We start from the raw sequence: 109,040 nt of genomic DNA on the forward strand, positions 1-109,040 counted from the left end.
TGCGGCTGCACGTTGGCGAAGCGCGCGCCGAACAACCGGCACGCGCGATCGATGGCCAACTGCTCCAGCGCGTCCACGCTCGCGGAGGCGGCCAGGAAGCGCGCGCCGGGATAGCCCTCCACCGTGGTGTCGGCCAGCACGCTGGCGCTGGCCTCGCGCTGCGCCAGGCTGATGTGGTTCTCGGAGGCCATCAGCTCCAGCCGGTCGGACTGGCGCTGCGCCTCCTGCGCGATCAGGGCCGCGACCTCGGGATCGAGCGTGCGCAGGCCCTGCATCATGCAGCGGCGGGCAGCACGGGCTGGAGCAGGCAGTCGTCGGCCAGCGACTGCAGCGGACGCCGGTCGCGCTCGTGCGCCATCTCGGGCACGTCCTTCGTCGCCGGGTTGCTGCACGGGTTGTAGATGACCGAGAAGATCCAGCGCGGGTACGGCGACACGTTGGCGGCCGAGACGTGCAGCAAGTTGTCGCCGAAGACCAGCAGCGTACCGCGCGGGCCCTTGGCCGAGACCATGCCCAGCTCGTTCACCAGCTCGGTCACCGCTTCGTGCGGCACGGTCCACAGCTCCCACTTCTCGCCGTCCACGCTGCGCTTCAGCGGGATCTCGCGCTTGTGCGAACCGGGCACGAACATCAGCGGGCCGTTGAACTCGGTGACGTCGTCCAGGTGGATGTGGAAGTTGAGCGCCCGCGGCTTCGGCACGCCATCCCGGTTGTGGTGGGTGGCGAAGTCGGTGTGCCACTCGAAGCCGCCGCCGTCGAAGCCGGTCTTCAGGTTGATCTTGACCTGCTGCGGGTAGCACTCCTCGCCCAGGATCTGCCGCGCGGCCTCCAGCATGCGGGGATGGCTGACCAGGCGCCGGTACAGCTCATTGCGCCGGTGCAGCGACAGGATGTTGCGCACCGTGCTCTTGCCGGCTTCGCGCGGGTTCTCCGGCCGCTGCTCGGCCACCATGCCCGGGACTTCGCCCCGCAGCAGTTCCACTTCCTCCGGCGTGAACACGCCGGGGAGTACCAGGAAGCCGTCTTCGTCGAGGCGGCGTAGTTGTTCTTCTGTGAGTCGCATGGGGTCCTTGGGATGGTTTGTGGCGATCGGCCTTCAGGGGCGCACGGGCTGGCCGCGCTGGGCGTGCGCGCCCTGCATGCCGGCCAGCGCCATGCGCACCAGCTGGTGCCCGCGAAACAGCACGGCTTCCTTCCAGTCGGCGGTGTCGGGGTAGAACTGGCGGCGCAAGGCCTGCTTGATGGCAGCGGCCTCCGGGCCCAGCGGGTCGCTGTGCACGTGCAGCCAGTGATCGGCCCGCAGCGCGGCGCGGCCCGAGTCGCGGTCGTAGGTGCCGAACTCCAGCGTGCCGAAGGTGACACGGGCATGCGGCAGCGCGCGGTTGACGCCGAAGTGCGTCGGGCCGTCCTGCACCAGCGGCAGGGTCTGGCCGCGGCGGCTTTCGGACACGCCATCGCCCCAGAACTGGCGCACGCGCTGCGCGGCGCCGGTGCCGGGCTCGTGGTCCGAGATCAGGTCGCCGTGGCCGAAGGGGCCGAGGCCCGTATGGAAGTCGATGCAGGTGACGTCGGTGGCCCGCGCCAGCCGCTCGGCCATCACCGTATGCAACGTGCGGTTGGACCAGGTGGGCCCGGCGCCGCCGTAGAACATGCCTTGCGCGTCGATGAACTGGCCGCTGGCCAGGGCGCGATAGAACGCCACTTCGCCGACCTGCTGGCGGTAGCGGGCCAGGACGGCCTCGGCCTCGGCGGCCTCGGGCCCGTCCAGGCGCGCGGGCAGCAGCGCGCCGGCGATCTCGGCATAGCCCGGGTTGTCCGGAGGCGGCCGGCTCCAGTCCAGGTAGTTGCGATTGAGGTCGACGTTGTCCTCGTTCACCCGCCGCAGCCACGCGAAGCCATAGGGATTCACGGCGTGGACGAACAGCACCGCCGTGTCGGCGGGCAGTTGCCGCTGCAGGCCGCTGCGCAGCCAGTGCACCTGGAAGCCGGAGCCGCAGAAGCCCTCCACGCCGTGCGTGCCGGACAGCGCCATGAGGACCTTGGTCGCGCCGGGCTCGCCGATCCACGCGGTGTCGGTGCTCAGGGCTTCGCCGCGCGGCCCGCGCGCCGGGCATGCGTATTGCTGGAGCTGTGCGCCCGCCTTGGTCGCTGCTGCGAGGAAGGCTTCCCGGGCCTGGTGGTAGCCGGCCGAGAAGGCCGCTTCCGCATCGTTGATGGACTGCATGTTGGGAAGCAGTTTAGGGTCGCGCTCGCAGCGAAATAGACCAAATATCCCTCACGATTTCGGCTTTATGAGCCTAACGTGCCAAAATTCGGACTTCTCTGAGTGATTCCTGCTAAGCAGTGGGAAACCGAACCATGAAGCCCGCAACCGATTGGCTGGATCGCACCGACCTCAAGATCCTGGCGCTCCTGCAGCAGGAGGGCCGCTTGTCGAACGTGGAACTGGCGGAGCGCGTCGCCCTGTCGCCCACACCTTGCCTGCGGCGCGTGAAGCGGCTGGAGGAAGCCGGCGTGATCGCCTTCTACCGCGCGGAGCTGGACCGCCGGCAGTTGGGCCTGGGCGTGACGGCCTTCGTCTGCATCAACATCGCCGACCACGGGCCCAAGGCCACCGAGCTGTTCCTGTCCGCGGTGGATGCCATCGACGAGATCGTCACCTGCCACGTGCTGTCAGGCCAGTTCGACTTCCTGCTCGAAGTCGTCACGCCGACGCTGGACCACTATGCGTCGGTCATGCTGGATCGGTTGGGCGGGCTGCCCGGGGTGAGCGCGCTGCAAACGAGCTTCGCGCTACGCACGGTGAAGGGGGCACGGCGCTTGCCGTTGGCGCATCTGGGGAGCTAGGGGTTCAGCGCCTTCAAGGCGCTCAATGCGACGCCACATACCGCGTCCCCGGCTGGGCCGGTGGTAGCGCGAAACCGGCCTTCATGCGCCGCGCCTCGGCCGTCGGGGTCAGGCCGAAGAGGCGCTTGAACTCGCGGTTGAACTGCGAGGCGCTTTCGTAGCCGACGGCATTGCAGGCCGCGGCCGCCGTCATGCCCTCGCGCGCCATCAGCAGGCGGGCCTGGTGCAGCCGGATGGACTTCAGGTATTGCATTGGCGAGATGTGCGTCACGGCCTTGAAGTGGCTGTGGAAAGACGGTGCACTCATGCCGGCCTCGCGCGCCAGTTGCGCGACGTCGAGCCGCTGGGCGTGCTCGCGGTGGATGCGTTGCAGCGCCCGGCCGATGCGACCGAAGCGGCCTTGCTGCGCCAGCGCCGCGCGCAGCACCTGCCCTTGCGGCCCGGTCAGCACGCGGAAGTACAACTCGCGCACGGCGGCGCGACCGAGGATGGCCGCGTCCAGCGGGAGGCTCAACACCTGCAACAGGTGAAGCACGGCGTGCCGCATTGCGTCGTCCATCGGGCTGGACATCATGCTTTGCGGCACCTGGGCCGGCGCGACGCCGCCGGCACGGTCGATATCGACCATCAGCCCGGCCGCGAGCTGGAAATCCAGATGCACGTAAAGCGCCAGCAGCGGCCTTTCCGCGCTGCCGTCGGATTGCATCGTGAAGGGCACCGGCGCTGCGACGGCGAGGTAGTGCTGCTCGTCATAGACGAACACCTGGTCGCCGAAATAACCGCGCTTGGCACCCTGGCAGACGATGACGATGCCGGGGTCGTACAGCACCGGCGTGTCGGCCAGCGGCCGGTCGGAGCGCAGCACGCGTACGTCCGGCAGCTCCGTCAGGTTGTAGCCCTCCTGGGGCGCCAGGGCACGCAGCAGCGTGATGGAGCCGGCTGGAGCATTCATAGAAAAAGGCAACGAATTGAGAGAATCCGGCGTCGACACTGCCAGGGGTGCAGAGGATTATGCCGACCTGTCCAATCTTCAGGAGAACGCAGTGGCATTGCGAAAAAACTTGCTCATTACCGGTGTCAGCAGTGGCTTTGGCCGTGCGCTGGCCCAGGAGTCGCTGGCGGCCGGTCATCGTGTCGTCGGAACGGTTCGTGGCTCGCGGGCGCAGCAGGACTTCGAGGCGCTTGGGGCCGGCGCGATCGGCCGTGTGCTGGATGTGACCGACTTCGACGCCATCCCCCGCATCGTCGCCGAGGTCGAGGCCGAAGTCGGGCCGGTGGACGTGCTCGTCAACAACGCCGGCTACGGCCATGAAGGCGTCATGGAGGAATCGTCGCTGGACGAGATGCGGCGGCAATTCGATGTCAACGTCTTCGGCGCCGTAGCCATGATGAAGGCGGTGCTGCCCTTCATGCGGAAGCGGCGGCGCGGGCGCATCGTCAACATCACGTCGATGGGCGGCTTCGTCACGATGCCAGGCATTGCCTACTACTGCGGCAGCAAGTTCGCGCTGGAAGGCATTTCCGAGGCCTTGGGCCAGGAGTTGAAGCCCTTGGGCATCCACGTCACGGCTGTTGCGCCGGGCTCGTTCCGCACCGATTGGGCAGGTCGCTCGATGGTGCGCACGCCGCGCAGCATCGAGGACTACGACGGGCTGTTCGACCCGATCCGCCGGGCCCGCGAGGCCAAGAGCGGCCGGCAACTCGGCGACCCCGCCAAGGCTGCCCGCGCGATGCTGGCCTTGGTCGACAATCCGCACCCGCCCGCGCACCTGCTGCTAGGCAGTGATGCATTGGGCCTGGTGCGTGACAAGCTCACCGCCATGAGTACGGAACTTGCGACTTGGGAGGCCGTGACGCGATCGACGGATGGCACGGACCAAGGAACGCTGTCGTGATGCTCAAACCTGCCGCGCCCGCCCAGGCAAAATCCCGGAATGAGCCATCCTGACCTCGAGAGCCGCGCCAAGGCGCTGGTCGACGACAAACTGATTCGCGCCTACTGGGAAGCCGTCGAGCACTACAAGACGAGGGACCTGGTGCTGCTCTATGCCGTGGGAGACTCCCGGCATCCGGTCCGAGCGTTCGTGCGGGAGGAGTTGCTTGCCTCCACTCTCCCCGCGGACATCAAGGCGCAGGTGGCGGATCCCGCGAGCGACGCAAGCAGCCGGCCGGCCAGCACCGACGCGACCTTCTGGCTGCTTGCCATCTTCTCCGATGAAGAGGCGGTATGCCTCGCGGTCAACGCGAAGCTCCTGGCGCCTGGCGGGCGGGCGTAGCCCCACTCGGTTCCCTAAGCTTCCGTGGAACACAACGAGCTGAAGGGCTTCCTCCTCACCCGGAACTGGCGGGACGCTGCGGCCGGCACCGAGATCGAATACTGGCTGGCCACGGAAGCCGGGGCGAGGAAGGTGGTGCTGACGGCACAGACCCCGGTGGCCTTCGTCGAGGCCAGGCACAGGGCCGCAGTCGAGGCGCAACTCCCCGCCATGCCCGGCCTGCAGCTTCGCGAGCTGGAGCTGAAGACTTTTCGCCAGGAGCCGGTGATCGGTGTGTACGCCAGGCAGCACCGGCTGCTCGGGCGCCTGGCCCGGGCGCTGGAGACGCAGGACATTCCGCTGTACGAGGCCGACGTCCGCCCCCATGACCGCTACCTGATGGAGCGGTTCATCACCGCGGGGGTGAGCGTCGACGGCGGGCGCCCGGAGGGCACTGCCATCTTCGACTGCAAGCTGCAACCTGCGCCGGACTTCCGGCCCGCGCTGAAAGTGGTGTCGCTGGACATCGAGACGAGCGCCCACGAGGAGCTGTATTCCATCGCCCTGGACGGCACGGGAGAGCGGGTCGTCTTCATGCTGGGGGAGCCGCCTGCCGAGGCCTCGGAGCCAGGCGACTTCCGCCTCGTCTATTGCCCTGGCCGCAAGGCCATGATCGAACGGCTGAACGACTGGTTCGAGCGCAACGACCCGGACGCCATCCTCGGGTGGAACGTGATCCAGTTCGACCTTCGGGTGCTGCAGGCGACCGCCGATGGCTGCGGCGTGCCGCTGCTATTGGGGCGTGAGCGCCGGCCCGTCGAATGGCGCAAGCACCCCGGCAAACAGAGCTACCTGTTCGCGGCCATGCCTGGCCGAGTGGCCATCGACGGCATCGAGGCACTCCGGTCGGCGGTGTGGAGCTTTGCCTCCTTCAGCCTGGAGGCCGTGTCGCAGGAGCTGCTGGGCGAGGGCAAGGCGATCGGCGACGAGTACGACAAGATGGCCGAGATCGAGCGGCGCTACCAGCAGGACAAGCCGGCACTGGCGGCCTACAACATCCGCGACTGCGAGCTCGTCCTGCGCATCTTCGAGAAGGCCCGATTGCTGCAGTTCGTGATGGAGCGCGCCCAGACCACCGGGCTGCAGCTGGACCACTTCGGTGGCTCCATCGCCGCGTTCAGCCACGTCTACCTGCCGCGGATGCATCGCCAGGGCTACGTGGCGCCGAATGTCGGCGACGCGCCCGAGGGCGCCTTCCCCGGCGGCTACGTGATGGACTCGCGGCCGGGCTTCTACGACTCCGTCATCGTCCTGGATTACAAGAGCCTGTATCCGTCAATCATTCGCACCTTCCTGGTCGACCCGGTCGGCCTGGTGGAAGGCCAGTACGCCGCCGACACGGCCACGCTGATCCACGGGCCGAACGGCACCCGTTTCTCGCGCGACAAGCACTGCCTGCCGGACATCGTCACCACGCTCTGGCGGGCCCGGGACGAGGCCAAGCGAGCGAGGAACGAGCCGCTGTCGCAAGCGCTGAAACTGCTGATGAACTCCTTCGCCGGGGTGCTGGGCGCGTCCGGTTGCCGCTTCTTCAACCCGAATCTCGTTTCCGCGGTGACCTTGCGTGGGCACGAGATCGTGCAACTGACGCGCGAGTTCGTGGAGAAGAGGGGGTACGTGGCCATCTATGGCGACACCGACTCGATCTTCATCTGGCTCAAGCGAGCCCACACGAACGAGGAGGCGCAGGCGATCGCCGCGACCCTGGTGAAGGACATCAATGCCTGGTGGTCGCACAGGCTGCGCGAGGAACAGGGGCTGGCGAGCTTCCTCGAGATCGAGCTCGACACGCATTACAGGAAGTTCTTCATGCCGACGATCCGCGGCTCCGACGTCGGCAGCAAGAAGCGTTACGCCGGCTTGAGCGTGGATGCCGCGGGCCGCGAGGAAATGATCTATCGCGGCCTGGAGATGGCTCGCAGCGACTGGACGCCGCTGGCGCGGCAGTTCCAGGAGGGCCTGCTCTCGCGCATCTTCCGTGGCGAGCCCTACCAGGCTTTCGTGACCGACTACGCGCAAGCGACCTTGTCCGGCGAAAAGGACGACCTGCTCGTTTATCGCAAGCGGCTGCGCCATCGCATAGCCGACTACCAGGTCAACGTGCCGCCGCAGGTCCGGGCCGCGCGCATCGCCGACGAGTACAACGTGAAGGTCAACCGGCCCAGGCAGTACGAGAACGGCGGGTGGATCCGGTACGTCATGACCCGCAGCGGCCCGGAGCCCCTGGAGGTGCGCCGCTCGGGGATCGACTACGAGCACTACCTCACCCGGCAGCTCCAGCCGATTGCAGACGCCATCCTGCAGCCGATGGGCGAGAGCTTCGCGGCGATGACGACCTTGCAGCGACGGCTTTTCTAGCCGCTACGCCCTGCCACGGACCATATCGAGCAGCCGACCCACGATGCGCTCGCCATCGGCCCGCAAGCCGTTGTGGGCGTACTCGTTGGTGACCCAGGCTCGCAGCCCGCGGACGCCGCGGGCCGTCTCCTCGGCAAACGATCGCTCCACATAGACGTCGTCGACGTACACGGTCGCTGCCACGGGGACCTTGTTCCGGGCGAGGCGGTCGGCGTCGTAAAGGCGCGGCCAGGGATGTTCGGCCAGAAGCTGCGCCGCCTCGCGATGCGCGCGCAAGCCCGCATAGTCATCCCACATCCAGGGAAAGACGTGCTCCGCGCCGAGCAGGTCGCCGGTGATTGCCTCCTCGGGCGCAAGGCGGCCTGCCGACCAGCGGGTGGCGCCGCCGTCGGCGTACGAGGACTCATGGAGCGTCGCGTAGATCGGATTGCGCTCCCAGCCAGAGGCCATCTGCGCGTCGGCCAGGAAGGCCGCCGAGCCGAAGGGCAGCTCGAGCAGGTGGTGCAGCCGTTCGAACCCGGCGCTGTCGCCGAGCCACATCCCGGCCTGCCGCAACCGGCGTGATGTGAGGCGGTCGCCGTTGGGCAGGCGGACGTCTTCCTCGTCGAGGCGGCGCAGGATCGTCCGCAAGCGAGCCAGGTCTCCCGGGTATCGCTCGTGATAGCGCTGGTTCGCTTCGCGCACGCGCACCCAGGTTGCCGCGTAGACCTCGTCGACCGGCCGATTGGTGATCGGCGCGAGCCCGCCGGTGATCAGCACTTCCCGCAGGCCCTCGGGCGCCAGCGACAGGTAGGTGAGCGAGGTGAAGCCACCGAAGCTCTGACCGAGCAGGCTCCAGCGCTCGGCGCCGAGTTCGGCGCGAATCACTTCGAGGTCGCGCACGATGGCGTCGGCGCGGAAATGCGTGAGGTACTCGGCCTGTTCGGCGGCCGTTGCCCCCGGGATGACGGGGCCGACGGGGGTGGAGCGCCCCGTGCCCCGCTGGTCCAGCAACAGGACCCGAAAGTCTTTCAAGGCACGCGCCATCCACCCTGAGGGCGGGCTCGTCGGGCGGGCAGCCTCGAAGCCGGGGCCGCCCTGCAGGAACACGAGGTAAGGGCGATCCAGACCGTCCGGGGCCGCGACTTCGCGCGTGAACACACTGATCGTGCCACGCGACGGATCGCCGTGAACCAAGGGAACGGTGTGCTCGCGCTCGGTCAGGACGGCACCGGGGATGCGGTAGGTCGTGGTCATGGAGTGCATTAGAACCGAAGGTATGCACAACGACCGGCGTTACCAGTTGTGCGTCCTCAGGTCCATCTCAGGACGGCCCCGCACCATTGCTCCACACGCCGCCATCGGGGCGGTGTGGCTTTCGACGGAGTTCATGATGTTCAAGCCCACCCTTCCCATCCTCGCCCTGGCCGGTGCCTTCACGTTCTCGCACGCCTTCGCCGCAGAGCCCTCACAGGCCGAACTGCAGGCCCAGGCCAAGATCGGCCAGGACCAGGCCACCAAGACCGCGCTCGCCCGGGTGCCGGGCGGCAAAGTCCAGAGCGCGGAGCTCGAGCGCGAACACGGCAAGCTGGTCTGGTCCTTCGACCTGGCGCAGAACGGCAAGAGCGGCGTGACCGAGATCCAGGTCGACGCCCTGACCGGCAAGGTCGTGTCGCAGAAAAAGGAAAGCGCCGCACAGGAAGCGTCCGAAGCCACCAAGGAAGCCCAGGAGAAGTGATGGAAGGCGCCCATCCCTCCATCCTTGCCCCGGCCTTCTTTAACAAGGTCCCGGCCATCACCTTGAGTTTCTGGGTGATCAAGGTCCTCGCGACGACGGTGGGCGAGACGGGCGCCGACTATCTGGCCGTGCACGTCGGCCTCGGCGCGGCCCTCACCACCGGGCTCATGAGCGCTCTGCTCGTCGCCGCCCTGCTGCTGCAACTGACCCGGCACCGCTACGTGCCCTGGATCTACTGGCTGACGGTGGTGCTCCTGAGCGTCGTCGGCACCCAGATCACCGACATGCTGACGGACACCCTGAACGTGAGCCTCTATGTGAGCACCGCTGTCTTCAGCGTGCTGCTGGTGGCTTGCTTCTGGATCTGGCATCGCGCCGAAGGGACGCTGGCTATCAACGCGATCGACACCCGCTCGCGGGAGCTGTTCTATTGGGGCGCCGTGCTGGTCACCTTTGCGCTCGGCACGGCGGCCGGCGATCTGGCGACCGAGGCGCTCGGCCTCGGTTTCCAGGTCGGTGTGCTCGCCTTTGGCGCCCTCATCGCGCTCATCGCAGTGGCGTGGCGCGCCGGAGCGAATGCCGTGCTGGCCTTCTGGCTCGCCTACATCCTCACCCGACCGCTCGGAGCCTCTCTCGGCGACCTGCTGGCGCAGGCCCGCGAATACGGCGGCCTGGGACTCGGCACCGTGGTCACCAGCGCAGTGTTCCTGGCCGTGATCGCCACCCTTGTCGTCTACATCAGCCTGCCTGGCCGGCGGGTCGCGTCCTGAGCGCCCCGGTCGGGAGAAGCATCAACCCATGAAACCGGAAAACATGAACAAGCTTCGCATCAGCGGTGTCGCCACCGCCACCTTCGGACTGCTGCTGGCCCTGGGCCAGTCGCTGCCTGCTCTGTCTCCCATGGCGAGCGCCCATGCAGAGCAGGGCAAGGTCTCTCGCCTGGGCGACCTGTCGAGGTTCCGCAAGATCGCGCAGGACACGTCCGCAATGGTCGACAAAGGCGACCTCCCTGGCGCGAAGACCCGCATCAAGGACCTGGAGACCGCCTGGGACGAGGCCGAAGCGGGGCTGAAGCCCCGGTCTGCGGCGGACTGGCATGTCCTGGACAAGGCCATCGATCGCGCGCTGGACGCACTGCGCGCCGGAAGTCCTGATGCAGCCAGGTGCAAAAGCGCAATGACCGACGTGCTGGCCGCGTTCGACTCTGCGGCGGGACTGCGCTGATTCCGGCGCCCAGTGCGACGCCCGCGAATCTCGCTGCCCGGCTGGGAGGTCAGCGTTGCAGCTTGGATGCCCTGGAGCAGCCATACTACGCACGCAGACCTGCAACCTGATCCATGAGGTGACCCAGCCATGTGCGACGCAAACGACCAGGAAGAACTCAAGAAATACACCCGCCGCGATTTCGCCGCGTGGGCCGCATCCGCGGGCATGCTGACCGCGCTGCCCAGCGTGGCCAACGCCGTGGCCGTGGCCGAGCGCGAAGTGACCATCACCACGCCCGATGGCACGTGCGACGCGTACTTTGTCCATCCCACGTCCGGGGCAGCGCCCGCCGTGCTGGTGTGGCCGGACATCTTCGGCCTGCGTCCCGCCTTCAGGCAGATGGGCCGGCGCCTGGCCGAGTCGGGCTACAGCGTGCTGGTGGTGAACCCCTTCTACCGGCAGAAGAAGGCGCCCACCGCGCCGCAAGGCGGCAAGACGCCCATCGCCGAAGTGATGCCGCTGATGCAGGCCCTCACGCCGGCCATGCACCTGACCGATGGCAAGGCCTTCGTGGCCTGGCTGGACACGCAGGCCGAAGTCGACAAGGCGCGCAAGATCGGCACCACCGGTTATTGCATGGGCGGCCCGATCGCCGTGCGTACCGCGAGCGTGGCGCCCGGCCGCGTGGGCGCTGTCGGAACCTTCCACGGCGCCGCCATGGTGACCCCTGCGCCCGACAGCCCGCATCGCCTCATCGCCCAGACGAAGGCGGAGTACCTGATCGCCATTGCCGAGAACGACGACCAGAAGGAGCCGCAAGCCAAGGTCGCCCTCAAGGAGGCGTTGGCCGCCGCGAAGCTTCCCGGCGAGGTGGAGGTGTACCCGGCCGCCCATGGCTGGTGCCCGCCCGACACGCAGGTCTACGATGCCGCGCAGGCGGAACGCGCCTGGACGCGCCTGCTTGCGACGTTCAAGCAGGGCCTGGCCTGATCGTTGCGATTGGCGAGCCTGCAGGAGCGAACATGAAGGACTGGACCGCCCTCGAACGCGTGCTGCGTGAGCTGCACCGCATCCTGCTGCGTCGCGCCAGCCGCGAGTACATGCAGGTGAACGGCCTGGCCGAAGAGCCCGGCCCGGGCGACCTGCTGATGCTCGCCACGCGCGACGAGAACTTCGCCTGGCTGCGCAGCCTGTCCGAGCTGATGGCCGACATCGACCACCTGCGCGAACAACCCGAGGCGCGCGACCAGCCCGGCGTGCGCGCCGCGGTGCGCGGCGCCGTGGAGCAGTTGCTGAATCCGCCGGCCGACCAGCAGCAGGCCAGCGCTTTCGCCGCGCGCTACTGGAGCCACGTGCACGCCGACCCGGAGGTGGCGATCGCACATGGCGCGGTGCGGCAGGCTTTGCGGGATTGGCCAGCGCCGGCCGAGGCGGATCACCGGCAGGTGATCGCCGAGCACACGCGCAAGAAGTGACTCAGGCGGCGCGCTTTTCCAGGCGCGCCGCCAGCATCCGCGCGATCGCCGGCCCGGTTGCCATCGTGAACAGCATCCGCAGCACCTGCATCGTCAGCACGAAGGCCATGTCCACCGGGCTCGACGCCGCAATGATGGCCACCGAATCGGCGCCGCCGGGACTGGTGGCGAGATAGGCGGTCAGCGGGTCCACGTGGGCCCAGTGCACCAGCACCAGCCCGACGCACCCGCACAGCACGATCAGCGTGATGATCGATGCCAGCACCTTGGGCAGCGAGCGCGCTGCGTCGGCCAGCACCTGGCGGTTGAAGCGCATGCCGATGGTCCAGCCGACGAAGGCATAGGCCACGGCCAGCACCAGCGGCGGCAGTTCGACGGGCACGTGCGCGAAGTCCTGCATCAGCACGCCGCAAATCATCGGCAGCAGCAGGCCGCCCGCGGGCAGCCGCAGCTTCACGCCGACGTACGAGCCCGCGAGGGCGATGACCAGCGTGGCCCCCAGCCCGGGCCAGCTGCCGGGCGGCAGCAGCAGCGAGGCTGCCGCCGGATGCGGAACCGGCGTCCCCGTGTTCTGGATCCAGAAATGCGCGACCAGCGAGGCGGAGACCGACACGCAGACCACGCGCAGGTACTGCATGAAGGCGACCAGGCGCACGTCCGCGCCATGCGCTTCGGCCATGATCATCATCGCGGACGCCGCACCGGGCGCCGCGCCCCAGATGGCCGTGTCGCCGGGCAGCACCTGCCAGCGCGTGAGCATCCAGCCCAGGCCGTTGGCGAGCACCGTCACCGACAGCACGCCGACGAGGAACACGCCCCAGTGGTCGGAGAGCGTGGACAGCATGGAGACGGGGATGCCGCGCGCGATGAGCAGGCCGATGATGCCTTGCGCGGCGACGAAGCCGTGGCGCGTGACCACCACTTCCCGGCCGCCGACCGCGAAGGCGATGGCGGCGACCATGGGGCCCAGCAGCCGGCCGGCCGGCAGCCCCAGGTGGTCGAAGCCCGCCGCCAGGACGACGGACACCAGGACCAGGATGGACCAGCGAAGATGGAATCGGTTCAGCTTCAGGCGGGTCCGCGGCACCGGCGGATTATCCGGCACGCCATGGCGGCGTGCCGGACGCGGGGCTTACTGCGGCTCGAGCCCGACCTTCTTCACCAGCGCGGCGTACTTCGCCAGCTCGGTGTGGAAGGCCGATTGCGCCTGCTCCGGCGTGCTCACCTTGATGGTGTTGCCCTGCTTGGCCATGACATCCTTCACGGCGGGGTCGGCGAATGCCGCCGTCACAGCGTCATGTGCCTTCTTGACGTTGGCCGGGCTCATGCCCTTGGGGCCGATCACCGCGAACCAGGCTTCCATCTCGAAGTTGGTCAGGCCTTGCTCGGCGAAGGTGGCGATCTCGGGCGCGGCGGCCGTGCGCTGCGCCGGCAGCAGGCCGATGGCGCGCAGCTGGCCGGCCTTGATCTGGCCTTGCACGCTGGGCAGCGCCGCGGTGGCGAAGTCGATCTGGCCGCCGATCAGGTCGGTCACCATCGGGCCCACGCCCTTGTAGGGGATGTGCTTGGCCTTGGCGCCCGCGGCGTCCAGCACCATTTCGCTGGCCAGGTGCAGGATGGTGCCGTTGCCGCCGGAACCGAAGTTGTACTGGCCCGGCTTGGCCTTCAGCGCCGCGAAGAATTCCTTCGCGTCCTTGACCGGCATCTTGGTCGGGTTCACCACCAGCACCATGGGCGTGGCACCGACGACGGCGATCGGCGTGAAGTCGCCGGGCATGTCGAAGGGCAGCGACTTCAGCACGCTGGGGAAGATGACCACGTTGTTCGACACCACCGACAGCACCGAGCCGTCGTTGGGCGAGCGGGCCAGCTGCTGCAGGCCGACGACGCCGCCGGCGCCCGGCTGGTTGTCGACGACCACGTTGGCGCCGAGCGCCTTGCCCAGCGCGGGCGATGCCGCACGGGTGATGGCGTCCACGCCCGAGCCGGTGGCGTTGGGCAGGATGAAGCGGACCACCGGGTCGGCGGCCTGCGCCAGCAGCGGCAGCGCGCTGGCGGCGACGAGGGCCGCGCCCAGGCAGGCGCGGCGCGTGATCTGGGAAAACTTCATGGCTTGTCTCCTTTTGTATGCGTTTCAGTTCACCACGGCGCGCTCGCGCAGCGCCGCGATTTCGGCCTCACTGTAACCTGCCGCGGCCAGCAGCTCCGCGCTGTGCTCGCCCAGGCGCGGCGGCTGCAGCCGCACGCCGAGGCGGTCGCCGTCCATGGTGATCGGGAACAGCGTGGTCTTCACCTGCTGGCCGGCCTTGTCGCCGTCCGGCAGCGTCACGTCCGCGAGGCCGCCGGTGGCGAGCAGGTGCTCGTCGTGCAGCAGGTCCTCGGGCTTGCGGATCGGCGCGAAGGGCAGGCCGGCCTGCTCCATGATCGCGGCGAGTTCCTCCGCGCCGCGGCGGGCGAGGCGTTCGCGCAAGGTGGCGAGCAGGCGCGGGCGCTGCTGCACGCGCTGGTTGTTGGTGGCGAGGTCCGGCTCGGCCTTCAAGTCGGGGAAGCCCAGCGCGTCGCAGAAGGCTTGCCACTGCGCGTCGCTCACCGCGGCCAGGAAGATCTGCTCGCCGTCCTTCACCGTGAACACGTCGTACACGGCCCAGGGGTTGTCGCGCGCGGGCATGGGTTGCGGATGGCGGCCCGTCATCGCGTACTGCAGCATGTGCTGCCCCATCAGGAACACGTTGTTCTCGTACAGGGCTGACTGCACTTCCATGCCGCGGCCGGTGATGCCGCGCTGGATCAGCGCGCCCAGCGTGCCGATGGCGCCGAACAGGCCGCCCATGATGTCGTTGACGCTGGCGCCGGCGCGCAGCGGGTCGCCGGGCCGGCCGGTCATGTAGGCCAGGCCGCCCATCATCTGCACCACTTCGTCGAGCGCCGTGCGGTGGTCGTAAGGGCCGGGCAGGAAGCCCTTGTGGCTGGCGTAGATGAGGCGCGGGTTGTCCTTGGAGAGGCTGGCGTAGTCCAGGCCGTACTTCGCCATCGTGCCGGGCTTGAAGTTCTCGATCACCACGTCCGCGCTGGCGCACAGGCGTCGGGCCGCCGCGGCGCCTTCGGGCTGGTGCAGGTCCAGGCCGATGCTCTTCTTGTTGCGGTTGTACATGGGGAAGAAGCCCGAGCCCGCACCCAGCAGGCGGCGCGTGTTCTCGCCCTGCACGGGTTCGATCTTGATGACCTCGGCGCCCATGTCGGCCAGCACCATGCCGCAGGTGGGGCCCATGACCATGTGGGTGAACTCGAAGACCTTCAGGCCTTGTAGCGGTTGCGGCGCGTTCATGCTGCGACTTCCTTTTTCTTCATCGTCTTCGGCAGGCCTGCTTGCCAGACGCTGCCATGCAGTTGCTCGCCTTCGAGCCAGTGGGCCAGCTTCTTGCGCAGCACGAGCAGCGCGTCGAAGTCCAGCCCCGTTTCGATCCCCATGCTGGCCAGCATGTAGGCCAGGTCTTCGGTGGCGACGTTGCCGCTGGCGCCGGGCGCATGCGGGCAGCCGCCGATGCCGCCGAGGCAGGCATCCAGGCGCGTCACGCCCATCTGCAGCGCGGCGTAGCAGTTGGCCAGGCCGAGGCCGCGCGTGTCGTGGAAGTGTGCAGAGTCCAGCTTGCCGCGGGCGACGGGCAGCACCTTCTCGAACAGGCGCGACACCATCGCGGGGTCGGCATAGCCCACCGTGTCGGCCAGGCTGACCTTGTCGGCGCCGGCGTCCAGCACGGCCTGCACCAGGCGCACCACTTCGCTTTCCTCCACCCGGCCCTGGATCGTGCAGCCGAAGGCGGTGCTGATGCCCACCTCCAGCAAGGTGTGCGAACCCGCGGCGTCGCGCGCGGCGCGCATGCGGCCGATCTCCGCCACCACTTCATCCGGCGTCTTGCGCAGGTTAGCCAGGCTGTGCGCGTGGCTCGCCGAGATCGGCACCAGCATCGCGTGCGCTTCTTCGGCGATGGCGCGTTCTGCGCCCTTGAGGTTGGGAACGAGCACGCTGGCGACCAGGCCGGGCAGCGTCTTCGCGAAGGCCAGCACTTCGGCGGTGTCGGCCAGTTGCGGCATCAGCCGTGCGGGCACGAAGGAGCCGACTTCCATTTCGCGCAGGCCGGCGGCGTGCGCGTCGCGCAGCCACTCCAGCTTGAGGGCGGTGGGCACGGTGCGGGGAATGATCTGGAGGCCGTCGCGCAGGCCGACGTCGCGGATGGCGACGCGCCGCGGCAGCGCTCGCGAAGAGCTTGGTTCGTTCATGGAGCAAGTTTAGAATTTCCGAACCGCTCCAGATAATCACTTTCGGAACGCTTTCGTTCCAAATTGGAACGTCTGGCATCTCCATGCGCGATCTCGACCTCACCACGCTCCGCCTGTTCGTCTCCGTCTGCGAGACGGGCAACATCGCGCGCGCCGGCGAGCAGGCCAACATCGTCGGCTCGGCCATCAGCAAGCGGCTGGCCCAGCTGGAAGACCAGCTCGGCACGCCGCTGCTGGCGCGCAAGCGCTATGGCGTGGTGCCCACCACCGCCGGCCAGACCCTGCTGGAACACGCGCGCGCCATGCTCGATAGCGCGGCGCGCATCGAGGCCGACATGCGCAACTTCGCGGCCGGTGCGCGCGGGCAAGTGCGCGTGCTGGCTTCAGTGTCGGCCATGACGGAATCGCTGGCGGAAGACGTCGCCGCCTTCCTGGCCGACCCCAGGCACCGCGCGATCCAGGTCGACCTGGAGGAGCGCGTCAGCCCGGAGATCGTGCGCGGCGTGCAGGAAGGCATGGCCTCGCTGGGCGTGTGCTGGGACGCCGCGGACGTCAACGGCCTGCAATCGCGCCCCTATCGCAGCGACCACCTGTGCGTGGTCGTGCCGCCGCGCCACGCGCTGGCAGGCAAGCGCAAGGTGCGCTTCGCCGACACGCTGGACTTCGAGCAGGTGAGCCTGCCCGTCAACAGCGCGGTGCAGGTGCGCCTGCAGCAACTGGCCGCCAGCCTGGGCCGGCCGGTGAAGCATCGCGTGATCGTCACCAATTTCGAAGCCGCGCTACGCGTCGTGCGCGCCGGGCTGGCCATCAGCCTGGTGCCGCGCGAAGTGGCGGAACCCATGGCCGTCGCCTACGGACTCAAGCTGCTGCCGCTGGACGAGCCCTGGGCCGAGCGGCGTTTCCTCATCTGCTTCCGCGACGTCGAGTCGCTGACGCCTTCGGCCCGGCTGCTGCTGGACTACCTCGCCTCCATCGCCCCATGAACACCCTGAACTTCGGCGCGCAACCGCGCATCCTCTTCCTCGCCGACGACCCGTCGCTCGTGCGCCGCCAGCTTGCCGGCGAGCGCCTCACGCGCGCGCAGGCCGGTGCGCTGCGCAGCGACATTTCCACCGACGAAATCTCGCCGGTGGCCATCATGTCCCACTACGACGACAAGCTGGCCCGCTTCCCTTACACCGGCTTTGCCGCGGGTGGCGAGACGCCAATTGCCGTGGGTGCCGTGCAGGCGGGCGGCTTCCAGGTGACGGTGGCCGGGCGGCGCTACGGCAAGGGTTCGTCGCGCGAACACAGCCCGGCGGCCGAACGGCTGGCCGGCATCCGGCTGGTGATCGCCGAGAGCTTCGAGCGCCTGTACCGGCAGAACGCGGACAACACCGGCCTGTTCACGTCCACCGATTTCGGCTTGCTCGATCGCATCGAGCGTGGCGAAGCGATCGCCATCGAAGACCTGCTGCGCGACCGCGAGCCGCTGGCCACGGCGATCCTGCGCGCGGGCGGCCTGCTGCGCTTCGGGCAGGAGCAGCTGCGCGATGCGCGGCCGGCGGTTGCAGTGACCTCGACGCGCCCGCAGACCTTGTACGAGAAGATCGTCCAGCGCCACCTGCTGCGCACCGCCGCCACGCCGGAGCAACCGGCCGTCGGCGAGGGCTGCTTCCTGCATGCGGACTGGCGCTTCATCCACGAGTACTACACGGGGATGGCGGCGCACATGCTGGATCGCACGCTCGGTGCTTCGCACGCGCTGCGCGATCCGGAGAGCATCGTGGTGTTCGAGGACCACGCGACCTACGTCGAGGAAAGCCCCGCGCACCGCAAAGCCGGCCTCGTCACCAACATGCATGCGATGGTGCAGGCACAGCGCGACTTTGCTGCGCGGCACGGGCTGCGCTACCACCGCACCCTGACCGACTTCGAGGCCAGGCAGGACGACGGCAGCAACGTCGCCGGCATCTCGCACGCGATGATGGCCGAGCGCTATGCGCTGCCGGGGCAGGTGGTCGTCGGCACCGATTCGCACACGCCGCACAGCGGCGCGCTGGGCTGCTTCGCTTTCGGCGTGGGCACCACCGACATGGCCAACGCCTTCGCCACCGGCGCGGTGCGCATGACGATGGCGCCGATGCTGCGCGTGGAGCTGCAAGGGCAGCTGGCGCGCGGCGTGACGGCGAAGGACGTGGTGCTGCACCTGCTGGCGCTGCCGGATATCCGCGGCGGTGCGGCCGTGGGCCAGGTGTTCGAATTCGCGGGACCGGTGTTGCGCGCGCTGGGCACCGACGAACGCGCGACGCTCACCAACATGACGGCGGAACTGGGCGGCCTCACCGGCATCGTCGAGCCGGATGAAGAGACGGTGCGCTTCCTGCGCGAGCGGCGCGGCGTCGACTTCCAGTTGGAAGACTGGATGCGCAGCGACCCCGGGGCTTCTTATTCGCGCGTGCTGCGCGTCGATTGCAGCGCCCTGGGCCCGATGGTGGCCTCGCCCGGCGACCCGGGCAACGGTCACGCGGTCGAAGCGCTGGCACAACCCGTGCGCGTGGACATCGCCTACGGCGGTTCCTGCACTGCGGGCAAGCGCGAGGACTTCGACCACTACCACGAGGTGCTGGCCTGGGGCCTGGAGCATGGCTTGAAGGTGCCGGAGCACGTGCAGCTCTATCTGCAATACGGCACGACCGCCGTGCGCGACTACTGCCTGGCGCGCGGCTACGACCGCGTCTTCGAGCAGTCCGGCGCCCGCATCCTGCAGCCTTCCTGCGGCGCCTGCGCCAACTGCGGCCCGGGTTCGTCCACCGACACGGGGCAGGTGACCGTGAGTGCGATCAACCGCAACTTCCCCGGTCGCTCCGGCCCCGGGCAGGTGTGGCTGGCGAGCCCGCCGACGGTGATGGCGAGTGCGCTGGCCGGCGAACTGTGCTCGTTCGAACAACTGCGCAAGAAGGTCGGCGCGTAGGTACTGGTTCAGTCTGTCGGATTCGGTGCTACAAAATAGTTTTCCCCTCTGACAGCCCTTGCTACGCTTGCCCTCATGACCCGGAAAGACTTCACCCAGGTAGCCCTAGACGTGGTGCGCCAAGCCACCGGCGAGACCCCCAGGAAGCCGCCTGAGCCTCAATAGCAAGTCGCCCCCAAGGGGACCAAGGTGGTGGCGAAGAAGAAGCCCAAAAAGGCAGGTTAGAGTCCGCGCCCATCTCTAGGTCAGGCCTTCCAGTCACCAGCGTTAGCTGTGGCGTGTGGACGGGCAAGAACGCCTCCAAGCGTAGTTTGAACTCTTCCCAATCCTTGCTCAGTTGCATGAGCATGATGCTCTCGCAGCTTCGGATACCCGCATGCGGTGGACATGGCCCTCGGCGGGAAGGTTGACTACGCTGTCCTGAACAAGTCCTATGCGGACGGTGGCGCACAGAAGGAAGCTAAGCGCCGCTACAGCCTGGCCGAGTTCGTCGCTGCCGAGAGGCAAGTGGTGTTCGGTGCTCCTGACGTGGACCACATCAGCACCTCGCACGTAGAACGTGCGAACCTCTCAATGCGGATGGGGATGCGCCGCTTTGCGCGCTTGACCAATGCGTTCAGCAAGAAGCTGGAGAACCATATGGCGGCTATTGGCCTCTACTTCATGGTCTACAACTTTGTGAAGATTCCCAGGCCCATCAAGACCACGCCCGCAATGGAGGCGGGCGTGACGGACCTACTTTGGAGCATGGAGGACATCGTCCTCATGGCGGAAACGAATGCTTAAGACGCTAACGCCCCAAAGAGGCGTGCTGGCACAGGTACTGGCATATGAAATTCAGGATGGCCTAGCTCTTCGCATGCCTTGTTGTAGGCAGCAGCGGCCAACCATTGACCCCCAGTAGGCGCATCGGATCGCAGGGTGGCAATGCGACTCTGCAAGTCATGAGGGGCCATTGTCCAACCCTTCCCCTCAAGAAGTTGGAACTTCGCCCTCGCCTTTTGGAAGGCGTCAGCTCGTTTGTCGAAGCCGAATGCCTTCTGCGCGGAAAAAGAAACTACTGACAAGGCGGCTAGGCCAAGCGTCCAAATCACAACTACTTCTGGTGAAGCGGTCTTAGTCAGCAACGGCACAACGGTCGATCCACTAAGTCCGGCGCAGATGAATCCTGCGAACAGGAGCGCTCTGTGAATGAAGCGATAGGACGCTTCGTTCATGTCAGCAAACACAATGGCATAGCGGACTTCAGCCATCAGCACAGGAAGAGTGCCAGGCGCAGCGGTCGGGGCAGATTGTTCCAGGGCCATAGAACCTTTCTCCTTCCGTTTCACCGCTTCTTTTGCGGCGGAGCGGGTGGGGGGCTGGGGGCGGGCGGCATCTGCTTGGGCGGACGAAAAGCGCTCCATTCGCGGCTCACCTCCATATACCCCGTTGAACCAGGGCTACGCAGTGACTATCGTGACGGGCCTTCGGCTCCTTCGTAGGAGAGTACCGCCTCCTACCGTCCAGTTCCTTCTGCATCGTGGTGCCTCTTTTTCGGCACATTGCAGCATAGGCTCAGCCACTTGCCAATTACCCAACAGGTGCCTTTATCGGATAAAGCAACTTTCGCGCTCATCCTTCCGACAAGCGGGGCTATTGTTACGAGCCAAGATTCAAACTGACCCACTACCGGCGCGGACTAGAACCTTCGTTGGATGCGAGCCTGGAATGGCGGACAAGCGGGTGCTCCTGCGGGGTCGAAGGTATTTGTAAGCAGATGAATCGAGTTTGATACTCCTTGAAACATTCAAAGGAGAGGGACGATGAACGCGATTCGTAGCAATTGGCGCCGTGTCCTGGCAGCCGTCTTCACCACCGCCCTCCTGGGCGCCAGCCTGCCGACCCACGCCTCCGACATCGCGGACCGCGAGTACGACCGCGCCGTGAAGTCCTTCCGTGCCGGCCGCACCTCCGAGGCCTGGGGCCAGTTCCAGGAACTCGCCAGCCGCGGCGACGTCGACTCGGCGCGCATCGCGCTGTTCATGCTGAATTACGGCCCCGCGCTGTACGGCAAGCAATGGGACGCGTTGCCCGGCCAGGTGGAGTACTGGGCGCAACTGGTCCGCAACAGCGGCACCTCGGCCCGTCCGCTGCCCGTGTTCGAGCCACAGGTCGTGTCGCGCAAGGGCGCACCGCGCGCGGCTGCCGTGCGCGGCATCAGCCTGTCCGCGCGCTGAGCCGGGCCTGCCCGCGACCGGGCGGAAACCTGGCGCCTCACTCCGACGGGTCGGCCCCGAACTCCTGCGCCACCAGCCCGCGCAGCCACTTGTTGCCGGCGTCTTCGTGGAAGCGGCGGTGCCAGTGCATGCGGATGGTGCTGGCCGGCAGCGCGAAGGGCAGCTTGATCGTGACGAAGTGGCCGTGCCGCGCGAAGGCCTCGGCCAGCTGCCCGGGCAGGACGGCGAGCAAGTCACCGTCCTGCAGCAGCGGCGGCAGCATCAGGTAGGAGGGCAGCTCCAGGCCGTCGGCGCGCTGCAGGCCGTGCCCGGCCAGCACTTCGTCGACGCGGTCCTGCACGCCGGAGGCGAGGCGCACGATCACCTGCGGCGCGGCCGCGAACTCGCGCAGCGTGGGCGCCTTGCGCGCGAAGCGGTGGCCCTTGCGCACCAGGCCGACGAAGCGCCGATCGAACAGGCGCTGCTGGAACAGGGTGTCCGGCAGGCGCGGATAGCTGCCCACCGCGAGGTCGACGTCGCCATCGGCCAGCGCCGGCGGGATCTCGTCCTGGCCGATCACCTTCAGCGCGAGCTTCACGCCGGGCGCCTCGCGCCGCACCGCCTGCACGATGCGCGGCCACATCACGTAGGCGCCGACGTCGGAATGGGCGATGCGGAATTCGCGCCGCGCCACTTGCGGCTCGAAGCGCGCGCTGGGCAGGATGCGGTCGCGCACGCGCTCCATGATCTCCGCCACCGGCTCGGCCAGCGCCAGTGCGCGCGGCGTGGGCCGCAGGCCGCGGCCGGTGCGCACGAACAGCTCGTCGCCGGCCAATGCGCGCAGGCGCGCGAGCGCGGCGCTCAGCGCCGATTGGCTCATGTCCAGTTCGCGCGCGGCCAAGGTCACGCTGCGCAGGCGCAGCAGCGCATCCAGTACCGGCAGCAGGTTGAGGTCGACGGCCCTGATATCCATGCCATCGATTCTAGATATGGCCGAACTGCGGTATTCAGGAGCTCGCGCCGCGCCTAATCTCGTGCCAGAACACCAGGAGACAAGACCATGTTCCAGCGCGCCCTCGCGGGCCTCGCCCTGTTCGCCGCCCAGGCGGCCTTTGCCGCGCCACCGCCGCTGAACATCGTCGTGCCTTCCGGCCCGGGCAGCGCGCCGGACATCATCGCGCGGCTGCTGGAGCCGGAGCTGCGGAGCCGCCTCGGGCAGCCGGTGATCATCGAGAACAAGCCCGGCGCGGGCGGCATCGTCGCGGTGATGGCGGCGAAGAACGCCGGCTCGCCGGCCAACACCTTGCTCCTCGCGCAGGCTGCGGTGGTGACCGTCACGCCGCTCACCTATCGCGCCGCGAAGTACGACGCCGAGCGCGACTTCGAGCCGGTGGCGGTGGTGGCGGAAACCCCGATGCTGTTCGTTGCCAATGTCGCCGGCGGGCCGAAGACGCTGGCCGATGCGATCGCGCAGGCGAAGGCGAAGCCGGACAGCATCGCCCTCAGCAGCCCGGCGCGCGGCTCGATCCCGCACCTGAGCGCGGAGCTGCTGCAGCAGGCGACCGGAGCGCACTTCAACACCATTCCGATGAACCAGAGCGCGCAGGCGCTGCAGGCGGTGGTGAGCGGCGACTCCCTGGTGTCGGTGGACGGCATCGCGCCGCTGCTGCCGCTGGTGAAAGCCGGGCGCTTGCGTGCGCTCGCCGTCACCAGCAGCCGCCCCTTGCCCGGGCTGGAACAACTGCCGCTGGCGAAGGACACCGTGCCCGAACTGCAAGTGAGCGGCTGGTTCATGCTGTTCGCGAACAAGGGCACGCCGCCCGCGCGGCTGCAGGCCATCAATGCCGCCGTCGCTGCGGCGCTGGCTTCGCCCGAGGTCGTCCAGAAACTCCAGGCCACGGCGAACTACCCGGTGGGCGGCAGCGTGGCCGATGCGCGCGCCTTCCTGGCCCGCGAGAAACGCCTGTGGGCCGGCGCCGTGCAGCGCGCCGGCCTGACTCCCGAATGAAGACCATGACTCGACGCATCGACACCCACCAGCACATCGTCCCGCCCTTCTACGCGCAATGGCTGGAGCGCAAGGGCCTCACGGCGGGCGGCCTGCCCATCCCGCGCTGGAGCGCGGAAGCGGCGCTCGAAATGATGGAGGCGCTGCACATCGCCGCGGGCGTCCTCTCGGTCTCGACCCCGGGCGTGCACCTGGGTGACGACGCCGAGGCGCGTTCGATGGCCCGCGCCGTCAACGAGTTTTCTGCGCAAGTCGCGGCGGAGCATCCAGGCCGCTTCGGCTTCTTCGCCACCCTGACCTTGCCCGACGTGGAAGGCGCCATCGCGGAAGCCGCCTACGCTCTCGACAACCTGAAAGCCGACGGCGTGGTCCTGCTCACCAATGTGCGCGGCACCTACCTGGGGGACGCGAGCATGGAGCCGCTGATGGAGGAATTGAACCGGCGCCAGGCCGTGGTGTTCGTCCATCCTTCCGAGCTGCCGGCGCCGCCGGTGCCCGGCATCCCGCCCTTCGCGGCGGACTTCCTGCTGGACACCACGCGCGCGGCGATCAACATGGCCAAGGCTGGCTGGCTGGCGCGCTATCCGGACCTGAAGATCATCCTGTCGCACGCCGGCGGCTTCGTGCCCTACGCGGCGGAGCGCTTCGCCCGCCTGTGCGCGCCTTCGGGCCGCTACGAGGACGGCGTCCTGCAGTTGCAGCGCTTCTGGTTCGACACCGCGCTTTCGAGCAGCCCGTACGCGCTGGCGGCGCTGCTGGCCTTCGCCGACCCGGGGCGCATCACCTTCGGCAGCGACTGGCCGTATGCGCCACAGGAACGGTCGGCGCATTTCGCGCGCCTGTTCGAGCAGTACGGATTCGATGCGAAGCAGCGCGAAGCGATCGAGCGCGGGAATGCCTTGCGGCTGTTCCCGCGCTTCGGGTGAACGCTAGTTGGTGCAGGTGTAGCTGGCCGCCGCGTTGATGTCCCCGCTGCCGTTGTACTTCGGCCAGGCCGGGTAGTCGCACAGCGGGCGCGTGCGGCCGTTGCTCGCCGCGTTGGCGTCGGCCGCGACCTGGCCGGCCGGCGCCACGCCGTTCTCCACCCAGTTCTCCAGCGCCGCCAGCGAGTCGTAACGGACGTTGTAGGCGCCGCTGCCATGGCCGTAGCCGGGCACTTCGTAGAATCTGATCGAGGCGGCGACCGCGTTGGCTCCCATCGCCGTCACGGCCCGGTGGTAGAACTCCTCCGAGGAGGCCGACGGAATCAGCGGATCGGCGAGGCCGTGCACGACGATGACCTTCCCGCCCTTGCTGGCGAAGGGCGTGAGGTTCGGGTTCACGTCCTGGCGCGACGAGATGTATTTCTCGCGCTGCTGCACGAAGCCGTTGGCGTTCAGGTCGAACAGGAACGGGTTGTAGCTCGCATCCTGGTACACCCAGTACTTGGCGAAGGACTCGCCGATGTAGGTGGCGAAAGGCATGTTGGTGGCCGATGGCGTGGCCGGCGCGGCGGTGCCCATGGCCGGAATCACGCCGCCGTTGAAGATGTTGTAGGCCGGATAGGAATTGGTGCCGTTGGCGAGCGCATACGGAAAGCTCGTGCCGGTGGCGTAGGCCGCCGTGAAGCCGGTGATCTGCGCATCCGACAGGCAGCTGTCTCCGGTGTCCGCGCCACCCGGGCAGCGCAGCGTCTGTGGATCGAAGTGGCAGGCCGCCACGTTGCCGATGACGCCGTCGGCCGCGCCGTCGAGCGTGTCGCACGCGGCGATGACGGCGTTCGTGAGCAGCTTCTGCTTGTTGGCATTGGACCAGGCACCGGCCGCGCCCAGGGCCTGCGAACCCCGCACGTAGTTGGTGAGCATGGCCGTTAGCGACCAGGCCGGGTAGTAGGAGATCACGCCGTCGTACAGCTCGGGCCAGCGGTCGGCCACGTACAGCGCCTCGCGCCCGCCGCCGGAGCCGCCCGCCGAGTAGGTGCGCTTGGGCGCGCTGCCATAGCGCTGCTGGATCAGCTTCATCGCCACATCGCGCGTCTTGCGCAGCTGGTCGCCCAGGTAGTTCTCCAGCGCCTCGTCGTTCAGCGCGAAGCTTGCTTCGGCGGCGCTGCCGGTGTGGCCCGAGTCGCTGCCGAAGGCGGCGTAGCCGCGCGCCAGCGGCGTAGCCAGGCCCGCGGCGCCCGGCACGTTGCCCGAACCTTGCACGACGCTGCCGTCATAGCCGCCACCCATCAGGTGCATGGCCTTGCCGTTCCAGGTGGTCGGCAGCACGAGGGAGAACTGGATGGGAGGCGCCGTCTTGTCCACCGGCGCGATGGAGCCCGTGAGCTTGCAGTACTCACCCACGGCAGTGGTGCCACTGCCGCTGGGCGCGACCAGCGTGGCATCGGAAACGTTCGCGCCCGTGGTGGGCAGCGAGATGTCGCTGGCGTTGATCGCCACGCCCTTGAGCGCTGCACAGGCGTCGGCGGCGCTCAGCACCGGGGCGGGTGAAGGCGCCGGCGCGGACGCGCCATCGGAGCCGCCGCCGCAGCCCTGCAAGCTGGCGGCCGCGAACAAGACGGCCAGGGAAGCGGTGCGCCGGACGGTGGTCCGGCGCGGAACTGGGAAAGGATGCATCGCTGTTGTCTCCGGTAGTCGTTGGTGCGCCACGAACTTACCGGCGGGAAGGGAGACGCGCAGTCCCCCGCGATGGAGACAGGAAGGCGCGCGTCAGGCCCGGCGGCCGCTGGCGAGCGCGAACAGCTCGTTGCGGTGATGGATGCCGAGACGGTCGAACGCGCGGTCGCGGTAGGTCTTGACGGTGCCGGGCGAGACGCCCAGGTCCGCCGCGATGCCGTCGTAGGTCCAGCCCTTGAGCATGCGTTCGCAGACGTCGCGCTCGCGGCGGGTGAGGCCGGCGAGCACCGTGTCGGCGGTGGGCGCGCCGCCACACAGCGACAGGTGCCGCTGGACGCAGGACAGCAGCAGGCCGGCGGCGCTGCCGACCAGGTCGATCTCCTCGTCGCTGAATCGCGGCAGCTCCTCGTGCCGGTACAGGTTCACCGCGAGCAGGCCCTCGTCCCTGGCCCGGCAGACGATCGACAGGCGTTCGCGCAGCCCATGGCGGGTGTAGATGCGCTCGCGATGCTGGCGCGGGATCTCGTGCGCATGCCAGTGCACCAGGACCTGCCGCTGGTCCTGCACCTGTTCGCGCGCGGCCAGGAAGGTCTGGTCGGAGCGGTACAGGCTGGTGCGGTATTCGTGCCAGGACTCCGCCGTGTGGTCGGGGGCGCGATAGCTGCCGGAGGCCGGCATGTCGGGCGGCGCGTCGTCGTGCAGGCGGAACACGGACCACCAGGAGACGGGCAGCCAGCGGTTCAACTGGGCGAGCGCGCCCTGCGCGAAACCGGCGTCGCCGATGCAGCCGACCACGCCGGCGAAGGCTTCGACGGCGCGCTCGCCGGCGACCGCGGCCTGGTGGGTGACGGGAATGAGCTGCATGGCGCAACAAACAGGACTGTATGGACTGTAGGCGGCGGCCGGCCGCCGCGCGCAGCGGGTTTTCCCGCGGTGCCGCTGTCCCCATCGCAGGAGACAGGAGAACGGCTCGTCTTGCCCAAACTCGCCCCATCAAGGAGACCTGACGATGAAACTTTCCCGCCGCCGCCTGCTGGCCGCCGCTGCCATCCCCGCCTTCACGGTCCTGCCGCGGCTCGCGCGTGCGCAGGGCTTTCCCGAGCGCACCCTCCGGCTCGTGGTCGGCTACGCACCTGGCACTGCGCCGGACGTGCTGGCGCGCCTGCTGGCGCAGCGCATGGGTGAATTGCTGAAGCAGCAGGTGGTGGTCGACAACAAGGCCGGCGCTGGCGGGCAGATCGCCGCGCAGATGGTCGCGAAGGCCGCACCGGACGGCTACACGCTGCTGCTGGGGGAGGTCGGCTCCATCTCGATCGCGCCGGCCGCCTTCAGCAAGCTGGCCTATGACCCGCCGCGCGAACTGGCGGGCATCAGCGAAGTGGCGCAGGTGGATTTCCTGCTGACCGTGCCGGCTAATGCGCATTACCAGACCGTCGCCGAGTTCGCCGCCGCGATGCGGGCGAAGCCGGGCAAGGTGAACTTCGGAACCTTCGGCGCCGGCACCTCCGGCCACTTCGGTGCGGAACTGCTTGGCGAAGCGGCAGGCTTCAAGGTGGAGCCCGTGCACTATCGCTCCACCGGCGATGCCATCAGTGCCATCCTGGCCGGCGACGTGGCGGCGGTGTTCGCCTCCACCGCGCTCGGCGCGGCGCAGATCAAGGGCGGCAAGATGCGTGCGCTGGCCACGACCGCGCCGCAGCGCTCCCCGCTGCTGCCGCAGGTGCCGACGATGGCGGAAGCCGGCTACCCGAAGATCGACATCTCCTCCTGGTTCGCGCTGATGGCGCCGCAGGGGACACCGGCGGCGGTGCTGGACATGCTGAACCGCCAGGCGGCCGCGGCCGTGCAATCGCCCGACACCAAAGCCAGGCTCGTCGAGGCCGGCTTCAGCGTGGCCGGCACCAGCCGCGCCGACACCGACAGGATGCTGCGCTCCGAGGCATCCCGCTGGGCTGCTGTGGTGAAGGCGTCCGGCTTCCGCGGCGATTGATCCAGGCGATGCAAGGAGAATCCATACGCAGCGCGCAGGACGTCGCGCGGATCGAGGCGCGGCCTTACGCCGCGTTCATGCCGCATGCGAACGTGTACGAAGCCTTGTGCGCCGCCGCGTCGCTGCACCCCGATCGCAAGGCGCTGAGCTTCATCGTGGATGCGGACCTGGCGTCGCCGCCGAGGACGTGGACGTATGCCGAACTGCTGGCGGACATTCGCCGCACCGCCAACTTGTTCAGCGCGCTGGTGCCGGGGGAGGAGCCGCGCATCGCGATGCTGCTGCCGGCGATCCCGGAAGCCTATCTCGCGGTGTGGGGGGGCGAGACGGCCGGCGTGGTGTGCCCGATCAACTTCATGCTGGATGCGGCTCACATCGCCGAGCTCGTGCGGGCGGCGGGCTGCAACATCCTGGTGACGCTGGGGCCGCACCCGGACCTGGACATCTGGTCGCGCATGCCCGCGCTGCTGCAGCAATGCCCGGGCCTGCGCCACGTGCTGGCAGTGGGCGGCGCGCCGGGACAAGGTGACTTCATGGCGGCCGTGCACGCCCGGCAAGGCGCGTGGCTGGAGCAGCCCGCGCCACGGGGCCCTGCGCAGCTCGCCGCGCTGTACCACACCGGTGGCACCACAGGCGCGCCCAAGCTGGCGCAGCACACGCACGGCAACCAGCTGCATTCGGCGTGGGCGGCAGCGCAGATGTACGCGATGGACGAGCGCGACGTCATCCTCAACGGGTTCCCGATGTTCCACGTCGCCGGCGCCTTCGTGTTCGGGCTGTCCGCCTTGCTGAGCGGCGCGGAAGTGGTGCTGCCCACGCTGCTGGGGCTGCGCAATCCGGCCTTCGTTCCACGCTACTGGCAGTTCGTGGAGCGCCATCGCGTGAGCCTGCTGGCCGCGGTGCCGACGGTGATCGCCACGTTGCTGGGCGTGGAGCCCGGCGCGGCCAGCACGAAGAGCGTGCGGGCGCTCCTCACCGGCGGCTCGCCGCTGCCCAACGAGCTGGCGGCATCGTTCGAGCACAGGTACGGCTTGCCCGTGCGCAACATCCTGGGCATGACCGAGTGCGCGGGCGTGGTCAGCATCGAACCCTTCCTGGCGCCGCGCACCGCCGGCTCCTGCGGCATTCCCTTGCCGTTCACCGAGGTGAAGGCGGTGGCGGCGGACGGCCGCGACTGCGCGCCCGGCGAGACCGGCATCCTGCGGCTGCGCGGCCCCAACGTCGGGCCTGGCTACACCGACCAGCGGCGCAACGCCGGAACCTTCACCGAAGACGGCTGGCTCATCACCGGCGACATCGGCCACGTCGACGCCGGACGCCGGGTGTTCGTGACCGGCCGCGCCAAGGACGTCATCATCCGCGGCGCCCACAACATCGATCCGCAGCTGATCGAGGAGGCCTTGCTGCAGCATCCGGACGTGCTGATGGCCGCGGCCGTGGGCGAGCCGGACGAGTACGCGGGCGAGTTGCCCGTGGCTTTCGTTTCGCTGCGGCCGGGGGCGCACGCCGATGCGGCGGCCTTGTCCGCCTTCGCCAACGAGCGCATCCCCGAGCGGGCCGCGTATCCCAAGCGCATCTCGATCCTGCCCGCCATCCCGGTGACGGCGGTCGGCAAGGTCTACAAGCCGCGCCTGCGGGCGCTGGCCTGCGAAACGGTGCTCAGGGAGCGCCTGCAGCGCGCCGGCCTGGACGGCGGCGTTGCGGTGGCCGTGGTGGAAACGGCCCGTGGCATCGCGGCACGCTTCCAGGTGCGAAGTGACGGTGCACAGAAGCAGCAGATCGCCGAGCTGATGCGTTCCTTCGCGATCGAATACACGGTGGGGTCCGAGGCATGAGCCCGCCGGGCCGCCCCAAGGGCGAATACCGCAGTGCGCAGCACGGAGCTTACCCAGTGAACGCGCCGGTCCGGATGGATGTCGAAGGCGCGGTCGCTACGATCACGCTGGACGCACCTGCCACGCGCAATGCGCTCACGCCACAGATGCTGTGCCTGCTCGCGGACACGGTGAAGGCCTTCGCGGCGGACGAGGCCTTGCGCGTGGCCATCATCACGGGCGCCGGCGACCGCGCCTTCTGTGCCGGCGGCGACCTCGCGCGGACCTTGCCGCTCATGAGCGGCGCCCGCGCCTCCGAAGATGCCTGGGACCGGCGCCTGCTGGAGGATCCGGAGGTGCTGGCGGCCTCCGGGCTGCGTGACTTTCCGTTGGACAAGCCCGTGATCGCCGCGATCAACGGCGCCTGCATGGCCGCGGGCTTCGAGCTGATGCTGGGGACCGACCTCCGGCTCTGCGCGGAGCACGCGAGCTTTGCGTTGCCGGAGGTGAAGCGGGGGCTGATCCCGTTTGCCGGCTCGCTGGCGCGGCTGCCGCGGCAGGTGCCTTACTGCGTCGCGATGGAATGGCTGCTGACCGGCGAAGCCTTCCCGGCGGCCGACGCGCTGCGCATGGGGCTGGTGAACCGCGTCCTGCCGGCTGCGGAGCTGATGCCGGCGGCGCGTGCGCTCGCGCGGGGCATTGCCGCCAACGGGCCGGTGGCCGTGCGTGCCATCAAGCGCACCGTGTCCGGTTCGAGCGGCCGTCCGCTGGAGGAAGCCTTCGCACTGGAGAACACGGCGAAGGCGGAAGTGATGGACAGCGAAGACGCGCGCGAAGGTCCGCGCGCCTTCATGGAGAAGCGGCCGCCGGTATTCCGCGGCCGCTGACGCCCGTCAGAGCACTTCCACCACCACTGCCGCGCCCATGTCTCCGGCCGCGCAGCCGGTGAACAGGCCCACGCCGCCGCCTTGCAGCACCAGCGCCTGCGCCAGCTCCGCGATGGCGCGCAGGCCGGTCGGCGCCTGCGGGTGGCCGTAGATCAGGCTGCAGCCCAGCGGGTTCATGCGCTCCAGCGGAAAGCCCGTCTCGCGGGCCAGCCACAGGTCGTTGACGGCGAAGGGGTTGTGCGTCGTCACGACCTTCAGGTCGCCGACCTGCTTGCCCGCGGCGGCAAGCGCCTTGTGAGCGGCGAGCGCGGGCGCCTTGGGCATGCGGCCCTTCTCGGCGCGCGCGAAGCCGGCGGACAGCAGGCGCAGAACCGGCTGGCCATCGGCATAGCGCCGCGCCTTCTCGCGCGAAGTGACGATGGCGCCGGCCGCGCCGTCGGCGGGATGCGTCTGCGTGCCGGGGGTGATCGCACCACCGGGCTTGGCGGGTGACAGCCTGGCCAGGCCGGCGGCGCTGTAGTCGCTGATGCCTTCATCGGCTTCGAGCACGGTGCGCGACTTGCGCGACTCGATGACGATCGGACGGAAGTAGCGCTTCTGCAGCGCGCGGCCGTCCTTCAGCGCGTCCTGGTACTGCGAATAGCGCAGCAAGGTGAGCTCGTCGCATTGCTCGCGCGTGAAGCCGCCGTCGGTGGCCGTGCATTCCGCCGTGTACAGCATGGACTCCGCCGTCCACGGGTCGGCGGCAAAGGAATCCAGCACCCAGTGCGTCGTCTGCGGCGCGCCGCCCATGGAGGCGCTGCGCGGGTAGACCAGCAGCGGGCCGTTGCTGGTGCGATCGGCCGTCACCACCAGCTGCGTGTCGCCGCCACCGAGCTGCGTCGCCGCGGCGGCATTGGCGAGGCAGGCGACTGCAGTGGCGCAGGCCTGCGCGATGGCGGGGCCGCCGATGCCGGTCATGCCCAGGCGGGCCGCGATCCACGGCGGCGCATAGAAGGTGTTGGGCTGCGGGATGGTGGTGCCGAAGACGATCTGCGCGGTCTCGGCCGGATCGTAGGAAGCCGCGGCGAGGGCATCGCGCGTGACCTGCGTGGCGAGGTCCAGCGCCGACACGTCGGCCGCAGCGCCTTGCCAGCGGATGAAGGGCGAGCTCCAGAGGAGCGGCACGGGGATGAAGGCGTCGTCGAAGCGCATGAAGGAGGTCCTGAGGTTCAGAGCGCGACCACCCGCGGGTCGGGCTGGTTCGCGTAGAGGGTGGCCACATCGGCCGCGCGCCGGTTCAACACCGCGCGCTGGTTGAGGTAGCCCTTGTCGGTGATCTCGCCGGCGTCCAGGGCCGGCGCGTCTTCCAGCAGCAGCGCGCGGCCGGGGCATTGCGAGGAGCCGCCGCCGCCGGCGCGCATCTCGCGCAGCGCCTTCAGTACGTGCTCGCGCACGACGCTGCGTTCGGCCTGGCGGCCTTGCGGCGACAGGAACAGCAGCAGGCCGATCTCGTCGCGGTCGTGCCCGGTGACCACGGCATCCGCCACGTAAGGCGACATCGCCGTCACCGAGCGCAGGCGCACGTTGCCCACCGACACCCAGGTGCCGGTGGTGAGCTTGAAGTCCTCGGCCACGCGGCCGTCGAAGGCGATGCCTTGTGCGGCGTCCTGCGGGTCCACCAGCCGGCCGGCGTCGCCGATGCAGTAGAAGCCCTCGTCGTCGAAAGCCTTCGCCGTGAGCTCCGGCGCGTTGCGGTAGGCGCTGAAGATCTGCGGGCCCTTGACGCGCAGTTCCAGCTTCTCTCCATTGGGCACCATCTTCACCTCGGTGCCCGGCATGGGCAGGCCGATGCAGCCGGCGCGCTCGATCTTCCAGTGCACGCAGGTGACCGAAGGGGCGGTCTCGGTGGAACCCCAGGCGGACGTGAACCACACCGGCCGCTCGCGCACCGTGCGCGCCACTTTCTCGAGGCGCTCCCAGGTGCTTTGCGGCAGCGCGGCGCCGGCGTAGAAGATGCCGTCCAGGCATTCGAACACGTCGCGCGCCGCCTGCGGGTCCTGCTCCAGGTAGGGCACCAGCATGTCGAAGCCGCGCGGCACGTTGAAGTGGAAGTTGGGCTTGACCTCGCGCAGGTTGGCCAGCGTCTTCTCGATGAGGCCAGGCGCCGGCCGGCCTTCGTCGATGTACAGCGCGCCGCCATGGGCCAGCACCATGTTGAAGTTGTGGTTGGCGCCGAAGGTGTGGCTCCAGGGCAGCCATTCCAGCAGCACCAGCTTCTCGTGCGTGAGGAAGGGCCAGACCTGCGCGATCTGCTGCTGGTTGGCGCACAGCATGCGATGCGTGTTGACCACCACCTTGGGCAGGCCGGTGGAGCCGCTGGTGAGCAGGTACTTGGCGTCGGTCTCGGGCCGCACGAGGGCGGCGAGCTGCGCGACCTGCGGTGTCTCGACGGCTTCCTGCAGCGAAGCGAAATTGCGCCCGTGCTGCACGTTCTGGCTGAAGAAGCGCGGGGCCTGGCCTTGCCATTGCTCCAGTGCCGGGCCGTACACCGCGCCGTCGGACGCATACACGAGCCCGGGATCCAGCATGTCCAGGATGCCGTGGATCTTGCTCCAGTCCTTGGTCATGCGGATGTAGGCGCTGGAGACGGTGCAGCTCACGCGGCCGACATGGGTGGCCGCGAGCGAGAGCAGGGCGTGGTCGACGGCGTTGTCGGACACGATGACCACCGGCTTCTGCGGCGGCAGCTGCAGGTCCACCAGGCCCTGCGCGATGCGGCCCACCTGCTCGCGCGTCTCGCGGTATGTGAGGCGGCGCCACTGGCCGTCGGCGCCGCGTTCGGCGAGGAACAGGGCGTCGGGCGTGGCGAGCGCCCAGTGGTCCAGCCAGTCGCCGATGCAGCGGGCGAAGGGCTGCAGCCGCTGCGGGCTGCGCAGGATGAAGGAGCCGTCGGGGCGGTCCTCGCGCAGCACTTCGGGCGCTGCGAGGGAGCCGTCGCGGGCGAGCAGGGAAGGGGTCATGCGGATGCCGGCAGCCGCCCCGGAGGCGGCTTTCTCCATACAGATGTGTATTGAGAAGTCTAGGGCCGGCCCTGGCCCGCGCGCCCTAGGGTTTCCCCGCGCTCGCGCCGGCCAGCAGCGTCTGCGCGACGAACTGGCGGCGCAGCGACTTGTCGTCGGCGGAGCCCTGGTTGCGGAACAGCGATTCCGACTGCATGTAGCAATACAGCAGGAAGGCGCGCGCCTTCGCATCCGGCGCCGGGAAGCCGAGGTTGCCGAAGCACTCTTCCAGGTAGGTGAGGCGCTTGGCGTCCACCGCGTCGACGACCTTGCGGGCCATCTCGTCACGCCGCGCCCAGGCGCGGATGGCGAGCTCCACCGACGAACCCTTCATGGCCGCCCGCCCGTGGAAGGGCAGTTCCACCAGCTCGCGGATCAGCGCTTCGGCCGTCACGCCCTGCTTGCGGTAGCGGGCGATGATCTGCTCGGTCTGCTCCTCCTGCCAGGAGAGCAGCACGCGCTTGAGCAGGTCGTCGCGGTCGGTGAAGTGCCAGTAGAAGCTGCCGCGCGTCACCTCCATCTGCTTGGCCAGCACGTCGACGCGCACGGCGTCGATGCTGTGGGCGATGAGCAGTTCGCGGGCCTCGCGGATCCAGTCCTCGGGGGTGAGGGAGGGCTTGCTGGAAGCAGATTTGGCGGGCATGGCAAATCATAGCCCGCGGCCGTCCTTTTCCGGACACTGCTGTATGGCCTATGCCGACCGGGCCAGCGCCATCGCCAGCCTCGCCCCCACCTCCGCGTTGTGCTTCACCAGCGCGATGTTGGTGGCGAGGCTGCGGCCGCCGGTCAAGGCCTTGATGCGCGCCAGCAGGAAGGGCGTCACGGCCTTGCCCGTGATGCGCTGGGCTTCGGCCTCCTCCAGCGCCTGCTGGATCATGAGGTTGATCATCTGGCGCGGCATCTCCGCCGCCTGCGGCACCGGCGTCCTCAGGACCACGCCGCCTGCCAGGCCCAGGTCCCACTTCGTGCGGATGAAGCGCGCCTGCGCCGCGGGATCGTCCAGCCGGTAGTCCGCACGGAATCCGCTGTCGCGCGTGTAGAAGGCCGCGAAGTTGTCCTGCTCGCAGCTCAGGACCGGCACGCCGTGGGTCTCCAGGTATTCCAGCGTGAGGCCGATGTCCAGGATTGACTTCGCGCCGGCGCAGACCACGGCCACCGAAGTGCGGGCCAGTTCCTGCAGGTCGGCCGAGATGTCGAAACTCTCGGACGCGCCGCGATGCACGCCGCCGATGCCGCCGGTGACGAACACTTCGATGCCGGCCAGCGCGGCGCAGATCATCGTGCCCGCCACCGTGGTCGCGCCGAGCTCGCCGCTGGCCAGCACCGCCGGCAGGTCGCGCCGGCTCACCTTGTGCGCCTGGCCGGAGCGTCCCAGCAACTCCAGTTCTTCATCCGAAAGTCCGATGCGGATGCGCCCGCCCAGCACCGCGATGGTGGCCGGCTCTGCGCCGATGGCGCGGATGATGGCTTCCACCTCGCGCGCCGTGCGCACGTTCTCCGGGTAGGGCATGCCGTGCGCGATGATGGTGGACTCCAGCGCCACCACGGGGCGCCCCGCGGCCTGGGCCGCGGCGACGGCGGCGCTGCGCACGATCCAGGAAGAGGCGAGGTCGGCGTTCATGGCCCCAGTGTGCCTGACAGCACAACGACAGATTGGCCGGCCATGATCGCGCGCATGCTCAAGAAGTACTTCGCGGCCGCCGTCGCTGCGGCCTTTTCCCTCGCTTCCCTCGCCGCCCACGCCGACACCTGGCCTTCCAAGACGATCCGCTTCGTCGTGCCCTTCGGGCCGGGCGGCGCCAACGACCTGGTGGCGCGCTACGTCGCCGAAGCCGCTTCCAGGGAGCTCGGCGCGACCATCATCGTCGACAACAAGCCGGGCGCGGGCTCGGTGCTCGGCTCCGAGATCGTGGCCCGTTCCGCCCCGGACGGCTACACCTTCCTGGCGCCGGCCGGCGGCGTGATCACCAACGCGATGATCAAGAAGGCCATGCCGTACAAGGAGGACGATCTCGTCCCGGTGATCATGATGGCCGTCAGCCCCTCGGTGATCGTGGTGCCCGCCGACTCGCCCATCAAGGACCTGAAGGGCCTGGTCGAGGCCTCGAAGAAGAAGGGTCTGAACTTCTCCACCGCCGGCACCGGCAGCACGCCGCACTTCGTGGCGGAGATGCTCAAGCTCAAGGGCGGCGCCAACCTCACCATCGTGCCCTACAAGAGCGGCAACGAAGGCGTGGTCGCCGTCATGGGCAAGCAGGTGGACGCCACCTCCGAGGCCAGCCCCGTCGTGCTGCCGCAGATCAAGGGCGGCAAGCTGCGCCCGCTGGCATCCACCTGGAATCGCCGCGTCGCCGCGCTGCAGGACATCCCGACCGCCGAAGAACTCGGCTTCAAGGACCTCGTCATCGGCCACTGGGCCGGCCTGTTCGCGCCCAAGGGCACGCCCGTCGAGATCCTCGACAAGATGAACGCCGCGGTGAACAAGGCGCTGAAGAACAGCGAACTGCGCGCCAAGCTGATCCCGCAGGGCATCGACCCGCAGGGCGGCAGCCGCGAGGACTTCCGCCGCTACCTGGCCGCGGAAAAAGCGCGCCTTGGCCCGGTGGCCAAGGCCGCCAACATGCAGGCCGACTGATCGTGTTCCCACGCCGGCCGCAGCCGGCGTAGAGTGGGGAGGGAGGCTTGCGCCATGCAGGGATTCCAGCTCACCTTCTCCACCCCCTAGGGCGAGGCCGCCATGCTGCCGCTGCCCGTCCTGGGCATTTCCCCTCTCGCGCACCTGGTGCTGGACTTCAACGGCACGCTGGCCTGCGACGGCCGCCTTCTGGAAGGCGTGGCGCCCCGGCTGGAGCGGCTGTCCGGCGACCTTTCCATCCACGTCGTGACGGGCGATACCTTCGGTGGCGCTCGCGCCGCGCTCTCCATCGCGGTGATCCAGGGCGAAGGGGCGGCCGTGGAGGCGCTGCAGGCGGCGCAGGTCGTGGCGCCGGACATCCTCGCCGCACTGGACCTGCTGCTGCATCCGCTGCGGCTGAAGGCGACGCTGCGCACCTGAGCTGCGGGATGGGCGAACGCGGGAGGCGCACGTTCTGCGCCGAGTAGTCCGCAGCCTACGTCCGCCCGCGGCGGAGTCCGATGTGGCGGCCGGCGGCGTCCCCAAGAATCGAAAGCTCGACCAAAGGAGCCATGATGCAGAACGACCCCAACCGCCGGCAGGACGCGGACGACGACGGCACGGAGCGCGGGGACGCGCCCATCCCGCGCGCCTCCGACGACGAGGTGCTGGACGACACCGCGCGCCTGGCGCGCGAAGGGCGCAAGCAGCTGGAGTCCGACCCCAAGGAGAGCAAGCCGGCCAAGGACTAGGCTTCGCGCTAGAGTGCGGGGCTGATGGACATCCCCGCCGCGAGCCAATCCCCCGACCTCCTGCGCCGCCTGCTGCGCGCCAAGGACCGCATGGACGCCGCCTCGCACGAGGCGTGGCCCGTGGCGCGGCTGGCGGAAGTGAGCGGCGTGTCCGCGACCCATTTCGCGCGCTCCTTCAAGCAGGCTTACGGCCTGCCGCCGCACCGCTACCTGCTCACGCGGCGCATCGAGCGCGCCGTGGCGCTGCTGCGCGAGACCGAGCTGTCCATCACCGAGATCGCCTTCGAGACCGGCTGGGAAAGCCTGGGCACCTTCGGCCGCACCTTCCGCGACATCACCGGCGAGAACCCGGCCGCCGTGCGGGAGCGCGCGCGGGCCGCCGCGGGCGACCCGGGCCGGGTGCCGGCCTGCATCCTCAGCGCTGCCCACCGGCCGGACCTGACGATGGCAGTTTCGGAGAAGCGGCGGCAGGAGGCCACCGCTATAAACGAGCCCGAACACAAGGAGCTTGTCCGATGACCCAAGGAATCGAAACGGTTGGCCTGTACGTGCGCGACCAGGAGGAAGCGCTTTCTTTCTACGTCGACAAGGTCGGCTTCCGCGTCCACACCGACGTGCGCAATGGCGACTATCGCTGGCTGACGGTGCAGCACCCGGAGCAGCCTTCCTTCCAGCTGGGGCTGTTCCGGCCCGGCCCGCCGGTGCACGACGCGGCGACGGCGCAGGCGCTGAACGCGCTGGTCGCCAAGGGCGCGATGCCGTCGCTGGTGCTGGTGGTCGACGATTGCCGCGCCGCCTGCGAGCGCATGCAAAAGGCGGGCGTGGAGTTCACGCAGGAGCCGGTGGAGCGCTACGGCACCGTGGATGCCGGCTTCCGCGACCCGTCCGGCAACGGCTGGAAGATCATCCAGGCGCGCCGCTGATGGAGACGTCTGCATCCGACCACATCGACGCCCGGATCGCGGAACTGGGCGACTGGCGCGGCGAGATGCTCGCGCGCATCCGCGCCCTGATCCTCGCCGCCGACCCCGAGGCCATCGAGGAGTGGAAATGGCGCGGCACGCCCTGCTGGTCGCACGACGGATTGATCTGCACCGGCGAGACCTACAAGAGCGTCGTGAAGATGACGTTTGCCAAGGGGGCGGCGCTGCCCGATCCGGCGAAGTTGTTCAATTCCAGCCTGGACGGGAACGTCCGGCGCGCCATCGACATCCATGCAGGCGACAAGCTGGACGAAAAGGCGCTGAAGGCGCTGGTGAAGGCCGCCGTGGCCCTGAACCAGGAAAAACCGGCGAAGAAGCGCGCCAAAGCGTGACGAAGTTGCGGCCTGGCATCAGCCACTGGACGGCGGGTAGATCCGTGGAGACAAATGCATCGGGAACCCTTACCATCAGCTCGACCGTCTATCTTCACCGGAGGCTTCCCAAGTGCAGCCAGTCCTCTACGCGGATGGAGAAACACAGGTACGACCCGGCGACCATATCGAATACCGGACCGCCCTGACGCTGTGGCAGCGGAAGGCGGGGCGCGTTTCGTATGTCCCGGGCGTCTCGCAGCTGAACGCCGAAATGGAGTTCGCCGGGCTCGCCTGGGTCGGCATCGCCAGCATGGACGGCAAGTTCCGCGGCGTGCTGGTCGACCCGGCGACGCGCCGCCTCAAAAAATCCGTGCGCTTCGTCGCCCGCACCGACGGCACCAACTACGGCCAGCCGGACGACATGCCCACCACGCAGTGGTGACCTGATTTCGCAGTGGTGAGACATCTCAGGCGCCGGTCGCGGCCGCCTGCAGCGACACCTGCTTGGTCCCGCCGGCCACGGCTTGCCGGCCGACTTCGGCAAATCCGAAATTCGCGTGAAAGAGCTCCGACACCGGGTTCGGCGGATCGATGTCGAATTCGCAGGTGACGCGCGGCAGCCGTTGCTGGCGCGCGAACGCGAACGTCGCTTCGTAGAGCGTTCGACCCACGCCGCGGCCGCGGGCCGCCTCCGCCACCACCACGCGGTCGATGTAGAGGAAGCGCTCGTCGTGCCGCGCGAACCACTGGTAGTTGACGCTGTCGTAGTCCGCGCCTTCGCGGAAGGCGAGCAGGAAGGCCTGCACCTCGCCTTCCTCCTCCGCCACCAGGTGCAGCGCGGACTGCGCGTGCAGGTGCTGCAGCCTCGCGGGTGACAGCGGGCTGAGGAAATGCACGGACGCCTCGTTCAGCGCGAGGATCGCGCCGAAGTCGCCGGGTGATGCAGGACGCAGGAGCATGGCGCTATGCTAGGCCTTCCAGCAGCAGGAGGGCTCATGTCCAGCGACACCATCGAGATCGGCCAGATGCGCATCCGCTACCTGCGCGACGGCGCCGCGCACCAGCAAATGGGGACCTTCGAACTGACGGTGCCGCCCGGCTCCAACGTGCCGCCGCCGCACAGCCACTCTGGCAACGACGAATTCATCTACGTGCTGGAAGGCGTGCTGCGCTACCGCGTGGACGCCGAGGAGCGCGACCTGCAGCCTGGCGACTGGATGTTCACGCCGCGCGGATCGGTGCATGCCTTCAGCAACCCGCATGCGGTGGCCGCCCGCGCGCTGGTCACCAACACGCCGGACATCGGCGCGCAGTACTTCCGCGACGTCGCCGCCGTGGTGGCCGCCGGCGGCCCGCCGGACAAGGCGAAGCTGCTGGCGGTGATGCAGAACTACGGCTTGAAGCCGGCGGCGTAGCGCCTACTTCGTCCCCGCAAAAGCCTGCGGCTTCAGCGAGCGCAGGTAGGCGACCAGCGCGCCCATGTCCTCGTCGCTGATGTTCTGGTAGAAGCCGAAGCCCATGGGCGGGCGATAGGGCTTGCCCTCGCGGTCCATGCCGGTGCGGATGGCCTTGGCGACCTCGGCGTCGCTCCAGCTTTTCAGGCCGGTGGCATGCGAGGTGAGGTTACGCGACACGCTCGCGCCCCACGGGCCTTTGAAGACCTGGCCGCCCGCGCCCCACTGGCCTTTGACCAGCATGCCCTTGCCGTCACGCGGTGTGTGGCATTCCATGCAGTGGCCGATGTTGGCCAGGTACTCGCCGTACTTCACCTTGTTCGCGCGCGGCGGCGCCTTCACGGCGGTCACGGCCGGCCCGTAATTGGGCGGCAGCGGGAAGCCGTAGCTGGATTTCGGCACGGCGTTCTTCACCGCGGGCTGCGCGCGCAGGTAGGCGACGATGGCCTTCAGGTCGTCGTCCGACAGGTGCCGGTAGAAGGCCACGGGCATCGGCGGCCCGATCAGGCTGCCGTCGGGCCGGACGCCTTCGCGGATCGCCTTGGCGAGCTGGGCGTCGGTCCACTTGCCGATGCCGGTCTCGGGGTCGGGCGTGATGTTGGCCGCATGGGCCTGGATGCCGGGCTCGTCCCAGGCCATGCCCCCCGAGAGGCCTTTTTCCGGCAGCGGCTCGCCCTGCGGTCCGCGCTGGTAGTGGCAGTTGCCGCAGGCGACCACGCTCTGCATCAGGTAGCGCCCGCGTTCGACCGAGCCCGGGGCCTGGGCGAACGCCTGCACGGCGACGAGGGTGGCGGCCAGGCCGGCGCCCAGCCACTTCTTCTTGATCTTCATGCTTCCTCCTCCGGAGCGCCCCGGAATCTAACGGCGGCGCGCGGCGCGCGCAAGGAGGAAAACGGGGGATTGCAGCTAGCGGCTGCGCTCCACCACCACGTCGCTGATCCACATGATCGGCTCGGTGTCCGTGTAGTTCTTGATGTCGCCGATGATGTCCTTGGCCACCGGAGCCAGCGCCTTCTGCAGGCTGTCCGTCGATTCGCAGAAGATGCTGCAGGCGCCGAAGTAAGGCGTGGGCGCGCCGGGGCCGGCGCCGGCCAGGCCCTTGTCGATGCTGTAGTACAGGCAGGCGCCGCCCAACTTCTGCGCCACGAACGGCATGTGCTTGTCGCGGTAGTAGGCGTGGTCGAAGCGGCCGCCTTCGGTGTACGGGTACAGCACGTTCAGCTTGATCATGGGAGTCTCCTGCGGGGTGGGGAATCAGCGGTGCACCAGCTCCAGCACCGCTTTGGCAAACAGCTCGGGCGCCTCCTGCGGCATGTTGTGGCCGACGCCGGGCACGATGCGGTGCTGGCGGTTCAGGCCGAAGCCGTGCGCGTGGTTGGCGGCCGGCGCCGGCGAGCGCACGCCGTCGTCTTCACCGTCGAAGGTGATGGTGGGCACGGCGATCACCGGCTGCGCGGCCAGCCGCTTCTCGGTGTCCGCATAGGCCGGGTCGCCCGGCACCAGGCCGAAGCGATGGCGGTAGGACTGGATCACCACGGCTACGAAGTCGGGGTTGTCGAAGGCCGCGGCGGAGCGCTCGAAGGTCGCGTCGTCGAACTTCCAGCTCGGCGACCACTGGCGCCACAGCAGCCGGGTGACGGCGCGCCGGTCCCTGGCCAGGCCGTTGCGGCCGCGCTCCGAATGGAAGTAGTACTGGTACCAGAGCCGGTGCTCGTTCTCCGGCAAGTCGGGCTCCAGCGCCCGCGCGATGTTCTGGATGTTGTAGCTGTTGTACGAGACCAGGCCGGCGCAGCGCTGCGGCCACAGTGCCGCCACCACGCAGGCGGCGCGGCCGCCCCAGTCGTAGCCGGCCAGCACGGCGCGCGGCAGCTTCAGGGCGTCCATCAGCGCCAGCAGGTCGGCGCCCAGCGCGGCCTGCTCGCCCGAGCGCGGCGTGTCCGCGGACACGAAGCGCGTCGGCCCGTAGCCGCGCAGGTAGGGCACGATCACGCGGCAGCCGGCGGCGGCCAGTCGCGGCGCCACCTCCGCATAGGCGTGGATGTCGTAGGGAAAGCCGTGCATCAGGAAGACCGGCGGGCCGTCGGACGGTCCGGCCTCGTGGTAGACGACGTCCAGGACGCCGGCGATGACGCGGTGCAGGGGGCGCAGGGTCTCCATGCCCGCTAGGTTAGCGGGAAGGCAGGCAGACCTCCACCCTGCCTCCGCCGAGCGGTGCCCGGCGCAATTCGAGTTCCCCGTGATAGCTGCCGACCAGCTCGTTGACCACGGCCAGCCCCACGCCGTGCCCGGGCACCCGCTCATCGCCGCGCACGTGCAATTGCAGCACCGAGGTGGTGTCGCTGAAGCCGGGGCCGTCGTCGTCCACAGTGATGCGCAGCTGCCCGGCCTCGCGGGTCGCCCGCACTTCCACTCGCGACCTGGCCCACTTGGCGGCGTTGTCCATCAGGTTGCCCATCATCTCGAACAGGTCGCCCTGGTCGATGCGCCACTGCAGCTCCGGGGCGCAGGCGATGGTGAAGTCCAGGCCCTTCTCGGCGTAGACCTTGCCCAGCGCCTCGCGCACGCGCTCCAGCACCGGCGCGATGGCAATGGCCGGCGCGAAGCGGGCGGCGCCACCGGCCGCGGCCCGGCCCAGCTGGTGCTGCACGATGTCGTCCATGCGCCGCACCTGCTGCTCCACCACCGCCGGCAGTTCGGCCGGCTCGCCCAGCGCGTTGCGCAGCACCGCCAGCGGCGTCTTCAGGCTGTGGGCGAGGAAGCTCAGCGCCTCCTTGTAGCGGGTCTGGCGCACGCGCTCCTGCTGGATGAGCGCGTTGAGGTTCTCGGTCAGGCCCGAGATCTCGTCCGGGTAGCGGCCCTCGACGCGTTCCTGGTCGCCGGCCTCGATGCGCCGGATCTCCTGCGCGACGGCGCGCAGCGGCGACAGGCCCCAGCGCAGCAGCAGCAATTGCGCCAGCAGCAGCAGCAGCGCCGCGCCGCCCAGCCACGACCACAGCGTGCGGGCGAACACCGCCACCTCGCGCTTCAGGCCGCGCTGGTCCTCCAGCACCACCAGCACCAGCGGCGCGGCGCGGTTGCGCACGCTCCAGCGCACGTTGTAGGTGACGGCAAGGTACTTCCTGCCGTTCGGCGCCTCCATGGTGTCGTACACCCACTCGCCCGGCTGGCCCTTGCGCATCACCAGCGGCGGCTCCACGCCGACCGTGGAGGCCGAGCGCCAGGTCTCGTTCTGGTCGACGTTGTAGATGCCCGCGTAGAGGCCGGAGCCGGGCACCGAGAGCTTGGGCTCCGCCAGTTCGGCGGGCAATTGCAGCCGGCCGGCATCGTCCAGCTCGGCGCCGGCGAGCAGCAGGTAGACGGTGGCTTGCAGCCGGTCGTAGTGCGCGGTGCGCACGCTGTCGGTGTGAGCGCGCTGCACGGCGATGCCTGCGCCGGCCATGAACAGCAGCAGCACCAGCGCCGCGCCGAGCAGCAGGCGGGCCCGGATCGAGTACCCGGGCTTCATCCCAGCGTAAAGCGGTAGCCCCGGCCGCGCACCGTCTCGATGGGCGCGAGTTCGCCTTCGGGGTCCAGCTTGCGGCGCAGCCGCCCGATCAGCACTTCCAGCACGTTGCTGTCGCGGTCCTCGCCATGCGGGTACAGGTAGTCCGACAGCTCCTGCTTGGTGACGATGCGCGCGCGTTCGCGCACCAGGTATTCCAGCAGGCGGTATTCGAAGGCGGTCAGCTCCAGCGGTTCGCCACCGAGCTTGACGGCCTGCGAACCGAATTCGATGGCGAGCGGGCCCAGCACCAGGGTGTCCGTCACCGCCTTGAGCGAGCGGCGCAGCAGCGCCTTGACGCGCGCTGCGAGCTCGGGGTATTCGAAGGGCTTGACCAGGTAGTCGTCGGCGCCGGCTTCCAGGCCGGTCACCTTGTCCTGCCAGCTGCTGCGGGCCGTGAGGATCAGGATCGGCATCGCGCTGCCGTCCTTGCGCAGCCGCTGCACGATGGTGAGGCCGTTCACCTTGGGCAGGCCCAGGTCGACGATGGCCAGGTCGAAGGGATATTCCTGCGCGAGAAAAAGGCCGACGTCGCCTTCGCCGGCCTCGTCCACCCGGTAGCCTTCGGCTTCCAGCTGGCGCTTGAGGCCCTGGCGCAGGGCGACGTCGTCCTCGATGAGCAGCAGGCGCATGGGCGGGCTACATCGGGCGGCCCGTGGCCGCGTCGATCACGATGACCCGCACTTCTCCATTGGGCGTGACGACCTTCACCCGCCACGCCGGCCGGCCGCCTGCATCCATGCGTTCCACCGCCAGCACCCGGCCGCCCGTCTGCTGCTGGGCGATGGCCGCCGCGTCGTCCCGGCTCACCGCGGCCCAGACGGGCAGGGCGGCGGCCAGCAGCGCGGTGCACAGCAGCTTGGCGAACTTCGGCTTGATCACGGGCGGCAGTCCTCAGGAAAGGTCAGCGGCGATAGTACTCGCCCGCGGGCCGGGGAGGCGGCGGGACGGCGGCGCCCTGGGCCATCGGCGTGATGGACACCTGCACCGGCACGAAGGGGCCCGGGTCGCGGGGCATCACGGTGCTGTACTCGTGGCCGTGGTATTCGTAGCTCACGACGAAGCCGGTCTGGCGCTGTTGCATGTCCACCACCTGGCGGCAGCTGCGCACTTCGCGCTGCGAGTCCACGTACTGGGGCGGCTGCGGCGGGCCGTTGGCGATGTTGTTGCCCACCACGGCGCCGGTGACGGCGCCGACGGCGGTGGCGGCTTCCTTGCCGTGGCCCTTGCCGACCTGGTTGCCCAGGAGGCCGCCGACCACGCCACCGAGGACGATGCCGCCGATGTTGTTCTGCTGCTGCTGGGGCGCGGCCACGGCTTGCGGCTCGTTCACCCACTGGCTGCGGCACTCCTCGCGCGGCACCTGCACCGTTTCGTATTGCGGCTGCACCGAGCGCACGCGCGCGTTGTCGACGAAGGTGTCGGCCTGGGCGGCGACGAAAGCTGTGGCGAGGAGGGCAAAGAGGGCGGCACGTTTCATTTCGAGTCCTTTGAGTGAAGGTGGTGGGAGCTTACCCAGCAGGAGGTGAACGCAAGCTGAACGAATGTGAAGTTTCACAACCGGGTGCGTTGCGCACCCGGCACTCCATCACGCTTAGCGGTTCCAATCCTCACCGCCGCGGCCGTACCCGTACCCGAACTCACCGCCGCGGATCTCTACCCGCGCGGTGGCCCGCTCGCGGCCCGATTGCAGCGTGGCGACGGCGCGGTCGAAGGCGTCCATGTCGTCGCGGCGGCGGATGGTGTAGCTGCCTTCATACACGCCGGGACGCGTCTCCTGCAGGTCCACGCCGCGGATCACGCCGGGGATGTCCAGCCAGGCGTCGCCGCCGGGCGCGCCGACCAGGCGGAAGCGCAGTTCGCGGCCCGGCTCCAGGCGGCCGTGCGGCGCCATCACGAAGCGCTCGATGTTCGGCGCCATCGTGGCCGGCGGGCCGCCCATGGCCAGGGCCTGGAAGGACGGCGGAAAGTCGATGCTGCTGGTGACGACGCGTTCGCGGTAGCCGGCGCGGGCCATCATCTGGCTCGTGGGGTCGATGCGGTCGCCGCGGCGCACGGTGTAGGCGCCGGTGTAGTTGCCGGGGCTGCGTTCACGCAGCGCCACGCGCACGCCGTCGGCCAGCGTCACGCTGCTCCAGCGCGCGCCCGGCGTGGCGTACATCTGCAGGCGCAGCGTGGCGCCCGGGCGCAGGCCGGCGTTGGAGTTCAGCGCCATCGAGCGGATGGCGGGCTGGGCCACGTACGCGCGCTCCTGCGCGCTGGCCGGCTGGGCGACGAATGCACCGGCGACCGGGATCAGCAGCGCGGCGGCGGTGGCGTAGTTGCGAAGAGTGGACTTCATTGCTTTCTCCATCGAGTTGGCGATGGGACCACTTTAAAAAGCCGTCCGTGAACGGTCGCTGAACGCACAAGCACAGCGGCGCGACGAATACGCAAAGCCCTTAAGGAACTTTCGCGTACCCCAAGGTCCCATTGCTGAGGCAGGAATGGCTCGCTACAGTGGCCTTCCTGTTTGCTTTTGCCGTACCTGCAGTCCATGTTTCCGTCGCATTCGCCCCAGCAGGCGGCCATCGCCGCGCAGCTCACCGCCGAAATCGGCGCTTACGAGCGAGAGCTCGAGGGGCTGATCGAAAGGCGCTGGGATCCCGAGCTGTATCGCAGCGTGTCCGATCGCTTCGACCGCATGCAGATGTACGCCGAATCCCTACCGGGCCTGTCCACGTCGTGGACCGAGCTGTTGATCAGCCGCGTCGAACTGATGCACGCGCTGTGGACGGCGTCCTCGCCGAGCCGCATGGGCGGCAAGGTGCGGGCCTGCTACGCGCAGCACCGGGAGTTGCTGGCGGAAGTGCGCCGCAAGGGCCGGATCTTCGTCCCCGCCTGATTCCCGACACCGGGGCGCGGCCGCGTACGTGGCGCCGCGATGCGCTCCTACGCGCGCAGGCGCTCATGGCGCAGCTTGGCTTGCAGCGCCAACGCGCAAATTGGCACGCCAGTTACAGGCTTGCCATGAAACTCCTGCCACGAATTTCCCTCGCTGCGGCCCTTGTCCTCGCGCTTGCGCTGTCTGCCTGTGGCGGCGGGGGTGGGGGAGGAAGCACGGCGGCGGTGAGCACGACCGACAGCAGCGCCACGACGGGAGCCGGCGCAACGACTGGCGCTGGCGCGACGGTCACCGTCGGCAGCGGCGGAAGTTCAGCCCCGGCTGCCGGTGGCACCCCTGATGACAGCAATTCCGCGCCCAGCGACAGCGGCACGAACACCGGCACCAGCACCGCCACCACTTCCACCAGCGGCAGCGGCACCAGCACCTTGCCCGTTTCGCTGACCCTGCCCGCCCTGAACCTCCCGCCGCCGACCGGCCCGAAAGTGCTGGTGCTGTACGACGCGCCCGCCGGCTCCGAGTACCAGAAGCTGGGATTCTCGTACGCGATCATGCTGCGCAACCTGCTGGGCCACTTCGACGCCGCCGTCGACGTGCTGCCGGTGCAGGAGTACCAGGCCGGCCAGGTCGATGCGCACGCCGCCACCTTCTACCTGGGCTCGGACTACAACGCCGCCTTGCCCGCGACCTTCCTGCACGATGCGGCGGCGACCGCGAAGACGCTGGTCTGGTTCAAGTACAACCTGTGGGAACTGGCCAACGATGCGAGCCTGGGCTTCGGCGCCAGCCACGGCATCGCCTTCGACCGGCTGCGCGGCATGAATGCCGTGCCCAGCGCCGCGAACCCGCAGCCTGGCTTCTTCGACCAGGTCGTCTACAAGAAGCTGTCCTTCGTCAAGTACTACAACTACGACGCGGCGGCGAACCGGCTGAACGCGGATCCCGACATCGGCGTCGTCACCATCGCCGATCCGGCCAAGGCGAAGGAACTGGTCCCGATCTACGACACGGCGACCGGCGAAGAGGCGCCCTACATCGTGCGCGCCGGCACCTTCTGGTACGTGGCCGACGTGCCCTTCAGCTTCATCGGCCCGCGCGACCGCTACCTTGTGATCGCCGACCTGCTGCACGACATGCTGGGCATCAACCACGCGGAGTCGCACCGGGCGATGGTTCGCCTGGAGGACGTGGATGCGAAGGTGTCGGTGCAGACCATGAAGAAGCTCACCGACCTGATGGAAGGCAAGGGCATCCCCTTCTCGATGGCGCTGATCCCGCACTACAAGGACCCGCTGGGCTACGCCAACGGCGGCGTGCCGCAGGACATCCCGCTGGCGCAGGCCACCGACCTGAAGACGGCGGCCAACTACGCCACGGCCCACGGCGGCCAGGTGGTGATGCACGGCTACACCCACCAGTACGGCGCGCAGCAGAATCCCTGGACCGGGGTCAGCGGCGACGACTACGAGTTCTGGGACATCGTGAACAACAAGCCGGTGGCGGAGGACTCGCAGCTGTGGGCCTATGGCCGCCTGCAGGCCGGCCTGGCCGAACTGGCAGCCGCCAACCTGCGGCCGATCGCCTGGGAGACGCCGCACTACCAGGCCTCGGCCAACACTTCGAAGGTGGTGCCGCTGGCCTTCGACACGACCTACCAGCGCGTCGTCTACTACACGGCGGACCAGCCGGACTTCTCGCCGCATGCGGGCAAGGACTTCACGGCCGGCCAGCTGTTCCCCTACGTGATCCAGCGTGACTGGTACAACCAGCGCGTGCTGCCGGAGAACCTGGGCAACATCGAGTACGACATCCGCAAGGTCGACCCGATGTCCTTCTACAACTACACCTGGCAGGACATCGCGCTGAACGCGCAGTACGCCTGGGTGGTGCGGGACGGCTTCGCGTCCTTCTTCTTCCATCCCTTCTGGGCGGAGAAGGACATGGATACGCCGGGGTACGAAGACTTCAAGTCGCTGCTGGATGCGATCGGCGCGCAGGGCTACACGTGGGTGGCGCCCGGCTCGCTGAAATGATCACGCGTCCTCGGCGACCGCATCGCCCCACGGCGACATGATCTCCGTGCAGCCCATGTTCCTTCCGTTGTCGCGCAGCACGCCTGCAGGACAGGCGAAGGCAAGGGGGAAGACGGTGCGGCGCGCGGTGGTGGTCGGCATGGCTGCCGCCAGCGCCTGCACGATCTCCGGCGCCAGCGAGCGGTCCGCCGTCACCGCGCCGCTGCCGCTGACGTCGATGCGCGGCTGGTGGAAGGCTTCTTCCAGCGTCATGTCGTGGTCGATCAGGAAGGCGCTGAGCTGCATCACGGCGCCCAGGATCTTGCGGCCACCCGAAGCGCCCAGCGCGAACTGGCGGCCATCGCCCGTGACGCCCGCCACCGGGCAGTAGTTGGCCAGCACGCGCTTGTCGGGCGCCAGGGAGTTCGGCTTGCCCGGCTCCGGGTCGAACCACATGATGCCGTTGTTCAACAGCAGGCCGGTCGACGGCGAAACCACGCGCGAACCGAAGATCGACAGCAGCGTCTGCGTCACCGCGCACAGGTTGCCCTCGCGGTCGACGACGCAGAAGTGCGTGGTGCAGGTCGGCGCCTGCGGCGACTCGTGGTCGCCCATGTTCTCCAGCCGCGTGCGGAAGGCGGCGTCGAGCGCGCGCGCCATCGCAACGTAGGCTTCGGCGTCCGGACCCTTGCCGCTTGGCGTGTAGCCCTGCTCCAGCGCCTTCAAGGCCTGCGCGAAGGTCGGGCCACCCGTGAGCCCTGGCGCCGCGAACACCTGGCCGCCGCGGAAAGGCACGGTGAGCGGCTCCGCCCACTCGGCGCGATAGGCCGCCAGGTCTTCCTCCGACAGGCAGCCGCCCTTGGCCTGGATGTCGCGCGCCAGCGCTTGTGCCACCGGGCCTTCGTAGAAGGCGCGCGGGCCACCCTCGGCCACCTGCTTCAAGGTCGCGGCCAGCTGGCGCTGGTCCAGCCGCTGCGCGGAAGTGCTGGTCCAGGCGCCGAGCTTGGCGAACACGCCGTCGTCCAGGAACATCGCGGCGGCGTCCGGGTCCAGCGACAGTTGCCTGGCGGTGGAAGCGGTGACCAGGCCCGAGTACCAGTCCACCAGCAGGCCTTCCTGCGCCAGTTGCACGGCGGGCGCAAGCAGCTCCTGCCAGCGTTTGCGGCCATAGCGTTCGTGCGCCAGCGCCATGCCCGCCACGGCGCCCGGCACGGCGACGGCAGTCGCGCCCTGCACGTTGCGGTCGCCCACCACGGCTTTCCAGGGAAAGAGGTCGGAGCTGCGGCCGTCGCCGGACAGCGGATAGTCCTCCGGCTTCAGCGCGCGCGGCGAGCGCATGCCGAAGTTGACGACCTGCGCCATCTTTTCCTTGGCGCGCCAAAGAACCATGGCGCCGCCGGCCATGCAGCCGCTCATCCAGGGTTCGACGACGCCGAGCGCGAACGAGGTGGCGACCGCCGCATCGACGGCATCGCCGCCGGCCGCGAGCACCTGTGCGCCGACCTGCGCCGCGCGCTTGTGCTGCGACGCGACCACGCCGCCTTCGGTGGCGCGCACCGCCTTGCGTACCACCTGCGCATCGGAGAAGTTGTCGATCATCCGTGGGCTTTCGCGTGCCGCACGACGTCGGCATGGGTGGCGAACCAGACGTTGCCCAGCGACTTCGCGTGCTGGATGATCTCGTCCAGGATCCAGACCCGCGAGCGGTAGCCGCTGATGTGCGGATGCATGGTCAGCTGGAAGATGCCGCCTTCGGCATGCGCCGCTTCCAGCTCGCGCCGGAAGATGTCGAACACCGCTTCCGGCGGCGTGTAGGGCCGCAGGCCGGCGAAGCGGTTCATGTTGAAGTAGACGGCGTCGTCGCGGATCCACTCCACCGGCATTTCCACCACGCCGGTGGGCTGGCCATCGAGCAGCAGCTCGTAGCAGTCGACGTCGGCCATCAGCGACGAGTCGTACAGCAGGCCCATGTCGCGCGCGATGGCCAGGGTCGCCGGGCTGAAGTCCCAGGACGGCGTGCGGATGCCCACCGGCCGCTTGCCGGCAACCTGCTCCAGCGTGTCGGCGGCGCGCAGCATCAGGTCGCGTTCGGCCGGTTCGGGCAGCACCGAGTTGCGCTCGTGGATCCAGCCGTGCAGCGCGAGCTCGTGGCCTTCGGCGGCGACGCGGCGCTGTTCATCGGGGTAGAGCAGCGCGGTGACGGCGGGCACGTAGAAGCTCGCCTTCACATCGTGACGGCCCAGGATGTCCAGGATGCGCGGCACGCCTTGCCGGTTGCCGTACTGGCCCTGCGACAACTTGCCGATAGACTCGCCGCCTTCGCGCAGCTCGTTGGTCTCGTGGTCCGAATCGAAGGACAGCGCCACGGCGCAGCGCGCGCCACCGGGCCAGCTCCTGGGCTTCAACGAGCGCCCGCCGCGCACGTGGTTGACGATGCCTCGCCAGTGTTCGTCGGGCCACTGCCAGGGTTGGAGGGGTTCGCTCATTTCTTCGCTCCTGCATGCAGCCGCTGCGCGATGTCCTGCGCCGCCTTCTGTTCGTCGGCGACGAACTTCGCGAATTGCGCGGGCGGCATCGCCACGCCTTCCAGGCCTTGCTGGTCGAAGGCTGCCTTCACGTCCGGTTCGGCGATCGCCGCGGCCACCGCCGCATGGATCTTCGCGACCACCTCCGGCGGCGCGCCGGCCGGCAGCCACAAGCCGAACCAGTTCACCTTGTCGAAGCCCTTGAGCCCCTGTTCGTCCATCGTCGGCGTGTCGGGCATGCCCTTCCAGCGCTTGCTGCCGGTCAGCGCCAGCGCCCGCAGGCGGCCGTTCTGCACGTGCTGCAGCGCGATGTTGGTGCCGACGAAGAACATGTCGATGCGCCCCGCGATCAGGTCGGTGATCGCCTCCTGGATGCCCTTGTAGGGGACCGAGAGGATGTCGGTGCCCGTCATGCTCTTCATCACTTCGGCCGGGATGTGGCTCGCGGTGCCGTTGCCGGCGTTGGCGTAAGTGAGCTTGCCGGGGCTCTTCTTCGCCAGCGCGATCAGGTCCTGCAGGTTCTTCGCCGGCACTTCGGGGTTCACCACCAGCGCCTGGCCGAAGTTCTGCGCCGCCAGCGTCACGTGCGTGAAGTCCTTGATCGGGTCGTAGGGCACCGTGCCGTCGCTGAAGGGCGGGATGTTCACGTGCGAGGCCGTCGTGAACAGCCAGGTGTAGCCATCGGCCGGCTGCTTCGCCACGTAGGCCGTGCCCACCAGGCCGCCGGCGCCGGCGCGGTTGTCGATGACGATGGGCTGGCCCAGCACCTGCGACATCTTCGGCAGGATGGCGCGCAGGATCAGGTCCGGCGGGCCGCCGGCGGGCGAGGGCACCACCACCTTGATCGGCTTGTTCGGGAAGGCCTGGGCCTGCGCCAGGCCGGCCGCCAGGGCCAGCACGGCCGCGAGTGCGAGGGAACGTCTTTTCATCGCGCGACTCCTTGCGTCTTCTGGGTGCGGGCCGAATCGAGGATGGCTTGCAGCACTGCCACGTTGTGCACGGCGTCGCCGCCCGGCTGCACGATGGGCTGGCGCGCCGCGGCCTGCTGCGCGAAGTGCTCCAGCTCGGCGCGCTCGGTGCTGGTCTTGGGGAAGGTGATCACCTGCGGCCGCTGCTTCACCGTGATGTGCTCGCGGTCCAGCCGGCACAGGCGCAGCTCCCAGGTCGTGAGATGTTCGACCTCGCCCACTTCGACCCAGGCATTGCTGCCGAACACCTGCAGCCGCCAGGTCTCCGCGGTGGCGATCACGGTGCCCAGGTAACCGGTGGCGCCGCTGGCGAATTTCAGCAGCATGCTGGTGGTGTCGTCGACGCCGAAGTCCTGCGCGAGCCGGAAGCTCTGCGCGGTGACCTGCTCGATCGGGCCGGCGAGATAGAGCATTGCGTCGATCACGTGCACGCCGCGGCCGGTCATGCCGCCGGCCGGCACTTCGTCGCGGTCGTGGCGCCAGTGGCCCTTGGGAAAGCGGTAGGCGCTGGGCCCGCAGAAGTTGCCTTCCAGGTGCAGCACGCGGCCCAGCGTGCCGTCCTCGACCAGGCGGCGGATCTCGCGCAGCGCCGGCTGCCAGCGCCAGTTGTAGCCCACGCCCAAGGTCACGCCGTGTTCGGCGCAAGCCCGCGCCGCGCGCTCTGCGCTTTCGGCGTCCAGGCCCAGCGGCTTCTCGCTGAAGACGTGCTTGCCGGCGCGCGCCGCGGCGACGATCTGCTCGGTGTGCAGGGAGTGCGGCGTGGCCAGCACCACGGCGTCGATCTCCGGGTCGGCCAGCGCGGCCTCGAAGCTGGGGAGCATGCGCAGGCCGTGCGCCTGCGCGAAGTCGCGCGCCTTGTCGGGCGTGCGGGTCGCGAAGGCGGTGAAGCGCAGGTGGGGGCTGTCGGGCGGGACGCTGCGGACCAGGTTCTGGCCCCAGGTCCCCAGCCCGATGATGGCGGCGCGGATCATGGATCTCCTCTTCTTGGTGCCGGCCATCCTCGCGCCGGGCTCTTCCTGGCGTTAGCGTGCCAACCCGGATTGACGGGCGCGGGGCAGCCGCTATCGTGGGCCGCTTCCAACCAGGAGAGCCCGATGCGCTTGCTGCAGAGACTGTTTGCTGCCCTCGTCCTCGCTTGCACCGCCCTCGCCGCCAGCGCGGCCGACGGCGATTACCCGACGAAGCCGATCCGCTGGATCGTCGGCTACCCGCCGGGGGGAACCACCGACCTGCTTGCGCGCCTCATGGGCCAGTGGCTGTCCACGCGCCTCGGCCAGCCGGTGGTCATCGAGAACCGGCCCGGCGGCGGCAACAACATCGGCACCGAGATGGCGGTGCGCGCGCCGGCCGACGGCTACACGATCTTCCTGGTGAACCCGGCCAACGCGATCAACGCCACGCTTTATCCCAAGCTGAACTTCAACTTCCTGGACGACCTGGCGCCGGTGGCCGGCATCGTGCGCGTGCCGAACGTGATGACGGTGACGAAGAACTTCCCGGCGAAGACGGTGCCGGAGTTCATCGAGTACGCGAAGAAGAACCCGGACAAGGTCAACATGGCATCGTCCGGCTCCGGCACCTCGGTGCACCTCTCGGGCGAGCTGTTCAAGTACATGACCGGCATCCAGATGAAGCACGTGCCGTACAAGGGCGCGGGCCCGGCCACGGTGGACCTGATCAGCGGCCAGGTCGACGTGATCTTCGACAACATGCCTTCGATGATGACCCACATCAAGGCGGGCACCGTGCGCGCGCTGGGCGTGACCAGCGCGCAGCGCTCGCCGGCGCTGCCCGACGTGCCGGCGATCGGCGAGATCGTGCCCGGTTACGAAGCCAGCGCCTGGTTCGGCGCCGCCGCGCCCAAGGGCACGCCGCCGGCGGCGATCGCGCGGCTCAATCGCGAGTTCAATGCGGCGCTGGCCGACCCGCAGATGAAGGCCAAGCTGGCCGAACTGGGCGGCGTGCCGATCCCGGGGACGCCGGAAGAGTTCTGGGCGCTGCACCGCGCCGAAACGGAGAAGTGGGCGAAGATCGTGCAGTTCTCCGGCGCCAAGGCCGAGTGAATTGCTATTGTGCGCGGTCCGGGCGGCCGGCCGCGCGCAGGCACTTGCGCGAGAGCGAGTGGATGTTGCCCAGGTGTTCCTGCAGCTCGGTGTCGCACTCGGCGATTCCGGCGCTGCTGCCAGGCTGGGAATTGCGCCACAGGCAGTGCACCAGGTCCGCGTGGCTGACCACCAGCGCCGCGATGGGGATGGCCAGGCCGGGCAGGATGGCGCAGGACGCCCGGATGTTGTCGACCTCGGCGCTGACGGACTGGTACAACTCCATGTCCAGCCAGCTCCCCACCAGCTGGCGCAAGTGTTCCTCGTAGAGCTGCAGGCGAGCAACGGCTTGCAAGGCCGTCGCCTGCACGGCCGGCAATTGGCTGGCTGACATGGACCCCTCCGTCAGCAGTACTCTGGAAGTCCAGTGTATGGCCCACGTTCGCGAATGGCAAACAATGTCGATGTCGAAATGGGAACCGGCCGGACGACATTGTCCAGGCGCCACACGGTGTGGCGCCATCCCAGGAGTCAAACATGGAATATCTTCTGCTGCTGCACGCCGACCCCGAAGGCATGAAGGCCCTGCCCAAGGACACCCAGGCCGCCGCGCTGGCCGCCTATCGGGCCTATACCAACGCCGCGCGTGAAGCCGGCGTGCTGCTGTCCTCCAACCGCCTGCGGCCGGGCGCCATGTCGACGTCCGTGCGCATGCGTGACGGCAAGACCGACGTCCAGAACGGCCCTTTCATCGAGACGCGCGAAGAGTTGGGCGGCTACTACCTGATCGACGTGCCCGACCTGGACACGGCGCTGTCGTGGGCCGCGCGCTGCCCGGCTTCGGCGTACGGGACGGTCGAAGTGCGTCCGATCTGGCCGATGAACGAGTACTGAGCGTGACGCTTGCCACCGACGCCGCGGAGGCTGCGGCGCGCCGCAGCTACGGCAAGCTGGTGGCCTTCCTGGCCGCCCGCACGCGCGACGTCGCGGGCGCGGAGGACGCGCTGGCGGAAGCCTTCGCCAGCGCGCTCACCGACTGGCCGCGCACCGGCGTGCCGGCCAATCCCGAAGCCTGGCTGCTGACGGTGGCGCGCCGGCGCCAGGTGGATGCGGTGCGCGGGCGCTTCCGTGCCGAATCGGCTTCGGAGCACCTGCAACTGCTGGACGAACTGGCGGAGCCGCCGGAGGACGGCGGCATCCCGGACGATCGCCTGCGCCTGCTGCTGGTGTGCGCGCACCCGGCGCTGCCGGCCAACGTGCGGGCGCCGCTGATGCTGCAGGCGGTGCTGGGCTTCGACGCGGCCGCGATCGGTTCGGCCTTCCTGGTGGCGCCGGCCGCGATGGGCCAGCGGCTGGTGCGCGCCAAGGCCAAGATCCGCGAGGCGCGCATCGCCTTCGAAGTGCCGCCGCGCTCGCACTGGCCCGAGCGGCTCGACTCGGTGCTGGCCGCCGTCTACGCGGCGTACGCAGAAGGCTGGAGCGACGCCGAGGGCACCGACCCGCGGCGTCGCAACCTGGCGGAAGAAGCGCTGTGGCTGGTGCGCTTGCTCGCCAGCCTGCTGCCCGAAGAAGCCGAGGTGCTGGGCCTGCTGGCGCTGATGCTGCACGCGCACGCGCGCCGGCACGCGCGCCGCGGTCCTGCGGGCGCCTACGTGCCGCTGGCGCAGCAGGACGTGGCGCGCTGGGACCTGCCGATGATCGAGGAGGCGGAGGCCCTGCTGCTGCGCGCGAGCGAGCTGCAGTCGCCGGGGCGCTACCAGCTCGAAGCGGCGCTGCAGTCGGCGCATGCGCTGCGGCGGCATGGGCTCGCCCCGGACTGGGACGCCATCGTCGAACTCTATGCGGCGCTGGAGCGGATGACGGGCTCGCCGCTGGCAGCGCTCAATCGCGCGGTGGCGCTGTCGCATGCGCAGGATGCGGTAGCGGGCTTGCAGGCGCTGGAGGCGATTACCGAGGTGCAGCGTCTTGCTGATTACCAGCCGTATTGGGCGGCACGGGCGGATTTGTTGGCTCGTGCCGGGCGCGGGCAGGAGGCCAGCAAGGCGTATGAGCGCGCGATCGGCCTGGAGCCGGATCCGGCGGTGCGGGCTTTCCTGCAAACCAGGCTGGCCGCGGTGAATTCGTAAGCGGGAAACTTAGTGGAGATCGTCCGGGGTGAGCTCGATCGGCTGCCCGTGCGGCGTGCGCTCCGCCGCATGCTCCCAGCCATGCTGGTAGCGTGCCAGTTCCTCCTGCGACGTCACCGACTTCGCCGCCACGATGTCTTCCAGTGCGCCCAGCCAGTGCACGTAATAGGTGTCGCCAAGGTCCGCATCGCCGGCCGCCTGCGCCCGCGCGATCCGCTTCGCCAGCGCTTCCGCCCATTCCGGCCAAGTGAACAGCCCGCGTTCGTGCAGCGACAGCGCCATCGCGAAGGCTTGGGCCTGCCAGGGCGCGGCGAACACCGGCCCGTCCGCGTCCTGCGGCAGGTGCGGCAGCGGCGGGAGCTTCATGCGGCCTCCAGGTAGGACTGCCAGGCATCGACCGAGACGCGCAGGCCCGGCGCCGCATCCGCGCCCCACAGTTCCTCGCCCTCGAACACCACCGTGTACAAGGCCTCGGGCCGTTCACCCAGGCCTTGCGCGTGGGCGTCGGGGAAGACATGGCAGCCGTGCAGACGCTCGACGACGCCGCACTTGCCGTGCACGTAGCCGGGGAGCCGCGTGTGATGCGGGACGGCTTCGGCGCGGGTGCGCACCCGTTGGCCGATGGCGAACAGCGGCTTCTCGGGGCACGCACGCAAGGTCGGCGAGCCGCGGGCGAGCGCTGCGCCGACCTCGCCCGCGTGCAGCACACGCTTGACGCTCGCCGGCGCATGCAGCATGCGGCCCGCCTCGATCTCGGCGGGGGTGAGCTGGCCGCGCTCCTCCATCAGCTTTTCCAGGGCCGCGATCCAGATCGCGTAGTAGCTGCGCTGCGCGTAGTCCGGCAAGGTCTCGCGGGCGGCGCGGCTCATGTCCAGGTTCCAGCTGCCGGTGGCGCCCATGGCCAGCGTGAGCGCCAGCGCCTGCGGCTCCCAGCTGGCGTGCCACAGCTCGCCTTCGGCTTCGGGCCGCACGGGCCCGTGTCCGGGCTGGCCGCCCAGATCGGCGTGCGATCGGTAAGTCATGGCTGCAGCGGCAGGCCGGTGCCGATCATGCTGTCGCGCGTCACCAGCGCGGCCAGCTGTATTTCATCCAGGCGTTCGCTGCCAGGCGGCCGCTGCGGCAGGACGAGGTAGCGCACTTCGGCGGTCGAATCCCAGACGCGGACCTGCTTGTCAACCGGCAAGGTCACGCCGAAATCGGCGAGCACGCCACGCGGGTCGCGCACCGCGCGCGAGCGATAGGGCGCGCTCTTGTACCAGGTGGGCGGCAGGCCCAGCACCGGCCACGGATAGCAGCTGCACAGGGTGCACACCACCATGTTGTGCACTTCGTCGGTGTTCTCCACGACCACCATGTGTTCGCCTTGCCGGCCTTCGTAGCCCAGCGATGCGATGGCGGCGCTGGCGTCGCGCAGCAGCCAGTCGTGGAACTGCGGGTCGGACCAGGCGCGCGCCACCACGCGTGCGCCGTTGCGCGGGCCGATGCGTGTCTGGTAAGTGTCGATCAGGAGATCCAGTGCGCCCGGGTCGATGTAGCCCTTCTGCGCCAGGATCGTCTGCAGCGCCCGCACCCGCAAGTCCATCGGGTCCAGGTCGCTGTGGTCCTCATGCTCGTGGTCGTGCATGCCCCATTATTCACCTCCGGCCGCGAGCGGGCTCCCGAGTTCGGCCACGCGCGCGCCGAGGCGATAGCCCGCATGGCCGCGCCCGTCGTCCGCCTGTTCCAGGTAGCCCAGGCAGGTGAGCGTGAACGTGAGGCGCGAGACGGTGGACTTGGGCAGCTGCGTGCGGCGTGCCAGCTCCAGGTTGCCGAGCACGCGCTCGCCGGTGCGGAAGGCCGCCAGCAGGGCAAGCCCGCGCGCCAGCGCCGTCACGAACTGGCGCTGCTCCTGGCCGGGAAGGTAGGTTGGGTTTTGCATATGGGTGCCGTTTGTAGTGCAAAGTATTCGGTTTGACACCCGGGCAACTGCTGACCAGAATCGGCCGCGAGGAAGACGTCGCGTTCCGTGAAGCGGAACCAAGGAGGAGAACATCCCATGGCCGCCACGCTGCCAGCCTTGCCTTTTCCCGAATCGAACTCGCCGCGGATTGCGCCTCGCGCCTCCCTGCGATTGCGGCTTGCTTTTGCGCTGGGTGGCCTCGGCGCGTTGCTTTTTGCCATCGTCCTGGCGGCCTGGCTGCTGCCTGCGGAGGCCGCCCTGCCCACCATCGGGGTGCTGGCCCTCGTTGCGCTGGCCTGGTGTGCCGCGATCGCGGCCTGGCTGTGGCTGCGGTTCGCGCGTCCGCTGGACCATGCGCTGGCCGCCGCGCGCCGCCTCGGCGCCGGCGACCTGACCGGCGAGGTCGCCGTGCAGGGCGCGGGCGAGTTCCGCCCGCTGCTGGCGGCGCTGCGCGAGGTGCACGAGCGCCTGTTCGGCGTGGTGAGCCAGGTGCGCACCGGCACCACCAGCGTCGCCTCCACTTCCTCGCAGATCAACCGCGACAACGATGCGCTGGCGCAACGCACGGACGCCCAATCGACCTTCCTGCAGGCGACCGCGGCTTCGATCGAGCAGCTGGCGGCCGCCGTGCACCACAACGCCGAAAGCGCGCAGCAGGCCGATGCGCTGGTGGCTTCCGCCAGCGTGCGCGCGGCCGAAGGCGGCGCCGTGATGCAGGAAGTGGTCCGGACCATGGGCTCCATCCGAGACGGCTCGCGCAGCATCGTCGACATCATCGCGGTCATCGACGGCATCGCCTTCCAGACCAACATCCTGGCGCTGAACGCCGCGGTGGAAGCGGCCCGCGCCGGCGAGCAGGGCCGCGGCTTCGCGGTGGTGGCGAGCGAAGTGCGCAGCCTGGCGCAGCGCAGCGCCGCGGCCGCCAGGGAGGTAAAGGCGTTGATCGACGCTTCGGTGGCCCAGGTCGACGCCGGCGGCGTGCTGGTCGACAAGGCAGGCAAGGCCATGGACGAAATCGTCGCCTCGGTGCAGCAGGTGGCGGGGCGCATCGGCCAGATCAGCGCCGGCAGCCGCGAGCAGAGCGAAGGCCTCGCCAGCGTCAACGAGTCGGTGGCGAAGATCGACCATGCCACGCAGGCCAACGCCACGCTGGTGAAGCTGGCCGCGCGCACCGCGGTGACTTTGAACGAGCAGGGCGTGGCGCTCTTGAAATCGGTGGCCGTCTTCGACCTGGGCGCGCGTGAGCACGGCAACGCACAGGAAGCGATGGACCTGGTTCGCGGCGGCCACGAGCACCTGCGCAGCCAGGGCCAGCAGGCGCTGGTGGACGACGTGAACCTGCTGGGCCAGGGCCGCTTCGTCGACCGCGACCTCTACCTGATGCTGATCCGCGTCGACGACCAGAACTTCGTCGCGCACGGCAACAACCCGCGCGTGCTGGGCCTGGGCCGCCAGAGCAAGGACGTGGACGGCAAGGCCTTCGTGCAGGACATGGTGCGCCTCGCCTGCAGCAAGGCCGAAGGCGGCTGGGTCGACTACAAGTGGGCGCACCCGGTGACGAACGAGATCCTCACCAAGTCCTCGTTCGTGCAGCGCGCAGGCGACGTGGTCATCGCCTGCGGCATCTACAAGGACTAGCGCGAAGCGACGGTGTGGCGCTCGTTGTGCGCCACGCGCTCTTCCTTGTTGGCGTGGTGGCGGCCGATCAGGCAGCCGGCGGTGGCGCCCAGCAGGCCGTGGTGGTGGACGAAGTGGCCGGCGACGCCGCCGACGGCGGCGCCCTTGATGCAGCCCTTGGCGTAAGCGCCGGGCGCCGCGAAGGCGAGCGAGGCCAGCAGGACGGTGGCAAGCAGAGGGGTCTTCATGTTGTGTTCCTCGAAGTGAATGCCTCGATTCTGGGAAACGACGCGCGCCGCCCGCGTCGGAGCACGGCCGCAGGTGGCGTCGGAACAGGCCCGCAGCGCTACACTGCGGCGCAACCGGAAGTACCCCGATGACCCAGCTCGCCACCCCCTCCCTCCAGTTCTTCGCCGACCTCTCCGTGCAGGTCGATCGCCCGCAGGAAGTGGGCCGCGTCTTCAACGCGCAGCGGCGCGTCATTCCGATCCTCGGTGGCGAGGTGCAGGGTGAGGGCTGGCGCGGCCGCGTGCTGCCGGGCGGCGCGGACTTCCAGCTGATCGCAAGCGACACCGTGGCGCAGCTCGATGCGCGCTACGTGATCGAGACCGATGGCGGCGACCGCATCTTCGTGCAGAACCGCGCCCTGCGTTCGGCGCCGGCCCAGATCACCGCCAAGCTGATCCGCGGCGAGCCGGTGGACCCGTCGCAGGTCTACTTCCGTTGCGTGCCGACCTTCGAGACTTCGTCGCAGGCGCTGGGCTGGATCAACGAGCGCATCTTCGTCGGCACCGGCGCGCGGTACCCGGACCGGGTGCAGATCCGCGTGTTCACGCTGCTGTGATGAGCGTCGCCGTCTTCGGCAGCCTCAACATGGACCTGGTGGTCCGCGTGCCGCGCATGCCCGAAGCGGGCGAGACGCTCACCGGCCGCAGCTTCCTCACCAACCCCGGCGGCAAGGGCGCCAACCAGGCGGTGGCCTGCGCGCGGCAAGGCGCGCGCGTCGCGATGGTGGGACGGGTGGGTGACGATGCCTTCGGCGCGGAGTTGCGTTCAGCGTTGGCGGTGCAGGGCGTCGATGCCTCCGGTGTGCTGGAGACGCCCGGCGTGAGCACCGGCGTCGCTGCGATCCTGGTGGACGACGGCGCGCAGAACTGCATCTCGGTCGTGCCTGGCGCGAATGGACAGGTGGCCGAAGCCGATGCCGACGCGATGCGGCTGGCAGGGACGAAGTTGCTGTTGCTGCAGTTGGAAGTGCCGATGGCCGCCGTGCTGCGCGCCGCGCAGGTGGCGCGCGCGGCGGGCTGCCAGGTGCTGCTCAATCCCGCGCCGGCGCAGGCCTTGCCGGAAGCGCTGTGGCCGCTGGTCGACATCCTGGTGCTGAACGAGATCGAGGCGAAGCTGCTGGGCGGCTTGGCGGATGTCCATGCAGGCAATGCCGCGGAGGCTGCGGCGCAGTTGTCCGCGCGCGGCCCACGAGATGTGATCGTCACGCTGGGCGCCGAGGGCGCGGTGTGGTTCGCAGATGGCAAGTCACGTCACTTCCCGGCGCCTCAGGTCCGGGCCGTCGACACGACCGCGGCCGGCGACACCTTCATCGGTGCGCTGGCGGCCTTGCTGGTGGAAGGCGCGACGATGGACCGCGCCGTGGAGCATGCGATCCGCGCGGCGGCCATCGCCGTCACGCGCGTCGGTGCGCAAGCTTCCATGCCGACGCGCGCCGAAGTCCTTACTCGGTCTTGATCCCCTGGCTCTGGATCACGTCGCCCCACCGCGCCATCTCCGCCTTCACGAACTCGCGCAGCTGCTGCGGCGTGCCCGATTCCGGCGTCAGGCCCAAGGCGGCGAAGCGGTCCCGCACACCGGGTTCGGCAAGCGCTTGCCGCAGCAGCCCGTTCAGGCGTTCCACGCCCGCGGCCGGCACGTTGCGCGCCGCCATCACGCAGGCCCAGCCGCTGATGACGAAGTCGTTGCCCAGCGTGCGCAGCAAGGGGACGTTGGGCATGGAGGCCAGGGGCGCGGCGGACGTCACCGCGAGCGCGCGCAGCCGGCCGCTCTGGATCATCGGTTGCGCCACCGGCAGGTTGAACACGCCCAGCGCCACGGTGCCCGACACCACGTCGGGGATCAGCACCGCATCGCCCTTGTAGGCCACCGGCACGAAGCGCGTCTTCAGCCGCCGATTGAGCAGCTCGGTGGTCAGGTGCGACAGCGTGCCGATGCCGCTGTTGCCGGCATTGACCTCGCCGCGGCGCGCGCGCTCCATCAAGTCGTCGAGCGACTTGATCGGCGAATCGGCCGCCACCGCGAACACTTCCGGCTGCGAAGAGATCATGCTCACCGGCTGCAGGTCGGTCGCGATGTCGTAGCCCAGGTCCTTGTTCAGCCACGGCGCGATCGTCATGCTGGTGCTCCCGAGCAGCAGCATGTGGTCGTCGTTGCTCTTGGCCACGTAGCGCGTGCCCGGGATGCCTCCGGCGCCGGGGCGGTTCTCCACCACCACGGTCTGGCCGATGCGCGGGCCGACCAGTTCGGCCAGGATGCGCAGCGAAGCATTGCCGGCGCCGCCCGCCGCGAAGGGCACGACGGCGGTGATGGGCCGCGCGGGCCAATTCCCCTGGGCGCGCGCGGGTTGCGCCGCGAGCGCCGCGCCCGCCACCGCTCCCAGCAGCAGCTGGCGTCTTTGTTGGTCCATCGTCGTCCTCACTCCGCGTGGATGCCGGCCTGCTTGACCAGCTTCTTGTAGAACTCGTACTCGTCGTCCATCACCTTCGCGAACTCGGGCGCGCTGGAGCCGACCCGCACCACGCCCAGGTCGCGCAGGCGCTGCTCCGCCGCCGGCGTGCGCAGGTAGGCCTGGATCTCGTCGGACAGCCGCTTCACGATGGCCGGCGGCGTGCCGGCCGGCGCCACCACGCCGTGCCAGGGCTTGATCTCGAAGCCGGGCACCGTGTCCGCGATCGGCGGCACGTCGGGTGCGAAGAAGGCGCGCTCCTTGGTGGAGATGCCCAGCGCCCGCAGTTTGCCGGCTTGCACCTGCGGCCACGAGGTGGCCGCGGCATCCATCGAGGCCAGCACCTGGCCGCCCATCAGGTCGGTCTCCATCGGCGCGGAGCCCTTGTAGGGCACGTGGATCGCGCGGGTGCCCGTCATCTGCAGGAACAGCTCCATGCCCACGTGCAGCGAGGAGCCGGCGCCGGAGGAACCGTAAGGGGTCTTGCCGCCGCTGGACTTCAGGTAGGAGATGAACTCCGGCACGGTGCGCGCCGGCACCTTCTCCGCGTTCACCACCAGGATCAGCGGCGTCACGCCCACCAGCGAGATGGGCGCGAAGGCCTTCACCGGTTCGAAGGGATAGCCCTGCGGCCGCACCGCCGGATTGATCGCGTTGGCGGCGACGTTGCCCAGGCCGATGGTGTAGCCGTCGGGCGCTGCTTTCGCCACGACGTCCATGCCGATGCTGCTGCCGGCGCCGGCGCGGTTATCCACCACCACGGCCTGCCCCAGCTTGCCGGTGAGGTGGTCGGCGATCAGCCGCGCCATCGCGTCGGCGGCGCCGCCGGGCGGCACCGGTACGATGAACTTGATCGGCTTGCCGGGCCAGTTCGCCGTCTGTGCGCCAGCCATGCAGGCGCAGGCGGCGAGCGCGGCCGCGACCAGCACGGCGCGGCGGGACTTCTGCATCATCCTTGTCTCCTTGCTTGTCGTCGTTGTTCAGCGCAGCAGGCGGGCGCGTTGCGCCACCAGCCATTGCCCTTGCGTCGTTGCGTCTTCGGGCGCGAGCCTGCAGGCGATGCCGGCCACTTGCAGCGCGCTTTCGTAGCGCGCGGCCAGTGCTTCGTCGCCGAGGACGGTGACGGTCTGCGGCCTGCCGCGCTTGGTCGCACCGGCGATCTCGATGCCGACCAGGATGCCCGAGAGATAGTCCGGCAGGCCGCGCGGCGCGATCGTGCCCATGAGGCCCGCGGTGCGCGCGGCAAAGATCACGTGGCTCGCCGACGCGTGTTCCGCCAGCCCGAGCCGCACGCCGGCGCGAAAAGCCTGCGGGTCGGCGTGGCCGAACTCCATCAGCCGCCCGAGGATGCCGTGCTGCGTGAGCAGCCCGTACAGCTCGCCGGTCATGAAGGTCTGGAAGCTTTCGATGCGGCCGCCTTCGCCGACCCAGGCCCACTTGGCGTGGGTGCCGGGCAGCACGCAGCAACTGCCGGTCGGCAGGCCCGCGCCCCACAGCTGCGTCTCTTCGCCGCGCATCACGTCGGCGACGCCGTCGTCGCCCTCGCAGCGCAGGCCCGGAACGATCGTCAGTACGTGGCCGCCGGGAAGATCGATGCGGGTCAGCGCCGCCGCGGCCTGGTCCAGGCTGGCGGGGCAGGGCAGGTAGGGCGCCTCGCGCCAGCCCTGGCGGCTGCCGATCATGCCGCTGGCGATCAACGGGCAGTTGTGCTGCTGCAGCCAGTCGCCCACGAGCGCGAGCAGCGCTTCGGCGAAGCGGCCGTCGCGCACGGCCATCACGCCGCCGGGCGTGCTGCGCGCTTCCAGCACGCGGCCGCTCGCATCGAGCAGCTTGGCGCGCAGGTTCGAGGTGCCCCAGTCGAGGGCGATGAGGGACGCTGTCATCGGGTCTCCGCCTTGGGGCGCAGGTACTGCCACACTTCCTGCGCCGGCTCGCAGCCGATGCCGGGGCCTTCGGGCAACTCGAAGTGGCCGTCGGCGCAGCGCATGGTGGTGTTGACGTACTGCAGGTTGCGGTCGAACACGGAGTGCTGGTATTCGTGCATCGGCACGTTGGGCAGCGCCGCCGCCGCATGCAGGCTGGCCGCCTGGTAGATGCCGATGCCGATGCTGGCGTGCGGGATCACGTTCACGTGGAAGGCATTCGCCATCCGGGCGATCTGCATGAACTGGCTGATGCCGGTGTGGCCCATCTCGGGCTGCAGGATAGCCATCGCACGCCGCTCCAGCCGCGGGCGCACTTCGTAAACGGTGCGCCATTCCTCGCCCAGGGCCAGCGGCACGCGCACGCTCGCGCCTACCTGCGCCATGCCTTCGGTGTCTTCCGGCGCGCAGGGCGCTTCGACGAAATAAGGGCGATAGGCCGCCAGCCGGTCGACCAGCTGGATTGCCTCCTGCGCCGTGAACTTCCAGTGCAGGTCCACCATCAGGTCGACGGCGTCGCCCAGGCCTTCGCGCAAGGTGCGCATCTCTTCGACGATGCCGTCGAAGGACACGACCGCGGCGTACTTGAAGGCGCGGAAGCCCTTCTCGCGGAAGGAGCGCGCCAGCGCCAACCGCGCCTGCAGGTCGGCGCCGGGCAGGCCGGAGACATAGGCGGGAATGCGCGCCATGCGCTGGCCACCCAGCAGCTTCACCACCGGCTGGTCCGCCAGCTTGCCGAACAGGTCCCAGATGGCGATGTCGAGGCCGGCGATCGCATCGCCCCAGTAGCCGCCGGACATGCCGCGCACGCGCATCAGGTCGTACAGGTCCTCCTGGATCACCACCGCGTCGCGCGGGTCGCGGCCGCGCAGCAGCGGGCCCAGCACGTCGTCGACGATGGCCGTGACGGCGTCCGGCGCGATGATGCCGTAGGTCTCGCCCCAGCCCACCGTGCCGTCGTCGGCCGTCACCTTCACCAGCACCGACATGTCGGTGGACGGGTAGATGCTGCGGTTGCCGCGGCGCACGATGTAGCCGCGCTCGTTGACGCTCTCGCCGGGGCCGAGCGGGCCGAGGTAAGGCACCGCCCGCGGCAGCGAGACGATGAAGGTCTCGACCTGGGCGATGCAGGGAAAGCTGCGCATGCGGCTCAGCCCAGGCGCGGCAGCCGGCTGGCCGGCAACAGCAGGTCCGCGACGTCGGCGAGGAAGCTGTCGACCTCGGCGCGGTCGAAGCCGTCGAGGCTGGGACCGGCAGCGCGCTGGCCGTTGTGGGCGATCAGGCCGCGGCTTTGCAGCACGTACTTGGTCAGCGCCCAGCGGAACACGGCCTGCACGTTCAGGATGGGGAGCATGCGGGTGAAGATGCGGCGCACCGCGTCGGCGTCGCCGTGGCGGTGCGCGCTCCACAGCGCCACGTGCACTTCGGCCAGTTCGATCGCGGGCATGGTGCCGGCCGCGCCGCGCCGGATCTCGTCGGTGATGTAGCGCCCGCCGGCGCCGCCGAACACGCCCTGCAGCGAAGGCAGCCTGGCTTCACGCAATGCGGTGAGGCGCTGGCCACTGGGCAGCGCTTCTTCCTTCACATAGCGGATCGCCGGCACGGCACGCAGCACCTGCAGCAGCACCGCGGGGTCCAAGCCCGCGCCGGCCGGCGGCGGGACGTTCTGCAACATGATGGGCGTGCTGCCCGCGGCTTCGGCCATGCCGCGGAAATAGGCGACCTGGCCTTCCACGTCCTTGCGGTCGACGGGCGCGGCCACCATCAGCGCGCTGGCGCCGGCGCGCGCGGCGTCCGCGGCGAGTTCGGCGCTGACCACCAGGTCCGGGTGCGACACGCCCGCGATGACGGGGCAGCGGCCGGCCACTTCTTCCAGCACCACCCCCAGCAAGGCCTGCCTTTCCTCGCGCGTGAGCTGCCCCACTTCGCTGGCGACCCCGGGGTAGGTGATGCCGTCGACGCCGGCCGCCAGCAGGTAGCGCGCGAGGTTGCGCAGGCTGGCCACGTCGGGGCTGCCGTCGGGCTTGAACGGCGTGGGAAGGACCGGGAAGACGCCGGTCAGCGGAGCGGAAGAGGATGCGGGCATTCTGTCTTGAAGTTCCGATGAATGGAACAGAGCGATTGTTTGGAGCTGATGATTTCCAGTCATCGGTACAAACCCGGGGTCGGCCGCGGCCTTGCCGGCGGGTAGCATCGGCGCCGGCATGAAGTACTGGCTCCCATGAATCCCTCCGAATCCCAGGCGCCCGGGCTGGGCGTGCTGGAAAAGGCGATGGCGCTGCTGACCCTGCTGTCGGAGCGGCGCGCGCCGATGACTTTCACCGAGCTGCTGAAGGTCGGCTCGCTGCCCAAGGCGACGCTGCACCGCATCCTCAACACGCTGGTGCGCGAGGGCCTGCTGCGGCACGACCCGCACACGCGCACCTACCGCCTGGGCTTCCGCTTGCTGGAGCTCGCCTACGACGTCTGGAGCGACTTCGACCTGCGGCTCGCCGCGCAGGACGAACTTGTGCGCCTGGCCGACCAGCTGCAGGAAACCGTGCGCCTGAGCGTGTTGAACGGCAATCGCCTGATGGTGGTGGCCTGCGAGACCCGCGCGCAGGGTGGCCAGGAGCGCACCGCCGTCGGCATGAACCTGCCGCTGCACGCCAGTGCCGCGGGCAAGGCGGTGCTCGCCGCTTCGGAACCCGGCACGCGCGCGGGCCTGCTGGGGCCGGCGCCGTGGCCGCGGCTGACCGAGCGGACGCTGGTCGATGCACCGGCTTTGCAAAGCGAGCTGGAGATCACCAGCGTGCGCGGTTACGCGCTGGAAGACGGCGAGCAGCAGGCGGGCGCCGTGGCCATCGCCGTGCCGGTGTACGACTTCGAGGGCGCCGTCATCGGCGCGCTGGACCTGGCCGGCCCGGCCGACCGGCTGCAGCTGGAACGCGCGCATGCGCTGTCCTCACGGCTCATTTCAGCGGCCCGCGCCATCTCGCACAGCGCCGCCGGCAAGGGCATGTCGATCAGCACCGGACAGAAGCTGGCGTCGGCGGTGCCGGCGGAACTGACGCGCCTGGACACCGCTTCCAGCCTGCTGGGCGAAGGCCCGGTCTGGTCGGCGCGCGACAACGCGCTGTACTGGGTCGACATCCTCGCGCCGGCCATCCACTCGCTGCGCCCGCTGGAGGGCACGAGCACGATGACGCGCGTCGGCTCGATGGTGAGCCTGGCCGTGCCGAAGATGAGTGGCGGCCTGCTGCTGGCGACGCCGGCGGGCCTGCTGTCCTACGACGACGCCAGCAAACGCATGACGCGCTTCGCGCACCCCGAGGCGGAGCGCCCGGGCAACCGCTACAACGATGGCAAGTGCGACCGCATGGGCCGCTTGTGGATCGCCTCGATGGACCTGGGCACGGCGCCGAATCGCGGCAACCTGTTCCGCGTCGATCCGGATGGCCAATGGAAGTGCATGGACTCGGGCTTCACGGTGCCCAATGGCATGGGCTGGAGCCCGGACGACACGCGGATGTATTTCGCCGACACCTTCCGGCGGACGATCTTCGTCTACGACTTCGACCTGCGCGCGGGGAAGATTTCCAACCGGCGGCCGCTGATCGAAGTCGACCCGTCGCGCGGCAAGCCCGATGGCCTGACGGTGGACGAAGAAGGCTGCCTGTGGGTGGCGATGTGGGACGCGTGGCACATCGCCCGCTTCTCGCCGGACGGCACCGAGCTGGAGCGCCTGCCGCTGCCGGTGCCGCGCCCCACCAGCTGCTGCTTCGGCGGCGAGAATCTCGACACGCTGTACATCACGACGGCGTCGGTGCGCTTGAGCGAGGCGGAGCTGGCGGCGGCTCCGCTGTCAGGATCGCTGTTTGCCTATCGGCCGGGGAAGGTGCGAGGTTTGCCGGAGACCACGTTCGCCGGTTAGTGCGGCACGTCGCCGCCCGCACCCGCCGCGGCCGGACCGCGCCGCACCGTCCGCAGGAACATCAGCGCCGGGATCGCCATCACCGTCACGGCCATCATGATCCAGAAGTCGTTGATGTAGGCGATCAGCGAAGCCTGGCGCGTCACTTCCATGTTCAGCGCAGCCAGGCCGGCTTGCGTCGCCGGGCTCATCGCCGCCGGCAGGTCGCCCAGGCCCAGGTTGCCGGGCGCGACCAGCGTCGCCAGCTGCGCATGGCTTTGCGCCACGCCGCGCGTCAGCAGCGCCTGCACGATGGAGATGCCGACGCTGCCGCCGATGTTGCGGATCAGGCTGAAGAAAGGCGTGCCGTCATTGCGCAGCCGCGAGGGCAGGGTGGCGAAGGCGGCGGCCGACAGCGGCACGAAAGTGAAGCCGATGCCCAGGCCCTGGATGAAGCCGGACCAGATGATCAGGCTCGAATCCATCTGCAGGGTGACGTGCGTCATCTGCCACAGCGCAATGGCCGTCAGCGAGAAGCCGGTCGCCATGATCAGCCGCAGGTCCACCTTGGTCACCAGCCGGCCGACCACGATCATCGCCAGCATGGTGCCGATGCCGCGCGGCGCGGTGACCATGCCGGTGTAGACCACCGGGTAGGACAGCAAGGTCTGCAGGAAGGTGGGCAGCAGCGCCATCGTGCCGTAAAGCACGATGCCGACGACGAAGCCGAACAGGCAGCCGGTGACGAAGTTGCGGTCCTTCAGCAGCTCGCGGTTGACGAAGGAGGTGCCGCGCACCGTGGCCGTGTGCACCGCGAAGAAGGCGAAGGCGATCAGCGCACCCGCCGCTTCCAGCTGGATCTCCAGCGAGTCGAACCAGTCCAGCAGCTCGCCGCGGTCCAGGAACATCTGCAGCAGGCCGATGGCGACGCTGAGGGCGATGAAGCCGAACATGTCCAATGGCTGCGCCTTGGGCTTGTTCTCCGGCAGGTAGCGCCAGATGCCGTAGAGCGCGAACACGCCCACCGGCAGGTTGATGAAGAACACCCAGCGCCAGTCGAAGTTCTCGGTGAGCCAGCCGCCCAGCATCGGGCCCAGGATGGGGCCCACCATGATGCCGGCGCCCCAGATCGCCATGGCCTGGCCCACCTTCTGCGGCGGGTTGATGTCCAGCAGCACGGCCTGCGACAAGGGCACCAGTGCGGCGCCGAAGATGCCTTGCAGCAGGCGCGCGAACACGATGCCGGGGAGCGAGGTCGCCAGGCCGCACAGCGCCGAGGCGATGGTGAAGCCGATGACCGAAATGATGAACACCTTGCGCCGGCCCCATTGGGCGCACAGCCAGCCGGTGAGCGGCAGCGCGATGGCCGCGGCCACGATGTAGGAGGTGAGCACCCAGGTGATCTGGTCCTGGGAGGCCTGCAGGCTGCCCTGCATGTGGGGCAAGGCCACGTTGGCAATGGTCGTGTCCAGCGCCTGCATGATCGTGGCCAGCATGATGCTGATGGTGATCATCCCCTTGTGCGGAAAATGATCCTTGTCGGGACTGCTCATTCCTGTTCCTTGTCCTCGCCGCGGGCGTGCAGCGCCTCGCGCGCCTTCGTCAGCAGCGCGAGCAGCTGGGCGCGTTCGGCGGCGCTCAGGCCGGCCAGCGCGGCGGCGGTGATGTCGTCACCGATGGCCATGGCGCGTTCGAGCGCCTTGCGGGCGCTGGGGGCCATGTGGAGTTCGTTCACCCGGCGGTCGGTGGCGCTGGCGCGGCGCTCGATCCAGCCAGCGGTGGCCATGCGGTCGCACAGCGTGGCCACGGCCATGGGCGTCAGGCCCAGGCGCAGGGCCAGCTCCGCCTGCGACAGCGCGCGCTCGCCTTCGTGCGTGGCCAGCACGCCCAGCAGGCGCACCTGGGCCTGCGACAGCCCCAGCTTCTCGCGCGCGGCGCGGTCGAACTGCTGCGAATACTGGCGCGCCACGTCGTTCACGAGGAAGCCGAAGCGTTGCCGGAAAGCCGGTTTCATAATCTCCTTGATTATATACATGTTTACTATTTCGGGCGCCGGCCGGCGGCGTACCATGGCGGCTGCATGGCGCACGACGAGCATTCCCACCACGACCACTCGCATGGTCACGACGATCACGGCCATCACGACCACGATCACGGCCATCACCACGGCCACCACCACCACGCGCCGGCCAGCTTCGGCCGCGCCTTCGCCATCGGCATCGTCCTCAACGCCGGCTTCGTCGTCGCCGAGGCGGTGTTCGGCATCGCGGCGGATTCGGTGGCGCTGCTGGCCGACGCCGCCCACAACCTCGGCGATGTCCTGAGCCTGCTGGTCGCCTGGGGCGCGATGCTGCTGGCCCAGCGCATGCCGAGCCAGCGCTTCACCTACGGCTTGCGCGGCACCTCCATCCTTGCCGCTCTCGTCAACGCCCTGGCGCTGCTGCTGGTGACCGGCGCCCTGGCCTGGGAGGCCGTGCGGCGCCTGGCCGACGCGCCGCCGGTGGCCGGCGGGACGGTCATCGTCATCGCGCTGATCGGCGTCGTGATCAACGGCGTCACCGCCTGGCTGTTCATGCGCGGCGCCAAGCACGACCTCAATTTGCGCGGCGCCTACCTGCACATGGCTGCCGACGCGGCGGTCTCCCTGGCGGTGGCGATTGCGGGCGGCCTGGTGCTGGCGACCGGCTGGAACTGGCTCGACCCGGCGGCCACGCTGGTCGTGTCCGCCGTGATCGTCTGGGGCACCTGGGACCTGCTGAAGCAGTCCTTGCGGCTCGCGCTGCAGGCGGTGCCGGCCACGGTGGACGAGGGCGCGGTGCGCGCCACGCTGGCCGCGCTGCCCGGCGTGACCGAGGTGCACGACCTGCACATCTGGGCGATGAGCACGACCGAGAACGCGCTGACCGTGCACCTGGTCATGCCTGCGGGGCATCCGGGCGATGCCTTCCTGCAGGGCCTGTGCCGCGAGCTGAAGGAGCACCACCAGATCCACCACACGACGGTGCAGATCGAGGTGGCGGACACGCAGCAGGCCTGCGCGCTGGCGCCGGACCACGTGGTGTAGCCATGGCGCTGGACTGGCTCGATTTCGATTTCAGCGGCGACGAGGAAGGCCACGGCAGCTTCGACGCCATGGCCGCCGCCCTGACAGCGCAACTACCGGCGCTGCAGGCGGAAGTGCTGCGGGTGCTGGCCTGGGCGGAGCATGTGTTCGGCGCGCCCGCTCCCCTGGAGGAAGGCGGTGCGTGGGACTACGAGTTGCAGGGCGTGCAGGAGGTCGCGACGCCGCTGGACGTGAGCGTGGACTTGTCGGCCCATAAGATCGCGCTGCAGCCCGGGACCTCGGCGTCGCCACGCTTCACGTTGAGCCTCACCGTCACGGGCAGTGAGGACTTCTGCGACGCCTTCCGCGCCGAATTCGGCGTGGACTCCTGATTCGCTGCGAGCGTCGGTAGGCTGGGTTGCGCGTCAGCGCACCCCAGCTCCCCCGTGCGACGCCAGGTCCCGCGCCGCCTCCGCCAGAGTCAGCGTCGCCCCCCGCAAGCGCTCGAAGTGCGACTCCGACAACCCGCCCCGGTAGTCGAACCGCGGCGGCACGCAGGGCAGCGGCTCCAGCAACTCACCCGCGATCGCCCGGAACTGCGCCCAGGGCACCAGCAGCGTGTCCTGCACCTCGCCGCCGGGCGGCTGGATCGCCACGACGTCCGCCAATGGCAGCCAGGCGTGCACCTCGTGCGCCAGCGTCGACAGGCCCAGCATGCGCGGCGCAGCCTCGGTGCGCAGCAGGCCGTGGTCGGCGACGAAAACGTCCTGGCCACCGCGCTCCAGCGCGTCGCGCAAGGCCTGCGACTGCTCGTCGTAGTCGTCGGCGAGCTTCTTGCGCTGCAGGTTGTGCAGCGTGGCCGCGACCGGCTCGTGCGAGGGCAGCCACGCGCGCCACTGCCCACCTTCGAGCCGGAACGGTGTGGCCGACAGGCGCCGCGGCGCCTGCAGCAACTCCGCCGCCATGGCCAGCATGCTTTCGATGGCGGCTTCGTCACGCGAGGAAGCCAGCAACAGGTACTCGCCGTCCGGCACCATGGCCACGGGTTCGCCGTCGCCGACGACCTGCTGCGCCAGCTCCGGCGCCGCCAGCCGGGCCGCGTCGCCGAAGCGCGAGACGAACAGCCCGGGCGCGGCTTGCGCGAAATGCGGCGCGTGCAGGTGGCGCAAGCGGGCCTCCGCGACCGCCAGTCCTTCGTCCAGCGTGACGCCCCAGGCTTCCAGGTGCGCGGGCGACGCCACGGCGAAAGACGAGCCGTCGTCGAAGGCGAGCGCCAGGCCCAGGTCAGCGGCCAGCCGCCGGAAGGGGAACATTTCCTCCAGGCGCGGGCTGGGGGTGTCCAGGCCCAGGTGACCGATGCGCATCACGTCCAGCCCGGCCAGCGGCAGCAGCACCGGCAGCAGGTGCTTCCTGGCCTCGGTGAAATCGCGCGGCACGGCGCCTGGCGGCGTGCGCGGGCGATCGAACAATGCGGCGAGATCGAACATGGACGGCATCATGCCAGTCCGCCGGGCGCTCAGGCCAGCACGCCTTGCCCCAGCAATTTGTCCAGCCGCAGCGGCAGTTCGCGCACGCGCACGCCGGTGGGGCCGCCGCCGGGGCCGCCGATGCCGATGCCGATGATGCGTCCGCGGGCCACCGTGCTGTCGCTCCGGCCTCGGCCACGTCAGCCTGCCGGCCAGGTGAAGGTGGCGCTGGCCGGACGCTGGCCGATCGCGAGCGTCTTCTGTTGGGTCTTGCCTTGGGCGGTGGCCGCGACGGTGTAGCTGCCCTTGCCGGGCAGGTCCAGCAGCATCAGCGGGCCGTCGCACTTGCCTTCCAGCACCACCGCGCCGTGGCTGTCGGTAATGCGCACGCCGACGTCGGCGAGGTAGGCGCCGGTGCTGACGGCAAAGGTCAGCAGCGCGTCGTGCTGCACCGCCTCGGCCTTGAACTTGTCCTGTTCACCCACGCCCACGCCGCCGCAGCGGAAGCTGCCGCCTTGCGCCAGCGCGAGTGTGCCGGCGCCTGCGAGCGCCAGCGCGAGAACGATGCGTTTCATGAGGGATACCTCCTGTCGCGCCATCCTCGCGCCGCCAGCGCGGCCCGGCTTGTCGGCGGATGCCGTGGCTACTTGTACTCCGCGATCGTCGAGTTCTCGATCACGTCCCAGTCGACCTCGAAGCCCAGCCCGGGCGCGGTCGGCGCGTGGACGAAGCCTTCGCGGTCGATCTCGATCGTGGTCTTCATGCCGAAGTCCAGCGTCTCCTTCGGGTGCGGCACCTCGAAGTACTCGCAGTTGCGCGCCGCCAGGATGTGGTGCAGATGCGCCGCCTGCACCAGCGTCGAGCCATAGGAATGCGGCTCCAGCCGGCGGTTGTGCAGTTCGGCCGCTGCGGCCACCTTGCGCAGGCCGGTGATGCCGCCCACCACGTCCGCCACCGCGCGGTAACCGTCGCCCGCGAACTGGTTGAAGTAGTTGGCGAACTGCCACGGCCCGCGGCTGGTGGATTCGCCCATCAGCACCATGATGTCCAGCGAGCGGCACAGCTCCTGCAGGCCGGCGACGTCGTCGTCGCGGATCGGGTCCTCGTACCAGTAGAAGCCCAGCTTCTCGATGGCCCGGCCCACCCGCAGCGCCTGGTCGTAGTCGTAGGCGCTGGTCGGGTCCAGCATCAGCCGGTACTCCGGGCCCACCGCTTCGCGCACGGCCTTGCAGATCTCGATGTCCAGGTCGGGGATGGCCGGCGGATGCAGCTTGCAGGCGTTGTAGCCGCGCTTCTTGATCGCCAGCGCCACCTCGACGTTCTTCTCCACCGAGTCGTAGCTGGTGGTCGTGGCATAGGTCGGCACCTTCTCGCGGTAGGCGCCCAGCAGCTTGTACACCGGCAGCCCGGTCTGCTTGCCCACCAGGTCCCACAGCGCGATGTCGATGTGGCTGGCGGCCTTGGGCATGATGAGGTAGCGCGCGTGCGCCATCATCTCGTGCCAGATCCGTTCGCGGTCGTTGGAGTCGGCGCCGATCAGCAGCGGGCGGAAGAAGTGGTTGGCCTGGTCGGCGATCTCCACCGGCGAGGCCGGCAGCCACGAGGTGGCGATGCCGGTGTGGCCGTCCTCGGTGCCGATCTCGAACACCGTCATCGTCATCTTGACCGAGGGCAGGTCGTCGCGCCAGTTGAACTCCCAGCCCTTGGGCTGGCACACGCGCAGTTTGAAGCTGGTGATCTTCATCGGCTCAGATCTCGCAGACCTTGTACTTTTCCACCAGGTCCCAGTCGATGCGGGCGCCGATGCCAGGCCCCTTGGGCACGTGGGCGAAGCCTTCGCGGTCGATGTGGATCTTCTCCACGCCGCACAGCGTGAACAGCGGCTCGGGCACCAGCTGCTCGAAGTACTCGGTGTTGGAGATGGAGGCGATCACGTGCAGGTTGGCGGCGTCGATGATCGTGTTGGCGTTGGTGTGCACCTCCAGGTTCATGCCGAAGGCTTCGGCCAGGTTGGCCATCTTCTTCACGGGGCCGATGCCGCCCTTGAACGAAACGTCGGCGCGCACGATGTCGACGGCGCGGGTGGTGATGTACTCCGGCGCCGAGTAGATCGAGCCGCCCACCACCTCGGTGCCGGCAATCGGGATGCTCAGCTTGTCCGCCAGCATGCGGTAGCCGTGCAGGTCGAAGTCGCGCAGCGGCTCCTCGTACCAGTGGTACTTGAGTTCCTCCAGCACCTTGCCTACTTCCAGCGCCTGTGCGTGGTTGTAGTTGCCGGCCACGTCGATCATCAGCGGGAAGCGGTCGCCCACGGCCTTGCGCACGGCGATGCACAGGTCGATGTCGCGGCGGGCGTCGCCCCACACGTGCAGCTTGTAGCCCTGGTAGCCCAGTTCCTTGTACTTCAGCGCTTCCTCGACGAACAGCTCGGTCGTGGCGTGCTCCATGGAGCTGGCGTACACCGACACCTTGTCGCGCACGCCGCCCAGCAGCTGGTACAGCGGCGCGTTCAGGCTCTTGGCATAGCAGTCCCACAGCGCGACGTCGACGGTGCCGATGGCGAACTGCGTGGTGTACAGCAGCCGGTCGCGCCGCCACATGTCCTGCCAGATCGCTTCACGGTAGGCCGGGTCCTTGCCGATCAGCAGCGGCCGCAGGCGGTCGGCGATGGAGTGCGCCAGGCTCAGGCCGCCATAGGCCGTCACCACCTCGCCGCTGACGCCTTCGTCGGTGTTGATCTGCACCGCCAGGAAATCGGTCACGTAGGCGCCGATCGACTGTCCGCCATACAGCGTCGGCGTCTGGAAGCCCTTGGGCATGGGCGGGCGGAACGAAACGAGGCGGACGTCCTTGATCTTCATTGCTAGGTCTTTCCTTCAGGGGTTCAGAGAACGGCGATCTTGTGGCGGTTGACGAATTCCCAGTCGATCTCGATGCCGTGGCCGGGTCCGGTGGGCGCATGGGCGAAGCCCTGCTTGTCGATGTGGACGCAGTTCTTCGTGCCGAACTGCACCACGTGCTCGGGCACCAGCTGCTCGAAGAAATCGGTGTTCTTCAAGGTCAGCGCCACCTGCAGGTTGGCGGCGTCCAGCAGCGGGTTGGGATTGGTGTGGATTTCCAGGTTCAGGCCGAAGGCCTCGGCCAGCGCTGCGGTCTTCTTCACCTGCATGACGCCGCCCTTGAACGAGATGTCCGAACGCACGATGTCGACGGCGCGCTGGGTGATGTACTCGGGCGTCGTGTAGATGGAGCCTTCGTTCACCTCGACACCGCAGATCGGGATGTCCAGCGCGTCGGCCAGCATCTTGTAGCCGTGGATGTCGTAGTCGCGCAGCGGCTCTTCGTACCAGTAGAAGTCCAGCTCCTCCAGCGCGCGGCCCACGCGCAGCGCCTCGCGCTGGTTGTAGCCGGACACCACGTCGATCATCAGGTTGTAGTCGTCGCCCACGGCCTTGCGCACGGCGGTGCAGCATTCGATGTCGAACCTGGGCTCGCCCAGCACGTGCAGCTTGTAGCCCTGGAAGCCGCGCTCCTGGTACTTCAAGGCCTCGTCGACGAACTCGCCCACCGTGGCCTTGGTGTGCGAACTGGCGTAAGTGGGCAGCTTGTCCTGGTAGGCGCCGAGGATCTTGTAGATCGGCTTGTTCAGGATCTTGCCGTACAGGTCCCACAGTGCCGTGTCCACGGTGCCGATGGCGAACAGCGGCGTGAACCACAGGCGGTTCAAGGTCCACATGTCCTGCCAGATCGATTCCAGGTATTCCGGGTCGCGGCCGATCAGCATGGGCTTGATGGTGGACGCGATGTAGTGCGCCAGGCCCTGGCCGCCGCCGAGGCTGAGCGCCTCGCCGGTGAAGCCCTCGTCGGTGAACACCTGCACCGCGACCACTTCGGTCATCAGCGCGCGGATCGACTGGCCCTTGATCATCGCCTCCTTGTCGGCCGGCGCATCGGGCCGGCGGAAGGCGGTGAGCTTGACGTCGGTGATCTTCATCGTTCGTGCTCCCGGTCAGGCCACCGCGGGCGCGCGGCGGCGGAAGATGCCCTTGAACTCCTTGGAGAAGGGCTCGTCCTCGGAGGCGACGACGGCCATGGCCATCGCGTCGGTCTCGTAGCCGAAGTGGCGCGCGGGCGTGAAAGTCAGGCGCCCGAACAGGCCGCCGAGGTCGGCGCCGCTGTCCCAGTACTTGCGGATCGCGTCGGGTTCGAGCGACTTGGTCGCCTCCGCGCCCTTCTTCAGCGCATGCAGGAAGTCGTAGAAGGGCGAGGTGACGGCCGTGCCGATGATCGTCGGCGAGATGTCCTTGGCGGCCAGCTTGCGCGCGAACTCGATCACGCGCCCCGGCGGCTTCTCGGTGTCGGTGTAGGTCAGCGCCCGGTAGGTCGCCGCGTAGATGTCCTTGTACATGGCGCCATCGGGCACGGTGCCAGAGAGCAGCAGCCCGGCGCCGCCGACGATGGGCGGCGTCCAGTTCAGGCGCTTCAGGCCGATGCGCAGCTGCGTCATGTCGTTGAGGTTGGACAGGTGCGTGTCCAGCGCCAGCGCGCCGTCCGCGCGCAGCTTGCGCAGGAAGGGCGTCATGTCCTGGGTCTTCAGGTTGAACACCTGGTCGGACACGACCTCGATGCGCCTGGCCTTCAGCTCCTGCTGGATCGACTCGCGGATCGAGGCGCCGGCGGCCGAATCCTCGGTCAGGATGCCCGCCTTCTTGATGCCCATCGCCTGCAGGTATTCCGCGTGGCGCTTCACCTGCGCCAGGCCCGGCGAGCTGAAACCGTAGTGGTAGGGGAAGCGCGTGCCGTCGCCCACCTCGTCCGCGCTGGAATAGGTGGCCTGCAGCATCTTGCGCGGCCCGCCGATCTGGAAGGCGGCCAGCGACTGCGAGCTGCCGATCGGGCCGACGAGGATCTGCACGCCGGCGTCGGCCAGCTTGCGCATGACGATGGGCTCGTTGGCGGGGTTGGCCTGGTCGTCCACCTCCACCTTCACCAGCTTGCGGCCCAGGATGCCGCCGGCGGCGTTGATCTCCTCGAAGCCGATTTCCGCGGCCTGGAAGTAGCCCTCGAAGGTGCTGGCCAGCGGGCCGTTGAGCGGCTTGATCCAGCCGAGGCGCAGTTCGTTGTCGGCCGCGCGGCCGGGCAGCGACCACATGCCGGCGCCCAGTGCGGCGGCGCTCGCGAGCAGCATGCTGCGGCGGCTGGGGTCGTGCGAGTTCTTCGTCATGCTTGTCTCCTCGGAAAGCTTCAGGTTCAGGCGGTCGCGGCCTGCGGGCCATGCAGCAGGCGGCTCAAGCCCGCGCCGGCCGTCACGGCCTGGTCGATGGCGATTTCGGAACCGGTGATGAGGCGTGCCTCGGGCAGGCACAGCGCGGCCAGCGATTGCGCGACTTCGTCCGGGTCCAGCCTGCGCGCCTGTGCGGCGGCCACGCGCTCCGGCGGCGCGGCGCCTTCGGAGCGCTGCAGCAGCACGGTGGATAGGTGCTCGGTCATCTCCGAGCGCACGCCACCCAGGATGATCGCGTTGGCCCGCACGTTGTCCGGCCAGCCTTCGGCGGCCAGCACGCGCGTCAGGTGCGTGAGGCCGGCCTTGGCGCTGCAGTAGGCCGCCATCTGCGTGATGCCGATGACCGCGTTGAGCGAAGAGATGTTGAGGATCACGCCATCGCGCTGCCGGCGCATGTGCGGCAGCGCGAGGCGGCACAGGCCGAAGGCCGCGGTCAGGTTGACGTTCAGCACGTCGTCCCAATCCTGCAGCGCGACGTCCTGCACGGAAGCGATCTGGCCCAGCATGCCGGCGTTGTTCACCAGGATGTCGAGGCGGCCGGTTCTTGCGATGCAGGCGTCCACGAGGCGCTGGCGGTCCGCTTCGGCGGTGACGTCCGCTTCGACGAACGTGACGTCGCGATCCTGCGCGCGCAGTTCATCGGCAAAGGCCTGTCCTTGTTCACTGCGGCGGGCGCAGCCGACCACCGTTGCGCCCAGCGCGCTGAACACCCGCATGACGCCGGCGCCGAGGCCGGAGGTCACGCCCGTGACCAGGATGGTTCGGTTCTTGAGGGAGATCATGGTTTTGCCTGCGGTGCACTGTAGGCTGCACGGTGTGCGGCGCGGGATCGTCGGAAGCGACGAATCTCCGCGGCCTCGCCTCGGTGTTTTCCCCCGCTTCGTCGGAAGTGACGATTACCGGGCGCGGCGCGCATCCCTAGAGTTGCCGCTGACCATGGAACGAAAAGACTTTCCCTTCGCGCCAGCCCGCCTGGACGCCTTCCTGCGCCAGGCGCTGCCGGACCTGCGCGGCGAGCTGGAGCTGGAGCGCATCGGCGGCGGCCAGTCCAACCCGACCTTCTTCGTGAGCTACGCCAACCGCCGGCTGGTGCTGCGCACGAAGCCCGCGGGCGCGGTGCTGCCTTCGGCGCATGCCATCGACCGCGAGTACCGCGTCATGCAGGCGCTCGCGGCCAGCGACCTGCCGGTGCCGCGCATGGTGCTGTATCACGCCGGCCTCGACGTCATCGGCACGCCCTTCTACCTGATGGAGCGGGTGGAAGGCCGGGTGTTCGCCGACGCTTCGCTGCCGGGCCTGGCACCGGCGGAGCGGCGCGCCCTCTATTTCGAGATGGCCGCGACCATGGCGAAACTGCACGCCGTGGACGTCGCGGCGCTGGGCCTGGCCGACTACGGCAAGCCGGGCAACTACTTCGAACGCCAGCTGGCCCGCTGGAACCAGCAATGGGGCCTGTCGCGCACGCGGCCCAACCCGGAACTCGACACGCTGCTCGCGTGGCTGGGCGCGCACCTGCCGCGCGACGAGCAATGCGGGCTGGTGCACGGTGACTTCCGGCTCGGCAACCTCATGTTCCATCCCACCGAGCCGCGCGTCGTCGCCGTGCTGGACTGGGAACTTTCCACGCTGGGCCATCCGCTGGCCGACGTCGCCTACAACGCCTGCGCCTGGCGCACGCTGCCCGGGGAGTACGGCGGCCTGCGCGGGCTGGACCTGGCGGCGCTGGGCATCCCGGCGGAGGACGAGTACCTGGCGAGTTACTACCGCGCGGCCGGTGGCGAGCAGCGGGCGGCGCCCTTCCACTACGGCTTCGCCCTGATGCGCTGGTCGGTGATCTTCGAAGGCATCGCGGCCCGTGCGGCCGACGGCACGGCCGCCGCCGCCGATGCCGCGGCGGTGGGCGCGCTTGCCGGCGCGATGGCACGGCGCGGCCTGGAAGCCGTGCACGCAAACTGAAGGAGGACCCATGGAATTCGGCTTTTCCCCGGACGACCTGCAACTGCAGGAACGCATGCGCGAGTTCATGCAGCGCTTCGTGCTGCCCGCCAACCGCGACTGGCTGCGGCTGGCCGAGCGCGGCGCCTATCCCTCGGCGATCGTCGAGCCCCTGAAGGCGCAGGCGCGCGAAGCGGGCTTGTGGAACCTGTTCCTGCCGGGGCTGCGCGACGACGAACCGGGCACGCGCCTTGGCAACCTGCAATACGCGCCGCTGGCGGAGATCATGGGCCGCATCCCCTGGGCGGCGGAAGTCTTCAACTGCAATGCGCCGGACACCGGCAACATGGAGCTGCTGCACCTGTTCGCGACAGGGGCGCAGCGCGAGCGCTGGCTGCTGCCGCTGCTGCGCGGCGAGATGCGCTCGTGCTTCGCGATGACGGAGCCGGATGCCGCCTCGTCCGATGCCACCAACATCGCGACCACGATCCGGCGGGTCGGCGATGAGTACGTCATCAACGGCCGCAAGTGGTTCACCACCGGCGCGAAGCACCCGCTGTGCCGCTTCGCCATCGTGATGGGCGTGAGCGACGAGGGCGCCGAAGCGGCCCGGCACGAGCGCCATTCGATGGTGATCGTGCCGCTGGACACGCCGGGCCTCACCCTCGTGCGCGACCTTCCGATCATGAACCACCATTCACCGGAAGGGCACTGCGAACTGCTGTTCCGCGACGTGCGCGTGCCGGTGGCGAACGTGCTGGGCGAGGAGGGCCGCGGCTTTGCGCTGGCGCAGGCGCGGCTGGGGCCGGGGCGCGTGCACCACTGCATGCGCACCATCGGCCAGTGCGAGCTGGCGATCGAGCTGATGTGCGAGCGCGCGCTGGAGCGGCGCGCCTTCGGCAAGGCGCTGGCCGAGCAGGCCAACGTGCAGGACTGGATCGCCGAGTCGCGCGTCGAGGTCGACCAGGCGCGTTTGCTGGTGCTGCGCGCGGCCTGGCTGATGGACGCGCAGGGCAACAAGGCCGCGCAAGTGGATGTGTCCGCCATCAAGCTGGTGAGTGCGCGCCTGCAGGTGCGGGTGCTCGACCGGGCGATGCAGGTCTTCGGCGCGATGGGCCTGACCGCGGACACGCCGCTGGCCTTCCTGTGGACCTGGGGCCGGGCCTTCCGCTTCGTGGACGGCCCCGACGAAGTGCACCTGCGCACCGTGGCGCGGGCGGAGCTGGCGAAGGCGAAGGCGAATCGAGGGGCGACGCTGGCGTACTACGCTTGAAAGGACTTCCGGACGCAAAGGGCGCAAAAGGACGCAAAAGGACGCAAAAGGACGCAAAAGAAACCCATTTCAATTGGGCTGTTCTTTTGCGTCCTTTGCGTGACCTTTGCGCCCTTTGCGTCCGGAAGTCCTGCAGTCCAGAAGTCCGGAAGTCCGGAAGTCCTGCAACTCGTGGGCCAGCGCCTCCGCCGTCAGGTCAACCGCAGTTCCACTTCGCCGAGCGGCCCGAAATCTGCCCGCAACACCTCGCCTGCACTCGCTGCATAGGCCACCGTGCACGGCCCCATGCTCACGATGTCGCCGGCGCGCAAGGTCTGGCCTTCGCGACCCAGGTCTGCCACCAGCAGGCTCAGCGCCTGCAACGGGTCGACGCCGCCCGGCGCGCCGGTGCCGGCGCGGACTTCCTGGCCGCCCGAGGTCAGCCGCACCTTCAGCGCCGGCAGGTCCAGGTCCTGCCAGTCCGTCACCGGCTCGCCGTGCACCCAGGCGCCGCCGTACAGCAGGTCGGCCAGCATCAGCGGCAGCGGCCGCTGTTCGGGCGCGGTCAGGCGCGAGTCGATCACGTCGATGGCGGGCAGCACCGCGCCGATCGCGTGCAGCAGCACGTCGCGGCCCGGCAGGTAAGGGTGGCCGCCGATTTCCTCGCGCAGGCGCACGGCCAGCGCCAGTTCGACCCGGCACACCAGGTGGTCGGAGCGCGGCAGGCTGGCCGGGCTGCGGTGCGCGCTGGCCGAGAACAGGGGCCCGCGCATCGGGCCGCCCAGGCCCAGGGCGGCCAGGCTGGCCATGTCGCGGGCGCGGATGCGCGTGCCGATGACGCGTCCCCCCAGGCCCGACAACACCGACTGCGCGTGCAGCGCCTGCAGCGCGTAGCCGTCGTGCGGCGTCAGCGCGGCGCCCGCGTCCATCGGCAGGTCGAGCGGGCTCTGCCTGTGGCGCGCGCCGAGCATGTCGCGCACCAGGGCGAGGTCGCCGGATCCGGAAGAGGTCGTCATGTGAACATTCTGGAAAGCAGCCTTGCGCCTGCCAATCGTCGGAAGGGACGATTCGCAGCACCCCGCCGCTATACTGGACCGGCAACGCCGCGCAGGCGATTCGTCCCATCCGACGATGGGCGCGTCCCGCGCGGCGCGGCACAGTAGTACCCCCCATGACGATGACCGCGAGCACCGGGCGCGCCGCCGCCGCGCAGCGCCAGAACCTTCACGCCAAGCTCGTGCCGCCCGCCGCCGTACCCTCGGGCGTGCCACGTTCGGCGATCATCGAAGCGGTGTGCGGTCCCCGCGCGCGCCGCTTCGTGCTGGTGCGCGCCCCCGCCGGCTTCGGCAAGACCACCACCATGCGCGAGTGCGCGGACCATTTCGCGGCGCTCGGCGTGCCCACGGTGTGGGTCACGCTGGACCGCAGCGACAACGACGCCTCGCGCTTCCTGGGCGTGCTGGAAGCAGCGCTCGCCACCCTTCCGGGCCTGGAAGGCGAGGCGGGCGACGCGGAGGCCGGCCCAGCCGGCCTGGGCTCGGCGGCGCTGCAGCTGATGCGCCGCATTGCTTCGCACCCGGAGCCCTTCGCGCTGTTCCTCGACGACTTCGAGGTCATCCACGAGCCGGGCGTGCAGTCGCTGGTGCGCGAGCTGATGGAAAGCCTGCCTCGCTGGACCCACCTGGTGATCGGCTCGCGCAACCTGCCCGAGCTGCGGCTGGGCCGCCTGCGCGCGCAGGGCCAGCTGCTGGAAGTGGAGGCCGACCAGCTGCGCTTTACGCTGGACGAGACGCGCGAATTCTTCGCCGGCCTCAGCACCCAGGCCGCCTTGAGCGCTGAAGACGTCGAACAGCTGCACGCCAAGACCGAGGGCTGGGCCGCAGCGCTGTGGCTGGCCTTCCTGGCGCTGGAACGCAGCCCGTCGCCGGCCAGCTTCATCGCGCGCTTTTCCGGCACCGACCGCGCCGTGGCCGACTACCTGGCCGAGGAAGTGCTGGCGCGCCAGGTGCCGGCCGTGCGCGACTTCCTGCTGCGCACCAGCGTGCTCAAGCAGCTGGAGCCGGGCATCTGCGACTTCGTGCTGGAGCGCAAGGACAGCGAAGTCCTGCTCACCGAGCTCGAAACCACCAATGCCATGCTGGTGCGCGTGGGCGAGGGCGAGCCCAGCTACCGCTACCACGCCATGTTCGGCGGCTTCCTGCGCCAGCAGCTGGCGCGCGAGCAGCCGGACGCCGGGCCGCGCCTGCACCGGCGCGCCGCCGACTGGTACCTGTCGCACGGCCGGCCCGTGCCCGCCATCGACCACGCGCTGGAAGGCGGCGACGTCGCGCTGGCCACCGAACTGATAGAAGCCAATGCGGCGAGCCTGCTGGCGCAAGGGCGGCTGCGCATCCTCTCGCGCTGGCTCGAAGCGCTGCCACCCGCCGTGCTGCAGGAGCGGCCCGAGCTGATGGCGGTGCGCATCTGGGCGGTGTGCTTCACCCGCGGCTCGCGCGAAGCCTCCGAGCTGCTGGCGCGCAGCGGCCTGGCGGAACGCGCCGACCCGCGCACGCGTTCGCACCTGCTGGCCCTGCAGCCGCTGCTGCTGGCCATGCGCGACCACTTCGACGAAGCCTACGCCGCCGGCCGCGAGAACCTGGCGCAGCTGCCCACCGACAACGCGTTCGCCGACATGGTGCTGGCCAATGCGATGACGACGATGGCCGCGGTGCTGGGCCGGCAGGACGAGGCGCGGCGCCTGCTCGACTCCGCGCGCCGGCGCCAGGGCGCGGGCGGCAGCAGCTTCAACATCATGTACTCGGAGGCGGCCGAGGGCATCATCGACCTGCAGGAAGGGCGCCTGCGCCAGGCCGCCGCGCGCTTCAAGCTGGCGCTGAACGCCACCGAAGGCCAGACCCACGGCAACGCCTGGGCCGGTGTGCTGTACGCGTCCACCTGCTACGAGGCGAACGAGCTGGTGCAGACGGCGCACCTGCTGCACGTCTACCTGCCGATCGCGCGCGACGTGCAGCTGACCGATGAGATGATCTCGGGCTACGTGCTGCTTTCGCGGATCGCCTTCCTGAAGGGCGACGTCGACCACGCCTTCCAGGCGCTGACCGAGCTGGAATACCTGGGCCACCAGCGGCAGCTGCCGCGCCTGGTGGCCACCGCGCACCTGGAACGCAGCCGCCTGCACCTGCGCCAGGGCCATGCCACCGCGGCGCGCGAAGAACTGCAGCGCGCCGACGACGCGCCGCTGTGGCAGCAGGCCGCGCAGCTGCGCATGATCGCCAACGACGTCGACTATCTCGCGCTGGCGCGCCTGCGCTGGGAAGCGGTGGCCGGCGATGCGGCCGAAGCGGCGCGCGGCCTGGCCGACGAAATCGCCACGGCGCAGGCCGGTGGCCGCGAGCGGCGGGCGCTGAAGCTGAAGTTGCTGCGCGCGATCACGCTGTACCGCGACGAGCGCCGGCCGGCGGCCTTCACGCTGTTCCACGAGGTGCTGCGAACCGCGTCCGCCGAAGGCTACCTGCGCCTGCTGGTGGACGAGGGCCTGCCTGCAGGCGCGCTCCTGCGCGCCTACCTGGCCGGCGCGCCCGAGCGGCCGCAGGGCGAGGGCGACCCGATCTTCCAGGAATACCTGCAGCGCCTGCGCGAGGCCTTCGCCGCCGAGAACACGCTGGGCGAAACCGCGGCGGCCGGCGAGGCGCCGCAGCTCGCCGAGCCGATGACGCGCAAGGAACTGCGCGTGATCCAGCTGCTGGCCGAAGGCTATTCCAACAGCGCCATCGCCGAAAAACTGTTCGTGTCCGACAGCACGGTCCGCACCCACCTTCGCAAGATCAACACCAAGCTGGGCGTGCACAGCCGCACGCAGGCGGTGGCGATGGCGCGGCGGTGCGGGTTGATCGAGTAGTCGGGGAGAACAGCCAAACGGTATTTAGCGCGGCGACATCCGGATCGCCCCATCCAACCGAATGCACTCCCCATTCAGGTAGGCATTGGTGATGATGCTCTCCGCCAGCTGCGCGAACTCCTCCGGCCGGCCCAGCCGCTTCGGAAAGGGCACGGAGGCCGCGAGCGCGGCGCGCACCTGTTCCGGCGCCGTTGCGAGCAGCGGCGTGTCGAAGATGCCGGGCAGGATGGTGTTGACGCGGATGCCTTCGGCCATCAGGTCGCGGGCGATCGGCAAGGTCATGCCCGTGATGCCGGCCTTCGAGGCCGAATAGGCCGCCTGCCCGATCTGGCCGTCCTGCGCCGCCACCGAGGCGGTGTTGACGATCACGCCGCGCTCGCCGTCGGCGCCGGGCTGCAGGGTCAGCATGCCGGCGGCCGACTTGGCGATGCAGCGGAAAGTGCCCACCAGGTTGATGTCGATGATGCGGGCGAAAGCCGCGATCGGGTAGTGCCTGGTCGCGCCGGTCTCCTTGTCGCGGCTGGCCGTCTTGACGGCGTTGCCGGTGCCGGCGCAGTTGACGAGGACGTTCTCCTGCCCCTGCGCGGCGCGCGCCTGCGCGAAACCGGCGTCGACCGAAGCCTCGTCGGTGACGTCGACCTGGCAGAAGACGCCGTCGATCTCGCGTGCCAGCGCTTCGCCGTTGTCCCGCGAAATGTCGAACAGCGCGACCCGCGCGCCCTGGCTGGCCAGCAGCCGCGCAGTGGCGGCCCCGAGCCCGGATGCGCCGCCGGTCACGACGGCCACCGTATTGCGATCGATCTGCATGCTGCTCCTCCTTGGCCGCGGCGCGCTCAGGCGGCGGCGTAAAAACGTTCACCGCGCCGGGCGCGCGCCTGCAGCGTGGCCGGCACCTGCAGGCCCGCTTGGCGCGCCAGCTCGCACACCTGCGGCAAGCCCAGCCAGTCGGCGTGGTGCAGCGGGCCGCCCAGGTGGCGCGGAAAGCCGAGGCCCAGCTGCAGGCTGATGTCGATCTCGGCGGCGCTGCGCACGACCCCCTCGTCCAGCAGGACGGCGGCTTCGAGGATGCTTGCGAGCAGTACGCGCTCGACGATCCCGGCCTGGGCCGCCGCGTCCGTGGACTGGCTTCGGACGACGCCCGTCGGCTGCGTTCGCTCCGCGCCCGCAGGCCGGGTTCGCGCAGCGACCCCGGCATCCGCGCCCCGCAGCACGGCATCGCCTTCGAACGGCCCCGTCTCCCAACCCGCGCGGCGCATCGCGGCGTCGACCTGCGCGTGCGCCAGGCCTTGTGCCAGCAGGGCTTCGCAAGCAAGCAGGCACGCCGCGTGCACGCGGCGCACCAGCCCGCCTGCCGCGTCGCTCACGCGCAGCGCGATCTTGCCGGCGGCCGCGGCTTCTGCAGCGGCGCGCGCGATTGCGCCGGCATCCGCATCCGCGCCGCCCGCAATCTCGACCAGCGTCGCACCGGGCAGCGGCGAAGTGAACACGCAGGCCGGCGAACCGCCGCCAGACCCCACCCCGCGCGCCAGTTGCCGCGCCAGCCGCTTCACGGCCTGCTGGTTGATGAAGTTGCGCACCAGCGCCGCGGCAGCCTGCGACTTCGCCAGCGTGGCGAAGGCCTGCGCTTCGGCTTCCTGCGCTTGCGCCGCATCCATGGCCGCGGACTGCGCCAGCAATTCGACGGCCGCCGCGGCCGCCGGCAGGCAGGCCGGCACGTCGCGCGCGACGATCGCGCGCCGCTCGGCGACCGCGTGGTCGGCCACGGCCAGCGGCAGCCGCTTCGCCGCCCGGCGCTCGTGGGCATCCGCTGCCGCCGCACGCAGCAGCCGCAGGGCCTGCTCGCGCAGTTCCTCCGGCGCGCTGATGCGATCCACCACGCCGCAGCGCAAGGCCTCGACCGCACCGCGCGGCGCGCCATCGCTGATCCACTCCAGCGCGTGCGCCAGGCCCGCGACGCGCGGCAGCCGCACGGTGCCGCCGAAGCCCGGGATCAGGCCCAGGCCCACTTCCGGCAGGCCGATGCGCGCGCCTTCGGCCATCACGCGATGCGTGGCGACCAGCGCGAACTCCAGTCCGCCGCCCAGGGCGAAGCCGTTGATCGCGGCGACGCTGGGCACGTCCAGCGCTTCGAAGCGCAGGAACACCTCGTTGCTGCGCCGCAGGTAGTCCAGCAGCTGCGGCCGCGGCTGCGCGAAGGTGGCGGTGAACTCGGTGATGTCGGCGCCCACGACGAACACGTCCTTGGCGCTGGTGACGAGGATGCCGCGCAGCCAGGTGACGCTTTCGAGCCGGCGGCGCGCCGTGTCGAGCTCGGCGACGGTGCGCTGGTCGAACATGTTCACCGCGCCGTCGCGGCGATCGAAGCGCAGTTCGACGAAACCGCCTTCCAGCGGATGCAGGCCCAGGCTCTCGCCCGCGAACAGGGTGGCGGAGGCGTTCACTTGCATGTCAGGCCGCGGTGGCTTGCGGGCCACCGCGGCGCGGAATGGCCGCTTGCGCCTGCTGCCAGTCGGCATCGGTCCAGCCGGCGAGGTGGGCGAAGTTGCCGCCGCTCGCCTGGTACTGCGCGCCATCGATGGCGATGGTCTGCCCGTTCAGGAATTCGGAGCCGGGCCCCAGCAGGAACACCGCCAGGTTCGCCAGTTCGTGCATCTGCCCCGCGCGCTTCATCGGGTTGGTGCCCGCGGGGTCGTAGGTGTTGCCGTTCGGGTCCAGCCGGGCCAGCATCCCTTCAGTGGGAAACAGGCCCGGCGCGATGGCGTTCAGCCGGATGCCGCGCCCGCCCCATTCGACGGCCAGCGACTGCGTCATCGTGGCGACGCCGGCCTTCGACATCGCGGAAGGCACGGCGAAAGCGCAGCCGTTCCAGACCCAGCTGGTGACGATGGAGACCACAGTGCCCGGGCACCCCTGCGCCAGCCAGCGCTTGCCGCACTGCTGCGTCACCTGGAAGGTGCCGCGGAACACGATGTTGGAGATGGCGTCGAAGCCGCGCACCGAGATGTCCTCGGTGCGGGCGACGAAGTTGCCGGCCGCGTTGTTGACCAGGCTGGTCAGCGGCCCGCCGTCGGCCCAGATCGCATCGAGCAGGGCGGCAATCGCTTCGGGCTGGCGGATGTCGCAGGCCAGGCCCACGGCCTTGCCGCCATGCGCCTCCATCATCTCGCGCGCCGCCTCTTGCGCCACTTCGCCGCGGCGGCCGCAGACGTAGACCTCGGCGCCGAGTGACAGGCAGGCTTCCGCCATCACGCGGCCGAGGCCGGTGCCGCCGCCGGTGACCAGCACGCGCTGGCCGCGCAGCAGGCTGGGCTTGAAGACGAGTCGATCCAGCTGCATGTCAACGCCGGCCAAAATCGGGCCGCCTCTTTTCCAGGAAGGCCGCGATGCCTTCGGCGAAATCCTGCCCCTGCGTGCAGAGGATCTGGTTGCGGTCTTCCATCGCCATCACGGCTTCCATCGAGGGCCCGTCGATCGCGTGGCGCAGCGCCTCCTTGGTCAGGCGCAGGCCCAGCGGCGTGGCCAGCAGCATGTCGTCGGCCAGGGCCTGCGCTTGCGTTGCCAGTTCCTCGACGCTGCCAAGGCGGCTGACGAGTCCCAGGACGAGTGCGCGCTGCGCATCCAGGAAGCGGCCCGTGAGCAGGTATTCGGAGGCGACCGAGGCGCCCACCATGCGGGGCAGGAAGTAGCTCACGCCCATGTCGCAGCCGCTCAGGCCCAGGCGGATGAAGGCGGCGTTCATGCGTGCGTCCGGCGTTGCCAGGCGCACGTCGCAGGCCAGCGCCAGCGCGAAGCCGCCGCCGGAGGCCGCGCCCTGCACGATGCCTATCACCGGTTGCGGGCAGCGGCGCATCGCGACCATGATGTCGCGGATGCCGTACTGCACCTGCAGCATGTCCTCGACGCCGCGGCCACCGACGTCCGCGTCCTTCAGGTCATAGCCGGCGCAGAAGGCGCGGCCGGTGGCGCGCAGCACCACCACGCGCGCCTGCGAGCGGGCATCCAGGCCGCCGAAGAAATCGCGCAGCTCGCGCGCCAGCTGCGCGTTCAGCGCGTTCAGCCGTTCCGGCCGGTTCAAGGTGAGCCAGGCGGTCTCGCCGCGCAGCTCCACCTGCAGGTGCTCGTACTGCGTTGCCATCACAGCCCCCGGGCGATCACTTCCTTCATGATCTCGCTGGTGCCGCCGTAGATGCGCTGGATGCGCGCATCGGCGTACATGCGGGCGATCATGTACTCGTTCATGTAGCCGAAGCCGCCGAACAGCTGCAGGCATTCGTCGACCACCTTGGCCTGCTGCTCGCTGGCCCACAGCTTGATCATCGAAGCCGTGGTGGTGTCCAGCGTGCCGGCCACCAGGCGCTCGACGCAGTGGTCGACGAACACGCGCGCGGCCTTCGTGGTCGAAGCGACTTCGGCCAGCTTGAAGCGCGTGTTCTGCATGTCGAACAGCGGCTTGCCGAAGGCCTGGCGCTCGCGCGTGTAGGCCAGCGTGGCTTCCAGCGCGCCTTCCATGCAGGCCGCGGCGATCACGCCGATGATGGTGCGCTCGTAAGGCAGGTCGGACATCAGCTGGAAGAAGCCCTGGCCTTCCTGGCCGCCCAGCAGGTTCTCCGCCGGCACCTGCACGTCGTCGAAGAACAGCTCGGACGTGTCCTGGCCCTTCAGGCCCAGCTTGTCCAGCACGCGGCCGACGCGGTAGCCCTTGCAGCCTTCGGTCTCCACGATCAGGATCGACATGCCGCGGGCGCGCTGCTCAGGGTCGGTCTTGGCCACCACCAGCACCAGTTCGGCCAGGAAGCCGTTGGAGATGAAGGTCTTGGAGCCGTTGACGACGTAGTGGCCGCCTTGCTTCACGGCGCGGGTGCGCACGCCCTGCAGGTCGGAGCCGGCGCCCGGCTCGGTCATCGCGATGGCGCCCACCAGCTCGCCGCTGGCCAGGCGCGGCAGGTACTTGCGCTTCTGCGCCTCGGTGCCGTGGCTCAGGATGTAGTGCGCGACGATCGAATGCACCGAAGCGTTCATGCCGGTGAGGGCGCGGCGCGACATCTCGTCGTACAGCACCGCGACGTGGCGGAAGTCGCCGTCGCCGCCGCCGTACTCGGCCGGGATGTCGGCGCACAGCAGGCCCAGCGCGCCGGCCTTGCGCCACAGGGCGTGGCCGACGTGGCCGCGCTTGCGGGCCTCCTCGTCGTGCGGGAGCATCTCGGCCTCGACGAAGCGGCGCACCGTGGCGCGCCAGGTGTCGAGGTCCTCGTCCATCCAGGAAGGGCGGAAGTCGATTGGCATGGTGGGATCTTCAGCGGGCGCGCAGGCGCGCGGTATCGTCGGAAGCGATGAAATCGGCCGCGCAGGCGCGCGAGCGTTCGGCCTCGAGGGCCAGGCCTTCGCGCAAGGACACTTGCAGGCCGTCGGCTATCAGGCGCTTGTATTGCTGCAACATCTGCGGCTGCACGGCGAGCATGTCGCGCGCGAGTTGCAAGGCTTCGGGCAGCAACTGCTCCGGCGCGACGACGCGGTTGACGAGGCCCCAGGCTTCGGCGCGCTGGGCGTCCAGGAAATTACCGGTCAGCGAAAGCTCCTTGGCGCGGTAAGGGCCGACCAGGCGCGGCAGCAGCTGCGACAAGCCCCAGCCGGGGATCACGCCCACGCGTGCGTGGGTGTCGGCAAAGCGCGCCTCGCTGGAGGCGAGCAGCACGTCGCAGGCCAGCGCCAGCTCGAAGCCGCCGGTGACGGCGACGCCGTTGATGGCGGCGATCACGGGCTTGCTGCACCGGCGCAGCGCCAGCACCGGGTCGAACTCCGGCGCCGAGGCGAGAGCCTGGCCCGGGTCGGTGGCCGACGCGAGCTCCTTCAGGTCCAGTCCGGCGCAGAAGGCCTTGCCGGCGCCGGTGAGAACGAGCACGCGCACTTGCGGATCCGCTTCGCAGCGTTCGAGTGCCACGACCAGCTCGCGCCGCAGCTGCATCGAAAGCGCATTGGCGGCCTGCGGCCGGTTCAGCGTCAGGACGGCGCAACCGGCGAAGGGCTGCGCCAGCAGGACCAAGGCCGCGCTCATGCCGAGGCGGGCGTGGTTGCCACCGGGTCGAAGGCGCTGCCGGCAAGTTCCGGGGCCAGCGGCACGCGCAGGCCCAGTTGCCGCTGCAGGTGGTCCATGCGCGCCAGGTAGGCCGTGACGTTCGCGAGCTTCACGTCCTCGTAGCCGCGCACCATGTCCGGCGCTTCGGCCAGTTCCAGCGCCAGCGGCAAGGTGCCCGCATCCAGCCGCGGCAGCAGCGCATCGACCAGGGCCAGGTAATGCGGCACCAGCGCGCGCTCGACGCGGCGCACGCGCGTCATGCCGAGGAAGTCGAGGGATGTACCACGCACCGCCTTCATGGCGCGCAGCACCTGCAGCGCCGGGCGGAACCAGGCGCCCAGCTTCAGTTTCTTCTTCACGCCCAGGCTGCGCAGGAAGGTGGGATGGAAATGCCAGGCGATGCGCGCGCCCGGGCCGAAGCTGGCTTGCAGCGCCTGCTGCGCGGCCGGCTCCAGGTGCAGCCGCGCGACCTCGTATTCGTCCTTGATGGCCATCAGCTTGTAGAGGTTGCGCGCGACGGCGAGCGCCAGCGCGTCCGGGCCGGCTTGCCGCACCCGCGCGATCACCTCCGCGTAACGCCGCGCATAGGCCGCATCCTGGTAGGCGATGAGCTCCGGCACGCGGATGCGCAAGGCCTCGAGCAGGGCGCCGCTGGCGCCGACACTGTCGATGATCTCCTGCGCCTCGGGCGCCAGGGTGAGCACTGGCGCGGCCACCTTGTCTTCCCGCAGCGCCGCTTCCACCCGCGCCTGGTCCGCCACGTACAGGCGGCCCCAGCGGAAGGCGGCCAGGTTCATGTCGCGCTGCACGCCGTTCAGCCGGATCGCCGCTTCGATCGCCTCGGCGCGGATCGGCAAGGCGCCCAGCTGCCAGGCCACGCCCACCAGCAGCAGGTTGCTGGCCATGTGGTCGCCCAGGAGCCGTTCGGCCACGTGCTGCGCGTCGAGGAAGACGTTGCGCTCGGCGCGGCTGGCCGCGGCTATGCGTTCGGCCAGCGCGTCCAATGCTGGATAGCGCGAAGCCGCCACGTCGGACACCATCTGGCCGGTAGGCACCTGCGTGGTGGACACCACTGCGATGGTGCGTTCGGGCGCAGCGAGCGAGAGGTTGTCGGCGTTCACGCCGACCAGCGCGTCGAAGGCCAGGTACAGGTCCGCGCTGCCCTTGGACAGCGTCGGCGCCGCGTCCTCGCCTTGCGGCAGGATCTTCAGGTGCGAGATGACCGCGCCGCCCTTCTGGCTGGAACCGGTGTGGTCGTAGGTCTGCACCTTGCGGCCATCGAGGAAGGCGGCGGTGCCGAGGATCTGGTTGACCGTCACGACGCCGGTGCCGCCTATGCCCATGAGGCAGGCGGAGAAGTGCTCGCCGATGACGGAGGAAACCGGTGCGGGCAGCAGGACGTCGCTGGGGAAGGGCACGGCCTGGCGCTTGGGCGGCCGCGCGTCGCTGCCCGCGGCTTCGACGGTCAGGAAGGACGGGCAGTCGCCGTCCAGGCAGGAGAAGTCCTGGTTGCAGGACGACTGGTGGATCTGCGTCTTGCGGCCGAACTCGGTGGCCACCGGCTGCACGCTGAGGCAGTTGGACTTGCGGCCGCAGTCGCCGCAGCCTTCGCAGACGCGCTCGTTGATGAAGACCGTCTTCGGCTTGTATTCGAGCTTGCCGCGCCGGCGCAGCCGCCGCTTCTCGGCGGCGCATTGCTGGTCGTTGATGAGGACCGTGACGCCCGGCGTGGCGGCAAGCGCTTCTTCCGCCTCCACCAGCCGGTCGCGATGCCAGACCTCGGCGCTGGCCGCCTTGCCGCCCGCGTACTTCTGCGGCTCGTCGGTGGTGACGATGACGCGCTTGACGCCTTCGGCGCGCAGCATCTCCACCATCGCCGGCACGCTCATCGCACCGGTCACGTCCTGGCCGCCGGTCATGGCGACCGCCTTGTTGTACAGGACCTTGTAGGTGATGTTGGTGCCGGCGGCGATGGCGAAGCGGATCGCCAGGCTGCCCGAGTGGTGGAAGGTGCCGTCGCCCAGGTTCTGGAAGAAGTGCTTCGTGCCGGTGAAGGGCGCCAGGCCCACCCACTGTGCGCCTTCGCCACCCATCTGCGTGTAGCCGGTGACGTTGCCGAAGACGTTCCCCATCCACAGCGCCATCACGTGGCAGCCGATGCCGGCGCCCACCACCGAGCCTTCGGGCACGCGCAGGGAGCGGTTGTGCGGGCAGCCGGAGCAGAAGTAGGGCGTGCGCCCGGCGATCGCCTGCACGGGGATGATGCCGCGCGCCGCCTGCGCGCACGGCGCGGTCAAGGCCAGCTTCGCCCCCAGGCGCGCGCGCAGTACGCGGGCGATCACGTCGGCCGAGAGTTCGCCATGCGCGGGGAACAGGTCGCGTCCGAGCTCGTCGTGCTTGCCGACCACCGCCGGACGGTGTTCGCCGGCATACAGCAAGTCCTTCAGCGCCAGTTCGAGGAAGGCGCGCTTGTCCTCGACGACGATGATCTCGTCCAGCCCGCGCGCGAACTCCTGCACGATACCGGGCTCCACCGGGTAGAGCATGCCCAGGGTCAGGATGCGGATGCCGGCCGCTTCCAGCGCGGCGTCGTCCAGGCCCAGGTCGTGCAACGCCTGGCGCAGGTCGTAGTAGGTCTTGCCGCCGGTGAGGAGGCCGATGCGCGCCTGCGGCGGGTTCACCGTGATGCGATTCAGGCCGTTCAGGCGCGCGTATTCGCGCGCCACTTCCAGCTGCGCGCCGACGATCTGGCGTTCGGCCTGCAGCATGGGCGGCCCCGCCTCGTTGACGCGCAAGGCCGGCGCGAAGGGCTTGCCCTCCCATTCCACCTGCGGCAGCACCGGCTGCACGCGCTCGGGGCCGACCAGCGCCGAGGCGCAGCTGTCGGCGACGTCGGTCACCAGCTTGAAGCCGACCCACAGGCCGCTGGCGCGCGACAGCGCGTAGCCATGCAGGCCGAAGTCCAGCACCTCCTGGATGTTGCCGGGCGCCAGCACCGGCATCAGGAAGCTGGCGAACACCAGGTTGGAATCGCTCGGGTAGATGGTGGAGCGCGCATGCGGATCGTCGCCGGCCACGCACAGCACGCCGCCGTTGCGGCCCACGCCGCGGAAGTTGGCATGGCGGAAGGCGTCGGCGGCGCGGTCCACGCCGGGCGACTTGCCGTACCAGAGTCCGTAGACGCCATCGTGCTTCGCTTCGGGCACCGACTGCAAGGTCTGCGAGCCGAAGATCGCCGTAGCCGCCAGTTCCTCGTTCAGCCCGGGCTGGAACACGACCTGGTGCTGCGCCAGCAGCTCGCGGTTGGCGAGCATCTCGTCGTCGACGCCGCCCACGGGCGAGCCCGGATAGCCGCTGACCAGGCCGGCCGTGTCCAGGCCATTGCGGCGGTCCGCGCGATGCTGGTCCAGCATCAGCCGCACCAGCGCCTGCATGCCGTTCAGGTAGATGCGGCCTTCCTCGACGGTGTAGCGGTCCTGCAGGGTCAGCAGGTACTTGGCTTCGGTGGGTGCGTTCATGCTTGGCTGGAACGGTGGAAGTCGGGGGCGCGCTTCTCGCGGAAGGCGCGCACGCCTTCGGCAAAGGCGGGGCCGGCGATCAGCTCGCGCTGGCGCGCGGCCTCCCAGGCCAGCTGCTGCGCCAGGTCGTTGCGGGCGGATTCGGCGTGGGCGGCGCGCAGTTCGCGCACCGCATGGGCTGGCAGCTTCGCCAAGCGCTGCGCGGTCTTGCGCGTTTCCTCGGCGAGCTGCTCGTCGTCCACGCATTCCCAGATCAGGCCCCATTGCGCGGCGCGTTCGGCGGGCAGCTTGCTGCCCAGCAGGCCCAGGCCCATGGACCTGGCGCGGCCCACGGCACGCGGCAGGAACCAGCTGGTGCCCAGGTCCGGCACGATGCCCAGCGCCGGCATGAAGGGCAGGTAGAAACTCGCGGAGCGCGCGGCGATGACGACGTCCGCCGCCAGCGCGATGCCCACCGCGCCGCCGGCCACGATGCCGTTCACCGATGCGATGACCGGCACCGGCATGGAGGCGAGTTCCAGCACCAGCTTGTTCGTGACCTGCTCCATCAGGTCCGCGGCGCGGCGCAGCGAAGCGGGATCGGTTTCGACGGTGGACAGGTCCGCGCCCGCGCTGAAGGCGCGGCCGGCGCCGGTGAGCATCAGCACGCGCAGCTTCGGGTCGTCGCGCAGCCGCGCCAGCGCGTCGCGGAAGGCGTGCTGCAGCGGCTCGGACAGCGGGTTCAGCTGCGCGGGCAGGTCCAGGGTGAGCGTGGCGATGCCACTCTCGTCCTGCGCCAGGCGCACGCTCACAGCCGCTCCACGATGGTGACGTTGGCCATGCCGCCGCCTTCGCACATGGTCTGCAGGCCGTAGCGCTTGCCGTGCCGGCGCAGTGCGTAGAGCAGGGTGGTCATCAGCCGCGTGCCCGAGGCGCCCAGCGGATGGCCCAGCGCGATGGCGCCGCCGTGCACGTTCAGGCGCGCCGGGTCGGTGTCCGTCGCCTGCGCCCAGGCCAGCGGCACCGGCGCAAACGCTTCGTTCACCTCGAACAGGTCGACGTCGGCGCCGCGCAGCCCGGCCTTCTGCAAGGCGCGCTGCGTCGCGGGAATGGGGGCTTCCAGCATGATGACCGGATCATGGCCCAGGACGCTCATGTGGTGAATCCGGGCCAATGGCTGCACGCCCAGCGCCTTCAGGCCGCGTTCGTTGACCACCAGCATGCCGCTGGCGCCGTCGCAGATCTGGCTGGCGTTGGCGGCGCTGATGCAGCCGCCTTCCTGCAGCAGCTTCACCCCGCCGATGCCGGCGGCCGTGGCGTCGAAGCGGATGCCTTCATCGGTGCGATGCTGCTCGCCGGTCGTGGAGCCCTCGGCCGTGCGCACCGGCAGCGCCAGGATCTCGTCGTCGAAGGCGCCCGCGCGGGTGGCCGCGGCCGCGCGCTCGTGGCTTTGCAGCGCATAGGCGTCCAGCTGCGCGCGCGTGAAGCCGTATTTCTTCGCGATCATCTCGGCGCCCAGGAACTGGCTGAATTCGACGCCCGGGTAGCGCTCGGCCAGGCCGGGACTGGCATAGGAGCCCAGCCCTGCCTTGCTGGCCAGGGCCACCGGGCTGAACATCGGCACGCGCGTCATGCTTTCCACGCCGGCCGCGATGACCACGTCCATGCTGCCGGACATCACCGCCTGCGCGGCGAAATGCAAGGCCTGCTGCGACGAGCCGCACTGGCGGTCGATGGTGGTGCCGGGCACCGATTCGGGCAGCTTCGACGCGAGCACGGCCGTGCGGGCGATGTTCATGGCCTGCTCGCCGACCTGGCTGACGCAGCCCATGATGACGTCGTCGACCAGCGCCGGGTCGCAGTGTGCGCGCTGCAGCAGTTCGTCGAGCACGCGGGCGCCGAGGTCGGCCGGATGCCAGCCGGCGAGGCGGCCGCCACGGCGGCCTCCGGCGGTGCGGACGGCGGCGACGACAAAGGCTTCGGACATAGGGATTTCCTGGGGGTTCGACGCTTCCATTGTTCGGGCGCGCCGGCCCGGCCGGGATCGTCAGAAGCGACGATTCGCCCGGGCCGCGACTTTTTCGTCGCTTCCGACGATAGGCCGGCTGGCGGCCCGGTTCCTAGACTGCCTCCACGCTGCCGCCATGGCGCGCTCATACCAACCACCTTCCGGAGACAAGCATGGACTATCGCGACCCGCAGCTGGCGGCCCGCATCGACCGCAGAACCCTCCTGGCCCACGGCGCGCGCACAGCGGCCGCGCTGGCAGCCGGTTCGCTGTTCGGCCGCGGCGCCTTCGCGGCCGACGAGGTGAAGATCGGCTGGATCCAGCCGACCACCGGCGCGCTGGCCAGCAGCTTCGGCCCGCTGTACCTGGCCGCCGACATGGCGCTGGAAGAGATCAACGCGGCCGGCGGCATCCTGGGGCGCAAGCTGGTCAAGGTGACGGCCGACGACGAAGGCTCGCCGGCCAAGGAGCCCATCGTCACGCGGCGCCTCATCGACGACGGCTGCCGCTTCATCCTGGGCCCGGTGGGCAGCTCACAGGCGCTGGCCTCGCTGGAAGTGTCGACGGCGGCCAAGGTGATCCAGGCGACCTATGCCTCGGCCACGGAGATGGGCGACGGCAAGCGCTACCCCTACCACTACCAGTTCAACTTCACCACCGACGCCCAGGCCGTGAGCCATGCTGCCTTCCTGCAGCAGCGCGGCTTCAAGAAGATCGGCCTGCTGGTGGAGGACAGCGCCGCCGGCGCCGGCCTCAAGGCCTCGGCGATGAAGGAAATCCCCGCGCACGGCATGCAGATCGTGTCGGTGCAGGAGTTCCCGCTGAAGGTGGCGGACATGACGCCCTTCCTGCGCAAGCTGCGCGCCGACGGCGCCGAGGCGCTGGAAGCGCACGTGTCCAACAACGTCGACATCACGCAGATGCTGGTGGGCCTGGCGCGCATCGGCTGGAAGCCGGTGATCGCCGGCCACACCGGTTTCCTGTTCGCCGGCACGCCGGGCGCGGTGCCGGACAACGCGCGCTACAACGACGTCTACGCGGCCACCTTCAAGGCCCTGACCTACAGCGGCAGCGAGCAACCGCCGGAGCGCGTGAAGGCCTTCGTCAGGAAGATCGCCGCCAGCAACGTGTCCGACACCTTGCTGGGCCCGGCGGCCACCACGCCTTTCTACGACTTCCTCTACGCGCTGAAGTACGGCGTGGAGAAGGCCAAGTCCTGGGACACCGAAGCCATCAAGAAGGCGCTGGACAGCTCCTCGGACATCCCCGGCTTGTTCGGTCCCATGAAGTTCACCGCCACCAACCACACGGCCTACGACGCGAGCGTGGTGGCGATGGCCGTCGCGAACTCCATGGAGGATCCGCTCAGCAAGGAATACCGCGGCCTGTTCCGCCGCCGCGCGGGAGGAGCCGCGTGATGGGCATGGACGATTTCCTGGCCCTGCTGGTCTCCGGCCTGACGCAGGGCGCGCTGTACGCGATGGCGGCGGTGAGCCTCAACATCGCCTACAAGCCGACCAACGTGTTCAACATGGCGCAGGGCGAGCTGCTGATGCTGGGCGCGATGTTCGCCGCCGGCCTGATGGGCGGCTGGCACTGGCCCTGGCTGCTGGCGCTGGCCGCCGTGCTGGTGCTGGTGGGCGCCATGGGCCTGCTGGTCGAGCGCGCCGCGGTGGCGCCGCTGATCCGCAACGCGGCGCAGCACCACGGCTGGATCATCAGCACCCTGGCCTTCTCCATCATCATCGTCAACGCCAGCGACCGCATCTGGGGCAGCGACCCGCGCGCGGTGCCGCCGGTGCCGGGCACGTCCATCGAGACGGTGCAGGCAGGTGCGCTGAGCTTCTCCACCGCGCAGCTGGCCGTCATCGTGCTGGCCATCGCCAGCATTGCCGGCATCGAGTGGTTCTACAAGAACACGCTGGCCGGCAAGGCCGTGGGCGCGGTGGCCGAAGACCGCGACGGCGCGCGGCTGAACGGCATCAACCCGCTCAAGCTGACCATCGCGTCCTTCGTCGGCGCCGCCATGTACTCCGCCTTCACCGGCGTGATCGCCGCGCCGCTGGTGCTGGCCAGCACGACGCTGGGCCTGGGCCTGCTGGTCAAGGGCTTCATGGCCCTGGCCATCGGCGGCGTCGGCAGCAACTGGGGCGCGCTGGCCGCTGGCCTGATGATCGGCTGCGTCGAAAGCCTGAGCTCGGTGAACGCCACGCCCGGCTACCGCCAGCTGCTGCTGCTGGGCGTGCTGCTCGCGGTGCTGCTGGTGCGGCCTTACGGCTTCTTCGGCCGGCCCGGCGTGCGCGAGGTTTGACGATATGAGTGCTCTTCCTCCCTTGAAGGCCATGGACTCCTTGAGCCCCGACCCTGCCGCGCTGCCGCGCCTCAAGCTGCCCTCGCTGACCGTGCTGGTGTGCGGCATCGCGGTGCTGGTTTCGCTGGGGCTGGCGATGTCCAGCTCCTACTTCCTGCTGCTGCTCACGTTCGCCGCCATCTACCTGCTGGCGGCGATGGGCCTCAACGTGCTGAGCGGCTACGCCGGCATCGTGTCGATCGCGCATGGCGCGATGGTGTGCGTCGGCGCGTACGCGACCGCTATCGCGACGGTGCGCTACGGCTGGAATTTCTGGCCCGCGGCCGGCCTGTCGGTGCTGGTGGGCATGGGCTTCAGCGCATTGCTGGCGCTGCCGGCGCTGCGCCTGTCGTCCTGGTACTTCGTGCTGATCACGATCGCGTTCACCTTGGCCGTGACGGCGATGCTGAACGACCTGCGCTCCTTCACCGGCGGCTACGGCGGCATCGTGGGCGTGCCCATGCCCACGATCTTCGGCGCCAAGCTGGAAGGGCGCGGGCTGTTCCTGCTGGTGGTGGGCCTGGTGGCGGTGGTGGCCTGGGCGCAGTCGCGCATGATGAACTCGCGCATAGGCTGGGCGCTGCATTCGATCCGCGCCGGCGCGGTGCGGGCGCAGGCCAATGGCGTGTCGATCCACCGCATGCGCCTGTTCGCCTTCGTCTTCGCCGGCGCGCTGGCGGGCCTGGCCGGTGCCTTCTACGCGTCGGCCAAGGTGGTGGTGACGCCGGAAGACTTCAGCTTCGACTTTTCCATCTTCTTCCTGTTCGTCGTGGTGCTGGGCGGGCCGGCGCGGCTGGCGGGCCCGCTGCTGGGCGTGCTGACCTTCTACGTGCTGCCGGAGTTGCTGGGCAGCCTGAAGGAATACCGCATGATCGTCTACGGCATCGGGCTGCTGCTGTTCTCGGTGTTCCTGCCCGAGGGCCTGGCCGGCCTGCTGGCGGCGCTGGACCAGCGCTTCATGCGGCGCGGCGCCGCTGCCTTGCGGGCGGATGCCGCGGCGGCCGCGGCAGCGAAGTCGCCGCCGGAGCGGCAACGCGTGAGCGGCGCTGCGCTGTCCGTGCGCGGCGTGGTCAAGAACTTCGGCGGCGTGCGAGCGCTGGACGACGTGTCGCTCGAAGTGAAGCCGGGCAGCATCCACGCCATCGTCGGCCCCAACGGCTCCGGCAAGACGACCTTGCTGAACATGATCTCGGGCTTCTATCCCTCGGATGCGGGCTCGATGAAGCTGGGCGACAGCGAACTGGCCGGCCGCTCCGCGACCGCGGTGGCGCGCCAGGGCGTGCAGCGGACTTTCCAGACACCCAAGCTGCTGCCGGGCCTGTCGGTGCTGGAGAACACGCGCTTCGGCGGTTATGCGCGCGAGCGCGCCAGCGGCGCCGAAATCGCGCTGGGCCTGCCGCGCGCGACCCGGGAATCCGCCGCGCTCGATGCGCAGGCGATGCACCTGCTGTCGGTGGTGGGCATGGAGAAGCGCGCCGGCGAGGAAGCCGCGCTGCTGCCGCACGGGCAGCAGCGGCTGGTGGAGATCGCCCGCGCGATGCTGGGCGAGCCGCGGCTGCTGCTGCTGGACGAACCGGCCGCCGGCCTGTCGCTGGGCGAGCTGGAGGAGTTCGGCGCGCTGCTGAAGGAGATGCGCCGCCTGGGCATGACCATCGTGATGGTCGAACACCACATCGAACTGGTGGCCGACCTGGCCGACGCGGTCACCGTCCTCGACCAGGGCAAGGTGCTGGCCGAAGGCACGCCCGAGGAAGTCTTCCGCAGCGCCGCGGTGGTGAGCGCCTATACCGGAGCGAAGAAATGAGCCGCCCCGCAGCCGCATTGCAGACGGTCGATCTCTCCGTGGGTTACGGGCCCGTGGCCGTGGTGCAGCGCGTGGCGCTGCAGGTCGGCAAGGGCGAGGCCGTGGCGCTGCTGGGCGCCAATGGCGCCGGCAAGTCGACCCTGCTGAAGGGCCTGTCGGGCCTGCTGAAGCCGAGCGCCGGCAAGGTGCTGTTCGGTGGCGTGGAAACGCAAGGCCTTGCGGCCGAGGCGCTCGTGACGCGCGGCATGGCGCACGTGGCCGAGGGCCGCCGCATCTTCCGCCGCGAGACGGTGCTGGACAACCTGCTGCTCGGGATGTACCGGCTGAAGTTGTCGCCCGGCGAACGCGACTCGCGCTGCGAGGAGGTGTTCACGCTGTTCCCGGTCCTGAAGCAGAAGGCCGGCCTGCTGGCCGGCGGCCTGAGCGGCGGCCAGCAGCAGATGCTGGCGATCGCGCAGGCGCTGGTGCGCAAGCCCTCGCTGGTGATGCTGGACGAACCTTCGGTGGGCCTGGCGCCCAACCTGGTGGAGGAAGTCTTCCGCACGCTGGAAACGGTGCGCGCCCAGGGCGTGGCCGTGCTGCTGGTGGAGCAGGTGGTGGAACGCACGCTGGAGTTCGTCGACTACGCCTACCTGCTGCAGAACGGCCGCGTCACGGCCACCGGAACGCCGGCGGAACTGGCCGGCAGCGACGTCGTGCAGCGGGCTTACCTGGGCGAGGCCGCGCCGATGCCGAAGGCTGCCTGAGCGGGCTCGGGCAGCAAGACAGCCGAACACCAAACTGCCGGACGCAAAAGTCGCAAAGGCTCCGCAAAAGATCGCAAAAAAATTCTTGGATGTTCTTTCGCGACCTTTGCGTAATCTTTGCGACTTTTGCGTCCGGCAATTTGTATTCCTACTGTTAACCGGAGATTGAAAACCATGAAAGTCACCGCCGTCGACGCCTACGTCCTGCGTCCCCTCGACTACAAGTTTCGCTGGAAGGAGGAGTGGGAGCCGCGCACGATGGAGCACGTGCTGCTGAAGCTCTCCAGCGACGAGGGCCACGAAGGCCTGTGCCTGACCTGGCTGATGTCGCCCGGTGAGATCGAGTCCGCGATCCCGGGCCTGCGCAAGCTGCTGATCGGCCGCGACCCGCACGAAGTCGAAGCCATCTCGTACAAGCTGACCGATTCGCTGCGCTCGCCCACGCCGGTGGCCAGTGCCGTGGACATCTGTTTGTGGGACCTGCTGGGCAAGCACCACAACGAACCCGTGTACCGCCTGCTCGGCGCGGCGCGCACGAAGATCAAGGCCTACGCCAGCACGGTGATGTACGACACCGTCAGCGAATACGTGCAGATCGCCCACGAATGCTACGAGCTGGGCTACCGCGCTTTCAAGCTGCATGCCTTCGGCGTGCCGGACAAGGACATCGAGGTCTGCCGCGCCGTGCACAAGGAGTTCGGCGGCAAGATGGACCTGATGCTGGACCCGGTCAACGCCTATGACCGGCTCGGCGCCTTCAAGGTGGGCGCGGTGCTGGAGGAGCTGGGCTTCTACTGGTTCGAGGCGCCCATCGCCGACTCGGACCTCGTGGGCCTGGCGGACCTGACGCGCAGCTTCCGCATGCCGATCACCGCCACCGAGAGCGTCACTGAAGGCCTGCGCGGCTATCCCAAGTACCTGGTGGGCAACGTCGTCGACACGGTGCGTTCGGTCGGAGACTGGATCGGGGGCATCTCGGCGATGAAGAAGTCCGCCGCGCTGTGCGAAGCCTTCAACACCAAGTACGAGCCGCACAGCTACGGCACGACCCTGATCCAGGCCGCGCACCTGCACGTGATGCTGGCCATCCACAACTGCGACCTGTTCGAGATCCCGGTGCCCGAAGGCATCCTGGACATCGGCATGAAGGACGTGATCCGCGTCACCCGCGATGGCTACGTCGAGGCGCCCACCAAGCCGGGCCTGGGCTACGACGTGGACTGGGACGAGATCAAGTCCCTCACCCTCAAGAAGCTGTGAACGCGCTGCAGGGACGCCGCGCCATCGTCACCGGCGGCTCGCGCGGCCTCGGGCTGGCCGTGGTGCGCGAGCTGGCGGCGCGCGGCGCGCAGGTTGTCGTGCTCGCGCGCGACCCGGGCCGCCTGCGCGACGCACTGGCCGGCCTGGCCGAACAGGCTTTCGGCGTGACGGCGGACCTGCGCGAGCCGGCGCAGGTGCGGCGCGCCTTCGCCGAAGCGGGCGAGCGCTTCGGCGGCCGCCTCGACTTCCTGGTGAACAACGCGGGCGCGGGCTCCTACCAGCCGGTGGAGCGGATCAGCGACGAGGAAATCGCGCACCAGCTCGCCAGCAACTTCACGTCCGCCGTCTACTGCGCGCGTTCGGCGATTCCGATGCTGCGCGCGGCCGGCGGCGGCGTGATCCTCAACGTGTCGACCGAGGCCGCGCAGCAGCCGGTGTCGGGCCTCGCGCTCTATGGCGCCAGCAAGGCGGCGCTGGAATCCTTCTCGCTGGCGCTGAACCAGGAACTGCGGGCCGACCGCATCAAGTCCTCGATCGTGCGCCTGGGGCGGATGAAGGACACCGGCTTCAGCAAGGGCTGGGACCCGGTGATGCGGGCCGAGGCCGTCGCCCGCTGGCAGGCCGAAGGCCGCTTCGCCGCCGCCGGTGAGCCTATGGAGCTGGACACCGTGGCGCGGACGATCGTGGACCTGCTCGCCGTCGCGCCCGGGGCGCAGGCGCGTTTGCTGGACTTGCGGGAGTTCGACGCGGGGATGTGATCCGTCGTCGAACGGCGCAGTGTCACGGCTTCGTCAGAACTTCCCCCGCACTTCCTTCCCCGTCCGCGCGAACAAGTCCAGCAACGGCAGCGGCTCGCCGCCGCCGAAGCGCTCCTGCAGCACCTGGTGATGCCGGTATAGAGAAGTCACGAGGCTGGTCACCGGCATCGGCGTCTGCAGCTCGCGCCCCATGTCGCAAGGGATGTCCAGGTCCTTGGGAATCAGCGACACATAGTGGCCTGGATACTCGCCGGACAGGATGCGCGGCACCAGCACCTTGCGCACCTGCGAGTCGGCAAAGCCGCCCTCGGTGGCCGCCACCAGCTTCTCGGGGTCCAGCCCGAAGCTCTTCGCATACGCCAGCATCTCGGCCCAGACCATGATCGTGCTGTTGGCGATGGCCTGGTTGCAGGACTTGCAGGCCTGGCCGGAACCGCTGGGGCCCACGTGCGTGACCTTGCCGCCGAAGGCGGCTATCCAGCCGCGCACCGCGTCCAGGTCCTCGGCTTCGCCGCCCGCCATCACGGCCAGCGTGCCGGCCCGCGCGCCCACGGCGCCACCCGACACCGGGGCGTCGACCCAGCGCCCGCGACCTTCGGCGCGCAGCCGCGCCGCCATCTCACGCGTGCGCGCGGGATGGATCGTCGAGTGGTCGACGAGGTAGGTGCCGTCGCGGCTGGCCGTGGCGATGCCTTCCGGGCCGAACACCACGTCGGCGACCGCCTGCGAATCGGTGACGCAGAGGAACACCGCCTCGCAATCGCGCCCGAGGTCGGCGGGCGCGGGCGCAGCGACCGCGCCTACCGCCAAGGCCGCTGCCACGCGCTGCGGACTGCGACCCCACGTGTGCACCTCGTGGCCTGCCTTCAACAGCCGCTCCATCATCGGAAAGCCGATGTCGCCCAGCCCGATCCAACCCAGTCGTGCCATGCTCAAGCCTCCTTCGACAGTTCTTCTTCCGGCTCGCTGCGCAGTTCCTGCCCCAGGTAGGCTTCGGCCACCTGCTCGCGGCGGATCACCTCGTCCGGGTGGCCGCTGGCGACGATGCGTCCGCCTTCCAGCAGGTAGGCGCGATGTGCGAGCGGCGCCACCCAGCCGATGTTCTGCTCCGCCACCACCACCGCGATGCCGCTGGCGCTGATGCCGGCGACGATGCGCTGCAGCTCGTCGACGACGGTGGGCGCGAGGCCGATGGTCGGTTCGTCCAGCAGCAGCAGGCGCGGCTTGCGGATCAACACTTTGGCCAGCGCCAGCATCTGCCGCTCGCCGCCGCTGAGCGTGCCGGCGATCTGCTGCAGGCGCTGGCGCAGCTTGGGGAAACGCTCCAGCACTTCTTCGCGCCGTTGGCGGAATTCGTCCTTGGCCAGGCGCAGGCCCACGGTGCCCAGGCGCAGGTTCGCTTCCACCGACTGGCCGGCGATCACGCCGCGCTCCTGCGGCACCAGGCCGATGCCGGCACGCACGATGCCGCTGACGGATTTCCTCTCGATCGCCTGGCCCAGCCACAGCACCTGGCCGCTGGCAGGACGTGGCTGGCCGGTGAGCGCATTGAGCAGCGTCGACTTGCCGGCGCCATTGCGCCCGCACAGCACGACCAGCTCGCCGTCGTGGAGCGTGAGGTCTATGCCCTGCACGATGGGCATCCTGCCGTAGCCGGCGCTGAGGCCCTTCACCTCCAGGATGGCCTCGCCGCGCGGCGCGGCCTGCCGCACGTTGGCCCGAGTCGGGGACGCACCGGTCACCGCCTGCGAGCCCAGGTAGGAATCCACTACCGCCTGCTGCGCCCGCACTTCGCGCGGCGTGCCGCAGGCGATGATGCGGCCCTTGTCGAGCGCGGTCACGCGCTCGCACAGGTCGAACACCAGCGGCACGTTGTGCTCGATCAGCACGGTTGCCATGCGCTCGCCGTTCTTCGTGCGCAGCGATTGCAGCAGGTGGCCGATGCGGCCGACCTCGGTGGCCGTGAGGCCCGCGGTCGGCTCGTCGAGGATCAAGAGGCGCGGTTGCGCCATCAGCGCCCGCGCGATCTCCAGCTTGCGCAGCTCGCCGAAAGGCAGTTCGCCGACGGCGGTGTCGGGCGCGCGGGCGAAGCCGACCTTCTGCAGCCACTCGCAGGCGGCTTCGCGCAAGGCGCGCTCCTCCGCGCCGGCCTTGCGGCTGCGAAACAGGCAGGCGAACAGGCCCGCGCGCGTCCACAGGTGGCCGCCGCACATGACGTTCTCCACCGCCGACAGCGCGCCGAACATCGTGGGCGACTGGAAGGTGCGGCCGATGCCGCAGGCGGCCACGCCGTGCGGCGTCGCGGCCAGCGGCCGGCCGTCGAACAGCACCTCGCCGCCGCCACGCGGCACGAAGCCGGTCAGCGCATTGATGGCCGTCGTCTTGCCGGCGCCGTTGGGGCCGATGATGCCGTGGATCTCGCCGGCCGCGACCGCCAGCGAGAAGCCGTCCAGCGCCGCCAGGCCGCCGAAGCGCACGCTCATGTCGCGGGCCTGCAGCAGCGCGCTCACTGGGTAAGCTCCGTGCTGCGCACTGCGGTATTCGCCCTTGGGGCGGCCCGGCGCGTTCATGCTGCTTCCTTGCGGCGGGCCAGGCGGGACAGCCACGGCGACAAGGCCGGACCGATGCCGCGCCGCATGAAGACCAGCGTCGCGATCAGCACGCCGGCGTAGAAGAAATCGCGCCATTCGCCCAGCTGCCGGAAGGCTTCGGGGACGAAGTACAGCAGGATGGGCGCGACCACCGCACCGACCATGCTGCCCGTCATGCCGCCGACCACGACCAGCGTGATGTGGAAGATCGACAGGTCCACCGTGTATGCGTTCGGGTTGGTCACACCCAGCAGCAGCGGGTGCAAGGTGCCCGCCAGGCCGGTCAGCGCACTGGCGAAGGTGAACGCCAGCACGCGCATGCGGTTGACGTCTATGCCCAGCATGCGCGCCGAGTTTTCGTTGTCGCGCCCCGCCAGCCAGGCGCGGCCGATGCGCGACTGCATCAGGGCCACGCCCGCGGCCACCGCCAATGCCATCAGGAACACCGCGAAGATGGCGACGTCCGCCACCCGCAGCGCGCTGCCGGTGAAGGGGACGGACAGCTTCGGCGTGACCAGGCCATAGCCGCCGCCGGTGAAATCGCCGCCGCGCTTGAGCCAGGCCAGCAGCACCTGCAGGAAGCCCAGCGTGATGATCGCCAGGTGGAAGCCCGAAAGGCGCAGCGACACCAGCCCCAGCACGGCGCCGAGCAGCGCGCACAGCGCGACCGCCAGCACCGCGCCCAGCAGCAGCGGCACGCCCAGCTTCGCCATCATCAGCAGCAGCCCATAGGCACCGATGGCGAAGAAGGCGGCGCTGGACAGCGACAGCAGGCCGGCGCCGCCCATCAGGATGGTCATCGCCACCGTGACGGTGATGACCAGCGACAGCTGGCCCACCAGGAACAGCTGGAACGAGGGCAGCCTGGACGCGGCGAGCGCCAGCACCAGCGCGAGCAGCACCGCCCGCGCCACCGGATGCAGGGAAAGCCTTCTCACGTCAGACCTTTCTCGCTGCCGCCAGGCGCACCAGCCCGGTGGGGCGCCAGATCAGCACCAGGAACAGGAAGGCGAACATCACCACCTCTTTCCACGCGCCGCCGATCTCGACGACGGTGAAGGTCTGCAGCAGCCCCAGCAGCAGGCCGCCGGCCAGCGCGCCGGCCACGCTGCCGAAGCCGCCCAGGATGGCGGCGATGAAGGCGGGGAAGATGATGTCCGCGCCCATGGTCGGAAACACGCCGACCACCGGCCCGAGCAGCATGCCCGCCAACCCGGCGAACACGCCGCTCACCAGCCAGCTGATGGCCAGCGTGCTCTGCACGTGGATGCCGGAGAGCGCCGCGCGCCACGGGTCTTCGGCCGCGGCCAGCACGGCCTGCCCGAACACCGTTACGCGCTGCCAGTACATCAGCAGGCCGGCGGCCACGACCGTGATGCCGACCACCAGCAGCGCGTTGGCCGGCACCGAGGCGCCGAACAGCGCGAGGTCGCGGTCCGCGAACAGCCAGGCTTGCGCCGGCATCGGCGTGTCGGTGAAGAGGTGGCGGGCGCCGCTTTGCAGCAGGATCAGCAGGCCCAGCGTGCCGATCACCAGCGTGATCTCCGCAGCGCCGCGCAGCACGAGGCCGGTCAGCACCCAGCACAGCAGGCCGCCCAGTGCGCCGGCGCCGAGCGCCGCGGCCAGCTGCCAGGCAGGGCCGCCGCCGAGGTCGTGCGCCAGCACGTAGGCATAGGCCGCGACCATCATCAGTTCACCGTGCGCGAAGTTGACGACGCCAGCCGCGCGGTAGCTGAGGACGATGCCGATGGCCACCAGCGCGTAGACCGCGCCGATGGCCAGGCCACCGAAGACCAGTTCGGCCATGGCCTCAGCGCGCGGGCTTGAAGGAGCCGCCCTTGGCCACCACCGGCGTCGCGCTGCTCGTGCCCTGGTGGTTGCTGGCGCTGAAGGTGCGCGGACTGCCGATGGCCGCCGCCTGCGCCCACGAAGGCGGCCCGGCGACGAAGCCCTGGATGTTGGTGTCCAGGCTCTTCATGAAGGCGGCCCGCGTCAGGTCCTTGCCGGCCTTGCGCATCGCCTCGGCCACCACGTAGACGTCCGAGTAGGCCATCAAGGTGTAGAGGTTGGGCATGTTGGCCGGCTGCTCGATCTTGTTCGCCTTGATCGAAGCATGGAACTTGCCCATCGCGCCGGTGTTGTCGTCGTAGAACTGCGGGCCGCCGAACCAGAAGGTGTAGTAGCCCTCGGCGGCCGCGCCGCCCATGCGCAGCACGGTGAGGTCGGAGCCGGAGACGTCGGTGACGATCGGCTTGTCCAGCCCGCCGCGCTTGAGGCGCGGCACGATGCGGCCTTCGTCCGGCGCCAGGCCGAAGATGAAGATCGCGTCCGGGCTGGCCCCCTTCACCTGCGCCACCTGGCCGGTGAAGTCGGTGTCGCCGGAGTTGTAGGCGACCTGCGTGACGCTGACGCCGTCCTTTTCCAGCAGGCCCTTGAGGATGGGCGCGCTGGAGGTGCAGTGCGGCTGGTCGCACACCATCATCGCGACCTTCTTCGCCTTCAGCTCCCTGGCGAGGAAGCTCGCGTAGGTGCCGATGGCGTCCTTCTGCGGCACGGTGGCGCCGGAGTAGATGTTGGGGATGAACTTCTCCAGCACGCGCGGGTCGGAGGCGAAGCTCACGTAGTAGGGCACGCCGTTCTGCTGGAAGAGGGGCACCACCGAAACGGTGGATGCGCTGGGCCCGGCGCCGAACACCATGAAGACCTGGTCGTCGTCGATCAGGCGCCGCACGGCGGACACGCCGCCATCGGGTGCGCCGCGGTCGTCGACGTAGACGATCTCCAGCTTGCGGCCGTTGACGCCGCCATGGGCGTTGATCTCGGCCACCGCGGTGTCGATGCCGACCTTGCCGCCCTGGCCGACGAAGCTGGCGACGCCAGTCAGCGCCGCATGCACGCCGATCTTGATGCTGCCATCGCTGACGCCGGGGTCGGCGGCGAAAGCGCCGGCCGCCAGCAGCAGCGAGGAGGCCGCGAGGAGTTTGCGCAGTTTCATCTCACAGCTCCTTGACGGTCAGCGCCTTGATCTTGTCCCAGTCGACGTCGTAGCCCAGGCCGGGCTTGGTGGGCGCG

112 protein-coding genes and 1 pseudogene (2 of these 113 cut by a window edge) are annotated in these 109,040 nt (G+C 69.5%); 46 read left to right on the forward strand and 67 right to left on the reverse strand.

Going from position 1 to position 109,040, the window contains the following annotated elements:
• The 3 genes in view from HHL11_RS25650 to HHL11_RS25660 are tightly spaced (at most 33 nt apart) and all read right to left on the reverse strand, a layout consistent with a single transcriptional unit that may run on beyond the window.
• On the reverse strand, positions 1-278 hold the start of the coding sequence (locus HHL11_RS25650; protein WP_169421449.1) for a serine hydroxymethyltransferase. The gene continues 964 nt to the left of window position 1, outside the view; only the first 278 of its 1,242 coding nucleotides appear in the window; the start codon lies at positions 276-278; its stop codon lies beyond the left edge, outside the window.
• Entirely contained in the window at positions 275-1,063 is a 789-nt protein-coding gene (locus HHL11_RS25655) for a phytanoyl-CoA dioxygenase family protein (RefSeq protein ID WP_169421450.1), read from the reverse strand. The genes HHL11_RS25650 and HHL11_RS25655 overlap by 4 nt, the downstream gene beginning before the upstream one ends.
• 33 nt (positions 1,064-1,096) lie before the next feature.
• Positions 1,097-2,224 carry a M14 family metallopeptidase gene (locus tag HHL11_RS25660; protein WP_169421451.1) on the reverse strand — a complete coding sequence of 376 codons (1,128 nt, stop codon included), beginning with the start codon at positions 2,222-2,224 and terminating at the stop codon, positions 1,097-1,099.
• 134 nt (positions 2,225-2,358) lie between these two features.
• Between HHL11_RS25660 and HHL11_RS25665 the strand changes: the two genes are divergently transcribed.
• Positions 2,359-2,847 (forward strand): Lrp/AsnC family transcriptional regulator, encoded by a 489-nt coding sequence (locus HHL11_RS25665; protein ID WP_169421452.1) that lies wholly within the window; start codon positions 2,359-2,361, stop codon positions 2,845-2,847.
• A 22-nt stretch (positions 2,848-2,869) separates the two neighbouring features.
• On the opposite strand, the gene HHL11_RS25670 is transcribed toward HHL11_RS25665, so the two are convergent.
• Positions 2,870-3,799, reverse strand: a complete 930-nt coding sequence (locus tag HHL11_RS25670; protein ID WP_169421453.1) for an AraC family transcriptional regulator — start codon at positions 3,797-3,799, stop codon at positions 2,870-2,872.
• Positions 3,800-3,890: 91 nt separating this feature from the next.
• Here HHL11_RS25670 and HHL11_RS25675 point away from each other — a divergent pair, with 91 nt between their 5' ends.
• The 3 genes from HHL11_RS25675 to HHL11_RS25685 are packed head-to-tail and all read left to right on the forward strand — an operon-like array spanning position 3,891 to position 7,520.
• Positions 3,891-4,742 (forward strand): oxidoreductase, encoded by an 852-nt coding sequence (locus HHL11_RS25675; protein ID WP_169422278.1) that lies wholly within the window; start codon positions 3,891-3,893, stop codon positions 4,740-4,742.
• Between the two features lie 39 nt (positions 4,743-4,781).
• The gene (locus tag HHL11_RS25680; protein WP_169421454.1) at positions 4,782-5,123 is read left to right on the forward strand and encodes a hypothetical protein; all 342 of its coding nucleotides are present in this window, start codon (positions 4,782-4,784) and stop codon (positions 5,121-5,123) included.
• 24 nt (positions 5,124-5,147) lie between these two features.
• Entirely contained in the window at positions 5,148-7,520 is a 2,373-nt protein-coding gene (locus tag HHL11_RS25685) for a DNA polymerase II (protein ID WP_169421455.1), read from the forward strand.
• 3 nt (positions 7,521-7,523) lie between these two features.
• Here the strand turns inward: HHL11_RS25685 and HHL11_RS25690 are convergent, their stop codons facing one another.
• Positions 7,524-8,756, reverse strand: a complete 1,233-nt coding sequence (locus HHL11_RS25690) for an alpha/beta fold hydrolase (RefSeq protein WP_169421456.1) — start codon at positions 8,754-8,756, stop codon at positions 7,524-7,526.
• Between the two features lie 136 nt (positions 8,757-8,892).
• Between HHL11_RS25690 and HHL11_RS25695 the strand changes: the two genes are divergently transcribed.
• The 5 genes from HHL11_RS25695 to HHL11_RS25715 all read left to right on the forward strand — a co-directional run bounded on the left by HHL11_RS25695 (position 8,893) and on the right by HHL11_RS25715 (position 11,918).
• Complete coding sequence (locus HHL11_RS25695; protein WP_169421457.1) at positions 8,893-9,237, forward strand: PepSY domain-containing protein; 345 nt, start codon at positions 8,893-8,895, stop codon at positions 9,235-9,237.
• Complete coding sequence (locus HHL11_RS25700; protein WP_169421458.1) at positions 9,237-10,007, forward strand: COG4705 family protein; 771 nt, start codon at positions 9,237-9,239, stop codon at positions 10,005-10,007. Before HHL11_RS25695 ends, HHL11_RS25700 begins: the two co-directional genes overlap by 1 nt.
• A gap of 43 nt (positions 10,008-10,050) precedes the next feature.
• On the forward strand, positions 10,051-10,461 hold the full coding sequence (locus HHL11_RS25705) for a hypothetical protein (RefSeq protein ID WP_169422279.1): 411 nt from the start codon (positions 10,051-10,053) through the stop codon (positions 10,459-10,461).
• Between the two features lie 129 nt (positions 10,462-10,590).
• A complete protein-coding gene (locus HHL11_RS25710; protein ID WP_169421459.1) occupies positions 10,591-11,433 on the forward strand; it encodes a dienelactone hydrolase family protein in 843 nt (280 codons plus the stop codon).
• 32 nt (positions 11,434-11,465) lie between these two features.
• Positions 11,466-11,918: a hypothetical protein gene (locus tag HHL11_RS25715; protein WP_169421460.1), complete on the forward strand. Its 453-nt coding sequence runs from the start codon at positions 11,466-11,468 to the stop codon at positions 11,916-11,918.
• Between the two features lies 1 nt (position 11,919).
• Here the strand turns inward: HHL11_RS25715 and HHL11_RS25720 are convergent, their stop codons facing one another.
• From HHL11_RS25720 to HHL11_RS25735, 4 genes are read right to left on the reverse strand one after another with little or no spacing between them, the layout of a single operon-like run.
• Positions 11,920-13,005 (reverse strand): AbrB family transcriptional regulator, encoded by a 1,086-nt coding sequence (locus tag HHL11_RS25720; RefSeq protein ID WP_205964656.1) that lies wholly within the window; start codon positions 13,003-13,005, stop codon positions 11,920-11,922.
• Between the two features lie 45 nt (positions 13,006-13,050).
• Positions 13,051-14,028 carry a Bug family tripartite tricarboxylate transporter substrate binding protein gene (locus HHL11_RS25725; protein WP_169421461.1) on the reverse strand — a complete coding sequence of 326 codons (978 nt, stop codon included), beginning with the start codon at positions 14,026-14,028 and terminating at the stop codon, positions 13,051-13,053.
• A gap of 24 nt (positions 14,029-14,052) precedes the next feature.
• Positions 14,053-15,243 (reverse strand): CaiB/BaiF CoA transferase family protein, encoded by a 1,191-nt coding sequence (locus HHL11_RS25730; protein ID WP_169421462.1) that lies wholly within the window; start codon positions 15,241-15,243, stop codon positions 14,053-14,055.
• The gene (locus tag HHL11_RS25735; protein WP_169421463.1) at positions 15,240-16,196 is read right to left on the reverse strand and encodes a hydroxymethylglutaryl-CoA lyase; all 957 of its coding nucleotides are present in this window, start codon (positions 16,194-16,196) and stop codon (positions 15,240-15,242) included. Before HHL11_RS25735 ends, HHL11_RS25730 begins: the two co-directional genes overlap by 4 nt.
• Positions 16,197-16,279: 83 nt before the next feature.
• Here HHL11_RS25735 and HHL11_RS25740 point away from each other — a divergent pair, with 83 nt between their 5' ends.
• The 3 genes and pseudogenes from HHL11_RS25740 to HHL11_RS25750 all read left to right on the forward strand — a co-directional run.
• Positions 16,280-17,179, forward strand: coding sequence for a LysR family transcriptional regulator (locus HHL11_RS25740; RefSeq protein WP_169421464.1), 900 nt, complete (start codon positions 16,280-16,282; stop codon positions 17,177-17,179).
• Positions 17,176-19,149 (forward strand): aconitase family protein, encoded by a 1,974-nt coding sequence (locus HHL11_RS25745; protein ID WP_169421465.1) that lies wholly within the window; start codon positions 17,176-17,178, stop codon positions 19,147-19,149. Before HHL11_RS25740 ends, HHL11_RS25745 begins: the two co-directional genes overlap by 4 nt.
• Positions 19,150-19,518: 369 nt before the next feature.
• Positions 19,519-19,935 (forward strand): annotated as a pseudogene (locus tag HHL11_RS25750) (IS1 family transposase); the annotation flags it as partial.
• Here HHL11_RS25750 and HHL11_RS25755 read toward each other — a convergent pair.
• Complete coding sequence (locus HHL11_RS25755; RefSeq protein ID WP_169421467.1) at positions 19,932-20,555, reverse strand: hypothetical protein; 624 nt, start codon at positions 20,553-20,555, stop codon at positions 19,932-19,934. The pseudogene HHL11_RS25750 and the gene HHL11_RS25755 sit on opposite strands and share 4 nt — an antisense overlap.
• A gap of 399 nt (positions 20,556-20,954) precedes the next feature.
• Here HHL11_RS25755 and HHL11_RS25760 point away from each other — a divergent pair, with 399 nt between their 5' ends.
• Positions 20,955-21,368: a hypothetical protein gene (locus HHL11_RS25760; protein ID WP_169421468.1), complete on the forward strand. Its 414-nt coding sequence runs from the start codon at positions 20,955-20,957 to the stop codon at positions 21,366-21,368.
• Positions 21,369-21,405: 37 nt separating this feature from the next.
• Here HHL11_RS25760 and HHL11_RS25765 read toward each other — a convergent pair whose 3' ends face one another.
• Positions 21,406-22,320 carry a LysR family transcriptional regulator gene (locus HHL11_RS25765; protein WP_169421469.1) on the reverse strand — a complete coding sequence of 305 codons (915 nt, stop codon included), beginning with the start codon at positions 22,318-22,320 and terminating at the stop codon, positions 21,406-21,408.
• Between the two features lie 87 nt (positions 22,321-22,407).
• Here HHL11_RS25765 and HHL11_RS25770 point away from each other — a divergent pair, with 87 nt between their 5' ends.
• Complete coding sequence (locus HHL11_RS25770) at positions 22,408-23,355, forward strand: Bug family tripartite tricarboxylate transporter substrate binding protein (RefSeq protein ID WP_169421470.1); 948 nt, start codon at positions 22,408-22,410, stop codon at positions 23,353-23,355.
• A gap of 5 nt (positions 23,356-23,360) precedes the next feature.
• Positions 23,361-24,281: an amidohydrolase family protein gene (locus HHL11_RS25775; protein ID WP_169421471.1), complete on the forward strand. Its 921-nt coding sequence runs from the start codon at positions 23,361-23,363 to the stop codon at positions 24,279-24,281.
• Positions 24,282-24,284: 3 nt separating this feature from the next.
• On the opposite strand, the gene HHL11_RS25780 is transcribed toward HHL11_RS25775, so the two are convergent.
• Together HHL11_RS25780 and HHL11_RS25785 are read right to left on the reverse strand one after the other, a co-directional pair.
• Entirely contained in the window at positions 24,285-25,952 is a 1,668-nt protein-coding gene (locus tag HHL11_RS25780) for a tannase/feruloyl esterase family alpha/beta hydrolase (RefSeq protein ID WP_169421472.1), read from the reverse strand.
• 93 nt (positions 25,953-26,045) lie between these two features.
• Positions 26,046-26,816: a helix-turn-helix transcriptional regulator gene (locus HHL11_RS25785; protein WP_169421473.1), complete on the reverse strand. Its 771-nt coding sequence runs from the start codon at positions 26,814-26,816 to the stop codon at positions 26,046-26,048.
• A 145-nt stretch (positions 26,817-26,961) separates the two neighbouring features.
• Between HHL11_RS25785 and HHL11_RS25790 the strand changes: the two genes are divergently transcribed.
• From HHL11_RS25790 to HHL11_RS25800, 3 genes are read left to right on the forward strand one after another with little or no spacing between them, the layout of a single operon-like run.
• On the forward strand, positions 26,962-27,942 hold the full coding sequence (locus tag HHL11_RS25790) for a Bug family tripartite tricarboxylate transporter substrate binding protein (RefSeq protein WP_169421474.1): 981 nt from the start codon (positions 26,962-26,964) through the stop codon (positions 27,940-27,942).
• Positions 27,943-27,950: 8 nt separating this feature from the next.
• Positions 27,951-29,777: an acyl-CoA synthetase gene (locus HHL11_RS25795; protein WP_169421475.1), complete on the forward strand. Its 1,827-nt coding sequence runs from the start codon at positions 27,951-27,953 to the stop codon at positions 29,775-29,777.
• A 56-nt stretch (positions 29,778-29,833) separates the two neighbouring features.
• The gene (locus HHL11_RS25800; RefSeq protein ID WP_342593279.1) at positions 29,834-30,643 is read left to right on the forward strand and encodes an enoyl-CoA hydratase/isomerase family protein; all 810 of its coding nucleotides are present in this window, start codon (positions 29,834-29,836) and stop codon (positions 30,641-30,643) included.
• 6 nt (positions 30,644-30,649) lie between these two features.
• On the opposite strand, the gene HHL11_RS25805 is transcribed toward HHL11_RS25800, so the two are convergent.
• The 4 genes from HHL11_RS25805 to HHL11_RS25820 all read right to left on the reverse strand — a co-directional run bounded on the left by HHL11_RS25805 (position 30,650) and on the right by HHL11_RS25820 (position 35,305).
• On the reverse strand, positions 30,650-31,837 hold the full coding sequence (locus HHL11_RS25805; protein WP_169421476.1) for a thiolase family protein: 1,188 nt from the start codon (positions 31,835-31,837) through the stop codon (positions 30,650-30,652).
• A gap of 17 nt (positions 31,838-31,854) precedes the next feature.
• On the reverse strand, positions 31,855-33,645 hold the full coding sequence (locus HHL11_RS25810; RefSeq protein WP_169421477.1) for a feruloyl-CoA synthase: 1,791 nt from the start codon (positions 33,643-33,645) through the stop codon (positions 31,855-31,857).
• Between the two features lie 85 nt (positions 33,646-33,730).
• Positions 33,731-34,327, reverse strand: coding sequence for a TetR/AcrR family transcriptional regulator (locus HHL11_RS25815; RefSeq protein ID WP_169421478.1), 597 nt, complete (start codon positions 34,325-34,327; stop codon positions 33,731-33,733).
• A 48-nt stretch (positions 34,328-34,375) separates the two neighbouring features.
• The gene (locus tag HHL11_RS25820) at positions 34,376-35,305 is read right to left on the reverse strand and encodes a pseudouridine-5'-phosphate glycosidase (RefSeq protein ID WP_169421479.1); all 930 of its coding nucleotides are present in this window, start codon (positions 35,303-35,305) and stop codon (positions 34,376-34,378) included.
• Positions 35,306-35,347: 42 nt separating this feature from the next.
• Between HHL11_RS25820 and HHL11_RS25825 the strand changes: the two genes are divergently transcribed.
• The 7 genes from HHL11_RS25825 (at position 35,348) to HHL11_RS25855 (ending at position 38,789) form a co-directional block, all read left to right on the forward strand.
• Positions 35,348-36,319, forward strand: coding sequence for a tripartite tricarboxylate transporter substrate binding protein (locus tag HHL11_RS25825; protein WP_240980432.1), 972 nt, complete (start codon positions 35,348-35,350; stop codon positions 36,317-36,319).
• A gap of 102 nt (positions 36,320-36,421) precedes the next feature.
• Positions 36,422-36,739 (forward strand): hypothetical protein, encoded by a 318-nt coding sequence (locus tag HHL11_RS25830; RefSeq protein ID WP_169421480.1) that lies wholly within the window; start codon positions 36,422-36,424, stop codon positions 36,737-36,739.
• 131 nt (positions 36,740-36,870) lie between these two features.
• Positions 36,871-37,050, forward strand: a complete 180-nt coding sequence (locus HHL11_RS25835) for a hypothetical protein (protein ID WP_169421481.1) — start codon at positions 36,871-36,873, stop codon at positions 37,048-37,050.
• Positions 37,051-37,074: 24 nt separating this feature from the next.
• On the forward strand, positions 37,075-37,569 hold the full coding sequence (locus tag HHL11_RS25840) for a helix-turn-helix transcriptional regulator (RefSeq protein WP_169421482.1): 495 nt from the start codon (positions 37,075-37,077) through the stop codon (positions 37,567-37,569).
• Positions 37,566-37,973, forward strand: a complete 408-nt coding sequence (locus HHL11_RS25845) for a VOC family protein (protein WP_169421483.1) — start codon at positions 37,566-37,568, stop codon at positions 37,971-37,973. The genes HHL11_RS25840 and HHL11_RS25845 overlap by 4 nt, the downstream gene beginning before the upstream one ends.
• Positions 37,973-38,365, forward strand: coding sequence for a DUF1801 domain-containing protein (locus HHL11_RS25850; RefSeq protein WP_169421484.1), 393 nt, complete (start codon positions 37,973-37,975; stop codon positions 38,363-38,365). Before HHL11_RS25845 ends, HHL11_RS25850 begins: the two co-directional genes overlap by 1 nt.
• Before the next feature lie 112 nt (positions 38,366-38,477).
• Positions 38,478-38,789 carry a hypothetical protein gene (locus tag HHL11_RS25855; RefSeq protein WP_169421485.1) on the forward strand — a complete coding sequence of 104 codons (312 nt, stop codon included), beginning with the start codon at positions 38,478-38,480 and terminating at the stop codon, positions 38,787-38,789.
• Positions 38,790-38,814: 25 nt separating this feature from the next.
• Here HHL11_RS25855 and HHL11_RS25860 read toward each other — a convergent pair whose 3' ends face one another.
• Positions 38,815-39,306, reverse strand: a complete 492-nt coding sequence (locus HHL11_RS25860; RefSeq protein WP_169421486.1) for a GNAT family N-acetyltransferase — start codon at positions 39,304-39,306, stop codon at positions 38,815-38,817.
• A 36-nt stretch (positions 39,307-39,342) separates the two neighbouring features.
• Between HHL11_RS25860 and HHL11_RS25865 the strand changes: the two genes are divergently transcribed.
• A complete protein-coding gene (locus HHL11_RS25865) occupies positions 39,343-39,762 on the forward strand; it encodes a cupin domain-containing protein (protein WP_169421487.1) in 420 nt (139 codons plus the stop codon).
• A gap of 3 nt (positions 39,763-39,765) precedes the next feature.
• Here HHL11_RS25865 and HHL11_RS25870 read toward each other — a convergent pair whose 3' ends face one another.
• The 8 genes from HHL11_RS25870 to HHL11_RS25905 all read right to left on the reverse strand — a co-directional run bounded on the left by HHL11_RS25870 (position 39,766) and on the right by HHL11_RS25905 (position 45,683).
• The gene (locus HHL11_RS25870; protein ID WP_169421488.1) at positions 39,766-40,632 is read right to left on the reverse strand and encodes a c-type cytochrome; all 867 of its coding nucleotides are present in this window, start codon (positions 40,630-40,632) and stop codon (positions 39,766-39,768) included.
• Between the two features lie 75 nt (positions 40,633-40,707).
• Complete coding sequence (locus HHL11_RS25875; protein ID WP_169421489.1) at positions 40,708-41,031, reverse strand: EthD family reductase; 324 nt, start codon at positions 41,029-41,031, stop codon at positions 40,708-40,710.
• A 24-nt stretch (positions 41,032-41,055) separates the two neighbouring features.
• The gene (locus tag HHL11_RS25880; protein ID WP_169421490.1) at positions 41,056-41,958 is read right to left on the reverse strand and encodes an alpha/beta fold hydrolase; all 903 of its coding nucleotides are present in this window, start codon (positions 41,956-41,958) and stop codon (positions 41,056-41,058) included.
• Positions 41,959-41,968: 10 nt separating this feature from the next.
• Positions 41,969-43,306, reverse strand: coding sequence for an ATP-binding protein (locus HHL11_RS25885; protein ID WP_169421491.1), 1,338 nt, complete (start codon positions 43,304-43,306; stop codon positions 41,969-41,971).
• Positions 43,303-43,974 carry a response regulator transcription factor gene (locus HHL11_RS25890; RefSeq protein WP_169421492.1) on the reverse strand — a complete coding sequence of 224 codons (672 nt, stop codon included), beginning with the start codon at positions 43,972-43,974 and terminating at the stop codon, positions 43,303-43,305. The genes HHL11_RS25885 and HHL11_RS25890 overlap by 4 nt, the downstream gene beginning before the upstream one ends.
• A gap of 7 nt (positions 43,975-43,981) precedes the next feature.
• Positions 43,982-44,224: a PepSY domain-containing protein gene (locus HHL11_RS25895; RefSeq protein ID WP_342593280.1), complete on the reverse strand. Its 243-nt coding sequence runs from the start codon at positions 44,222-44,224 to the stop codon at positions 43,982-43,984.
• Between the two features lie 22 nt (positions 44,225-44,246).
• Positions 44,247-44,822, reverse strand: coding sequence for a glycine zipper 2TM domain-containing protein (locus HHL11_RS25900; protein WP_169421493.1), 576 nt, complete (start codon positions 44,820-44,822; stop codon positions 44,247-44,249).
• Positions 44,823-44,936: 114 nt separating this feature from the next.
• Positions 44,937-45,683, reverse strand: coding sequence for a hypothetical protein (locus tag HHL11_RS25905; protein ID WP_169421494.1), 747 nt, complete (start codon positions 45,681-45,683; stop codon positions 44,937-44,939).
• Between the two features lie 195 nt (positions 45,684-45,878).
• Here HHL11_RS25905 and HHL11_RS25910 point away from each other — a divergent pair, with 195 nt between their 5' ends.
• Both HHL11_RS25910 and HHL11_RS25915 read left to right on the forward strand, forming a co-directional pair.
• Positions 45,879-46,226, forward strand: a complete 348-nt coding sequence (locus tag HHL11_RS25910) for a hypothetical protein (protein WP_169421495.1) — start codon at positions 45,879-45,881, stop codon at positions 46,224-46,226.
• 224 nt (positions 46,227-46,450) lie between these two features.
• On the forward strand, positions 46,451-48,259 hold the full coding sequence (locus tag HHL11_RS25915) for a DUF2334 domain-containing protein (protein WP_342593281.1): 1,809 nt from the start codon (positions 46,451-46,453) through the stop codon (positions 48,257-48,259).
• Here the strand turns inward: HHL11_RS25915 and HHL11_RS25920 are convergent, their stop codons facing one another.
• The 4 genes from HHL11_RS25920 to HHL11_RS25935 are packed head-to-tail and all read right to left on the reverse strand — an operon-like array spanning position 48,260 to position 52,702.
• Positions 48,260-49,837, reverse strand: a complete 1,578-nt coding sequence (locus HHL11_RS25920) for a gamma-glutamyltransferase (RefSeq protein WP_169421496.1) — start codon at positions 49,835-49,837, stop codon at positions 48,260-48,262.
• Positions 49,834-50,724, reverse strand: a complete 891-nt coding sequence (locus HHL11_RS25925; RefSeq protein ID WP_169421497.1) for a polysaccharide deacetylase family protein — start codon at positions 50,722-50,724, stop codon at positions 49,834-49,836. Before HHL11_RS25925 ends, HHL11_RS25920 begins: the two co-directional genes overlap by 4 nt.
• Positions 50,721-51,692, reverse strand: coding sequence for a Bug family tripartite tricarboxylate transporter substrate binding protein (locus tag HHL11_RS25930; protein WP_169421498.1), 972 nt, complete (start codon positions 51,690-51,692; stop codon positions 50,721-50,723). Before HHL11_RS25930 ends, HHL11_RS25925 begins: the two co-directional genes overlap by 4 nt.
• Positions 51,689-52,702 carry a Gfo/Idh/MocA family protein gene (locus tag HHL11_RS25935; RefSeq protein WP_169421499.1) on the reverse strand — a complete coding sequence of 338 codons (1,014 nt, stop codon included), beginning with the start codon at positions 52,700-52,702 and terminating at the stop codon, positions 51,689-51,691. The genes HHL11_RS25930 and HHL11_RS25935 overlap by 4 nt, the downstream gene beginning before the upstream one ends.
• A 123-nt stretch (positions 52,703-52,825) precedes the next feature.
• On the opposite strand from HHL11_RS25935, the gene HHL11_RS25940 reads away from it, so the two are divergent.
• Positions 52,826-53,794 carry a Bug family tripartite tricarboxylate transporter substrate binding protein gene (locus HHL11_RS25940; protein WP_169421500.1) on the forward strand — a complete coding sequence of 323 codons (969 nt, stop codon included), beginning with the start codon at positions 52,826-52,828 and terminating at the stop codon, positions 53,792-53,794.
• Between the two features lie 4 nt (positions 53,795-53,798).
• Here HHL11_RS25940 and HHL11_RS25945 read toward each other — a convergent pair whose 3' ends face one another.
• Entirely contained in the window at positions 53,799-54,167 is a 369-nt protein-coding gene (locus HHL11_RS25945) for a hypothetical protein (RefSeq protein WP_169421501.1), read from the reverse strand.
• Positions 54,168-54,310: 143 nt separating this feature from the next.
• Between HHL11_RS25945 and HHL11_RS25950 the strand changes: the two genes are divergently transcribed.
• Both HHL11_RS25950 and HHL11_RS25955 read left to right on the forward strand, forming a co-directional pair.
• A complete protein-coding gene (locus HHL11_RS25950) occupies positions 54,311-54,667 on the forward strand; it encodes a YciI family protein (RefSeq protein WP_169421502.1) in 357 nt (118 codons plus the stop codon).
• The gene (locus tag HHL11_RS25955) at positions 54,664-55,899 is read left to right on the forward strand and encodes an RNA polymerase sigma factor (protein WP_169422285.1); all 1,236 of its coding nucleotides are present in this window, start codon (positions 54,664-54,666) and stop codon (positions 55,897-55,899) included. Before HHL11_RS25950 ends, HHL11_RS25955 begins: the two co-directional genes overlap by 4 nt.
• A 9-nt stretch (positions 55,900-55,908) precedes the next feature.
• On the opposite strand, the gene HHL11_RS25960 is transcribed toward HHL11_RS25955, so the two are convergent.
• From HHL11_RS25960 to HHL11_RS25975, 4 genes are read right to left on the reverse strand one after another with little or no spacing between them, the layout of a single operon-like run.
• Entirely contained in the window at positions 55,909-56,265 is a 357-nt protein-coding gene (locus tag HHL11_RS25960) for a nitrile hydratase accessory protein (protein WP_169421503.1), read from the reverse strand.
• Positions 56,262-56,921, reverse strand: coding sequence for a nitrile hydratase subunit beta (nthB, locus tag HHL11_RS25965; protein WP_169421504.1), 660 nt, complete (start codon positions 56,919-56,921; stop codon positions 56,262-56,264). Before nthB ends, HHL11_RS25960 begins: the two co-directional genes overlap by 4 nt.
• Positions 56,918-57,523 carry a nitrile hydratase subunit alpha gene (nthA, locus tag HHL11_RS25970; RefSeq protein ID WP_169421505.1) on the reverse strand — a complete coding sequence of 202 codons (606 nt, stop codon included), beginning with the start codon at positions 57,521-57,523 and terminating at the stop codon, positions 56,918-56,920. The genes nthB and nthA overlap by 4 nt, the downstream gene beginning before the upstream one ends.
• Positions 57,524-57,529: 6 nt before the next feature.
• Positions 57,530-57,817, reverse strand: coding sequence for a helix-turn-helix domain-containing protein (locus HHL11_RS25975; protein ID WP_169421506.1), 288 nt, complete (start codon positions 57,815-57,817; stop codon positions 57,530-57,532).
• A 117-nt stretch (positions 57,818-57,934) separates the two neighbouring features.
• Between HHL11_RS25975 and HHL11_RS25980 the strand changes: the two genes are divergently transcribed.
• Positions 57,935-59,476: a methyl-accepting chemotaxis protein gene (locus HHL11_RS25980; RefSeq protein ID WP_169421507.1), complete on the forward strand. Its 1,542-nt coding sequence runs from the start codon at positions 57,935-57,937 to the stop codon at positions 59,474-59,476.
• Here HHL11_RS25980 and HHL11_RS25985 read toward each other — a convergent pair.
• Positions 59,473-59,703, reverse strand: coding sequence for a hypothetical protein (locus tag HHL11_RS25985; protein WP_169421508.1), 231 nt, complete (start codon positions 59,701-59,703; stop codon positions 59,473-59,475). The two genes, HHL11_RS25980 and HHL11_RS25985, sit on opposite strands and share 4 nt — an antisense overlap.
• Positions 59,704-59,831: 128 nt before the next feature.
• Between HHL11_RS25985 and HHL11_RS25990 the strand changes: the two genes are divergently transcribed.
• Positions 59,832-60,299, forward strand: a complete 468-nt coding sequence (locus tag HHL11_RS25990; protein ID WP_169421509.1) for a DUF3237 domain-containing protein — start codon at positions 59,832-59,834, stop codon at positions 60,297-60,299.
• Complete coding sequence (rbsK, locus tag HHL11_RS25995) at positions 60,299-61,198, forward strand: ribokinase (protein ID WP_169421510.1); 900 nt, start codon at positions 60,299-60,301, stop codon at positions 61,196-61,198. The genes HHL11_RS25990 and rbsK overlap by 1 nt, the downstream gene beginning before the upstream one ends.
• On the opposite strand, the gene HHL11_RS26000 is transcribed toward rbsK, so the two are convergent.
• Genes HHL11_RS26000 through HHL11_RS26020 form a run of 5 tightly spaced genes read right to left on the reverse strand, consistent with a single transcriptional unit; the run spans position 61,185 to position 66,197 of the window.
• Positions 61,185-62,150 carry a Bug family tripartite tricarboxylate transporter substrate binding protein gene (locus HHL11_RS26000; RefSeq protein WP_169421511.1) on the reverse strand — a complete coding sequence of 322 codons (966 nt, stop codon included), beginning with the start codon at positions 62,148-62,150 and terminating at the stop codon, positions 61,185-61,187. The genes rbsK and HHL11_RS26000 overlap by 14 nt on opposite strands.
• Positions 62,151-62,158: 8 nt before the next feature.
• The gene (locus HHL11_RS26005) at positions 62,159-63,142 is read right to left on the reverse strand and encodes a Bug family tripartite tricarboxylate transporter substrate binding protein (protein ID WP_169421512.1); all 984 of its coding nucleotides are present in this window, start codon (positions 63,140-63,142) and stop codon (positions 62,159-62,161) included.
• Positions 63,143-63,169: 27 nt separating this feature from the next.
• On the reverse strand, positions 63,170-64,072 hold the full coding sequence (locus tag HHL11_RS26010) for a 2-dehydro-3-deoxygalactonokinase (RefSeq protein ID WP_169421513.1): 903 nt from the start codon (positions 64,070-64,072) through the stop codon (positions 63,170-63,172).
• On the reverse strand, positions 64,069-65,256 hold the full coding sequence (locus HHL11_RS26015; protein ID WP_169421514.1) for a mandelate racemase/muconate lactonizing enzyme family protein: 1,188 nt from the start codon (positions 65,254-65,256) through the stop codon (positions 64,069-64,071). The genes HHL11_RS26010 and HHL11_RS26015 overlap by 4 nt, the downstream gene beginning before the upstream one ends.
• Before the next feature lie 5 nt (positions 65,257-65,261).
• Positions 65,262-66,197, reverse strand: coding sequence for a dihydrodipicolinate synthase family protein (locus HHL11_RS26020; protein ID WP_169421515.1), 936 nt, complete (start codon positions 66,195-66,197; stop codon positions 65,262-65,264).
• A gap of 135 nt (positions 66,198-66,332) precedes the next feature.
• Between HHL11_RS26020 and HHL11_RS26025 the strand changes: the two genes are divergently transcribed.
• On the forward strand, positions 66,333-68,024 hold the full coding sequence (locus HHL11_RS26025) for an SMP-30/gluconolactonase/LRE family protein (RefSeq protein WP_240980433.1): 1,692 nt from the start codon (positions 66,333-66,335) through the stop codon (positions 68,022-68,024).
• On the opposite strand, the gene HHL11_RS26030 is transcribed toward HHL11_RS26025, so the two are convergent.
• On the reverse strand, positions 68,021-69,556 hold the full coding sequence (locus tag HHL11_RS26030; RefSeq protein WP_240980434.1) for a DHA2 family efflux MFS transporter permease subunit: 1,536 nt from the start codon (positions 69,554-69,556) through the stop codon (positions 68,021-68,023). The two genes, HHL11_RS26025 and HHL11_RS26030, sit on opposite strands and share 4 nt — an antisense overlap.
• Positions 69,553-70,017, reverse strand: a complete 465-nt coding sequence (locus HHL11_RS26035) for a MarR family winged helix-turn-helix transcriptional regulator (protein ID WP_169421516.1) — start codon at positions 70,015-70,017, stop codon at positions 69,553-69,555. Before HHL11_RS26035 ends, HHL11_RS26030 begins: the two co-directional genes overlap by 4 nt.
• A gap of 66 nt (positions 70,018-70,083) precedes the next feature.
• Here HHL11_RS26035 and HHL11_RS26040 point away from each other — a divergent pair, with 66 nt between their 5' ends.
• Positions 70,084-71,067 carry a cation diffusion facilitator family transporter gene (locus tag HHL11_RS26040; RefSeq protein ID WP_169421517.1) on the forward strand — a complete coding sequence of 328 codons (984 nt, stop codon included), beginning with the start codon at positions 70,084-70,086 and terminating at the stop codon, positions 71,065-71,067.
• 2 nt (positions 71,068-71,069) lie between these two features.
• A complete protein-coding gene (locus HHL11_RS26045) occupies positions 71,070-71,438 on the forward strand; it encodes a hypothetical protein (RefSeq protein ID WP_169421518.1) in 369 nt (122 codons plus the stop codon).
• 33 nt (positions 71,439-71,471) lie between these two features.
• Here the strand turns inward: HHL11_RS26045 and HHL11_RS26050 are convergent, their stop codons facing one another.
• From HHL11_RS26050 to HHL11_RS26080, 8 genes are all read right to left on the reverse strand, one after another.
• Positions 71,472-72,533, reverse strand: coding sequence for a DUF1444 domain-containing protein (locus HHL11_RS26050; protein ID WP_169421519.1), 1,062 nt, complete (start codon positions 72,531-72,533; stop codon positions 71,472-71,474).
• Between the two features lie 29 nt (positions 72,534-72,562).
• Positions 72,563-72,685, reverse strand: a complete 123-nt coding sequence (locus tag HHL11_RS34745; protein WP_281068739.1) for a hypothetical protein — start codon at positions 72,683-72,685, stop codon at positions 72,563-72,565.
• Positions 72,686-72,712: 27 nt separating this feature from the next.
• The gene (locus tag HHL11_RS26055) at positions 72,713-73,087 is read right to left on the reverse strand and encodes a carboxypeptidase regulatory-like domain-containing protein (RefSeq protein WP_169421520.1); all 375 of its coding nucleotides are present in this window, start codon (positions 73,085-73,087) and stop codon (positions 72,713-72,715) included.
• A 68-nt stretch (positions 73,088-73,155) separates the two neighbouring features.
• Entirely contained in the window at positions 73,156-74,256 is a 1,101-nt protein-coding gene (locus HHL11_RS26060) for an enolase C-terminal domain-like protein (RefSeq protein WP_169421521.1), read from the reverse strand.
• 4 nt (positions 74,257-74,260) lie between these two features.
• Positions 74,261-75,373 (reverse strand): enolase C-terminal domain-like protein, encoded by a 1,113-nt coding sequence (locus HHL11_RS26065; protein WP_169421522.1) that lies wholly within the window; start codon positions 75,371-75,373, stop codon positions 74,261-74,263.
• A 23-nt stretch (positions 75,374-75,396) separates the two neighbouring features.
• Positions 75,397-76,506 (reverse strand): enolase C-terminal domain-like protein, encoded by a 1,110-nt coding sequence (locus tag HHL11_RS26070; RefSeq protein ID WP_169421523.1) that lies wholly within the window; start codon positions 76,504-76,506, stop codon positions 75,397-75,399.
• Positions 76,507-76,521: 15 nt separating this feature from the next.
• Complete coding sequence (locus HHL11_RS26075; RefSeq protein ID WP_169421524.1) at positions 76,522-77,736, reverse strand: ABC transporter substrate-binding protein; 1,215 nt, start codon at positions 77,734-77,736, stop codon at positions 76,522-76,524.
• Between the two features lie 26 nt (positions 77,737-77,762).
• Positions 77,763-78,578, reverse strand: a complete 816-nt coding sequence (locus HHL11_RS26080) for an SDR family NAD(P)-dependent oxidoreductase (RefSeq protein ID WP_169421525.1) — start codon at positions 78,576-78,578, stop codon at positions 77,763-77,765.
• Between the two features lie 154 nt (positions 78,579-78,732).
• Here HHL11_RS26080 and HHL11_RS26085 point away from each other — a divergent pair, with 154 nt between their 5' ends.
• Positions 78,733-79,752 (forward strand): phosphotransferase family protein, encoded by a 1,020-nt coding sequence (locus HHL11_RS26085; RefSeq protein ID WP_169421526.1) that lies wholly within the window; start codon positions 78,733-78,735, stop codon positions 79,750-79,752.
• A gap of 10 nt (positions 79,753-79,762) precedes the next feature.
• Positions 79,763-81,004: an acyl-CoA dehydrogenase family protein gene (locus HHL11_RS26090; RefSeq protein WP_169421527.1), complete on the forward strand. Its 1,242-nt coding sequence runs from the start codon at positions 79,763-79,765 to the stop codon at positions 81,002-81,004.
• Between the two features lie 191 nt (positions 81,005-81,195).
• Here the strand turns inward: HHL11_RS26090 and HHL11_RS26095 are convergent, their stop codons facing one another.
• Entirely contained in the window at positions 81,196-81,999 is an 804-nt protein-coding gene (locus HHL11_RS26095; protein WP_169421528.1) for a 2-keto-4-pentenoate hydratase, read from the reverse strand.
• Positions 82,000-82,154: 155 nt separating this feature from the next.
• On the opposite strand from HHL11_RS26095, the gene HHL11_RS26100 reads away from it, so the two are divergent.
• Positions 82,155-84,881, forward strand: a complete 2,727-nt coding sequence (locus tag HHL11_RS26100) for a winged helix-turn-helix domain-containing protein (protein ID WP_240980435.1) — start codon at positions 82,155-82,157, stop codon at positions 84,879-84,881.
• Positions 84,882-84,905: 24 nt separating this feature from the next.
• Here HHL11_RS26100 and HHL11_RS26105 read toward each other — a convergent pair whose 3' ends face one another.
• The 9 genes from HHL11_RS26105 to HHL11_RS26145 are packed head-to-tail and all read right to left on the reverse strand — an operon-like array spanning position 84,906 to position 96,438.
• Positions 84,906-85,688: an SDR family NAD(P)-dependent oxidoreductase gene (locus tag HHL11_RS26105; protein WP_169421529.1), complete on the reverse strand. Its 783-nt coding sequence runs from the start codon at positions 85,686-85,688 to the stop codon at positions 84,906-84,908.
• A 26-nt stretch (positions 85,689-85,714) separates the two neighbouring features.
• A complete protein-coding gene (locus tag HHL11_RS26110) occupies positions 85,715-87,328 on the reverse strand; it encodes an enoyl-CoA hydratase-related protein (RefSeq protein WP_169421530.1) in 1,614 nt (537 codons plus the stop codon).
• A 1-nt stretch (position 87,329) separates the two neighbouring features.
• Positions 87,330-88,217, reverse strand: a complete 888-nt coding sequence (locus HHL11_RS26115; protein WP_169421531.1) for an SDR family oxidoreductase — start codon at positions 88,215-88,217, stop codon at positions 87,330-87,332.
• 1 nt (position 88,218) lies between these two features.
• A complete protein-coding gene (locus HHL11_RS26120) occupies positions 88,219-89,016 on the reverse strand; it encodes an enoyl-CoA hydratase/isomerase family protein (protein WP_169421532.1) in 798 nt (265 codons plus the stop codon).
• A complete protein-coding gene (locus HHL11_RS26125) occupies positions 89,016-90,164 on the reverse strand; it encodes an acyl-CoA dehydrogenase family protein (protein ID WP_169421533.1) in 1,149 nt (382 codons plus the stop codon). Before HHL11_RS26125 ends, HHL11_RS26120 begins: the two co-directional genes overlap by 1 nt.
• A 10-nt stretch (positions 90,165-90,174) precedes the next feature.
• On the reverse strand, positions 90,175-90,933 hold the full coding sequence (locus tag HHL11_RS26130; RefSeq protein ID WP_169421534.1) for an enoyl-CoA hydratase: 759 nt from the start codon (positions 90,931-90,933) through the stop codon (positions 90,175-90,177).
• A complete protein-coding gene (locus HHL11_RS26135) occupies positions 90,930-94,472 on the reverse strand; it encodes an indolepyruvate ferredoxin oxidoreductase family protein (protein ID WP_169421535.1) in 3,543 nt (1,180 codons plus the stop codon). Before HHL11_RS26135 ends, HHL11_RS26130 begins: the two co-directional genes overlap by 4 nt.
• Positions 94,469-95,263 (reverse strand): enoyl-CoA hydratase-related protein, encoded by a 795-nt coding sequence (locus HHL11_RS26140; protein WP_169421536.1) that lies wholly within the window; start codon positions 95,261-95,263, stop codon positions 94,469-94,471. The genes HHL11_RS26135 and HHL11_RS26140 overlap by 4 nt, the downstream gene beginning before the upstream one ends.
• Complete coding sequence (locus HHL11_RS26145; RefSeq protein WP_169421537.1) at positions 95,260-96,438, reverse strand: acetyl-CoA C-acetyltransferase; 1,179 nt, start codon at positions 96,436-96,438, stop codon at positions 95,260-95,262. Before HHL11_RS26145 ends, HHL11_RS26140 begins: the two co-directional genes overlap by 4 nt.
• A gap of 194 nt (positions 96,439-96,632) precedes the next feature.
• Here HHL11_RS26145 and HHL11_RS26150 point away from each other — a divergent pair, with 194 nt between their 5' ends.
• The 6 genes from HHL11_RS26150 to HHL11_RS26175 all read left to right on the forward strand — a co-directional run bounded on the left by HHL11_RS26150 (position 96,633) and on the right by HHL11_RS26175 (position 103,377).
• Positions 96,633-97,877 (forward strand): ABC transporter substrate-binding protein, encoded by a 1,245-nt coding sequence (locus HHL11_RS26150; RefSeq protein ID WP_169421538.1) that lies wholly within the window; start codon positions 96,633-96,635, stop codon positions 97,875-97,877.
• 5 nt (positions 97,878-97,882) lie between these two features.
• Positions 97,883-98,770: a branched-chain amino acid ABC transporter permease gene (locus HHL11_RS26155; protein ID WP_169421539.1), complete on the forward strand. Its 888-nt coding sequence runs from the start codon at positions 97,883-97,885 to the stop codon at positions 98,768-98,770.
• Between the two features lie 31 nt (positions 98,771-98,801).
• Positions 98,802-100,613 carry a branched-chain amino acid ABC transporter ATP-binding protein/permease gene (locus HHL11_RS26160; RefSeq protein WP_169421540.1) on the forward strand — a complete coding sequence of 604 codons (1,812 nt, stop codon included), beginning with the start codon at positions 98,802-98,804 and terminating at the stop codon, positions 100,611-100,613.
• A complete protein-coding gene (locus tag HHL11_RS26165) occupies positions 100,610-101,359 on the forward strand; it encodes an ABC transporter ATP-binding protein (protein ID WP_169421542.1) in 750 nt (249 codons plus the stop codon). The genes HHL11_RS26160 and HHL11_RS26165 overlap by 4 nt, the downstream gene beginning before the upstream one ends.
• A 174-nt stretch (positions 101,360-101,533) precedes the next feature.
• Complete coding sequence (locus HHL11_RS26170; protein WP_169421543.1) at positions 101,534-102,619, forward strand: mandelate racemase/muconate lactonizing enzyme family protein; 1,086 nt, start codon at positions 101,534-101,536, stop codon at positions 102,617-102,619.
• Positions 102,616-103,377: an SDR family NAD(P)-dependent oxidoreductase gene (locus HHL11_RS26175; RefSeq protein WP_169421544.1), complete on the forward strand. Its 762-nt coding sequence runs from the start codon at positions 102,616-102,618 to the stop codon at positions 103,375-103,377. Before HHL11_RS26170 ends, HHL11_RS26175 begins: the two co-directional genes overlap by 4 nt.
• A 33-nt stretch (positions 103,378-103,410) precedes the next feature.
• Here HHL11_RS26175 and HHL11_RS26180 read toward each other — a convergent pair whose 3' ends face one another.
• The 6 genes in view from HHL11_RS26180 to HHL11_RS26205 are tightly spaced (at most 4 nt apart) and all read right to left on the reverse strand, a layout consistent with a single transcriptional unit that may run on beyond the window.
• Positions 103,411-104,307: an NAD(P)-dependent oxidoreductase gene (locus HHL11_RS26180; RefSeq protein WP_169421547.1), complete on the reverse strand. Its 897-nt coding sequence runs from the start codon at positions 104,305-104,307 to the stop codon at positions 103,411-103,413.
• A 2-nt stretch (positions 104,308-104,309) separates the two neighbouring features.
• On the reverse strand, positions 104,310-105,947 hold the full coding sequence (locus HHL11_RS26185) for an ATP-binding cassette domain-containing protein (RefSeq protein WP_169421548.1): 1,638 nt from the start codon (positions 105,945-105,947) through the stop codon (positions 104,310-104,312).
• Positions 105,944-106,906: an ABC transporter permease subunit gene (locus HHL11_RS26190; RefSeq protein WP_169421549.1), complete on the reverse strand. Its 963-nt coding sequence runs from the start codon at positions 106,904-106,906 to the stop codon at positions 105,944-105,946. Before HHL11_RS26190 ends, HHL11_RS26185 begins: the two co-directional genes overlap by 4 nt.
• A 1-nt stretch (position 106,907) precedes the next feature.
• Positions 106,908-107,774, reverse strand: coding sequence for a branched-chain amino acid ABC transporter permease (locus HHL11_RS26195; RefSeq protein ID WP_169421550.1), 867 nt, complete (start codon positions 107,772-107,774; stop codon positions 106,908-106,910).
• Positions 107,775-107,778: 4 nt separating this feature from the next.
• Positions 107,779-108,963: an ABC transporter substrate-binding protein gene (locus tag HHL11_RS26200; RefSeq protein ID WP_169421552.1), complete on the reverse strand. Its 1,185-nt coding sequence runs from the start codon at positions 108,961-108,963 to the stop codon at positions 107,779-107,781.
• Between the two features lies 1 nt (position 108,964).
• Positions 108,965-109,040, reverse strand: partial view of a mandelate racemase/muconate lactonizing enzyme family protein gene (locus HHL11_RS26205; protein ID WP_169421553.1) — the end only. It continues 1,010 nt past the right edge of the window; the window shows 76 of its 1,086 coding nt (coding positions 1,011-1,086); the start codon falls outside the window, past its right edge; its stop codon occupies positions 108,965-108,967.

The sequence above is a fragment of the Ramlibacter agri genome (assembly GCF_012927085.1).
GTDB lineage: Bacteria > Pseudomonadota > Gammaproteobacteria > Burkholderiales > Burkholderiaceae_C > Ramlibacter > Ramlibacter agri.

Coding starts and splice junctions, on each gene's coding strand:
- HHL11_RS25655 (WP_169421450.1), bottom strand. CDS start 1,063: ATGCGACTCACAGAAGAACAACTACGCCGCCTCGACGAAGACGGCTTC.
- HHL11_RS25660 (WP_169421451.1), bottom strand. CDS start 2,224: ATGCAGTCCATCAACGATGCGGAAGCGGCCTTCTCGGCCGGCTACCAC.
- HHL11_RS25665 (WP_169421452.1), top strand. CDS start 2,359: ATGAAGCCCGCAACCGATTGGCTGGATCGCACCGACCTCAAGATCCTG.
- HHL11_RS25670 (WP_169421453.1), bottom strand. CDS start 3,799: ATGAATGCTCCAGCCGGCTCCATCACGCTGCTGCGTGCCCTGGCGCCC.
- HHL11_RS25680 (WP_169421454.1), top strand. CDS start 4,782: ATGAGCCATCCTGACCTCGAGAGCCGCGCCAAGGCGCTGGTCGACGAC.
- HHL11_RS25690 (WP_169421456.1), bottom strand. CDS start 8,756: ATGACCACGACCTACCGCATCCCCGGTGCCGTCCTGACCGAGCGCGAG.
- HHL11_RS25695 (WP_169421457.1), top strand. CDS start 8,893: ATGTTCAAGCCCACCCTTCCCATCCTCGCCCTGGCCGGTGCCTTCACG.
- HHL11_RS25700 (WP_169421458.1), top strand. CDS start 9,237: ATGGAAGGCGCCCATCCCTCCATCCTTGCCCCGGCCTTCTTTAACAAG.
- HHL11_RS25705 (WP_169422279.1), top strand. CDS start 10,051: ATGAACAAGCTTCGCATCAGCGGTGTCGCCACCGCCACCTTCGGACTG.
- HHL11_RS25710 (WP_169421459.1), top strand. CDS start 10,591: ATGTGCGACGCAAACGACCAGGAAGAACTCAAGAAATACACCCGCCGC.
- HHL11_RS25715 (WP_169421460.1), top strand. CDS start 11,466: ATGAAGGACTGGACCGCCCTCGAACGCGTGCTGCGTGAGCTGCACCGC.
- HHL11_RS25725 (WP_169421461.1), bottom strand. CDS start 14,028: ATGAAGTTTTCCCAGATCACGCGCCGCGCCTGCCTGGGCGCGGCCCTC.
- HHL11_RS25730 (WP_169421462.1), bottom strand. CDS start 15,243: ATGAACGCGCCGCAACCGCTACAAGGCCTGAAGGTCTTCGAGTTCACC.
- HHL11_RS25735 (WP_169421463.1), bottom strand. CDS start 16,196: ATGAACGAACCAAGCTCTTCGCGAGCGCTGCCGCGGCGCGTCGCCATC.
- HHL11_RS25740 (WP_169421464.1), top strand. CDS start 16,280: ATGCGCGATCTCGACCTCACCACGCTCCGCCTGTTCGTCTCCGTCTGC.
- HHL11_RS25745 (WP_169421465.1), top strand. CDS start 17,176: ATGAACACCCTGAACTTCGGCGCGCAACCGCGCATCCTCTTCCTCGCC.
- HHL11_RS25755 (WP_169421467.1), bottom strand. CDS start 20,555: ATGGAGCGCTTTTCGTCCGCCCAAGCAGATGCCGCCCGCCCCCAGCCC.
- HHL11_RS25760 (WP_169421468.1), top strand. CDS start 20,955: ATGAACGCGATTCGTAGCAATTGGCGCCGTGTCCTGGCAGCCGTCTTC.
- HHL11_RS25765 (WP_169421469.1), bottom strand. CDS start 22,320: ATGGATATCAGGGCCGTCGACCTCAACCTGCTGCCGGTACTGGATGCG.
- HHL11_RS25770 (WP_169421470.1), top strand. CDS start 22,408: ATGTTCCAGCGCGCCCTCGCGGGCCTCGCCCTGTTCGCCGCCCAGGCG.
- HHL11_RS25775 (WP_169421471.1), top strand. CDS start 23,361: ATGACTCGACGCATCGACACCCACCAGCACATCGTCCCGCCCTTCTAC.
- HHL11_RS25780 (WP_169421472.1), bottom strand. CDS start 25,952: ATGCATCCTTTCCCAGTTCCGCGCCGGACCACCGTCCGGCGCACCGCT.
- HHL11_RS25785 (WP_169421473.1), bottom strand. CDS start 26,816: ATGCAGCTCATTCCCGTCACCCACCAGGCCGCGGTCGCCGGCGAGCGC.
- HHL11_RS25790 (WP_169421474.1), top strand. CDS start 26,962: ATGAAACTTTCCCGCCGCCGCCTGCTGGCCGCCGCTGCCATCCCCGCC.
- HHL11_RS25795 (WP_169421475.1), top strand. CDS start 27,951: ATGCAAGGAGAATCCATACGCAGCGCGCAGGACGTCGCGCGGATCGAG.
- HHL11_RS25805 (WP_169421476.1), bottom strand. CDS start 31,837: ATGCGCTTCGACGACGCCTTCATCCCCGTGCCGCTCCTCTGGAGCTCG.
- HHL11_RS25810 (WP_169421477.1), bottom strand. CDS start 33,645: ATGACCCCTTCCCTGCTCGCCCGCGACGGCTCCCTCGCAGCGCCCGAA.
- HHL11_RS25815 (WP_169421478.1), bottom strand. CDS start 34,327: ATGCCCGCCAAATCTGCTTCCAGCAAGCCCTCCCTCACCCCCGAGGAC.
- HHL11_RS25820 (WP_169421479.1), bottom strand. CDS start 35,305: ATGAACGCCGACCTCGCCTCTTCCTGGATCGTGCGCAGCGCCGCCGTC.
- HHL11_RS25825 (WP_240980432.1), top strand. CDS start 35,348: ATGATCGCGCGCATGCTCAAGAAGTACTTCGCGGCCGCCGTCGCTGCG.
- HHL11_RS25830 (WP_169421480.1), top strand. CDS start 36,422: ATGCTGCCGCTGCCCGTCCTGGGCATTTCCCCTCTCGCGCACCTGGTG.
- HHL11_RS25835 (WP_169421481.1), top strand. CDS start 36,871: ATGATGCAGAACGACCCCAACCGCCGGCAGGACGCGGACGACGACGGC.
- HHL11_RS25840 (WP_169421482.1), top strand. CDS start 37,075: ATGGACATCCCCGCCGCGAGCCAATCCCCCGACCTCCTGCGCCGCCTG.
- HHL11_RS25845 (WP_169421483.1), top strand. CDS start 37,566: ATGACCCAAGGAATCGAAACGGTTGGCCTGTACGTGCGCGACCAGGAG.
- HHL11_RS25850 (WP_169421484.1), top strand. CDS start 37,973: ATGGAGACGTCTGCATCCGACCACATCGACGCCCGGATCGCGGAACTG.
- HHL11_RS25860 (WP_169421486.1), bottom strand. CDS start 39,306: ATGCTCCTGCGTCCTGCATCACCCGGCGACTTCGGCGCGATCCTCGCG.
- HHL11_RS25865 (WP_169421487.1), top strand. CDS start 39,343: ATGTCCAGCGACACCATCGAGATCGGCCAGATGCGCATCCGCTACCTG.
- HHL11_RS25870 (WP_169421488.1), bottom strand. CDS start 40,632: ATGAAGATCAAGAAGAAGTGGCTGGGCGCCGGCCTGGCCGCCACCCTC.
- HHL11_RS25875 (WP_169421489.1), bottom strand. CDS start 41,031: ATGATCAAGCTGAACGTGCTGTACCCGTACACCGAAGGCGGCCGCTTC.
- HHL11_RS25880 (WP_169421490.1), bottom strand. CDS start 41,958: ATGGAGACCCTGCGCCCCCTGCACCGCGTCATCGCCGGCGTCCTGGAC.
- HHL11_RS25885 (WP_169421491.1), bottom strand. CDS start 43,306: ATGAAGCCCGGGTACTCGATCCGGGCCCGCCTGCTGCTCGGCGCGGCG.
- HHL11_RS25890 (WP_169421492.1), bottom strand. CDS start 43,974: ATGCGCCTGCTGCTCATCGAGGACGACGTCGCCCTGCGCCAGGGCCTC.
- HHL11_RS25900 (WP_169421493.1), bottom strand. CDS start 44,822: ATGAAACGTGCCGCCCTCTTTGCCCTCCTCGCCACAGCTTTCGTCGCC.
- HHL11_RS25905 (WP_169421494.1), bottom strand. CDS start 45,683: ATGAAGTCCACTCTTCGCAACTACGCCACCGCCGCCGCGCTGCTGATC.
- HHL11_RS25910 (WP_169421495.1), top strand. CDS start 45,879: ATGTTTCCGTCGCATTCGCCCCAGCAGGCGGCCATCGCCGCGCAGCTC.
- HHL11_RS25920 (WP_169421496.1), bottom strand. CDS start 49,837: ATGATCGACAACTTCTCCGATGCGCAGGTGGTACGCAAGGCGGTGCGC.
- HHL11_RS25925 (WP_169421497.1), bottom strand. CDS start 50,724: ATGAGCGAACCCCTCCAACCCTGGCAGTGGCCCGACGAACACTGGCGA.
- HHL11_RS25930 (WP_169421498.1), bottom strand. CDS start 51,692: ATGAAAAGACGTTCCCTCGCACTCGCGGCCGTGCTGGCCCTGGCGGCC.
- HHL11_RS25935 (WP_169421499.1), bottom strand. CDS start 52,702: ATGATCCGCGCCGCCATCATCGGGCTGGGGACCTGGGGCCAGAACCTG.
- HHL11_RS25940 (WP_169421500.1), top strand. CDS start 52,826: ATGCGCTTGCTGCAGAGACTGTTTGCTGCCCTCGTCCTCGCTTGCACC.
- HHL11_RS25945 (WP_169421501.1), bottom strand. CDS start 54,167: ATGTCAGCCAGCCAATTGCCGGCCGTGCAGGCGACGGCCTTGCAAGCC.
- HHL11_RS25950 (WP_169421502.1), top strand. CDS start 54,311: ATGGAATATCTTCTGCTGCTGCACGCCGACCCCGAAGGCATGAAGGCC.
- HHL11_RS25960 (WP_169421503.1), bottom strand. CDS start 56,265: ATGAAGCTCCCGCCGCTGCCGCACCTGCCGCAGGACGCGGACGGGCCG.
- nthB (WP_169421504.1), bottom strand. CDS start 56,921: ATGACTTACCGATCGCACGCCGATCTGGGCGGCCAGCCCGGACACGGG.
- nthA (WP_169421505.1), bottom strand. CDS start 57,523: ATGCACGACCACGAGCATGAGGACCACAGCGACCTGGACCCGATGGAC.
- HHL11_RS25975 (WP_169421506.1), bottom strand. CDS start 57,817: ATGCAAAACCCAACCTACCTTCCCGGCCAGGAGCAGCGCCAGTTCGTG.
- HHL11_RS25980 (WP_169421507.1), top strand. CDS start 57,935: ATGGCCGCCACGCTGCCAGCCTTGCCTTTTCCCGAATCGAACTCGCCG.
- HHL11_RS25985 (WP_169421508.1), bottom strand. CDS start 59,703: ATGAAGACCCCTCTGCTTGCCACCGTCCTGCTGGCCTCGCTCGCCTTC.
- HHL11_RS25990 (WP_169421509.1), top strand. CDS start 59,832: ATGACCCAGCTCGCCACCCCCTCCCTCCAGTTCTTCGCCGACCTCTCC.
- rbsK (WP_169421510.1), top strand. CDS start 60,299: ATGAGCGTCGCCGTCTTCGGCAGCCTCAACATGGACCTGGTGGTCCGC.
- HHL11_RS26000 (WP_169421511.1), bottom strand. CDS start 62,150: ATGGACCAACAAAGACGCCAGCTGCTGCTGGGAGCGGTGGCGGGCGCG.
- HHL11_RS26005 (WP_169421512.1), bottom strand. CDS start 63,142: ATGATGCAGAAGTCCCGCCGCGCCGTGCTGGTCGCGGCCGCGCTCGCC.
- HHL11_RS26010 (WP_169421513.1), bottom strand. CDS start 64,072: ATGACAGCGTCCCTCATCGCCCTCGACTGGGGCACCTCGAACCTGCGC.
- HHL11_RS26015 (WP_169421514.1), bottom strand. CDS start 65,256: ATGCGCAGCTTTCCCTGCATCGCCCAGGTCGAGACCTTCATCGTCTCG.
- HHL11_RS26020 (WP_169421515.1), bottom strand. CDS start 66,197: ATGCCCGCATCCTCTTCCGCTCCGCTGACCGGCGTCTTCCCGGTCCTT.
- HHL11_RS26025 (WP_240980433.1), top strand. CDS start 66,333: ATGAATCCCTCCGAATCCCAGGCGCCCGGGCTGGGCGTGCTGGAAAAG.
- HHL11_RS26030 (WP_240980434.1), bottom strand. CDS start 69,556: ATGAGCAGTCCCGACAAGGATCATTTTCCGCACAAGGGGATGATCACC.
- HHL11_RS26035 (WP_169421516.1), bottom strand. CDS start 70,017: ATGAAACCGGCTTTCCGGCAACGCTTCGGCTTCCTCGTGAACGACGTG.
- HHL11_RS26040 (WP_169421517.1), top strand. CDS start 70,084: ATGGCGCACGACGAGCATTCCCACCACGACCACTCGCATGGTCACGAC.
- HHL11_RS26045 (WP_169421518.1), top strand. CDS start 71,070: ATGGCGCTGGACTGGCTCGATTTCGATTTCAGCGGCGACGAGGAAGGC.
- HHL11_RS26050 (WP_169421519.1), bottom strand. CDS start 72,533: ATGTTCGATCTCGCCGCATTGTTCGATCGCCCGCGCACGCCGCCAGGC.
- HHL11_RS26055 (WP_169421520.1), bottom strand. CDS start 73,087: ATGAAACGCATCGTTCTCGCGCTGGCGCTCGCAGGCGCCGGCACACTC.
- HHL11_RS26060 (WP_169421521.1), bottom strand. CDS start 74,256: ATGAAGATCACCAGCTTCAAACTGCGCGTGTGCCAGCCCAAGGGCTGG.
- HHL11_RS26065 (WP_169421522.1), bottom strand. CDS start 75,373: ATGAAGATCAAGGACGTCCGCCTCGTTTCGTTCCGCCCGCCCATGCCC.
- HHL11_RS26070 (WP_169421523.1), bottom strand. CDS start 76,506: ATGAAGATCACCGACGTCAAGCTCACCGCCTTCCGCCGGCCCGATGCG.
- HHL11_RS26075 (WP_169421524.1), bottom strand. CDS start 77,736: ATGACGAAGAACTCGCACGACCCCAGCCGCCGCAGCATGCTGCTCGCG.
- HHL11_RS26080 (WP_169421525.1), bottom strand. CDS start 78,578: ATGATCTCCCTCAAGAACCGAACCATCCTGGTCACGGGCGTGACCTCC.
- HHL11_RS26085 (WP_169421526.1), top strand. CDS start 78,733: ATGGAACGAAAAGACTTTCCCTTCGCGCCAGCCCGCCTGGACGCCTTC.
- HHL11_RS26090 (WP_169421527.1), top strand. CDS start 79,763: ATGGAATTCGGCTTTTCCCCGGACGACCTGCAACTGCAGGAACGCATG.
- HHL11_RS26095 (WP_169421528.1), bottom strand. CDS start 81,999: ATGACGACCTCTTCCGGATCCGGCGACCTCGCCCTGGTGCGCGACATG.
- HHL11_RS26100 (WP_240980435.1), top strand. CDS start 82,155: ATGACGATGACCGCGAGCACCGGGCGCGCCGCCGCCGCGCAGCGCCAG.
- HHL11_RS26105 (WP_169421529.1), bottom strand. CDS start 85,688: ATGCAGATCGATCGCAATACGGTGGCCGTCGTGACCGGCGGCGCATCC.
- HHL11_RS26110 (WP_169421530.1), bottom strand. CDS start 87,328: ATGCAAGTGAACGCCTCCGCCACCCTGTTCGCGGGCGAGAGCCTGGGC.
- HHL11_RS26115 (WP_169421531.1), bottom strand. CDS start 88,217: ATGCAGCTGGATCGACTCGTCTTCAAGCCCAGCCTGCTGCGCGGCCAG.
- HHL11_RS26120 (WP_169421532.1), bottom strand. CDS start 89,016: ATGGCAACGCAGTACGAGCACCTGCAGGTGGAGCTGCGCGGCGAGACC.
- HHL11_RS26125 (WP_169421533.1), bottom strand. CDS start 90,164: ATGCCAATCGACTTCCGCCCTTCCTGGATGGACGAGGACCTCGACACC.
- HHL11_RS26130 (WP_169421534.1), bottom strand. CDS start 90,933: ATGAGCGCGGCCTTGGTCCTGCTGGCGCAGCCCTTCGCCGGTTGCGCC.
- HHL11_RS26135 (WP_169421535.1), bottom strand. CDS start 94,472: ATGAACGCACCCACCGAAGCCAAGTACCTGCTGACCCTGCAGGACCGC.
- HHL11_RS26145 (WP_169421537.1), bottom strand. CDS start 96,438: ATGTCCGAAGCCTTTGTCGTCGCCGCCGTCCGCACCGCCGGAGGCCGC.
- HHL11_RS26150 (WP_169421538.1), top strand. CDS start 96,633: ATGGACTATCGCGACCCGCAGCTGGCGGCCCGCATCGACCGCAGAACC.
- HHL11_RS26155 (WP_169421539.1), top strand. CDS start 97,883: ATGGACGATTTCCTGGCCCTGCTGGTCTCCGGCCTGACGCAGGGCGCG.
- HHL11_RS26160 (WP_169421540.1), top strand. CDS start 98,802: ATGGACTCCTTGAGCCCCGACCCTGCCGCGCTGCCGCGCCTCAAGCTG.
- HHL11_RS26165 (WP_169421542.1), top strand. CDS start 100,610: ATGAGCCGCCCCGCAGCCGCATTGCAGACGGTCGATCTCTCCGTGGGT.
- HHL11_RS26170 (WP_169421543.1), top strand. CDS start 101,534: ATGAAAGTCACCGCCGTCGACGCCTACGTCCTGCGTCCCCTCGACTAC.
- HHL11_RS26180 (WP_169421547.1), bottom strand. CDS start 104,307: ATGGCACGACTGGGTTGGATCGGGCTGGGCGACATCGGCTTTCCGATG.
- HHL11_RS26185 (WP_169421548.1), bottom strand. CDS start 105,947: ATGAACGCGCCGGGCCGCCCCAAGGGCGAATACCGCAGTGCGCAGCAC.
- HHL11_RS26195 (WP_169421550.1), bottom strand. CDS start 107,774: ATGGCCGAACTGGTCTTCGGTGGCCTGGCCATCGGCGCGGTCTACGCG.
- HHL11_RS26200 (WP_169421552.1), bottom strand. CDS start 108,963: ATGAAACTGCGCAAACTCCTCGCGGCCTCCTCGCTGCTGCTGGCGGCC.